92 protein-coding genes and 10 pseudogenes (1 of these 102 only partly in view) are annotated in these 115,343 nt (G+C 63.5%); 70 read left to right on the top strand and 32 right to left on the bottom strand.

Annotated features, from left to right (window positions below; translation table 11 throughout):
• Together JVH1_RS38385 and JVH1_RS38380 are read right to left on the bottom strand one after the other, a co-directional pair.
• Positions 1 to 840, bottom strand: the 5' portion of a protein-coding gene (locus JVH1_RS38385; RefSeq protein ID WP_009478498.1) for a carboxymuconolactone decarboxylase family protein. It extends 63 nt beyond the left edge of the window; 840 of the gene's 903 nt are visible here — the first part of the coding sequence; the start codon lies at positions 838 to 840; the stop codon falls past the left edge of the window.
• A gap of 730 nt (positions 841 to 1,570) precedes the next feature.
• On the bottom strand, positions 1,571 to 2,524 hold the full coding sequence (locus tag JVH1_RS38380) for an ABC transporter substrate-binding protein (protein WP_009478495.1): 954 nt from the start codon (positions 2,522 to 2,524) through the stop codon (positions 1,571 to 1,573).
• Between the two features lie 117 nt (positions 2,525 to 2,641).
• Between JVH1_RS38380 and JVH1_RS38375 the strand changes: the two genes are divergently transcribed.
• The 8 genes from JVH1_RS38375 to JVH1_RS38340 all read left to right on the top strand — a co-directional run bounded on the left by JVH1_RS38375 (position 2,642) and on the right by JVH1_RS38340 (position 10,333).
• A complete protein-coding gene (locus JVH1_RS38375) occupies positions 2,642 to 3,766 on the top strand; it encodes a zinc-binding dehydrogenase (protein WP_009478494.1) in 1,125 nt (374 codons plus the stop codon).
• Position 3,767: 1 nt separating this feature from the next.
• Complete coding sequence (locus JVH1_RS38370) at positions 3,768 to 4,460, top strand: 4-carboxy-4-hydroxy-2-oxoadipate aldolase/oxaloacetate decarboxylase (protein ID WP_009478493.1); 693 nt, start codon at positions 3,768 to 3,770, stop codon at positions 4,458 to 4,460.
• Positions 4,457 to 5,476: an amidohydrolase family protein gene (locus JVH1_RS38365; RefSeq protein WP_009478492.1), complete on the top strand. Its 1,020-nt coding sequence runs from the start codon at positions 4,457 to 4,459 to the stop codon at positions 5,474 to 5,476. The genes JVH1_RS38370 and JVH1_RS38365 overlap by 4 nt, the downstream gene beginning before the upstream one ends.
• Positions 5,477 to 5,478: 2 nt before the next feature.
• Positions 5,479 to 6,465, top strand: coding sequence for a 4,5-dihydroxyphthalate decarboxylase (locus JVH1_RS38360; RefSeq protein ID WP_009478491.1), 987 nt, complete (start codon positions 5,479 to 5,481; stop codon positions 6,463 to 6,465).
• A 255-nt stretch (positions 6,466 to 6,720) separates the two neighbouring features.
• The gene (locus JVH1_RS38355; protein ID WP_043781376.1) at positions 6,721 to 8,007 is read left to right on the top strand and encodes a Rieske 2Fe-2S domain-containing protein; all 1,287 of its coding nucleotides are present in this window, start codon (positions 6,721 to 6,723) and stop codon (positions 8,005 to 8,007) included.
• A 3-nt stretch (positions 8,008 to 8,010) separates the two neighbouring features.
• Positions 8,011 to 8,526 (top strand): hypothetical protein, encoded by a 516-nt coding sequence (locus JVH1_RS38350; protein WP_043781317.1) that lies wholly within the window; start codon positions 8,011 to 8,013, stop codon positions 8,524 to 8,526.
• Positions 8,527 to 8,552: 26 nt separating this feature from the next.
• Complete coding sequence (locus tag JVH1_RS38345; RefSeq protein WP_009478487.1) at positions 8,553 to 9,383, top strand: 3-methyl-2-oxobutanoate hydroxymethyltransferase; 831 nt, start codon at positions 8,553 to 8,555, stop codon at positions 9,381 to 9,383.
• Between the two features lie 68 nt (positions 9,384 to 9,451).
• Positions 9,452 to 10,333, top strand: a complete 882-nt coding sequence (locus JVH1_RS38340) for an alpha/beta fold hydrolase (protein WP_009478486.1) — start codon at positions 9,452 to 9,454, stop codon at positions 10,331 to 10,333.
• Positions 10,334 to 10,440: 107 nt separating this feature from the next.
• Here the strand turns inward: JVH1_RS38340 and JVH1_RS38335 are convergent, their stop codons facing one another.
• Positions 10,441 to 11,193 carry a FadR/GntR family transcriptional regulator gene (locus tag JVH1_RS38335; protein ID WP_009478485.1) on the bottom strand — a complete coding sequence of 251 codons (753 nt, stop codon included), beginning with the start codon at positions 11,191 to 11,193 and terminating at the stop codon, positions 10,441 to 10,443.
• 122 nt (positions 11,194 to 11,315) lie between these two features.
• Positions 11,316 to 12,080 carry a 2,3-diphosphoglycerate-dependent phosphoglycerate mutase gene (locus JVH1_RS38330; protein ID WP_009478483.1) on the bottom strand — a complete coding sequence of 255 codons (765 nt, stop codon included), beginning with the start codon at positions 12,078 to 12,080 and terminating at the stop codon, positions 11,316 to 11,318.
• Positions 12,081 to 12,308: 228 nt separating this feature from the next.
• Between JVH1_RS38330 and JVH1_RS38325 the strand changes: the two genes are divergently transcribed.
• The 7 genes from JVH1_RS38325 (at position 12,309) to JVH1_RS38295 (ending at position 18,770) form a co-directional block, all read left to right on the top strand.
• On the top strand, positions 12,309 to 12,632 hold the full coding sequence (locus JVH1_RS38325; protein WP_043781315.1) for a 2Fe-2S iron-sulfur cluster-binding protein: 324 nt from the start codon (positions 12,309 to 12,311) through the stop codon (positions 12,630 to 12,632).
• Entirely contained in the window at positions 12,629 to 13,903 is a 1,275-nt protein-coding gene (locus JVH1_RS38320) for an NAD(P)/FAD-dependent oxidoreductase (protein WP_009478481.1), read from the top strand. Before JVH1_RS38325 ends, JVH1_RS38320 begins: the two co-directional genes overlap by 4 nt.
• Positions 13,904 to 14,472: 569 nt before the next feature.
• Positions 14,473 to 15,705, top strand: a complete 1,233-nt coding sequence (locus JVH1_RS38315) for a homogentisate 1,2-dioxygenase (RefSeq protein WP_371113114.1) — start codon at positions 14,473 to 14,475, stop codon at positions 15,703 to 15,705.
• A gap of 70 nt (positions 15,706 to 15,775) precedes the next feature.
• Complete coding sequence (locus tag JVH1_RS38310; protein ID WP_009478479.1) at positions 15,776 to 16,510, top strand: DUF6081 family protein; 735 nt, start codon at positions 15,776 to 15,778, stop codon at positions 16,508 to 16,510.
• 56 nt (positions 16,511 to 16,566) lie between these two features.
• Positions 16,567 to 17,331, top strand: a complete 765-nt coding sequence (locus JVH1_RS38305; RefSeq protein ID WP_009478478.1) for a FadR/GntR family transcriptional regulator — start codon at positions 16,567 to 16,569, stop codon at positions 17,329 to 17,331.
• 37 nt (positions 17,332 to 17,368) lie between these two features.
• A complete protein-coding gene (locus tag JVH1_RS38300) occupies positions 17,369 to 18,184 on the top strand; it encodes an IclR family transcriptional regulator (protein WP_009478477.1) in 816 nt (271 codons plus the stop codon).
• A gap of 19 nt (positions 18,185 to 18,203) precedes the next feature.
• On the top strand, positions 18,204 to 18,770 hold the full coding sequence (locus tag JVH1_RS38295; RefSeq protein ID WP_009478476.1) for a hypothetical protein: 567 nt from the start codon (positions 18,204 to 18,206) through the stop codon (positions 18,768 to 18,770).
• Between the two features lie 148 nt (positions 18,771 to 18,918).
• Here the strand turns inward: JVH1_RS38295 and JVH1_RS38290 are convergent, their stop codons facing one another.
• Positions 18,919 to 19,455, bottom strand: a complete 537-nt coding sequence (locus JVH1_RS38290; RefSeq protein ID WP_009478475.1) for an NAD(P)H-dependent oxidoreductase — start codon at positions 19,453 to 19,455, stop codon at positions 18,919 to 18,921.
• 804 nt (positions 19,456 to 20,259) lie between these two features.
• Here JVH1_RS38290 and JVH1_RS38285 point away from each other — a divergent pair.
• The 14 genes from JVH1_RS38285 (at position 20,260) to mihF (ending at position 35,421) form a co-directional block, all read left to right on the top strand.
• The gene (locus tag JVH1_RS38285; RefSeq protein ID WP_009478474.1) at positions 20,260 to 20,946 is read left to right on the top strand and encodes an EthD domain-containing protein; all 687 of its coding nucleotides are present in this window, start codon (positions 20,260 to 20,262) and stop codon (positions 20,944 to 20,946) included.
• Between the two features lie 19 nt (positions 20,947 to 20,965).
• Complete coding sequence (locus JVH1_RS38280) at positions 20,966 to 21,424, top strand: nuclear transport factor 2 family protein (protein WP_009478473.1); 459 nt, start codon at positions 20,966 to 20,968, stop codon at positions 21,422 to 21,424.
• Positions 21,425 to 21,591: 167 nt separating this feature from the next.
• Positions 21,592 to 22,572, top strand: coding sequence for a 3-keto-5-aminohexanoate cleavage protein (locus JVH1_RS38275; protein ID WP_009478472.1), 981 nt, complete (start codon positions 21,592 to 21,594; stop codon positions 22,570 to 22,572).
• A gap of 167 nt (positions 22,573 to 22,739) precedes the next feature.
• Positions 22,740 to 23,507: an SDR family NAD(P)-dependent oxidoreductase gene (locus JVH1_RS38270; RefSeq protein ID WP_009478471.1), complete on the top strand. Its 768-nt coding sequence runs from the start codon at positions 22,740 to 22,742 to the stop codon at positions 23,505 to 23,507.
• A gap of 21 nt (positions 23,508 to 23,528) precedes the next feature.
• Positions 23,529 to 24,287: a glucose 1-dehydrogenase gene (locus tag JVH1_RS38265; protein WP_009478470.1), complete on the top strand. Its 759-nt coding sequence runs from the start codon at positions 23,529 to 23,531 to the stop codon at positions 24,285 to 24,287.
• Positions 24,288 to 25,200: 913 nt separating this feature from the next.
• Complete coding sequence (locus JVH1_RS38260; RefSeq protein WP_009478468.1) at positions 25,201 to 25,326, top strand: hypothetical protein; 126 nt, start codon at positions 25,201 to 25,203, stop codon at positions 25,324 to 25,326.
• Between the two features lie 419 nt (positions 25,327 to 25,745).
• Positions 25,746 to 26,960, top strand: coding sequence for a cytochrome P450 (locus JVH1_RS38255; protein ID WP_009478467.1), 1,215 nt, complete (start codon positions 25,746 to 25,748; stop codon positions 26,958 to 26,960).
• Positions 26,957 to 28,399 carry an aldehyde dehydrogenase family protein gene (locus tag JVH1_RS38250; protein ID WP_157174055.1) on the top strand — a complete coding sequence of 481 codons (1,443 nt, stop codon included), beginning with the start codon at positions 26,957 to 26,959 and terminating at the stop codon, positions 28,397 to 28,399. Before JVH1_RS38255 ends, JVH1_RS38250 begins: the two co-directional genes overlap by 4 nt.
• A 2-nt stretch (positions 28,400 to 28,401) precedes the next feature.
• Positions 28,402 to 29,160, top strand: a complete 759-nt coding sequence (locus tag JVH1_RS38245) for an SDR family NAD(P)-dependent oxidoreductase (protein WP_009478465.1) — start codon at positions 28,402 to 28,404, stop codon at positions 29,158 to 29,160.
• A 356-nt stretch (positions 29,161 to 29,516) separates the two neighbouring features.
• Positions 29,517 to 30,902 carry an SLC13 family permease gene (locus JVH1_RS38240; RefSeq protein ID WP_009478464.1) on the top strand — a complete coding sequence of 462 codons (1,386 nt, stop codon included), beginning with the start codon at positions 29,517 to 29,519 and terminating at the stop codon, positions 30,900 to 30,902.
• Positions 30,903 to 30,972: 70 nt separating this feature from the next.
• On the top strand, positions 30,973 to 31,170 hold the full coding sequence (locus JVH1_RS38235) for a ferredoxin (protein ID WP_009478463.1): 198 nt from the start codon (positions 30,973 to 30,975) through the stop codon (positions 31,168 to 31,170).
• A 1-nt stretch (position 31,171) separates the two neighbouring features.
• A complete protein-coding gene (locus JVH1_RS38230) occupies positions 31,172 to 32,485 on the top strand; it encodes an NAD(P)/FAD-dependent oxidoreductase (RefSeq protein ID WP_083849835.1) in 1,314 nt (437 codons plus the stop codon).
• A 168-nt stretch (positions 32,486 to 32,653) separates the two neighbouring features.
• On the top strand, positions 32,654 to 34,264 hold the full coding sequence (locus JVH1_RS38225) for an NAD(P)/FAD-dependent oxidoreductase (RefSeq protein WP_009478461.1): 1,611 nt from the start codon (positions 32,654 to 32,656) through the stop codon (positions 34,262 to 34,264).
• An 821-nt stretch (positions 34,265 to 35,085) separates the two neighbouring features.
• Complete coding sequence (gene mihF / locus JVH1_RS38220; RefSeq protein ID WP_009478458.1) at positions 35,086 to 35,421, top strand: integration host factor, actinobacterial type; 336 nt, start codon at positions 35,086 to 35,088, stop codon at positions 35,419 to 35,421.
• A gap of 123 nt (positions 35,422 to 35,544) precedes the next feature.
• Here mihF and JVH1_RS38215 read toward each other — a convergent pair.
• Positions 35,545 to 36,431 (bottom strand): annotated as a pseudogene (locus JVH1_RS38215) (helix-turn-helix domain-containing protein).
• A gap of 399 nt (positions 36,432 to 36,830) precedes the next feature.
• Here JVH1_RS38215 and JVH1_RS38210 point away from each other — a divergent pair.
• Together JVH1_RS38210 and JVH1_RS38205 are read left to right on the top strand one after the other, a co-directional pair.
• Positions 36,831 to 37,847 carry a zinc-dependent alcohol dehydrogenase family protein gene (locus JVH1_RS38210; protein WP_009478455.1) on the top strand — a complete coding sequence of 339 codons (1,017 nt, stop codon included), beginning with the start codon at positions 36,831 to 36,833 and terminating at the stop codon, positions 37,845 to 37,847.
• Positions 37,848 to 37,957: 110 nt separating this feature from the next.
• Positions 37,958 to 38,725: a glucose 1-dehydrogenase gene (locus tag JVH1_RS38205; RefSeq protein WP_009478454.1), complete on the top strand. Its 768-nt coding sequence runs from the start codon at positions 37,958 to 37,960 to the stop codon at positions 38,723 to 38,725.
• Positions 38,726 to 38,778: 53 nt separating this feature from the next.
• Here the strand turns inward: JVH1_RS38205 and JVH1_RS38200 are convergent, their stop codons facing one another.
• The 6 genes from JVH1_RS38200 to JVH1_RS38175 all read right to left on the bottom strand — a co-directional run bounded on the left by JVH1_RS38200 (position 38,779) and on the right by JVH1_RS38175 (position 43,992).
• Entirely contained in the window at positions 38,779 to 38,958 is a 180-nt protein-coding gene (locus JVH1_RS38200; protein ID WP_009478453.1) for a hypothetical protein, read from the bottom strand.
• A 241-nt stretch (positions 38,959 to 39,199) separates the two neighbouring features.
• Positions 39,200 to 40,129, bottom strand: a complete 930-nt coding sequence (locus JVH1_RS38195) for a fumarylacetoacetate hydrolase family protein (protein ID WP_009478452.1) — start codon at positions 40,127 to 40,129, stop codon at positions 39,200 to 39,202.
• 41 nt (positions 40,130 to 40,170) lie between these two features.
• Positions 40,171 to 41,370 (bottom strand): FAD-dependent monooxygenase, encoded by a 1,200-nt coding sequence (locus JVH1_RS38190; RefSeq protein ID WP_009478451.1) that lies wholly within the window; start codon positions 41,368 to 41,370, stop codon positions 40,171 to 40,173.
• The gene (locus JVH1_RS38185) at positions 41,367 to 41,717 is read right to left on the bottom strand and encodes a cupin domain-containing protein (protein ID WP_009478450.1); all 351 of its coding nucleotides are present in this window, start codon (positions 41,715 to 41,717) and stop codon (positions 41,367 to 41,369) included. Before JVH1_RS38185 ends, JVH1_RS38190 begins: the two co-directional genes overlap by 4 nt.
• Before the next feature lie 923 nt (positions 41,718 to 42,640).
• On the bottom strand, positions 42,641 to 43,453 hold the full coding sequence (locus JVH1_RS38180; protein ID WP_237735263.1) for a pyridoxamine 5'-phosphate oxidase family protein: 813 nt from the start codon (positions 43,451 to 43,453) through the stop codon (positions 42,641 to 42,643).
• Between the two features lie 92 nt (positions 43,454 to 43,545).
• On the bottom strand, positions 43,546 to 43,992 hold the full coding sequence (locus JVH1_RS38175; RefSeq protein WP_009478448.1) for a VOC family protein: 447 nt from the start codon (positions 43,990 to 43,992) through the stop codon (positions 43,546 to 43,548).
• A 150-nt stretch (positions 43,993 to 44,142) separates the two neighbouring features.
• Between JVH1_RS38175 and JVH1_RS38170 the strand changes: the two genes are divergently transcribed.
• Positions 44,143 to 44,685 (top strand): ABATE domain-containing protein, encoded by a 543-nt coding sequence (locus JVH1_RS38170; protein ID WP_083849847.1) that lies wholly within the window; start codon positions 44,143 to 44,145, stop codon positions 44,683 to 44,685.
• Between the two features lie 578 nt (positions 44,686 to 45,263).
• Here JVH1_RS38170 and JVH1_RS38165 read toward each other — a convergent pair.
• Positions 45,264 to 47,033: an MOSC and FAD-binding oxidoreductase domain-containing protein gene (locus JVH1_RS38165; protein ID WP_043781312.1), complete on the bottom strand. Its 1,770-nt coding sequence runs from the start codon at positions 47,031 to 47,033 to the stop codon at positions 45,264 to 45,266.
• Positions 47,034 to 47,501: 468 nt separating this feature from the next.
• Positions 47,502 to 47,633, bottom strand: a pseudogene (locus JVH1_RS38160) (helix-turn-helix transcriptional regulator); the annotation flags it as partial.
• Positions 47,634 to 47,929: 296 nt separating this feature from the next.
• Between JVH1_RS38160 and JVH1_RS38155 the strand changes: the two are divergent.
• Both JVH1_RS38155 and JVH1_RS38150 read left to right on the top strand, forming a co-directional pair.
• Positions 47,930 to 49,471, top strand: coding sequence for an ATP-binding protein (locus JVH1_RS38155; RefSeq protein WP_009478444.1), 1,542 nt, complete (start codon positions 47,930 to 47,932; stop codon positions 49,469 to 49,471).
• A 1,065-nt stretch (positions 49,472 to 50,536) separates the two neighbouring features.
• Complete coding sequence (locus JVH1_RS38150; protein WP_009478441.1) at positions 50,537 to 50,971, top strand: LytTR family DNA-binding domain-containing protein; 435 nt, start codon at positions 50,537 to 50,539, stop codon at positions 50,969 to 50,971.
• On the opposite strand, the gene JVH1_RS38145 is transcribed toward JVH1_RS38150, so the two are convergent.
• Complete coding sequence (locus JVH1_RS38145; protein WP_083849846.1) at positions 50,949 to 52,595, bottom strand: protein kinase; 1,647 nt, start codon at positions 52,593 to 52,595, stop codon at positions 50,949 to 50,951. The two genes, JVH1_RS38150 and JVH1_RS38145, sit on opposite strands and share 23 nt — an antisense overlap.
• Positions 52,596 to 52,647: 52 nt before the next feature.
• On the opposite strand from JVH1_RS38145, the gene JVH1_RS38140 reads away from it, so the two are divergent.
• Positions 52,648 to 52,905: a hypothetical protein gene (locus JVH1_RS38140; RefSeq protein ID WP_371113113.1), complete on the top strand. Its 258-nt coding sequence runs from the start codon at positions 52,648 to 52,650 to the stop codon at positions 52,903 to 52,905.
• A gap of 14 nt (positions 52,906 to 52,919) precedes the next feature.
• Positions 52,920 to 53,738: a type 1 glutamine amidotransferase domain-containing protein gene (locus JVH1_RS38135; RefSeq protein ID WP_157174059.1), complete on the top strand. Its 819-nt coding sequence runs from the start codon at positions 52,920 to 52,922 to the stop codon at positions 53,736 to 53,738.
• 179 nt (positions 53,739 to 53,917) lie between these two features.
• Here the strand turns inward: JVH1_RS38135 and JVH1_RS38130 are convergent.
• Positions 53,918 to 54,683: pseudogene (locus JVH1_RS38130) on the bottom strand (IS701 family transposase); the annotation flags it as partial.
• A gap of 226 nt (positions 54,684 to 54,909) precedes the next feature.
• Here JVH1_RS38130 and JVH1_RS38125 point away from each other — a divergent pair.
• From JVH1_RS38125 to JVH1_RS38110, 4 genes are all read left to right on the top strand, one after another.
• Positions 54,910 to 55,452, top strand: coding sequence for a (2Fe-2S)-binding protein (locus JVH1_RS38125; RefSeq protein WP_009478435.1), 543 nt, complete (start codon positions 54,910 to 54,912; stop codon positions 55,450 to 55,452).
• Positions 55,439 to 56,428, top strand: a complete 990-nt coding sequence (locus tag JVH1_RS38120) for a xanthine dehydrogenase family protein subunit M (RefSeq protein WP_043781343.1) — start codon at positions 55,439 to 55,441, stop codon at positions 56,426 to 56,428. The genes JVH1_RS38125 and JVH1_RS38120 overlap by 14 nt, the downstream gene beginning before the upstream one ends.
• Positions 56,425 to 58,632: a xanthine dehydrogenase family protein molybdopterin-binding subunit gene (locus tag JVH1_RS38115; protein ID WP_009478433.1), complete on the top strand. Its 2,208-nt coding sequence runs from the start codon at positions 56,425 to 56,427 to the stop codon at positions 58,630 to 58,632. Before JVH1_RS38120 ends, JVH1_RS38115 begins: the two co-directional genes overlap by 4 nt.
• Before the next feature lie 574 nt (positions 58,633 to 59,206).
• A complete protein-coding gene (locus JVH1_RS38110) occupies positions 59,207 to 59,869 on the top strand; it encodes an isochorismatase family protein (protein WP_043781310.1) in 663 nt (220 codons plus the stop codon).
• Between the two features lie 875 nt (positions 59,870 to 60,744).
• Here JVH1_RS38110 and JVH1_RS38105 read toward each other — a convergent pair.
• The gene (locus JVH1_RS38105; RefSeq protein WP_009478429.1) at positions 60,745 to 61,983 is read right to left on the bottom strand and encodes a thiolase family protein; all 1,239 of its coding nucleotides are present in this window, start codon (positions 61,981 to 61,983) and stop codon (positions 60,745 to 60,747) included.
• Between the two features lie 203 nt (positions 61,984 to 62,186).
• Here JVH1_RS38105 and JVH1_RS38100 point away from each other — a divergent pair, with 203 nt between their 5' ends.
• The 8 genes and pseudogenes from JVH1_RS38100 (at position 62,187) to JVH1_RS38065 (ending at position 69,805) form a co-directional block, all read left to right on the top strand.
• A complete protein-coding gene (locus tag JVH1_RS38100) occupies positions 62,187 to 62,621 on the top strand; it encodes a transposase (protein ID WP_009480657.1) in 435 nt (144 codons plus the stop codon).
• A 122-nt stretch (positions 62,622 to 62,743) separates the two neighbouring features.
• A pseudogene (locus JVH1_RS38095) lies at positions 62,744 to 63,286 on the top strand (transposase); the annotation flags it as partial.
• Positions 63,287 to 63,437: 151 nt separating this feature from the next.
• A complete protein-coding gene (locus JVH1_RS38090; RefSeq protein WP_051033848.1) occupies positions 63,438 to 64,469 on the top strand; it encodes a tyrosine-type recombinase/integrase in 1,032 nt (343 codons plus the stop codon).
• Positions 64,435 to 66,348 (top strand): tyrosine-type recombinase/integrase, encoded by a 1,914-nt coding sequence (locus JVH1_RS38085; RefSeq protein ID WP_371113112.1) that lies wholly within the window; start codon positions 64,435 to 64,437, stop codon positions 66,346 to 66,348. The genes JVH1_RS38090 and JVH1_RS38085 overlap by 35 nt, the downstream gene beginning before the upstream one ends.
• Positions 66,345 to 66,650 carry a hypothetical protein gene (locus tag JVH1_RS38080; protein WP_009480802.1) on the top strand — a complete coding sequence of 102 codons (306 nt, stop codon included), beginning with the start codon at positions 66,345 to 66,347 and terminating at the stop codon, positions 66,648 to 66,650. Before JVH1_RS38085 ends, JVH1_RS38080 begins: the two co-directional genes overlap by 4 nt.
• A gap of 49 nt (positions 66,651 to 66,699) precedes the next feature.
• Positions 66,700 to 67,065: pseudogene (locus JVH1_RS38075) on the top strand (integrase core domain-containing protein); the annotation flags it as partial.
• A gap of 338 nt (positions 67,066 to 67,403) precedes the next feature.
• Positions 67,404 to 68,351, top strand: a complete 948-nt coding sequence (locus JVH1_RS38070) for a helix-turn-helix domain-containing protein (protein WP_009478428.1) — start codon at positions 67,404 to 67,406, stop codon at positions 68,349 to 68,351.
• 218 nt (positions 68,352 to 68,569) lie between these two features.
• On the top strand, positions 68,570 to 69,805 hold the full coding sequence (locus JVH1_RS38065; protein ID WP_009478427.1) for an acyl-CoA dehydrogenase family protein: 1,236 nt from the start codon (positions 68,570 to 68,572) through the stop codon (positions 69,803 to 69,805).
• Between the two features lie 1,182 nt (positions 69,806 to 70,987).
• On the opposite strand, the gene hisC is transcribed toward JVH1_RS38065, so the two are convergent.
• Positions 70,988 to 72,082 (bottom strand): histidinol-phosphate transaminase, encoded by a 1,095-nt coding sequence (gene hisC / locus JVH1_RS38060; protein WP_009478423.1) that lies wholly within the window; start codon positions 72,080 to 72,082, stop codon positions 70,988 to 70,990.
• A complete protein-coding gene (locus JVH1_RS38055) occupies positions 72,079 to 72,339 on the bottom strand; it encodes a sulfite reductase (RefSeq protein WP_009478422.1) in 261 nt (86 codons plus the stop codon). Before JVH1_RS38055 ends, hisC begins: the two co-directional genes overlap by 4 nt.
• 139 nt (positions 72,340 to 72,478) lie before the next feature.
• Between JVH1_RS38055 and JVH1_RS38050 the strand changes: the two are divergent.
• A pseudogene (locus JVH1_RS38050) lies at positions 72,479 to 72,618 on the top strand (DUF5313 family protein); the annotation flags it as partial.
• Positions 72,619 to 73,235: 617 nt separating this feature from the next.
• On the opposite strand, the gene JVH1_RS38045 reads toward JVH1_RS38050, so the two are convergent.
• A complete protein-coding gene (locus tag JVH1_RS38045) occupies positions 73,236 to 73,952 on the bottom strand; it encodes a GntR family transcriptional regulator (RefSeq protein ID WP_009478419.1) in 717 nt (238 codons plus the stop codon).
• Between the two features lie 322 nt (positions 73,953 to 74,274).
• Between JVH1_RS38045 and JVH1_RS38040 the strand changes: the two genes are divergently transcribed.
• The 4 genes from JVH1_RS38040 (at position 74,275) to JVH1_RS38025 (ending at position 77,801) form a co-directional block, all read left to right on the top strand.
• A complete protein-coding gene (locus JVH1_RS38040; protein ID WP_009478418.1) occupies positions 74,275 to 75,510 on the top strand; it encodes a cytochrome P450 in 1,236 nt (411 codons plus the stop codon).
• A gap of 40 nt (positions 75,511 to 75,550) precedes the next feature.
• On the top strand, positions 75,551 to 75,874 hold the full coding sequence (locus JVH1_RS38035; protein WP_009478417.1) for a 2Fe-2S iron-sulfur cluster-binding protein: 324 nt from the start codon (positions 75,551 to 75,553) through the stop codon (positions 75,872 to 75,874).
• Positions 75,808 to 77,100 carry an NAD(P)/FAD-dependent oxidoreductase gene (locus JVH1_RS38030; protein ID WP_371113188.1) on the top strand — a complete coding sequence of 431 codons (1,293 nt, stop codon included), beginning with the start codon at positions 75,808 to 75,810 and terminating at the stop codon, positions 77,098 to 77,100. The genes JVH1_RS38035 and JVH1_RS38030 overlap by 67 nt, the downstream gene beginning before the upstream one ends.
• Positions 77,101 to 77,189: 89 nt before the next feature.
• Positions 77,190 to 77,801, top strand: coding sequence for a nuclear transport factor 2 family protein (locus JVH1_RS38025; protein WP_009478415.1), 612 nt, complete (start codon positions 77,190 to 77,192; stop codon positions 77,799 to 77,801).
• 1,162 nt (positions 77,802 to 78,963) lie between these two features.
• Here JVH1_RS38025 and JVH1_RS38020 read toward each other — a convergent pair.
• Positions 78,964 to 79,656 (bottom strand): GntR family transcriptional regulator, encoded by a 693-nt coding sequence (locus tag JVH1_RS38020; protein ID WP_009478413.1) that lies wholly within the window; start codon positions 79,654 to 79,656, stop codon positions 78,964 to 78,966.
• 137 nt (positions 79,657 to 79,793) lie between these two features.
• Here JVH1_RS38020 and JVH1_RS38015 point away from each other — a divergent pair, with 137 nt between their 5' ends.
• The 11 genes and pseudogenes from JVH1_RS38015 to JVH1_RS37965 all read left to right on the top strand — a co-directional run bounded on the left by JVH1_RS38015 (position 79,794) and on the right by JVH1_RS37965 (position 91,928).
• Positions 79,794 to 80,297 (top strand): flavin reductase, encoded by a 504-nt coding sequence (locus JVH1_RS38015; protein ID WP_043781282.1) that lies wholly within the window; start codon positions 79,794 to 79,796, stop codon positions 80,295 to 80,297.
• 80 nt (positions 80,298 to 80,377) lie between these two features.
• Entirely contained in the window at positions 80,378 to 81,592 is a 1,215-nt protein-coding gene (locus JVH1_RS38010) for an acyl-CoA dehydrogenase family protein (RefSeq protein WP_009478410.1), read from the top strand.
• Between the two features lie 151 nt (positions 81,593 to 81,743).
• Complete coding sequence (locus tag JVH1_RS38005; protein ID WP_009478409.1) at positions 81,744 to 82,142, top strand: YciI family protein; 399 nt, start codon at positions 81,744 to 81,746, stop codon at positions 82,140 to 82,142.
• A gap of 62 nt (positions 82,143 to 82,204) precedes the next feature.
• Positions 82,205 to 82,888 (top strand): 3,4-dihydroxy-2-butanone-4-phosphate synthase, encoded by a 684-nt coding sequence (gene ribB / locus JVH1_RS38000; RefSeq protein ID WP_157174054.1) that lies wholly within the window; start codon positions 82,205 to 82,207, stop codon positions 82,886 to 82,888.
• A 160-nt stretch (positions 82,889 to 83,048) separates the two neighbouring features.
• Positions 83,049 to 83,930: a fumarylacetoacetate hydrolase family protein gene (locus JVH1_RS37995; protein ID WP_009478407.1), complete on the top strand. Its 882-nt coding sequence runs from the start codon at positions 83,049 to 83,051 to the stop codon at positions 83,928 to 83,930.
• A gap of 28 nt (positions 83,931 to 83,958) precedes the next feature.
• Positions 83,959 to 84,885 (top strand): VOC family protein, encoded by a 927-nt coding sequence (locus tag JVH1_RS37990; protein WP_009478406.1) that lies wholly within the window; start codon positions 83,959 to 83,961, stop codon positions 84,883 to 84,885.
• A 37-nt stretch (positions 84,886 to 84,922) separates the two neighbouring features.
• Positions 84,923 to 85,213: a Dabb family protein gene (locus JVH1_RS37985; protein ID WP_009478405.1), complete on the top strand. Its 291-nt coding sequence runs from the start codon at positions 84,923 to 84,925 to the stop codon at positions 85,211 to 85,213.
• Positions 85,214 to 85,464: 251 nt separating this feature from the next.
• Positions 85,465 to 86,769 carry an MFS transporter gene (locus JVH1_RS37980; RefSeq protein ID WP_009478404.1) on the top strand — a complete coding sequence of 435 codons (1,305 nt, stop codon included), beginning with the start codon at positions 85,465 to 85,467 and terminating at the stop codon, positions 86,767 to 86,769.
• A gap of 324 nt (positions 86,770 to 87,093) precedes the next feature.
• The gene (locus JVH1_RS37975; protein WP_009478403.1) at positions 87,094 to 88,707 is read left to right on the top strand and encodes a carboxylesterase/lipase family protein; all 1,614 of its coding nucleotides are present in this window, start codon (positions 87,094 to 87,096) and stop codon (positions 88,705 to 88,707) included.
• Between the two features lie 1,000 nt (positions 88,708 to 89,707).
• Positions 89,708 to 90,127: a DoxX family protein gene (locus tag JVH1_RS37970; protein WP_009478402.1), complete on the top strand. Its 420-nt coding sequence runs from the start codon at positions 89,708 to 89,710 to the stop codon at positions 90,125 to 90,127.
• Between the two features lie 719 nt (positions 90,128 to 90,846).
• Positions 90,847 to 91,928 (top strand): annotated as a pseudogene (locus JVH1_RS37965) (aldo/keto reductase).
• Positions 91,929 to 92,197: 269 nt separating this feature from the next.
• Here the strand turns inward: JVH1_RS37965 and JVH1_RS37960 are convergent.
• Positions 92,198 to 93,192: pseudogene (locus JVH1_RS37960) on the bottom strand (IS3 family transposase); the annotation flags it as partial.
• Positions 93,193 to 95,108: 1,916 nt separating this feature from the next.
• On the opposite strand from JVH1_RS37960, the gene JVH1_RS37955 reads away from it, so the two are divergent.
• On the top strand, positions 95,109 to 96,044 hold the full coding sequence (locus JVH1_RS37955; protein ID WP_237735261.1) for a hypothetical protein: 936 nt from the start codon (positions 95,109 to 95,111) through the stop codon (positions 96,042 to 96,044).
• Between the two features lie 84 nt (positions 96,045 to 96,128).
• Here JVH1_RS37955 and JVH1_RS37950 read toward each other — a convergent pair whose 3' ends face one another.
• Complete coding sequence (locus JVH1_RS37950; protein WP_272943939.1) at positions 96,129 to 97,043, bottom strand: DUF4118 domain-containing protein; 915 nt, start codon at positions 97,041 to 97,043, stop codon at positions 96,129 to 96,131.
• A 29-nt stretch (positions 97,044 to 97,072) separates the two neighbouring features.
• Between JVH1_RS37950 and JVH1_RS37945 the strand changes: the two are divergent.
• Positions 97,073 to 97,278: pseudogene (locus tag JVH1_RS37945) on the top strand (potassium-transporting ATPase subunit C); the annotation flags it as partial.
• A 41-nt stretch (positions 97,279 to 97,319) separates the two neighbouring features.
• Here the strand turns inward: JVH1_RS37945 and JVH1_RS37940 are convergent.
• On the bottom strand, positions 97,320 to 98,192 hold the full coding sequence (locus JVH1_RS37940; protein WP_043781286.1) for a universal stress protein: 873 nt from the start codon (positions 98,190 to 98,192) through the stop codon (positions 97,320 to 97,322).
• A 692-nt stretch (positions 98,193 to 98,884) separates the two neighbouring features.
• Between JVH1_RS37940 and JVH1_RS37935 the strand changes: the two are divergent.
• Positions 98,885 to 99,277: pseudogene (locus tag JVH1_RS37935) on the top strand (hypothetical protein); the annotation flags it as partial.
• 24 nt (positions 99,278 to 99,301) lie between these two features.
• On the opposite strand, the gene JVH1_RS37930 reads toward JVH1_RS37935, so the two are convergent.
• The 4 genes from JVH1_RS37930 to JVH1_RS37915 all read right to left on the bottom strand — a co-directional run bounded on the left by JVH1_RS37930 (position 99,302) and on the right by JVH1_RS37915 (position 102,654).
• Positions 99,302 to 100,168 carry an aldo/keto reductase gene (locus JVH1_RS37930; RefSeq protein WP_009478388.1) on the bottom strand — a complete coding sequence of 289 codons (867 nt, stop codon included), beginning with the start codon at positions 100,166 to 100,168 and terminating at the stop codon, positions 99,302 to 99,304.
• Between the two features lie 621 nt (positions 100,169 to 100,789).
• Positions 100,790 to 101,137, bottom strand: coding sequence for a DUF1801 domain-containing protein (locus tag JVH1_RS37925; protein WP_009478387.1), 348 nt, complete (start codon positions 101,135 to 101,137; stop codon positions 100,790 to 100,792).
• 126 nt (positions 101,138 to 101,263) lie between these two features.
• Positions 101,264 to 102,100 carry an SRPBCC family protein gene (locus JVH1_RS37920; protein ID WP_009478386.1) on the bottom strand — a complete coding sequence of 279 codons (837 nt, stop codon included), beginning with the start codon at positions 102,098 to 102,100 and terminating at the stop codon, positions 101,264 to 101,266.
• Positions 102,097 to 102,654, bottom strand: coding sequence for a helix-turn-helix domain-containing protein (locus tag JVH1_RS37915; RefSeq protein ID WP_009478385.1), 558 nt, complete (start codon positions 102,652 to 102,654; stop codon positions 102,097 to 102,099). Before JVH1_RS37915 ends, JVH1_RS37920 begins: the two co-directional genes overlap by 4 nt.
• Before the next feature lie 1,402 nt (positions 102,655 to 104,056).
• Between JVH1_RS37915 and JVH1_RS37910 the strand changes: the two genes are divergently transcribed.
• Positions 104,057 to 105,522 (top strand): IS3 family transposase gene (locus JVH1_RS37910; RefSeq protein WP_371112988.1). Its coding sequence is split into 2 segments (ribosomal slippage): positions 104,057 to 104,426 and positions 104,426 to 105,522, totalling 1,467 coding nucleotides; the frame shifts between segments, so codons are not numbered across the junction.
• A 48-nt stretch (positions 105,523 to 105,570) separates the two neighbouring features.
• On the opposite strand, the gene JVH1_RS37905 is transcribed toward JVH1_RS37910, so the two are convergent.
• The 4 genes from JVH1_RS37905 to JVH1_RS37890 all read right to left on the bottom strand — a co-directional run bounded on the left by JVH1_RS37905 (position 105,571) and on the right by JVH1_RS37890 (position 108,616).
• Positions 105,571 to 106,197 (bottom strand): flavodoxin family protein, encoded by a 627-nt coding sequence (locus JVH1_RS37905; protein ID WP_009473026.1) that lies wholly within the window; start codon positions 106,195 to 106,197, stop codon positions 105,571 to 105,573.
• A 915-nt stretch (positions 106,198 to 107,112) separates the two neighbouring features.
• Positions 107,113 to 107,481, bottom strand: coding sequence for a flavin reductase family protein (locus JVH1_RS37900; protein ID WP_009473024.1), 369 nt, complete (start codon positions 107,479 to 107,481; stop codon positions 107,113 to 107,115).
• A 120-nt stretch (positions 107,482 to 107,601) separates the two neighbouring features.
• Complete coding sequence (locus JVH1_RS37895) at positions 107,602 to 108,120, bottom strand: Dps family protein (RefSeq protein WP_009473023.1); 519 nt, start codon at positions 108,118 to 108,120, stop codon at positions 107,602 to 107,604.
• Positions 108,121 to 108,148: 28 nt separating this feature from the next.
• Entirely contained in the window at positions 108,149 to 108,616 is a 468-nt protein-coding gene (locus JVH1_RS37890; RefSeq protein WP_009473022.1) for a hypothetical protein, read from the bottom strand.
• Positions 108,617 to 110,556: 1,940 nt separating this feature from the next.
• Here JVH1_RS37890 and JVH1_RS37885 point away from each other — a divergent pair.
• Both JVH1_RS37885 and JVH1_RS37880 read left to right on the top strand, forming a co-directional pair.
• Entirely contained in the window at positions 110,557 to 113,358 is a 2,802-nt protein-coding gene (locus tag JVH1_RS37885; RefSeq protein WP_083849695.1) for a LuxR family transcriptional regulator, read from the top strand.
• A 775-nt stretch (positions 113,359 to 114,133) separates the two neighbouring features.
• Positions 114,134 to 115,111 carry a sigma-70 family RNA polymerase sigma factor gene (locus JVH1_RS37880; protein ID WP_009473019.1) on the top strand — a complete coding sequence of 326 codons (978 nt, stop codon included), beginning with the start codon at positions 114,134 to 114,136 and terminating at the stop codon, positions 115,109 to 115,111.
• The last annotated feature ends 232 nt before the right edge of the window (positions 115,112 to 115,343 follow it).

Genomic DNA, 115,343 nt, shown 5'->3' with positions numbered 1-115,343 from the left:
CGTCAGCCCCTCAGAGTTCAGCGGCGGGTCAATTGCCAGGGCGACCAAGACCTTCTGGTAGTTCCACGAGCTCACTTCGATGGTGAGCTGCAGAAGCTCGGTATCGGAGAAGTGCATTCGCAGCTCATCGGCCAGGGCCTGCGACAGACCGGCGGGTTCGACCATGTGAGCATCGGCATACCTCAACGCAGCGGTGTGGGGAGCGCTCATCGAGCCTTGCTCATACGAGAGGATCCGGGTCTCCATCTCGGAATCGACGACTACCCGGTCTCCCTCGACCAGCCGGCAAGAGTTACAGAGTCCACATTGGTGGTACCAACCAGTGCGGATGCGGATGACCTCGCGAGTGAGGTTGTCCAATCCGTCGTGCGCCAGAATCTCGTCGTGCCACTTCATATTGGCGCGGGTCGGTGTGAGGACATGATCGGGCTCGGGAGGAGCTGCAAGGTCGTCTACGGGTGTGAACAGCTGCTCATGAGTCAGACTCAGGCGCACGCTCTGATCGGCGATATAGACGGCTTCGACAAAGTTGCGCAGCCCCGCTTTACCGTACTTGCCGAGGAGCGGCGCTCTCAGCTGCTCGTCCACATCGGCGACATAATCGACGAACTGGTCGATGAAGGCGAGCTCCGGAGTGTCGGTTGTGGCCGCAGGAACAGACTCGGCGCCGAGGATCTTCTCGATTCTGTCCCGGATAGCCGCGAGGACGGCGCCATCGATGGCAGCGGCGCTCGCTGCCCAGGCGCCCACGAGCGTTGCGTAGACGTCCGGGGCGCCTGAAGCGATTGTCTGGAGCCGCGGCGCAAAGGCGCGGCGGAGTGTGTTGATGTTGGGGTCCACATGTTCTCCTAGGTTCGGTGTCCGGCGGGTGGGCCCGCGCTGCCGGCATACCCACGCTGCGGGCGGCGGGCGGAAGCGGGTGAGGTGAACGTCGTGGGGAGTGGCTCGCCCTTTCTGGTGAGTGGGCTGCAGGCAGACCCGGTCCGTTGTCCATCAGTCGGGCGAGTCCGCGATCTGCCGGTGTGAGTGCCAGGACGGCTCCCGCTCCGGGTTTGAGATCACCGTCCGAAGAGACGAGCGAGGAGGCACCGGAAGCATTGGGACTCCGGAGACCGGAATGACCTTGTGTGATAGAGGACACTATGCTGAAGTGTGCGCGAAAATGTCAAGGGCTGTTGCGAACTGACTGCCACGCAGTGGCGTGGTAGGCGCTGCCGGCGATGATTCGGCCGGGGCGGTGGGCTACTCCATTCGGCAGAATTATGAGTATCGAGCCGTGTTCGCCGGCAAGGTGGTTCCGACGGTCCGGGCCGCACTCTCCCGGAACTGACGATCACCGGACGCGGACCCGGGCCGGGACGGGCCCCCGAATTGCGACCGCCCCCGACGGGTCACTGGGGGAACCCATGGGTGCGGGAGCGTTTCGATCACCACCGGTGCATCCACGACACTGGGCCGCTGCGGTGGTGGCATGCAGCCGGGACGCCGGAGTCATCAGTTCGGGCATTGCGCCCGGACCGAGCACGGCTGTCTGCGGTGCGCGAGTGTGTTGACGGATTTGGGAACCAGATCAGGCGGTTAGCGCGAGCGTCGCCTTTGCGAACACGTCGTCCAGTGCGACGGGGCGGGTCAGTATTTCTTGCTGAAGTGCGTGTTCGATCAGCGTCTCGAGCATGTTCCTGTTCGGTTCGATCCCATACGGCAGCGGGTCGGCACCGGTGGTTTCGAGGACGCGCGCATACATTCTGTCGGTGGCGGTAGGGCTGTCGATCGTGTTGGAGCGTAGGCGGTCGACGTAGCGTCGTTTGGATTCAGCGAAGGCGTCGAAGACAGCCGCTGCGACGTCCGGATACTTGTCGAGGACCTCGTCTTTGACGACGACGAGGTGGTTGATCGGGTAGAGCCCGTGTTCGCGCAGTGCTGCGTGGGCAGCGTCGTCGGGATTGGGGATCAGCGGCGCGACGTCGGGATGGTCGATCTCCACGCCGATGGCTGCGTCGATCTCGCCGTCGATCAGCATCGCGGCGAGGTCCTTGCCCGGAGCGGCGGGAACGACATTGCTCGGCGGCATATAGGAGGCGACGTGTTCGTCTCCTGAGGGAACCCAGGTCACCTTGTCCAGTGCGAGACCGTATTCCGACTCGAGGATGCCGCGGGCCCACACCCCGGTGGTCACGGTGTACCCGCGATTGACCCCCACGCGGCGACCCTCGAGGTCTTTCGGTCCGCGGATGCCGGAGCGGGTGTTGTAGACGATGGCGCCGTGATGGAAGCCGCGGACCAGGAAGATCGGCAATGCGGTAAAACGCACGCCGTGCTCACGTGCGGTGAGGTAGGTGGTGAGCGCCATCTCGCTCACGTCGAACTCGAGGGAGCGCACCATCCGGCGGAAGCCGTGCACGAGTACGGGAAACTCCTCGAATTCGAAGGTGAAACCGGAAGGTGTGACCGTCCCTTCCTTGAGTGCTCGGTTGTTGCCTTGTGTGCGGGTGACGGTGGTCAGCCTGCGATTCTGTCCGGGCATGGTTCTCCTGCTCTCGCGCCGTGGTACCGATCACACATCATGGTATATTGGAAAGACCATAAGGCCACCGTTGGCGTCGCGCCGACCGCGTGGCCGACCGAGTACTGGGAGTGATTTATGGGAGAGCAAGTCCTCGCGGCCGTGCGGACGGCGCCGGGCGCTACCGAGTTACGGCAGTTCTCGATGCCGAACCTTTCCGATGATGCCGCCCTGCTGAAGGTCGAAGTGGCCGGCATCTGCGGCACCGACGTCAAGATGTATGCGACACCGCCTTTCGACGACCCGGTGATCATGGGCCACGAGAATGTCGGCGTCATCGACCGCGCCGGCGAGAAGTTCAAGCAGCTGCACGGCGTCGAAGAGGGCGACCGCGTCTTCATCGAGCACTATGTCGGTTGCTTCAACTGTCAGTGGTGCCGGATCGGCGAGTATCGCCACTGCGAGGCCACCGACTGGCGCACCAACCCCGACGCCCGCCGGTACGGCTACACGTCGGCAAATAAGCCCGGCACGCTGTGGGGTGGATTCTCCGAGTACATGTACCTGCCGTGGAACGCGGTGGTGCACAAGGTTCCCGACGGGGTCACCGCAGAGCTAGCTGGACTGGTGACACCGCTGTCCAACGGCATTGAATGGGCATTGCTCGCCGCCGGGGTCGGGTACGCCGACACCGTCCTGATCCAAGGTCCCGGTCAGCAGGGGCTGTCCCAGGTGGTCGCCTGCAAGCAGGCCGGCGCGTCGAAGATCATCGTCACCGGGACGACACGGGACAAAGCACGCCTCGAACTCGCGATCAAGCTCGGCGCCGACGCGGTGATCGACATCCTCCAGGAAGATCCGCTCGAGCGGGTCATGGAGATCACCGGCGGCAAGGGCGTCGACTTCGTCCTCGATTGCACCTCGCGTGCCGGCGTCGGTCCGGTGCTGCTGGGAATCGAGGCCCTCAAGCGACGCGAGGGCACCCTGTTGATCCAAGGTGAGCTCGCCGCGTTCCCCGACTTCCCCGTCAAGAAACTCACCGAGAAGGCGATCACGATCAAGAGCGCCCGCGGCCACAGCTACCGTGCCTGCGAGCTCGCGCTCGAACAGCTCGCATCTGGAAGGTTCCCGCTCGAGCTGCTCAGCACCCACCGGTTCGGGCTGGACCAGGTCGATCATGCGATCCGGGTGCTCAGTGGTGAGACAGACGACGAGAACGTCATCCACATTTCCCTCATGCCCTGGCTCGGAAAGGAGTCCTGACATGTCAATCGTCGTTCAAAATCCGCGCCGACCAGATCCTGCCGTCCGCGACGCGTTCGCCGAGTTCGGCGTCGCCACCATCCACGAGGCCCAAGGACGCACAGGACTTCTCGCGTCCTACATGAACCCCATCTACGCCGGAGCCCGGGTGGCCGGTACCGCCGTCACCGTGAGCGTGGCACCGTGCGACAACTGGATGCTGCACGTGGCAGTCGAGCAATGCCAGGAGGGCGATGTCCTGGTGGTGGCGCCGACGTCCCCGTCGGATGCCGGGTACTTCGGGGAACTGCTGGCGACCGCGCTCGCAACACGAGGCGTTCGGGGCCTGGTGATCGACGCAGGGTGCCGCGACGTCGCCGAACTGACAGCGATGGGCTTTCCGGTCTGGTCGAAGTGCGTGTCCGCCGAGGGCACTGTCAAGGAGACGCTCGGGTCGGTGAACGTGCCGGTCGTGTGCGCAGGCCGCGTCATCAATCCCGGCGACGTGATCGTCGCCGACGACGACGGTGTGGTGGTCGTGCGCCGTGAAGCGGCCGACGAGGTGCTGGCCGCCTCACGATCTCGGGAGGAGAAAGAGGCCGCGTCGCGGGAGAGATACCGACGCGGTGAACTCAGCCTCGACGTCGGCAACATGAGAGAACGCTTGACGAGGAAGGGACTCAAATACGTCGAGCAGGAGGTACTGCCGGCGTGATCATCGATATCCATGGCCACTACACCACCACGCCGCCCGCCCACCAGGCATTCCGCGACAATCAGCTCGCCGCGTTGGCGAGCTCGTCGCAGCCGGTACCTTGGCCGGCGCAGATCAGTGACGACGCGATCCGCGAGAGCATCGAACACAACCAGCTCAAGATTCTGCGGGAACGCGGCGGAGACGTGATGCTGTTCTCACCGAAAGCCTCCGGGATGGAGCACCATGTTCCCGATCCCGATACGGCCACGGCGTGGGCGCGCGCATCGAACGACCTGGTGCACCGAGTCGGGGAGCTGTTTCCTGACACCTTCGTTCCGGTCGCCCAATTGCCTCAGACCCCGACAGGCCCACTCGACCCGGTGATCGCGGAGTTGCGGCGATGCGTCGAGGAACTGGGCTTCGTCGGGTGCAACCTCAACCCGGATCCGACCGGCGGGTACTGGACCTCCCCACCCATGACCGACGAATACTGGTACCCCCTGTATGAGGCACTGGTGGAACTGGAAGTGCCGGCCATGATTCATGTGTCGGCATCGTGCAACCCAAACTTCCACGCCCTCGGCGCGCACTACCTCAACGCCGACACCAGCGTCTTCATGCAACTCGTCCAGAAAGACCTGTTCGACCGCTTCCCGACGCTGAACTTCGTCATTCCTCACGGCGGCGGCGCGGTGCCGTACCACTGGGGCCGATACCGGGGTCTGGCGGCTCGGCTCGGTCGGCCGGACCCGAGCGAACTGCTGCGCAACGTCGTTTTCGATACATGCGTCTACCATCAGCCGGGAATCGATCTGCTGCACGAGGTCGTACCCGCGGACAACATCGTATTCGCGTCCGAAATGCTCGGCGCCGTGCGCGGGGCGGACCCGGCGACGGGTATCGAATGGGATGACACACTGCGCTACGTCGAGGGCACAGGGCTCGCAGAGGGTGACCGGCGAAAGGTCCTCGAACTCAACGCCCGGCGGGTATACCCCCGGCTCGACCGGCGCCTGGCGGCGGCGGGGCGGTGACCGTGGGACGTCTGCAACTGACCTTCGCGTGTGGGGACTACGACCGCACCCGAGCGCTCGAGGACGGCAGCGTCCGCGCAGACGGGATCGACCTGACGTACCTACAGCTCCCCGTCGAGGAAACATTCTTCCGAATGATGCGACACCGCGAGTTCGATGTGGCGGAGATGTCACTCTCAACCTATGTCGCCTCACTGGATTCGGGCCCCGCGCCGTTCGTGGCACTGCCCGTATTCACCTCGCGGATGTTCCGGCACGGGGGCATCTACGTGCATACCGATGCAGGCATCGACTCACCCGCAGACCTTCGCGGAAAGCTGGTGGGCACCCCGGAGTTCCAACTGACCGCCGGAGTATGGATCCGCGGAATACTCGCCGAGTACCACGGGGTGCCGGTCGATTCGGTCACGTACCTCACCGGCGGGCAGGAGTCACCCGGCCGCATCGAGAAATACGCGGTCGACACCGCGCTCGACGTTGTGCCAATCGCACCCGGCCACGCGCTGTCCGAGATGTTGGCCTCCGGGGACATCGATGCCCTCTACACCCCGCGCGTCCCGAGCTCGTTCCGACGCCGCGATCCACGGATTAAACGGCTGTTCCCGGATGTCGTTGCCGCCGAGAAGAATTACTACGCAACAACGGGCATCTTTCCGATCATGCACGTGGTAGTGATACGCCGCGACATCTACGAGCGCCATCCCTGGGCGGCGCAGTCGCTGTACAAGGCGTGTGTGCTCGCCCGTGACGACGCGTACGCCAGGATCGACGACTCCTCGGCCCTTCGATTTATGGAGCCCTGGCTGATCCAGCAACTCGAACAGACGCGGGAGCTACTCGGTCCGGACTACTGGTCGTACGGGCTGGAAGCGAACCGGAAGGCGCTCGACGTATTCCTTCGCTATCACCACGAGCAGGGACTGTCGTCACAACTACGACTACCGGAGGACTTGTTCGCTCCTGAGGCTGTTGAGTCGTTCGTGATCTGAGTCCGGCAGCCAGAAAGTAACACTGCGGCTAGGGAGAATCAGCCAAAGCGCAATGCGCCGAACTATATTCGAGCACCACCCCGGCGACGCGGTCACCGATCCGGGGCCGCAACGGATCAAACCCAACAGAAGAATGCCCTACCGATGCTTCCCAAGCACCGTTCCAACCGTGCATAATGGTATTACATTAGTCCAATCGCGCGATGGTGCATGGTGAGGGCCGACACCACAGACAGCGAAGACGAGAGGTCGAACGTGCTCAAGCAAGAGATCAACGAGCTGCTCACGCAGACGGGACCCGGTACGCCGATGGGCGATCTGTACCGTCAGTATTGGATTCCGGCCATTCTTGCCGAGGAACTCCCGGAGAACGACTGCCCACCGGTTCGGGTGAAGCTGCTGTCCGAACGCATGGTCGCCTTCCGGGACAGCGAGGGCCGTTACGGACTCATCGACGAGTTCTGCGCCCACCGTGGCGCCTCGTTGTGGTTCGGCCGCAACGAGGGATCTGGCCTGCGGTGCCCGTACCACGGCTGGAAGTACGACGTGACCGGCCAGGCGGTCGAGGTGCCGTCCGAACCCGACAACAGCAACTTCTGTTCCCACGTCAAACTGACGTCGTACCCGCTGGTGAAAATCGGCGATCTCTTGTGGACCTACATGGGAGATCCTGACAAGCAGCCTCCGCTGCCCGAATTCGAGTTCGCCTTGGTGCCGCCGGATCAGACTTACACCTCCAAGCGGTGGCAGGAGTGCAACTGGCTGCAGGCATTCGAGGGCGGTATCGATTCGAGCCACGTGTCGTTCCTGCACTCGGGTGGCCTCAAGTCCGACCCCTTGTTCAAGGGCACCAAGGGCAACGAGTACAACATGGGCGACCTCAAGCCGTTCTTCGAGGTAGCCGAGGCGGACGGCGGCCTGTTCGTCGGTGCTCGCCGCAACGCGGAGGAAGACACCTACTACTGGCGCATCACGCCGTGGGTGATGCCGTGTTTCACCATGGTTCCCCCGCGTGGTGATCACCCAGTCCACGGACACTTCTGGATCCCGATCGATGACGAGAACTGCTGGGCGTACTCGTTCGATTACCACCCGGTGCGTGCGCTCACCGCTGACGAGGTGCAGGCGATGAGGGACGGACACGGCATCCACAGCGAGAACGTCCCCGGCACTTACCGGCCGCTTCGGAACAAGGACAACGACTACTTGATGGACCGGGAGGCCCAAAAACGCGGCGACCCGTACTCGGGCGTGACGGGTATTGCGATCCAGGACTCGTCGCTGCAGGAAAGTATGGGCCCGATCGCCGATCGGACCAGGGAGATGCTGGTCTCCGCCGACACCGGCATCATCAAGGCCCGACAGAAGCTCCGTAAGGCCGCGCTCGCCCTGCGCGAGCAGGGAATCACGCCGCCCGGTGTCGACCCCGCCCACCACCACGTGCGGTCGGCTGCCGTGGTCCTGCCGCGCTCGGAGGCCTTCGCCGAGGCCTGCCGCGAGGATCTATCCGTGCGCCCAGGCGTGCCACAGACGTCGGTGTAAGGCATGACCACGATCCAGCCGATTCCGATGAGCAGTTGCGCCCGGGCCACTACCGCCCGGGAAATGCGCTTTCGGATCCAGCGGCCGATCGCGGGGCGTCGAGGGCCACGCATCGTGGCCCTCGACGCCGGCGCAGACGCCATCGTCCGCACCGTAGCCGCCCAACCGTGGGGCGCATCGCGGTTCTTCACCCTCGCCGCGCCTGTTCCGTCGACGGTGGCGGGCGGATCCGAGTCGATCCTGCTGCAGGACAGCGACGGCCAGTCGGCACACCTTCGCGACGAACTCGCCGATGCCGACGTCGTCATCATGATCGGCACGGTCGACAGCGATGACAACGCGGCCGCCCTCATCGGCGCGGCGTGTTCGGTACGCGGCATCACGACCGCCGGACTGATCGTCGGTGACCCCAGCGAGGTCGGCGCCACGGTCACCCACCTACGCCCTTACGCGCGGGTGCTGATGACCACCACCGACGAGCAGGACGTTGCCGAAGTATTGACGGCATTGCGGGCCTGAGATGGCACCCTAAAAGGAGAACTTCGATGAACAACAAAGTCAGCCTGACGGACCTCCAGGCGATGAAACGCGATGGCCGCAAGATCGTCGGCGTGGTGGCATGGGACTACCAGATCGCCCGGATCGTCGATCGCGCCGGCGTCGACATCGTCTCGGTGGGCGACACCGTCGGCGTCAACCTGTGGGGACAGTCGAATCCCCTCGAAATCACGATGGATCAGATGATCGTGGTCTGCCAGGCGGTCCGGCGGGGGGTCAGCACCGCCCTTTTGAGCTGCGACTTCCCCTTCGGCCCGCTGCAGGAAGGCCCGGACGCCGCGGTGCGGGCAGCGATTCGTCTGGTCAAGGAGGCCGGTGTCGACCTCGTGAAACTCGACGGAGCGTCGGACCACCTGGACGCCGTCGCAGCGGTGGTCCGCGCTGGAATTCCGGTGTTCGCGCAATTCGGCATCACCCCACAGACTGCGCTCAAGTACGGCGTCACCTACAGCGCAACACCGAAGCCTGGTGACGAGGTTCCGGTCGAGATGCTCGACGAGTTGGTCGACGAAGCCAAACGCCTCGAAGGGGCTGGTGCCTCTCTGCTCAATTTCACCAACTCGGGTCCTGTTGTCGGTGCCGCGGTGGCCGAGGCCGTGTCGATACCTGTGATCGGGGGCTTCGGTGGTGGCCCGTGGCTCGATGGACGCGTGCGGATGGCCACGGCTGCAATCGGTTACAGCGCAGAGGGTCTGGATCATCCGCCCACGACGTACGCCAACGTCGCCCAGATCGCCTACGACGCGATTTCCACCTACGTCGAGGATGTCCGATCGGCGCGGCAGATCGCCGGCGGTCTGCAGGTCGTCCCGGCCTGATCGACCCCACCGCTGGCTTCACGGTTGGCGGACTTCGGCCGGGAACGGCCATGGGAACGGAGAGTGACATGCTTACCGATACCGACGGTGCAGTCTCGGAATCATCGACGATCCTGGCGGACGGCATCCCCACGAGATATCAGCTGACCGGCTCCGGCCCGCCGCTGTTGATGTTCTCACCCGGCGGATTCAATGCAGCATTGGAGAACTGGCAGACGCACGGCATCTACCGCCGCACCGACATGCTCGCCCAACTGAGTGAGCACTTCACCTGCATCACCTTCGACAAGCGTGAGTCGGGCCGATCCGGTGGTCGTATCGAGCAGGTGACCTGGCGGGACTACGCACGCCAGGGTCTGGATCTGATCGACGGCCTCGGCTACGACCGGGTGCACCTGATGGGAGGGTGCATCGGATGTTCGATCGCCGCGGTGTTCGCGATGGCGTACCCGGAGCGGGTGGCGCGGATGGTGCTGTATTCGCCCGCCGGCGGTGTTCAGTACCGAATGAAGCAACACGCTCGTTTCACCACCCACCTGGCATACGTGGAGACGTATGGGTTGGACCAGGTCGTGCAGCGCGCGGTGGAGACCGACGACGGGTTCTCGGAGGATCCCCGTGTCGGGCCGTGGGCGACGGTGGTTCGTACCGACCAGGACTTCGCGAAACGCTATGCACAGTTCGATCCCGAGCGGTACGCGACGATCGTCACCGGCATGAGCAGAACACTTTTCGACCGTGACACCGTCCCCGGTCCCGAGCCGGAGCATTTGCTGGTGATGGATACCCCCGCGCTGATCGTGCCGGGACAGGACTCCTCCCATGCGCCCTCAGCGGCACACTACTTACGGGAGTGCCTGCCGGAGGCCGACTACTGGGACGCCCCCGTGGTCGCCCAGACCGCGAAGACCGCCCCCGCCCGTGTAGCCGATTTCCTGCTGTCCGAGTGATCTCGGGCCGCCGATGACAACAGTCAGACGGCCGCGGATCACCTCCAGCCCGGCACGGTCCGGACCGCCTCGAAACGGATGCTCTCATCGGGGCGGTCCGGATCGTGCTACTTGCCCTTCGCGACGTGCCGGGCCGTGCGCGCAATGTGAGTGCGCATGACCGCCGTTGCTTTGTCCGTGTCACGCTTGCTTACCGCGGCAACGAACTGACGATGCTCCTTGTTGCCCCGGACTCCCATCTCCGGATGCTCTTCCTTCACCTGTTCGAGCGAGCGGCGAGTGGGACCCTGAAATGAGTCGGCGAGCATCACAATGGCCGCATTGTGGGTTGCCCGAGCGACACGGCTGTGGAACTCCGCGGACAACGACATCGGATACGACCCATCAGCAAGTGCCGCGTCACCTCGGTCGCAGATCTCGAGCAGCTCGGCGATGTCCTGCTCGTCTGCACGCTCACACACCAGTGGGATGATCCCCAGCTCGAACACCTGCCGCGCCTCGGTCACCTCCGCGGGCGTCAACATCGACATCGCCAGCAGATCGACAATGCCCTCCCCGACCTGCGCACTGGTCGGGGCGGTCACGAAGGCTCCGCCCCCTGCACCTACCTTGATGGTGACCAACCCGCTCGCTTCCAGTCCGCGCAGTGCCTCACGTACCGAGACCCGGCTCACGCCGAATTTCTCCCCGAGGTCCCTCTCGGACGGCAGCCGTTCCCCAGGCTTCACCTGACCCTCTCGAATCAGCAACCGGATCTGATCCACGATCATCCCCGAGACACGGCCAGGGGTGATCCGGTGGTACAAGTCGCCGCTGCCGTCCGAAGTCGGCGGCGCAGCCTGTGTGCTCTGTGACGTCATGGACTAATGATAATGCCTTTTAGACGCTGGTGGTGCGTCCCGGGATGTCGGGGGACGTGTCACGATCGCCGCCGACTCGCACAGACCGAGGCGCGAGGGCCGCGGGCACTCCACTCCGCACCTCATCGGCCGCCTTGGCGAGCAACCTCGGCAATTCCCTCGGCGGCACGTTCTGGATCGAGATACACACCCCCGCGCACCAGGGGGGTCAGTGCGTCGTCGAGGTCGTAGCGCAGGGGGACGCCAGTGGGGACATTGAGTGCCTGTACTTCGTCCGGCGAAAGCCCATCCAGATGCGTGCAGAACGCGCGGATCGAATTACCATGCGAGACAACCAATGTGATTCTTCCAGCAGCAAGGTCGCCGGCGATCGCGTCCTGCCAGTACGGCACGAGTCGCCGGCGTACATCGGCGAGTGACTCGGCTGCAGGCAACTCGCGTGGAGGAAGGGCGGCGTACCTGGGGTCGTGCCGTGGGTGGTTCGGGTCGTCGAAGCTCACAGCGGGTGGGGCGAGGTCGTACGACCGGCGCCAACGCGTGAACAATGCGTCGCCGAACTCCTCGCGTACGGCGGTACGCGAGTGACCCTGGAGCACACCGTAGTGCCGTTCGTTGAGCCGCCAGCTGCGACGAATAGGTGGTGTGGCACCGCCGACGGCGTCCAGGGCAATGCGAGCTGTGTCGAGCGCGCGCGTCAGCAGCGACGCGTGAACAGTCTCGGGGATCAGCCCTGCCGCTGCAAGGAGCGCTCCGGCCGTGCGGGCTTCCGCTTCTCCTCGATCGGTCAGTGGGGAGTCGAGCCACCCACCGAACGCGTCATCGGCATTGGCGGAACTCTGTCCGTGACGCAGGAGGATGAGGGTGTGTGGCGAGAGCTTGTCGCGCAAGGGAATGCACCTTCGCAAGCGGGGAAGTGGGTCGCACGCAGCGGACGCCGGTGCGTAACCTGATTATGGCATGATGGTAACACCAATTACGCCGCCGCGCGCCTATCGCCAGGTGTTCGAAGTCGGCTAAGGTATGATGTTAGTCCAATAGACCGAGGCGCTCGGCGCCGGCGGCTGAACTCACCTGACGGGCAGTCTGGTCCGTCATCCAAGATTAGGGAGGGCGTCATGCCCAAAGTTGTCTTCCTAACAACCGATGGCTCCCAGCGCGTTGCCGATGCCCAGGTCGGGGACTCGGTGATGTCGGTCGCTGTGCGGAACGGCATCCCGGGGATCATCGCCGAATGCGGCGGCAACTGCAGCTGCGCAACATGCCACGTATACGTGAGCGACGCGTGGCTTCAGGCGGTAGGCGGGCCGGACGACATGGAAGAGGACCTTCTCGATATGGGCGTCACCGACCGACGCGACGGTAGCCGCCTCTCCTGCCAGATTCGGATGACCGAGGAATTCGACGAACTCACCGTTCAGATCCCGACGGTGCAGCCATGACCACGGAAGACTCCGCCGCAGGAACCCTAATCGTCGGGGCGAACCAAGCGGGCGTGCAACTTGCCGTCGCACTTCGTGAGGCAGGAGACGCCGCTCCCATCACACTGATCGGAGCGGAGCCACATCATCCATACCAGCGCCCGCCGTTGTCGAAGGCATTCCTGCAGGGCAAACTCGGCCTCGACGCGTTGGCGTTCCGCCCGCCCGCCTTCTTTACCGACAACGACATCACAATCGTCTGTGCGGAGCGGGTAGAGAGCATTGGTCTCGACGACGACGGCCACGCCGGATCCGGGACCGCCACGACCGAGAGCGGGCGGGTCGTTTCCTTCGACCGGCTCGCACTGACAGTGGGTGCGCGAACCCGTCGTCTCACACTTCCCGGCGCCGACCTCGATCGGGTCACCTATATGCGCACCGCAGACGATGCACATCGAGTCCGCGAGCACCTGTCCGGTTCCGAGTCCGTCGTCGTGATCGGTGGCGGTTTCATCGGCCTCGAAGCCGCAGCCGTGGCCCGTGCGCACGGAAAGGCGGTGACGGTGGTCGAAGCGGCGGACCGGCTGATCGCTCGTTCCGTGTCACCACTGGTCTCGGAGTTCTATCGGGCGGCGCATATTCGGCGCGGTGTGGATATCCGGTTGGGCGCCGGAGTCGCAGCACTGCACGGCACCGAGGGACGGGTGCGGGCCGTCGAACTGACCGACGGTACGCGCATCCCGGCCGATCTCGTTGTCGTTGGCGTCGGTATCGCCCCTCGCACCGAGCTGGCCGAGCAACTGGGACTCGACTGTGAAGGTGGCATCGTCGTCGACCACTACGCCCGCACGAGTAACCCGGCGATCGTCGCCGCCGGTGATTGCGCGGTGATGCCGAACCCGCTCACCGGTCAGGGCCGGGTCCGACTCGAATCGGTGCAGAACGCGGTGAGCCAGGCAAAAGTCGCTGCTGCGACGCTAGTGGGTCGACTCGAGCCGTATACGGCGGTGCCCTGGTTCTGGTCTGACCAATACGAACTGAAACTCCAGATCGCCGGGCTCTCCGCGGGCTACGACCATCAGGTGGTGCGCGGCGACCCCACCAGCGAGGCGTTCTCGGTGCTCTACTACCGAGACGATTCGCTGCTGGCCGTAGACGCGGTCAACGCCGGCGCGGACTACATGGCCGTGCGCAAGGCACTGACTCAGGGTGCGACGATTCCCGCTGCCAACGCCGGGAACCCCGCGGTCGCATTGCGAAACCTGATCACCCCGAACTCCGTTCGGTCCTAGGGGCCGTTCCCGCACACAGCGATCGTCGGCGCCCCTACCTCGGGGGTTCACGCGCGGCCCTAGCCGAAACGCGGAAGCTCAAGCACTGGCCGAGTTCGCGGAGCAGATGTGAGGGCCTGGGGGCGGCGGAGCACGACCCCGGCACCGCCGCAGGTTCCCCCTCCTTCGGCCGGTGGTGCCGCGACCGGGCGACATCGTGTGCTCATACCAACCACACGAGATCGCTCCCAGCGCGTATACCTGCGGCTCGGCGACGCCGTGCAGACCGCCGGCCCGCTGTCGGCTGACTCCTGCCAATGGCACCTCACACAGCGAGATCCTCGGCCTCCGTCACGCATGTCTCGGAGTACACCCTCGCCCCGTTTCGGAGGACGGCGAGATGGCCCCGACGGAATGAAGCACGCCGAGTCAGGGAACGGTGTGCGGGATGCGGTTAAGACTGCCCCAAAGGCTAAATCTAACTAAGAACCTTTGAAACTTTCCGGGTAGAGCTTCCTGCACCCGCCGAACATGCCGCGGCGCGCCGTAAATGGTCCTATTTTGCCTGATCAGTGCCATTATGGCCGTCATTGTCGCCGGAAGTGCGGGGGCGATTCAAGGCTTCGGAGACTATCTGCACGGCAGATATGGCAGCCAGAATGCTTGGCAAGTGGGCCATAGAGGGTGTTTACTGTGATGCAGGTCATGAAGACGAGCGGTACTCCGTTCGTCGAGTTCGTGACTGCGTACTGATTTGGCCGAATCCGGCCGATGCCTCTCCAGGAGATTTGATGACCGAGACCCCTCAGGCCGACTCCGAGACTTTTGTCGACCTCTACACCCGCAACGGATTCGCAGGAGCCACAGGGACGATCATTCGTTCCCACTACGCCCCGCCCTACGCCCGGATCAAGGGCGAGTATGCGCCACGCCGGCTGGACGTCGCCACTTCGGACGCGCTGTTCGAAAGTGCGGGCGAGCTGCCCGTGGCGGTACTCGAGGGCGATGGTGTCAGCATCGAACTAGCCTTTCGCTCCAAGCCGTCCTTCGCTGCGGTCCGGAATGTCTTCGCCGACGAAATCCACTACATTCTCGAAGGATCGGGGCGGCTCGAAACCGACTTCGGTGTTCTCGAGGTAAACGCCGGTGACTTCATCCTGCTGCCTCGGGCGGTGACGTACCGATTCGCCGCCATAACCTCCCCGATCCGCGAGATCCTGGTGGTTACTTCGTCGGAGATGGTGCTGGACCCGCAGCCCGCGATCGCACTCGACACCGACAAGCACGTCGATATCCCCATCCCGGATCCCACCCGCCGCAGCAAGGGGGAGTACCAGATCATCATTCGGCACGGAGCCGAGTTCACGACGTACTTCTTCGAGGACGACCCCATGCCGTGCGTCGAAACGGACGGAGCACAGATCGTCCGACGGTTCTCATTCGAGAACGTTCCCTATCTGACGTTCGAACAGACCGGCCCATTCCCTCCGAAGCTGTTCGACGACAGCACGACGAATGTCCTGCTGTTCAACCTCAGCAACCGCAAGAGTCCGCGCCCGCCGGTCCATCACAACGCGGACTACGACGAGTTGGTCTTCTACGTCGCCGGCCCCGGCCATTACGGACTCGTGGACAAGCCCGGCACGATCATGTGGACCCCCAAGGGCATCGTCCACCACGGACCCAGTGAAGACGTTCCCGATGGGTACAAGGCCTTCCTCGTCGAGACCCGTTCTTCCATGCGCATCACCCCTGCGGGGAAAACCATTGCCGCGCTTATGGAGACCGGACTGTTCGGGATTTTCGACAACGAAGAGTCCTGATCATCCCGCCGCAGCGGGGCCGTCCGCGATCGGCGGCGTGCGTCATCCCAAATACCTGTGAAGGACCCTCATGACCAACACCAGTACGTCGTCGTCTGTTGTCTACGACGACTTCAGCGGACCCGAGCTCGACACCGCCAAATGGACCTTCCTCGAGTACCCGTTCCCGAACGTGCATCTCTGCGCGGAACCGAACGCCCAGGTCGCCGTTGGCAACGGTGCCTACTCGGTACGCATTGAGCGTTTCGAGAACGAGCACGGCGTCCAGATCATCGACAATCCCAAGCACCTCGTGTACTCGAAGACCACGTTCCCGCTGCCCGATCACGGAGTCGCCAGCTTCTCGGTGAAGATGGCCGCCCAGGGTATCGGCACTGCGCCCTTCGACTACCGCGACGGGTTCGCCGCTTTCAACGTTCTCGACCTCGTCAATGGATGGGTTTTCGATCTGGCCGCTTCGTCCGAGCACATCTTTGCTATCCACGAGCGCCTGCACCTGCCCGGAGTGCACAACCCGTTCACCCATTGCGTCGAGGCACCACTCAGTGGTCTTGACAGCACCCCCGGACGCGAACACACCTACACGATAAGCCTGGACACGGCGGCCGGTGCCGTGACCTGGGAGGTAGATGGTCGAACGGTCTACCATCTACCTGGGGCGATACTCCCGTCACAGGTTCAGGTCGGTTTCGGGATCTTCACCCTGCATCCGGTCGTCAACGAACGCAGCGTCTCCCTCCACGGGCAGGGCTTCGACGTCACCTGGCGTGATCTGCGGATTGACATGACCGGTACCGCACGATAGGAATCCCACACGGTGGGGGCATCTCGATCACCATCAAGACGAGAGAGGGGCACCCAATGACCCGGTTCCAAGCCACGCCGACTCGACAGGCACGACTGTATGAGGACGTTGCCGATCAACTTCGCGAAGCCGTCCTGACCGGGCAGTTCAAAACTGGTGACAAGTTGCCCACCGAAACGGAGTTGGCCGCACAGTTCGGTGTCAGCAGAGCTGTGGTTCGCCAGGCGACACTCAACCTTGAGCATGAAGGCCTGGTAACGGTGCTGGTCGGCGCGAGTGGAGGGACCTTCGTCCGCGCACCCGACCCGCTACCGCTTCTCCGCGCGCTGGAGAACCACTTTCGGCACCGGGGGGTCTCCCTCGATGACTTCTTGCAAGCGAAGCGGATCCTCGAACCCAGCGTGCTCGGGGAGATAGTGCGTTTCAGCGACCGCGGGCACCGGGCGAAACTGCAGGAGAACATCGACCGATTCGAAGCGGCGATCGACGGGGGAGTCTCGCCGGAGGAGCTGCTGACGTTGTCCCTCGACTTCCACGACATTCTGATCGAGGCAACCGGAAATCCGGTCCTGCAGGTGCTCCTCGTCGCACTCGTCCGGATGGGGGAGCGGGTCCCGGAGTTCACGCAGATTCATATCCACAACCAGGACTGGAAACACATCCTGGCCGAACACCGAGCGATCCTGGCCACCCTCGAGGACAACAACCTGCGCGAGTTCCGGACTCTCATGCTCGAACACCTCGAGTCGGTCCAACACCTCTACGGCGATCCTGAGGCTCAGCGGGACAGTGATCAAGGCGGCAAGACCCAATACGCCTAACCTTCCCTTTATCTGCACAGAGGGTACTCTCTCTGTTATGCAGAATGATGAGCGTCGTCAACGTGGCACGGCGGAGGCCGAGCTGCCCACCGATTCGATCGCTCCCCAATATCCGATCGAATCGGTGGACAACGCCTTGAAGCTGGTTTTGCTCCTGGGGGAGCAATCCGAGATCCGGATGACCGAGGCGAGCCGGTACCTCGGCGTCGCCTCGTCGACCGCGCACCGGTTGCTCTCGATGCTGCAGTACCGCGGGTTCGTCCGGCAGGACCCCGTGTCGAAGGCCTACCGGTCCGGGCCGGCTCTGACAGGTGTCGCGTTCGCCATCTTCAGCCGTATCGACATCCAAGGCACCGCCACCCCCATCTTGCGGGAACTCAGCGAACGCCTGCGAGAAACGGTGCACGTCGGAATGCTCGACGGGGCTAGCACCCGGTTTGTCGCAGCGGTCGAGAGCCCGGCGGCGGTGCGAGTGGCCACTCGCCTGGGCCGCACGACGCCAGCGCATTGCACCTCGACGGGAAAGGTGATGCTTGCGAGGCTGTCCGAAACGGAGCTGCATCAGCTCTTCCCCGTCGAGGAATTGGAACGCATCACCCCGCACTCGATCGGTAGCAGAACCGAGCTCGCGGCCGAACTCGCTCGAGTCCGTGAACTCGGCTACGCCACAAACCGGGAGGAAAGCGAAGAAGGCGTCGCGTCGGTGGCGGTGCCAATTCCCACCCGTGCGCCCGGACTTCGACTGGCACTCAATGCCTCAGCCCCTCAATATCGCCTGAGCAAGTCGCAATATCCCCTGGTGGCCGCGATGCTCGTCGAGGCGGCCAAAGAGATCGGCGATCAGCTCGGATGACCGGGATTAAGGACGCGAGATGAACAACGATTCCACCTTCCCGGTGACCGTCGCCGTCGCGCGATACGCCAAACCTGCACACGGTGATGCGCTGGAGTCGTGGGCTCATGCCCTATGTACCTCGGCCCGCGACTTTCCCGGATTTCTCGGCTCGAATGTGCGGACCAGCGACCGCGGCGGGGCGGTGGAGATCGTTATTGGACTTAGCTTTTCACATCCGCAAGACCTGTCGGCATGGGAACAAAGCGAGCAGCGCGCCGGACACCTGCGCCACGGCGACGTCCTCACCGAGGGTTCGGACGTCGGCCTGACAGTCGATGACTTCCTCGGCAACGGCGCGTTCGGCTCACGACCCGGCCGCCCAGCTGTCGCCCCGGCCCGGTGGAAGACCGCCGTTGTGGTCTGGCTTGCGCTATACCCCGTGGCGACCCTGAGTAACTTCGCGCTTTCCCCGCATCTGCGTCAGCTGCCCGTCGCGATGGGCACCCTGATCACGACGCTGTTGCTAGTCCCCTTCGTCGTCTGGGTCGGTGTTCCCGCCGTTCACCGAGGCTGGAACCTCGTAAGCGCGCGCCGCCGCGCATAGCGATGGTTGCGCTTATCGATCGAGATGAGCACTGAAGTCGCATCTCCCGATTACGCAGTCGCCCAATGCATTACCAGCTGTCAGCGCTTCTTGCAGAATGAACGCGAGTGGGACCTCTTCAGGCTGACATACGTACCATCACCATTTGTCACAAGAATGAGGACACGAGCTCCCGGTATCTCTTGGCCGCGAGGTTCAACTCATCGTCCGAGATGCCGTACCCGGCCCCGTGTACCTGGAACGACTCCTGGATGTCGAACTGGCACAGCATCAGGGTGGAGATCCAATTGCTGAGATACACGTCGACTTCGTGGCGATTTCGCCCCTGAAGCGAATAGTCCTCGAGGCTCCCTCCGCACGTGACCGCGACGAGCGCCTTCTTGCCGGCGGTGGCGGTCGTGGTGCCGTCGTATGCGAAGGCCCAACCGTGGGTGAGTACATCGTCCTGCCACTGCCGGACCAGCGGCGGAAGGTTATACCAATGCACCGGATGCTGGAATATGACGACCTCATGTGACTCAACGAGGGCCTGTTCGGCCGCGACGTCGATCCGGAAGTCGGGATAGGCACGGTAGAGATCGTGCACCGTGACGTGATCGAGGTCCCCGATCGCCGCGACCAAAGCGGCATTGTGCCGTGACGTGGCAAGATTCGGGTGACCGACAATGACGAGAACCTTCGACATGGCTGCCCTTCGATCTGTTTGGGTATGAGGATTGGGCGCCGGAGCGAAGAGGCCCGGCGGAGACCACAATGCGCAAAGAGTGCGCTGAGTCACATCCTGGCATCCCTGCCGAATTGAGTCAATGTTTCAATATCCGCCGCGGATCTAAGGGGTAGGCGCAGATCCGAGGGTGCGTCTCTGAAAGGAGAGGCACTGCGTCAATCGAGTGGTTGGCGATTGCTCAGATACGAGTCATCGTTGTGAGGACCCCACCGACCGAAGCAGGACTGAGCCGCGCGTTTGGGTCTCGGCGGTGAAAACCTGGGGCCGCCGATGCCCGATTGGCCTGGTCGCTTGGTCGCAGCCAGCTGTGGTGCCGCAGCCCTGACGGCCACGCGGCTCTTCTGCAGCGCGTTCACGAACTCCGCCACCGTCTCGGTGTGGGACGAAAGCGCGTGTCTTACCGCCGGCGAGTGGTACCTGCCCATCCGGCTCGGCCAGGGCTATTCATCGGCCGCGGTACCCGCGTGTCAACGGAGAATAAAGAGTAAAGCTCTGTTGTGAAGAGCTAGGTGACTGTGCTCGCGGCGTGCGCCTACCGGGAGATACTTCGACTCTAGGGCGTTGCACTCCTGTGACCAGGATGTATGGACCCGGAACACTCCCGATCTTCGTCAGCCCATTTTGCTGCGCCTCGGACCGGATGCTCTTCACAGTAGAGAGTCCTTGCGCATGGTGGGACGCCCTGCCTAGTGTGTGACACCGCGCAGTGATGCACGTCTCATCGTGCAGCCAACCATCCGCGCTTCTATCAGGAGAGAAGAGATGGCTTCAGTCAAGATGTTTTGCGTCCTACCGAAGCGGCGCGATATCTCGGATCAGGAATTCCACGACCACTGGCGCCACCCCCACGGCACCCTCGGAACCCAGATCTCAACCGTGCGCCGCTACGTACAAAGCCATCGAATCGCCGACGAGCGTGTGGATTTCGACGAGAGCCGCCGCTACGAAGGAATTGTCGAGGTCTGGTTCGATAGTGCCGCCGACGCCCGGGGCATGCCCGATCATCCCACCTATCAGCGTCACCTCATCCCCGACGAACCGAACTTCATCGACATGGACGGCATCGAGTTCGTGTACACCGACGAACATGTCGTCCGCACTGCTCCGGACCCCCGCGAGGGCACCGAGGAGGCCACCCTGTTGTGGGACGAACGCCGCCGGCCCACCACGATCAAGCTGATCCAGGTATTCCGGGACTCCGCGCCCCGCCCTGACTCGACGGGGGAAGCCCAGCTTGCGCGCCGCGTCGGCGCCCTTCGGCACACCATCTGTACCCCCAATGCCGCAGTCCACTCCGTGGATCGACCCTCGATCGCCGCCGTACGCGAGCTGTGGTGGCCGACGGTCACCGAGTTCCACCGCGGCATCACCGGTGACGACGATGCCTGGGACCTCATCCTCAACTCGCCCGCAACGACCGCTCTCTACCAGGCCGAACGCCTGCTCTGACCCGCCAAGGAGGCCACCGATGACATCACAGATCACTGACCGAATGACGACCTTGATCGACGAGTCCGACATCATCCGACTGCTTACGCGTTACGCATGGTGCGTCGACGACAAGCGTTGGGACGACTGGGCCGCCTGCTTCACCGACGACACAGTCATCACAATGCCATTCGCCTCGCGTTCTGGTCGTGAAGGCCTGGCTGACTGGGGTCGCACGGCACTTGAACCGTTCGACTCCACCCACCATATGAGCACGAACTTCGAGATCGTCATCGACGGCGACCAGGCGGCGGCCCGGTCGAAGTTCCAGGCGGTCCACGTCCACGTCGCAGCTCGCACCGACCAGCATTTCATCGAGTCCGGCACCTACCGCTGGGAATTCGCGCGAACACCCGACGGCACCTGGCTCATCTCTAGCTGCACCATCAGCGTGTCGTGGACCGCCGGCAAGGACGAAACAGGACTAGCAGGGGGCTGACCAGCGGTTCCAGACATTCTCCTCGCCCCTCTTAATGTTTGAAACAATGTGGGTTATGATCGATGTGGCGGGCACCACATAGCCGAGCGCCACGCGAGTCCGCCCCCGGTCCCGGGGCGAGTCACGACACCCGATCCGCATAGTTTCGAACAATCTAGGAGTTACCGATGACGACACCACCCTCACTGTGGGAGGCGGCCAGCCGCGAGATGGAGAACTACGCGTTCGCCGCAGATCCTCGCCTTCAGCCGAAATGGGATGTGCCTGAGAAGATTGCCATCAATGTGGCCGTCGCGGGACGCGCAGGCGTCGGTGATTCACCCGACTACCCGGTCGATGTCGAGGAGTACGTCGACTCCGCTTCCGAGGTGATCGAGGCCGGTGCCGTCGGCGTCCACATCGACTTCACCTGGGTCACCGACTCCAAGGGGCGGCGGCTGGACAAGGACCTCCCGCCGACCGAGGCCTACGGGCTGGTCCTCGAACCACTTCGGAAGCGGTTCGGATACGACTTCGTCTCCAACCTCAACGTGCTCAACGGCAAGACCTTCGACGAGTGCATGAGCCCGGCGGTCGCAGGGCTCGCCGAGGTCGCGCCCTGCGCGGCCGGCCATCCCGTTGAGTTCGTGGTCCCGGCCGTTCAAACCCTGCAGGACAACGGCGTCAGCCCGGAGATCGTGGTCCACAGCTCCGGAGAGATTGAGTTCGCCAAGCGCCGACTCTTCGATACCGGGATCGCTAAGGGCCCGAGTAACTGGATCATCCTGTTCGCGCTTCCCGTGGATATCGGACGCACGCTGATCTCGGGCGCGTGGGTCACCGATACACGCTCCATGGCAACGCATCTGATGCTCATGGTCGACCAGATCCGCCAGATCGACCCGAACGCCGCCATCACCGTCTGCAACGCCGGCCGGGCGAACCTCTACATCACGACACTGGCCACCATGCTGGGGCTGAACATCCGGGTCGGCCTCGAAGACAGCGGATGGAAGCATCCGAACAGTGACGAGGCCACCAAGAGCAACCTCGAACTGTTCACGCGCGCAAAGTCGATCGCCGCTGAGCTGGGGCGGTCCCTCGCGACCGCAGACGACTATCGGAACCAGATCGGTCTCTCCGCCCGAGCGGGTGCCGCTGCGCGATAGTCCACTGCAGCCGTCCGTGTGGTCCGGGACTTCGCACCACCGGACCACACGGACGGCCTGTGCCGGACGGCCCCGGCGGCCGGTCGGCGACAACTCACAACTAGCTGTCGCTCCGACGACAACAACACACCGGGCTCACGCCCCAATCCACCACAAGGATGTTTGCTATGACATCAGGTCAGCGACTGGCGGGCAAGAGAGTCCTCATCACTGGAACAGCAGGAGGACAAGGGGCAGCAGCCCAGACATTATTCGCCCGCGAAGGCGCCCAGGTATTCGGCTGCGACCTCCAGGATGGAGCGGCGGAAGCGACCGCCAAAACATTGGAAGACCAGGGATACGCAGTCCACGGTGCAACGGTCGACCTCGCCGATCCCGACCAGGCCAGCGAGTGGGTGAAAAGTGCCGCCGCGGCCATGGGGGGTATCGATGTCCTTTATAACAACGCATCCGGGTTCGGATTCGCACCCTTCGAGGACATGACTCTCGAGATGTGGAGGCACGTTCTCCTCGTCGAACTCGACATCGTCTTCCACGTGACCAGTCCGGCGTGGTCCTTCCTGCGGGATGGTGGCGGCTCGATCGTCAATGTCGGCTCCGTCTCCGGTCTGCGCGGGATCGGTGCGATCGGACAGGCCGGGCACTCTGCTGCCAAGGGAGCCGTTATCGCCCTGACTCGCACCCTGGCCGCCGAGGGCGCCGTCGACGGCGTCCGTGCAAATGCAATCTCCCCTGGATTTGTCGTGACACCCGCCACCGATGCAGCAATGGATGACAACGCCCGCGACTACATGGTCTCGATGCATCTTCTGCAACGCGCCGGCACGAGCGAGGACATCGCGCCTCTCGCGCTGTATCTCGCCTCGGACGAGTCGAGTTGGGTCACCGGGCAGAACATTGCAATCGATGGCGGGTGGACTGCGGGATTCCGCTGAACAGCAACCGAAGGACAGAGAATGACATCAACATTTGACGGCAAAGTAGTACTCGTCACCGGCGCCGCCGCCGGCATCGGTCGAGCCTCCGCTCACGCCTTCGCTCGAGCCGGAGCAAAGGTCATCGTCGCCGATCTCGATGAGGTCGGCGCCAAACAGACCGTCGACCTCATCGGAGGCGACTCCGTCGCCCGTTACATCAGAGCCGACGTGTCCGACCACAACGATGCCCAACGCATGGTCGACATCGCACTATCGGCCTTCGGTCGACTCGACGTTGCACACAACAACGCAGGAATCGAGATCGCCGGCAAACCGGTCGCCGAGATAGACCCAGCCAACTGGGACAAAGTCCTCCAGGTCAACCTGACCGGTGTCTTCGCATGCATGCGGGCGCAGATCCCCGCGATACTCGGAGCCGGTGGCGGCGCTATCGTGAACACCGCCTCGGGGCTGGGCACAGTCGCCCTCCCGAACCAAGCGGCGTACGTCGCGTCCAAGCACGGAGTGATCGGCCTGACCAAGGCGGCAGCGTTGGAGTACTCCGCGGCCGGCATCCGAATCAACGCGGTGTGCCCGGGTGTCGTCCGAACAGCGATGGTGGATCAGTTGGCCGAGGCCGACGAGGCCTTCCTACCGATGATGACCCAGATGCATCCCATCGGACGGTTGGGAACCCCGGACGAGATCGCCGATGTCGTCACATGGCTGTCCTCCCCGGCAGCTTCCTTCGTCACCGGCCAAGCCATCCACGCCGACGGCGGATACACCACCCACTAGTGCGCCGTGCGGAAACAAACTTGACCGTTACCCCTGAATGGATGTCACTCCGCTTTCACACCTTGCCGCGGCGAGGACGACCAAATTCCGAAGGCCACCACAGGCCCTGAGTAGATCGTTCAATCCTATGAATTCTCGCGAGTATCGCAGATGGTCCCAGCGGCGACGCGCCGCATGGGATGAGGTCAACCGCACGCGCAAGCATCGCGACACCGAGGCGGAGCGGCTCATCGAGTTCGCCAGTATGTGGGCACCATACGGCGGTCCGGACGAGGAAGAGATCCTCGTTCACTTCGGACTGTCGCGGCTCCGGTTCATCGAACGTTTGTGGCAGGTCATACCCGATTCCAACTGCGCTCAAGGGGAAATACGCAGTTTAGCGGGCACATACCCCGCACCCCGTGCGAACGGACGATCCTCGTCTCGTTCCGTGAGTCGTTCGGCGGGTCACGTGGACGGAGCGGGCGGCTGGCGATCCGACAGATCCCAGGCAGTTACGCAAACTTGAGCACGCGCCGCACATAGGAACGAGATGTGGAACTGTCTTTGTGACAACGACATTCTGGACTTCGCGCTTCTTTGGGAACCGCTTGGTGGGCCTGCTCCGAGGGATGTCACTGCCGCATTCGCAATCGACATCACCGAGTACGAACGCCGACTAGCAGCAGCTGTCGGGTTCCAAGTGTCTCAACTTCGGAGAGGTGGCACCTCCCGCGAGTTCGTCTACGGGCTGTCTGCGATATCGGCGCTTGAACGAAATTCACTGCGAGTGGGTTACGTATGAGCAACAACATCGTCTAATGGCTCGTATCCGAAGCCAAGTCCGTCAAGTTACTTATCCCACGGCGCACTAGCGCCACAGGAAACAAGGACGCGCACAACAACACAGGCAAGGCGCGATCGGAGAATCACCATGTTGAACTGGGCCTTTTCCAACATTCTCACACTGGCAGGTGTCAGCTCCGACGGCTACATCACGCTCGACGAGGCGACTGAGACCGAGAACGAGACCGCAGAGCGTGATCGGATGAAGAAGTGAAGTGAGACACGACCCCGACTGCCGGTCGCATCTTCGAGCTGTCGTGGATTCGGCAGTTTCCGATTGCCGGCGGACCCGATCTCTGCGTGGGTTGATTCCGGCTGGGGTGATGGGTCCTTCGAGGATGATTGCGAGACCGAAATGTACGACACCACAGCCATAGCTGTCACCAACTCACTCACCGCTCGCCCGCGCGACGGGGAGACCCCACGTCGGTGTCGACAGCGAACTCTGGTGACTGCACGGACGGCGGCGCAATCAGCATCGCCAGCACTGCCATCGACGGAGCGGGGTAAGACCTCGTTTGGGCACGCAGTGCCTACTTTCTCGCCTTTTAGCTGAGGGAGGTGGGCGCGGTGACACGGGACACGTCGTGGTATAATGGTAGGACATTCATACCCATCAGAAGGAGTTCCGTTTTGGGAACCACGATTCCGGACTTCGAGACCGATATCTTCTCGGAAGAGGTACTTCAGGATCCCTATCCGACGTACGCGCGCATGAGGGAACTGGGTCCGGTCGTCCGGCTGGCTGCGCAGGGCGTCCTCGCGGTGACTCGGTACGCAGATGTGAGGACGATCCTGCTCGACCATGGCCGATTCGTCTCGGGTAGGGGTGTCGGCTTCAACGACGAGTTCAACAATGTACGCAAGAGCAGTGTCATTGCATCCGATCCGCCGCGGCATGAGATGCTCCGGGGTGTTCTCGAGGGCCGCCTCGGTCCACGATCGGTTCGCAGCGTCGAAGACGTAATCCGACCGAAGGCCTATGCACTGGTCGACGAGATGGTCCGGAGGGGATCCTTCGACGTCGTTTCCGACTTCGCCCAAATTTTTCCGGTCGAGGTGGTGGGCGAACTGATCGGCCTGCCGGTGGATGCGCGAACCGAGCTACTTCGTTGGGCCAACGGCGCTTTCGACGCCTTCGGTCCTCGCGGTGACCGAACCACAGCCGGCCTGGCCGACATCGCCGAACAGTTCGACTACATCCGCACAGTCGCAACCCGCGACAAACTGGCACCGGGCAGCATGGGTGCCGCGGTCTACGAAGCTGCGGATGCCGGGATCATCCCCGAGGAGTACTGCCTGCACCTACTGTCGGCCTACCTGACCGCCGGGATGGACACCACGGTCAATGCACTCGGCGCGATGGTGTGGCTCCTCGGTTCCCACCCCGAACAGTGGGCCGAACTTAGGACGATGCCCAAGCAGGCCGGTGCTGTGGTCAATGAAGTTCTTCGGATCGAGGCGCCTGCCCAACTCTTTTCACGAGTTGCAGCAGTCGATGTCAACCTCTCCGGATTCGAGATCGCGGAGGGCGAGCGAGTAGCCGTTGTCTACGCCAGCGCAAACCGAGATGAGCGGCAGTACGTCGACCCAGATCGTTTCGACATCCACCGCAATCCCGCAGGCCATCTCGCTTTCGGGACCGGACTGCATGCGTGTGCCGGCCAGGCCCTTGCCAGGCTCGAGCTCCGCACGGTGCTGGAAGCCATGATCGAGAAGGTCGAAACGATCACCGTCGGCGAACCGGTCCGCAAGCTCAACAATGTCGTTCGAGGATTTACGAGCATCCCAGCAGACTTCACATCGTTGTCCGTCGATGACTTCGCATCCTCCCGAGGATCGCTGTGATCGGTCGGAAGCATGACTGTGTCTATGTGAACGGGGCGTGGCAAACGGCCCATTCGACGGATCGCATCGACCTCATCGACCCGGCCACCGAGTCTTGGGTCGCCAGCGTCGTTGACGGAGATGCCGAAGATGTTGCAATGGCAGCTGCAGCGGCAAGGGATGCACTGCCCGGCTGGGCTGAAACGTCATCCACTGAACGGGCGAATCTCATTGCTGCGCTGGCGGATGCCTACGACCAGCGACGCGAGGAGTTCGCCAGCCTGGTTACCGCCCAGAATGGCGCGGTGATCTCCCGATCGCGTCGGACGAATGGCACTCGCCCCGTGGCCCTGTATCGGCACTATGCGGAGGTGGCACGTACTTTCCGTGCCGAGGCGCCCGGCCCCAATGCGCAAGGCATCGTGCGGCGTGAGCCGATCGGCGTCGTTGGGATCATCATCCCGTGGAACGCGCCGCAGTCTCTATTGGCCCACAAGCTTGGGCCGGCACTTGCCGCCGGATGCACCGTGGTCGTGAAGCCCTCTCCCGAGACGTCCCTGGACTCCTTGCTCATCGGTGAGATAGCGACCAGTGTCGGTTTCCCAGCCGGTGTGATCAACGTCGTCACCGGCGGGCGAACGACGGGTTCCGCGCTGGTCGAGGAACACGGAATCGACATGATCTCCTTCACCGGCTCGACGAGTGCAGGGCGCGCAATCGCCGCACGGTGTGGCGAATTGCTCAAACCCGTGGTGGCAGAGCTTGGCGGTAAGTCCGCTGCCATCGTGCTTGACGATGCCGACCTGTCGCTTTTCGCCGAGAAACTGATCGCTACCTGTCTACCGAACACCGGTCAGGTCTGCTATTCGTGCACAAGGGTTATCGTGCCCCGATCTCGATTCGACGAGGTGCTCGAGGTCGTCACCACGACCCTAGGTGACGCAGTCCTCGGCAGTCCGCAGGACCCCGCCGCCAGCTTCGGACCGCTGGCAAGTGCGACACAGCGCGAACGCGTCGAAGAATACATCGACTCCGCTCGGGCCGAGGGCGCCCGAGTCGTCCTGGGAGGCGGGAGGCCGGCTGGCCTGTCGACGGGCTATTACGTTGAGCCGACCGTACTAATCGATGTCGACCGGACGATGCGCGTGTTCCGCGAAGAGATCTTCGGACCAGTACTCGTGGTCGTCCCACACGACGGCGACGAGGATGCGATCCGCATCGCCAATGACTCGTCATACGGGCTTGGTGGTGCGGTATTCAGCGAGGACATCGAGAGGGCAACCGATGTCGCCCGCCGCATGCAGACCGGCGGCATCTCAATCAACGGACAGGAGCGCAGCGAAGCCGCACCGTCGTCCGGGTACAAAGACAGCGGCCTCGGCGGTGACGCTGGTGTGGATGCCCACGTCCAGTTCAAGTCCATCGCATGGCCACCTCGCACACTGATACAAGGAGTTTGAGCATGGCACTCGACGACAAGGTCGTCATCGTCACTGGCGCGGCGCGCGGCATCGGAGCCGAGTATGCCCAAGCATTCGCCGAGCAAGGCTGCCGCGTCCTGGTGGCGGACGTGGCCGATGCTGAAGAGACGGCGGAGAAAGCGCGAGCTTCAGGGGTGGAGGCGCTTTCGATCGTCACCGACCTACGCTCGCGGGCCCAAGCAGACGCGATGGTTGCCGCAGCGGTTGAGCGTTGGGGCAGAGTCGACGTTCTGGTCAACAATGCCGCCCGATATGCCGGCCTCTACCGCGGGGCACTGGAGTCCATACCCGCCGATGAATGGGACGACGTGATGGCCGTGAACGTTCGTGGCCTCTGGAACGCGACGGCCGCTGCGCTTGCCCCCATGCGGGCCCAGGGTTCGGGCGCGATCGTCAACATCTCATCCACGACGATTCTCAAGGGCACCCCCAACAACCTCCACTACGTCGCATCCAAGGGTGCTGTGCTCGCGATGACAAGGGCAATGGCGCGTGAGGTGGGCCCCATCGGGGTCCGCGTGAACTGTGTGACACCAGGACTCGTCGATAACGAGGCGAGTCGAGAAGGGCACGAGGAGGAGTTTGCAGCCAGAGCAGCTAGCCGCGCCCGTGAACGAAGTCTTGCTCGCGACATGTACCCCTCTGACGTGGTCGGAGCAGTGTTGTTCCTCGCATCCGACGACAGTGGCTTCATCACTGGACAGAATTTGACGGTCGATGGCGGGACCATCTTTTACTGATCCGCGACGGCCTGTCTCGCCCGGTCGTCGGCAGTCGGGTGGGCGTGTTGCCCTCCCGTCCTTGGCCGCCATGTGTATTCACGCTATGAAAGAGCGCAGCGTGAATGACTCTCGACGCCTGGCATGCCCTGAAGTGCAGTCTGTCCGTCCGCGCCGGTTCATTCCTCCGTATGCCTCAATCCTGGCTGTGGGGCACACTGTCGCCGCGGAACCTCGTGCCCCCGGGCAGCCCGAACCAATGCACATCAAAACGAAGATAGTCAATCCAAGCAGGCCTTCGTGGTGGTATAATGAACTAACCATTATGCCGGGTGGGGGGTACGGGGGCCCTGTCGCGGACCGGATTTGGGAGAAACGTGTCCATACATCTCATCGGAGTCATCGCGATGGTGCTGATTTTCGTCCTCGGCACTCAGCGGCCGGTCAACATCGGCGCTCTTGCGCTGATCGCAACATTCCTCGTCGGAACACTCGTAGCAAACGAGAGTGTCGGCGAACTGCTGGTGGGCTTTCCCCCGAACCTCTTCGTACTCCTCGTCGGAGTGACCTACCTGTTCGGCCTTGCCGCCGCCAACGGGACCCTCGAGTGGATCATCGACAGGGCCATAGGTTTGCTAGGTGACCGGCCGGCGATCGTCCCATGGTTGATGTTCTGGTTCTCAGCGATCCCTTCGACATTGGGAGCCCTCGGGCCGGCAAGCGTCGCGATGCTCGCGCCTTTGTGTATGCGCCTGGGCGAGCGTTACCGCATCGATCGCCGGATGACCGCGCTCATGGTGATGAACGGTTCCGGACTCGGCAACTTCTCCCCACTCAACGGCCTTGCCGCCATCGTTCGCCAAGTCGCCCGCGACAATGGTCTGGACGTCTCCGCATCCGCACTGTTCTTCGGCAATGCCGCCTTCAGCCTCGCGCTGGGGATCGTCGTCTATGTCATCTTCGGAGGGCGCGATCTCATCCGCCGGGCACGTGAGCAGCGCGTCGCGACCGGCGACCTCGTCAAGCGCGTCCCCCGTGGCCCGGCCGGTCTTGGCGGCGCGCTAGCTGTGGAGCCCACCGATGTGACCGGTGGGGAGGGCGCTGCACTGCCAGGAGCGGTCGCGACCATCGACACCACGACGGTCGCGGCACCGCAGCAGACACGCCTGCGGATCGACCAGGTGACCACGCTCCTGGTGATTCTGGGCGTAGCCGCGGGGGCGCTGGTGTTCGACGTAGAGATCGGTTTCCTCGCACTCACCGCCGCCGGCCTGCTGCATCTGCTGTTCCCGTCCAGGTTCGAGCAGGCCGACCGGCGCATTGTGTGGTCGGTCGTTCTGCTGATTTGCGGTGTCGTCACCTTTGTCTCAGCGCTGCAGCGCTACGGCACTGTGACGTTCGTCGGCGAGGCTGTCGCGGGCATCGGTGCCCCGTTGCTGACCGCTTTTCTGCTCTGCGTGGCGGCAGCTGTTACATCCGCTTTTGCTTCCAGTGCCGGCTTGCTCGGGGTACTCATCCCACTCGCCGTGCCATTCCTCGCTCAGGGTGAGGTCAGCGTGACTGCCATGATCGTGGCCTTGGCTATTTCGGCCACCGTCGTGGACGCAACCCCGTTCTCCTCGGTCGGTGCGTTGATCTTGTCCAACGCGCCAGAAGAAGGACGCCGCAAGCTGTTTCGTGCAATGTTCGGGTGGGGCATGGCAATGGTAGTCGTCGCACCTGTGATCACCTGGTTGATCTTCCTCCTCCCCACGACCACCTGAAGACCCGACCGCTCACCGCGATGAGGACGCGGGTACATCCCCAACAATCCCCAACAAGAAGGAGAAACTGATGACCAGGCTGCTTGCAGACTTCCAGGCCTGCCAGGGATACGGCAACTGCATCACAGGCGCGTCCGACGTCTACGACCTCGATGACGAAGGAACCGTCGTACTACTCAAGGACGAAATTCCCGAGTCCGACCGAGCCAGAGTCGAGGAAGCTGCCCGCAGCTGCCCGGTCAACGCACTCACCCTCGCCGAGCGCTGAGATGTCCATACCATCGACGGTCGTTGTTGTCGGATCCTCGGTAGCCGGCGTTCGGGCAGCCCAGGCGCTACGCACCGAAGGATTCCCCGGCCGGTTGATCATGGTGGGGGAGGAACCCGACCTTCCCTACGACAAACCGCCACTGTCGAAGCAGTTCCTCGCCGGAAGCGCGGACGTCGCGAGAGTCAGCCTGCTGACAGCTGAAACCGCCGAAGCCTCGGGGATCGAGTTGCGACTTGGAGCGGCAGCTGACCGCCTGGACATTTCCACCAAACAGTTGCACCTCGCCGACGGAACAGTCCTGGACTGGGATGCTGTTGTGCTCGCCACCGGGTCAGCGGCGCGGCCCTCACCGTGGACCACCGAGTCCGGTGTACACGTCGTGCGCACGATGGGCGACGCGCGAGCACTACGTGATGAACTCCAGAATGACCAGCCAGTAGTAGTGGTTGGTGGTGGGTTCATCGGCGCGGAGGTGGCGGCCACCGCGCACGCGTTGGGACGGCAGGTCACAGTGGTCGACCCACTTCATGCCCCCATCGGGAGACTCGTAGGCAGCGAGGTGGGCGAGTTCTTCACCGAGCTGCATCACCGACACGGGGTAACGACCGTGTTCGGCGTCGGTGTCGAGTCGGTGTCGGGACGAGCAGGCGACCTCACCGTCACCCTCACCGACGGCCGCGAGCTGCGTGCGGGCACCGTCGTGGTGGGGATCGGCGCCACGCCCAACGACGAGTGGCTGGCCACCTCAGGACTGCTGGTAGAGAACGGCGTCATCTGTGATGAATACTGTCGCGCAGTCAACACGGCCGACGTCTATGCAGTGGGCGATCTGGCTCGGTGCTTCCGCCCGACCAGCAAGGAGCACCTACGGGTCGAGCACTGGACGAATGCGGTCGACTCCGCGGCTATCGCCGCTCACAACATCGTCTGCCCCGACGACCTACGCTCCCACCAGGCTGTCGAGTACGTATGGAGTGACCAATACGACTGGAAGATCCAGATCGTGGGACGGCCCGCTCTCGCCACGGCGCATGCAGTCGTCGGAACATTGACCGGGGATACGGCACGGGGGGCGGCAGTCTATTCCGATGAGAGCGGCCGACTGCAAGGGGCGGTGACAGTGAACTGGCCCAAAGCGCTCATGACATGCCGCCGTCTGATGGCAGCCGACGGCACGTTCGAGGATGCACGGACAGAGCTGGATGCTCTACTCTCAGCCGCCCGCCAAAAACTAGGGTCTGCCCCACAGGTGGTTCAGCCTGCGTCGAGAGAAGCCACGCGTTACGCCGTTGGATCAGGTGATCCCGTTTGAACACAGTGGCGGGCCAATCTGTACGACCCCTCGAAGCTCCTTAACCCCATTCAGAATCAGGGACACTTGCGGGACTCTTGAGTACAGCGGTTCACCTGACGAAGGTCGATCTGTCGACGTACCGCCCACCACCTGGGCAACAACCGCTATGACGAAAGGTTCCCCGCAATGTTCCGTAAGACGAAAGTTCGCCCAACGCATCCCGACCAGCAAGCCGATACCGACGTCGTCGTTATCGGTGGCGGCCACAATGGCTTGATCGGTGCGACATACCTCGCTCGACAAGGCAAAAACGTCACCGTCGTCGAAGCTGGCAATTCCTTGGGGGGCATGACAACGTCGGGCAGGCTGATCGAGTCGGCCCCCGAGCACACTGTCCACCCGTGCGCCGTGGACATCATCTTCATGCGCACGACATCAATTATCAGCGATCTGGAGCTCCATCGCCACGGTCTTCGAACGATCGAGTCGGACGCCACCTATGCGTACTTACATACCGACGGTCGGTCCCTGGTGTTTTGGCGGGATCCCAAGCGGACGGCCGCCGACATTCGCCGCTTCTCGGCCGATGATGCGGACGCCTACATCGAATTTACCGACCTGCTCAGGGCTTTTTTGGCCGTCGCGGTGCCGGCCATGCGTATGGATCCCTTGAGGCCCGACCCCAAAGAACTGCGTCGAATCTTGACAGCCGCAATCGGCAACCGACGGCATGTCAACGATCTGGTCGGCCTGGCGACAGCTAGTGCCGTACAAATTGTCGCGGAGCGATTCGAGCACCCGGCTGTGCGCTCTGCACTTTTGGGCCTCGCTGCTGGCGCCGGTCCAGTAGCGGCTGATGGTTCAGCGATGTCCTTCGTTCTTGTAGGCCTACTCCACGAATATGGCGTCAGCCGCCCTGCCGGCGGCATGCAATCGCTTATCGACGCCGTCGCGGCGTCCTTCCGTGAGTCCGGGGGAAAGATTGTTACAGGTACACCGGTATCGGAGATTCTGATGGAGAGCGGCCGGGCGGCGGGAGTTGTTCTGGCAGACGGGCAAACGATCAAATCACAGGCCGTTCTATCTACGGCGGATCCGCACACTACTCTGCGTGAGCTCGTACCAGAGGGGACTCTCGATCGTCGGACGCTCGCTCGAGTTGATCACATACCGGCGAATGCAACCGGAGCGAGTCCGTTCAAAGTGGACTTGGCCTTGTCTGGCCGCGCCACCGTTCCGCACCACACCCATTCGGATGTTGACCTTCGTCAACCAGTGCTGCTCTACGGAACAGAAGAAGACATCGTATCCTCGTTCGAATCGGCGGCACGCGGCGAACTTCCCGGCAACCCGTTTATGTGGGCGTGCATCACGACAGCAGTTGACCCCACACAGGCGCCCAAGGGGCAAGACAGCGTCTACCTCTTCAACCCAGCGATGCCGGTCGCGCCACGAGAAGGATGGGCCCCGCTCGCAGGTCCCGCCGAGAAGCTGACAATCGACACGGCGCAGCGTTTCCTCGGGGGACTGTCCGACCACGAAATCGGACGCTGGGTCGAAAGCCCAGATCAGATGGCGGCGAGGACTCGAGCTTGGAAGGGCAGCATTGTGCACGTTGATATCTCGCTCACGCGCACCGGGCCGCTACGTCCGGCGTGGGGACTTGGAGGGTACACCACTCCTGTCGAAGGTCTCTTCCTCGGAGGCGCAGGCACGCATCCCGGGGGTTCGGTGTCCGGACTCCCCGGAAAGTTGTCATCAACCCGCGTCAGTCGCTATCTGTCGAAATTCGCCTGATCGAAGCCAGACGTCGAGATGAGCCGGGTGGTCCTGACTTTGACCTACTGGCGGGAGTCCTCGTCTTGGTGGCCGGAAATGTGCCGATCGATCAGTCAGCGGTATCCATCGATGGCCGTAAGAACAGCTTGCGCATAACGATTTCCGGACTGCCGATACTGATCGGTAAGGCAGGTTCCGTGGTCGATCACGCAGGCGAACAGCCCAATTTGTTTCGGATCGGTTCTAAGAATCCGGTAAAGCGCTTGGAGTGACAAATGCCGCATGCGGCGAAATTCACGAGAGGCGATTGCTGATGTGGTGCCGAGAAAACATCGCCTGTGCTGCTGGGGCATTCCGGCTGGTCGTCGATGCAGGTGCCGCATTGATTTCGATGGCGCTCGCGGTCCCGGTCGCATTCGGCATGGGGGAGGGATCAGCGACCGGGGCGCGCCGCGCGCGGCCAGACGCTGCCGACCAGTGCGGAGCCGGAGTCGAAGACGTAACGATCGTGACCACAGGTGACGCGCGACGGTGCTCGCGCACCTTGCTGAGTTGACAGTGGGTGCGTGGGTGCCGGTCCGCGGACAAGGAGGCGGCGGCGACCGGTGTGGTCGTCGAGGATAACGCGGACATCACCGGTACCGATGCGCGCAGGCATGATTGGGCGCCAGTGCTCGGTAGGCGGTCGCACTCACTCCTAGTCCTTGCCGACACCGAGGACCTCCCGATCGACCGCGGTATATCACGTCCCGCCAGGATGCGCGCGAACGGCTGAAGAGGTCAGGGGCGGCGAACTCCGGATGTGTTTCGGGTCGATCGAAGTGATGAGGAGGGAGTAGTTGGCGGACGTACCTGCATTGACCTCCGAGGAACGTGCGGAGGCGTGGGCGAAGGCCGCCGCGATCCGGAAGGCACGGCGCGATATTCTTCTCGCAGTCCAGACCGGACAGCTCACGGTTTCCGACGTTCTCGAGCACGCGGAAACCAACGCGATCGTGAGCAAGACTTGGGTGAGCGCCTTGATGAAGGCGCTTCCGGGGGCGGATGCGGTGTGGGCTAGTCAGATCCTCAAGGAGCTGTCTATTGCCGACAACCAGCGAATAGGCGGACTCAGCGCGAAGCAGCGCCAGGACCTGCTGGGCATCACCACCCGCCGTTGGGACCGGGGTGGCTGAGATCATCGCGGTGGCCAAATGAGCCATACGAAGGCCGCAACTGGACTGCAGGTTCCACGCGCCGGTCGCTGACGCCAGAACGTGACCGCAATTTTTTGAGCACCAACGACGGTTCCCGTATCTCTAGCCGTTGATGCCGTCGGTGTGGGCCTGTTCGTCGGTCCGGTCCAGTGTTGCGGCCCAGCTCGCGAGGAGCTTGAGCGCATCTTCGGACGGTGACTGAGGTTCAGCGGTGTAGGCGCTCATGGTCAGTCCGATGGGTGCCGACAGCTGCAGGTCGTCGTAGGTGAGCGTGAAGTCCCCGACAGCGGGGTGATGGAACTGCTTGGACCCGGTTCGGTGTAGTCGAACGTCGTGGGCCGCCCAGCGTTGACGGAAATCCCCGCTGCGGGTCGACAGTTCACCGATGAGGTCGGGAGTCCGCGATCGCGGGGATTGCGGGCGGCTTCGGTCCGCAACAGGGTCACCGATACGTTCGCGGAATCTTCCCAGTCGGGATAGAAATCGTGCGCCTGCGGATCGAGGAACGCGAATCGAGCAAAGTTGGCCGGCCGCCTCGGGTCGTCGTAGAGGGGGGAGTAGAGGGCGTATCCGAGCTGGCTCGCTCCCAGGATGTCCAAGCGGCCGTTGCGGATGATGGCGGGTACATCGGTCATCCCGGCCAGGACACGCTGGACGCTGGGACTGATCCGCGGGCCCCGGGTGGGACGCCGTCGGGTACGCGGTGTGGGATTCGCGGCGCGAGCCAGGTCGTACAGGTAGGTGTGCTCGGCTTCGTCGAGCTGTAGTGCACGGGCGATGGCCTCGAGCACGCTGTCGGAGACCCCGGTGAGGTTGCCGCGTTCGAGGCGGGCGTAGTAGTCGACACTGACACCGGCCAACGCTGCCACTTCCTCGCGGCGCAATCCGGGCACTCGGCGTCTGCCGTACACCGGTAGCCCTACCTGCTGCGGTGTGATCCTGGCCCGCCTCGTGGCCAGGAATTCGCGGATGTCCTCGGTACTGTCCACGCAGCCAGGTTAAGGCCTCGCGCGGGAAGCAGGGGTGTACTGCCAGTACATGGATAACCGGCCCCTGTCACAAATGCGCAGCCTGCGGTTGTCTAGGTACGGACGAGGACAGCGCGCAGGTTTCCTTCGGTCAGGTCGGCCAGGTCTCGGATCACCTCAGCCGCGCCATGAATAGCGGTCGTACCCAAGCTCAGGCGTCCAAAACGCTTACCCAACTGGCGTTCTACGCCGGATGGCCGAAGGTCTTCTCTGCGCGCTGCCGGTCGTCAAAGGGGTCGTCGCCAACCGGTCTGGTAGCCAATGGACGGCAGTCGATCCCGTCGGCCACACACCAGACCGTAGACCGACCAACTCGCCGCGCCCCAGCCACGTGAGCTCGGCGCAGAAAGGAACCCCATCATGCGAGGAACTGTCCTTCATGCTCCGCGCGATGTCCGCATCGAGGAGCGCCCCGAGCCGACGATCGTGTACCCGACCGATGCCATCGTGCGAATCACTGCCACCTGCGTATGCGGCTCGGACCTGTGGGACTACCGCGGCATCAACAAGGTGAGCGCGCCCACCCCGTTCGGCCACGAATACGTCGGAATCGTCGAACAGATCGGCGCTGACGTCAGATCGGTGAAGCCGGGCGAATTCGTCATCGGCTCGTTCATGGCCTCCGACAACATCTGCCCGAACTGCCGGCACGGCTACCAGAGCGGCTGTGCGCACGGCGAATTCATCGGTGGCTGTCAGGCCGAGTATGTGCGGATCCCGCTGGCCGACGGCACCCTCGTCGCCACCCCCGAGGTGCCCGGCGACGAACACGTCCCGAGCTTGCTGGCCTGCTCCGACGTCCTGGGCACCGGTTGGTACGCCGCCGTCGCCGCAGAAGTGAAACCCGGCCAGACCGTTGCCGTCGTCGGCGACGGCGCAGTCGGCCTCTCTGCAGTGCTCGCGGCCAAAGAACTCGGCGCCGAGAGGATCATCTCCATGAGCCGCCATGCCTCCCGCCAGAATCTGGCGACCCACTTCGGCGCCACCGACATCGTCGCCGAACGTGGCGGCGACGGGGTGACCCGCATCAAGGACCTGACCAGCGGTGTCGGCGCCGACGCCGTCCTCGAGTGCGTCGGCACCAGCGAGTCCATGCAGCAGGCACTGCACTCCACCCGCCAGGGCGGCAACATCGGCTTCGTCGGCGTCCCCCACGGTGTGAGCCTCGCCGGCGAAGAACTGTTCTTCTCGCACGTCGCCCTGCGCGGCGGCCCCGCTCCCGTGCGCCGATTCCTGCCCGATCTCATCGACCGCGTCCTTACCGGCCGTATCAACCCGGGCAAGATCTTCGACCTGACACTGCCCCTGGAGCGGGTCGCCGAGGGCTACCGCGCGATGGACGAACGCCGTGCCATCAAAACCCTGCTGCGGCCCTGACATACAGCGCATCGGACACGGCACCCACGGACCTCGCGCCCTGCCCCTCACCCCACAGCGCAACTGACCGATCGGCGTCACGCCGACCGATGATTGGAGCAACCCGCACTATGAACCCGATATACGACTTCGAGAACAAGGTGGCACTGGTCACCGGCGCAGCATCAGGCATGGGGCTTGCGACAGCCAGGGCCTTCGCCGAGGCCGGCGCCGCCGTCGTGCTGGCGGATGTCGACGAGAACGCCGTGGCAACCGCCGCCGAGACGCTGACATCATCCGGCCACCAGGCAATCGGAGTCGCCTGCGACGTCACGGACGAGGATCAAACGGCTGCGATGGTCGAACGTGCGGTCGCGACGTACGGTCGCCTGGACATGGCGTTCAACAACGCCGGTATCCAGGCGCCTCCTAGTGATGCGGCCGATGAGACGGCCGAGAACTTCGACCGCGTAAACGGAGTCAATCTGCGCGGCGTGTGGGCCTCCATGAAGCACGAGCTTCGCCAAATGCGGAAACAGGGCAGCGGCGCCATCGTCAACTGCTCTTCGTTGGGGGGACTCGTGGGACTGCCTGAACGAGCCGCGTATCACGCGTCCAAGCACGGCGTGATCGGGCTTACCAAAAGCGTCGCAGTCGAGTACGCCCCCAGAGGTATCCGAGTCAACGCAGTGTGCCCGGGAACGATCGACACCCCCATAGTCGCAGCCATGCTCGACAGCCAGCCCCACGCCATGGTTGAGATCATGAAGGAACAGTCGATCGGCCGACTGGGGCGTGCGGACGAAGTTGCAGCAGCTGTCCTCTGGCTGTGCAGTCCCGGTGCCAGCCTAATAGTCGGCGTCGCCCTTCCAGTCGATGGCGGCTTCACCGCTCACTGACCGGCCACCCGAGCCGGGCCGGGGGTATCGGTCCGGCAGGATCTACGGTGTGTTCAGGTGGGGGCCTGCGGATGCGCCCCGACGCCCGGCGGCTCCCGGCGCTGCGAAATCCTCGTCGGACGCGCGGCGCCGATCCAGTCGGAGATGGTTGCTTCCGGCCGGTCGAATCGCGTAGCGAGCCGGCGGGTGAGTCCGGTGCCACGGGTGGCTTTGTCGAGATAGGCGCGGACCACCTCCCGGAGATGGTCGTCGCTCAGCGTCGGGCGTCCGCGGGCGCGTGGCTCGGACCGTGGTTGCGGTGGTCAGGAGCGTTGCTCGCACGCCCGAGCGATCTCACCCGATGATGGCGAAGTACTTGCTTTGTAACGCAACACTTCCCTTCGGGCCGGAGCACTGGCGGTCCGGTACGAAACCAACGCCAGTTCGGTACGCCCGATACAGCCCACCGCGGACGGCATCGGGGGGAGCTGCCGATCAGGATTCGGGGCTGACCCGGCTGCGGACGGGGGTGATCTCGGCTGGGGGCTTGGGGCCGCGAACGGCGCCCTTCGTCGGGCACGCCACCGCGCCGGCGGCGCTGACGGTGACGGTGAGCGCACCGATGCGATCGATCTCGACGCTCACGGTGTCGCCGTCGTGGATCTGTCCGATACCGGCGGGAGTTCCGGTGGTGATGATGTCCCCCGGATGCAGGGTCATCACTGACGAGGCGTAGCTGACCAGTTCAGGCACACCCCAGATCAGGTCCGCGATATCGGCGTCCTGGCGGAGGGTGCCGTTGACGTGGGTCCGCAGCTGCAACGACGCGAGCGGGCCGACTTCGTCGGGGGTCACAAGATACGGGCCGACGGGGGTGAAGGTGTCGAAGGACTTGCGGGTGGAGCGGTCTTCGCCACCGCGCATGGTGATGTCGAGCAAGCAGGTGTAGCCGGCAACGGCGGCGAGGGCGTTGTCGATCGAGACGTTCTCGGTGGTCCGGCCGATGACCAGGGCGAGCTCGCCCTCCTGGTCGAAGCGGCGGTCGGTGTAGGGCAACCGGATGGTCTCGCCGTGCCCGATGACAGACGATGGGGCCTTGAGGAAGACACCGAGGGCGTCGATGTGATAGTCCTCCATCATTTCTGCCTGGTGGTCGCGGTAGTTGACCGGTGCGGCAATGATTTTGGTGGGGTCGGCGACGAGCGGGGCGACGGTGACGGTGTCCAGCGCGATGCGTTCGCGGCCGGCCAGCTCGGTGTCCTGGAATTGCAGGCGGCCCTCGGTGGCCTGCAGAAGTAGACGGATCGGGCTTACACCGGAGGCGGGTGCGGGAATCAGCGAACTCAGGTCGACGAGCGTGTCATCGGAGACCAGGGCGCCGACGCTGTCGTGGCCGGTGGCGGTGCGATAGCTGAGGATCTTCATGGATTTCCTTCTGCTGGGTGACGGTCGGTGGTCGGTTGGTATCAGGTGCGTAGCGGTCCCAGGTCGCTGGGTCGTTCGGCATAAAGCCAGTCGAGGTCGGTGTAATCGTCGGCGGCGCGCATGCGGAAGACACGGTTGCGCAGGGCGAGCAGAGCCGGGTCGTCGGTGTGCCAGGTCCGTCCCCAGGGCCTCGCCACGGTTTGGCACTTGCTGGTGATCGGGACGCGAGCTCCTTCGTAGGTCTTGAATGCTCGGGTGAGATCGTCGGGGAATGCCGCCAGGGATCGGGACAGGCTCAACGCATCCTCGAGGGCCTGGCAAGCCCCCTGCCCGAGGTATTGCAGCATCGCGTGGGCGGCGTCGCCGATCAGTACGGTGTGCGCGGTGCTCCAGGTGCTGATCGGGTCGCGGTCGAAGACCGGCCAGGCGCGGCTGGCATCGATTTGGGCGACCGCGTTGCGGACGCTCTCGCAGGCGGGCGTAAACATCTCGTCGAACTCTTCGCGGTGCCCCCAGTCGTCGCGACCCGCGGCGTAGCGGGGGCTCTCGTACACCGCGACCTGGTTATACAGCTCGCCGCGGCGCACCGGGTACTGCATCAGGTGGATGCCCGGGCCTATCCACAACACGACGTCGTCGGTGGATATGTCAGTGCGGACCTGGTCGATGTCGATGGCGCCGCGGTACGCGATGTGCCCGCTGAAGACCGGTTCGGAGATGTCGAGCAGTTGCCGGACCCTCGACTTGATGCCGTCCGCGCCGACCACGAGGTCGGCCGTGTACTCGTCACCGTCGGCGAAAGAGATGACCGCACCGCGCTCTGTGTCGGCGACCGTCTGCACGGTGCGGTTGTTTTCCAGGGTCACCAGCGGTTCACGTTCGCAGGCATGCAGCAGGATCGAGAGAACGTCGCTGCGGTGCGCGACCAAATACGGGTATCCGTAGCGGGCGCGGAACGCGGTGCCGAAGTCCAAGGCGGTGAGCACCTCACCGGTGAGGGCATCGCGCACGATCGCGCTGTGCGGATGCACCGCGACCGCGGAGAGTTCGTCGAGCAGGCCGAGACGGTCGAGGGCGCGGGTGGCGTTCGGGCCGATCTGCAGACCCGCCCCGATTTCGGTGAATGCGGAGGCCTGCTCGACCAGTTGGACGGGGCGGCCGGTCTGGGCGAGTGCGAGTGCGGTCGCCAGACCGCCGATGCCGCCTCCGATGATCAGGGTCTCGAAATGGCTGGGTGTCATGAGGATTGGACCTGCTCACTGCGGTAGAGGGAGAGCGCTTCGAGGACGGGCGCGTCGCTGGTGGTGAAGATGTCGAGGTCGTGGTCGGCCGTCAGCCGGTGGGTGGCCCAGGAGGGCACGACGAAGACGTCGCCGGCGGACAGGGTGAAGGTCTTCTCTCCGATGTCGACCCTGCCGCTGCCGCGCAGGACCGCGCAAACCCGGGAGCCGGTCTGCCGATCGGCTGGGGTGCTCACCCCGGCGAGGAGCCGGAGCATCTCGCAGCGCAGCGTCGGCATGACATCCCGATTGCGGGTGGGGTCACGGAAACGCAGTTGGGCGTGACCGGTGCCGGTCAATTCGAGCATCGCCAACAGCGCCGCGGTGGTGTCCGCCCACCGATAGACGGTCAGCGGCGAATGCGGACAGGTGTGCTCGGCGACAACGGATCCGGTGATCGGGACGATCCCGGAACCCTGCCCGTAGAGCCGTTCGGATCGCGAGCGTGGTGCGGCACTCTGGTCGGCTTCCTCGTTCGGGCGTCCGCTGGTGGGAGCGAACTGTGTTCACGGAAAGGTGAAGTGCGCCGGCGATCTCGCCGACCAACGGCCAGCGCACCCACGGTTTGCCCATCACCCGGCCGCAGCGGGCGCAGTTGCAGTCACCGGCGACCCACGTGGCCGACTATCGTCAGCTCGGTCAGTCATCGCGGGATCATCCGGGCTCGCTTGGGTCGTTGGCTGCCGATGAGTCTTCTTACGTCGAGCGTCCGCGTGGCGGGCACGGTGACCAGATCGGCTAGCGCACAGGCGAAGACATCGTAGATCGTTGCTATGACTTGTAACGGCACCCGTTGGGCCGGCTGGCCACGTTGTTCCGCACCGAGAAACGCCGCGACGCGAACGGTAATTGGTGATGTGCCACAGTAACATTCGGGCAGATGGGGTCGGCAGGGAGTTGGGTTCGGCGCGAACGAGCCGCCGATCCCGGGCGGGGGTACGCCCGTGGGCCGAACAGCTGCAGTCGGTGGCGCCCCCAGCGACACCGTGGCCCGGATCGGGGGCGACGAATTCCTCATGGTCTTCGGCGACGAGGTCGCGGCCTCGACGAATGATCGACCGCAAGTGCAACACGCCGATGTCATCTCCCTCAACGGCGACAGTTACCGCCTCAGAGGACGCGACCTCGGCCGCACACCCACCAGCCGAACCGCCGAGGACCTAAACCACAATCGGGGGCAGTCCCTGGCCTCCCCTGTCATATATGCACGAACAGCGCAGACGCCGTCAAATTATGGGGAGCTAGGTTCCAGAACTGAAGGGGGGTTGAACCGCGAATACTCCCCAAACGACCAATGGAGTGCGTAGGCCTCATCGACTTGGATTACCTGCTCAACATCGAAGTCGACCATCTGTTGTGCACCTGGAACAGCATCCGCACGGCTGCGATCCCAATCCACATAGGCTCGGCCAGTGATATGCAATGCACCACCACGCTCCCAGTCTGGAAAAAGGAGACCGCAGCGAGCATCGAGTTCAAGATTGCCGTGCGTCATGTACATCATGTTGCCGGAATAGTCTGGCCAGGACAGTCTGCGACTGCTCGACACTGTTACGAAACCGGGGTTGCCTCCTCGATGCGACACATCGGCCCCCAGCCCGGTGGCGCTTGTGGCTATGAAGAAGGTGTCAGCCTCTGTGATCCGCGTCCGTTGCCTATCAGTCAGCAGCTTTGTGCGGTGAACCTGCGGGTCGAAACACTCTGTGCGCGATACACCACGAACCTGAATATACTTAGGACAGTTCGCATAGACCTGATCCGTCTGCACCACTAGTTGAGCCCCAACCGTGTGTGCTCGCCCGTTGATCCGCATCCTCCGCCTGGTCCCAAGATCGATCGCAAGAATTCCGATTTCACGCTCTACATCAAACAGCTCTGACAAAGGGTCGAACATTCCAGGAAGTGCGTCGACGACGATAGTTCTATCGTCGATTGCTGTGACAAACCCTTCACGCCCGGCGAGCAGACTGGCCCACAGAGAACCGTCATCGGCCGCTGCGCCAATTACGATCATTGGCTGGTGTAGTAAGAAATTAGCAGCCACGGGTGGAATATTAGCCGAGACATGCGCGGACCCCCAGGGAGCAACCCGCACACCAACTCTCGCCTGCACTGTCTGCTCGCCGACGTGATCCACTAGAAGAATCCGCAGGTTGGTGCATCCGCGATGGGGGCGGGGGCGATATCCGCCCCCGCCGGTGCGTAAATCTCCAGACGGATTCCATCCGGATCGCTGAAGAAGATGCCGCCGGATGCGATGCCTTCGCCATGAGGAACAACACCTTGGTGGAACATTTTTGCGCCAAGTTCGCGCACCACCGCTTCCGCCCTACGTACGGCATCGATGTCAGGTACTTGGAAGGAGAGATGATGCAGGCCGGGAACGTCAGCATCGAATGCGCCTGAGCTTTGCTGCCAGAGCGTCAGCATCAACGTGCCGTCGAGGCCGAGGAATGCAAACCGGCGATCACCCGCTGTCTGTTCCCCGATGACGCTCATCCCGAGAACTCGCTGGTAAAACGATGCTGATCGGGCCAGATCTGTGACATTGAGCCCTACGTGGCCGGTCTGAAGCGTCGCCATTGCCTTCCAATTCTAATGCTTGAGTGTGATTCAACCGTTAGAAGCCTAGATCCAATATCTGACGGTGTCAACCGTTTGGAACCATTAGAAGCGCGAACGAGTGCGTTCGATACCATCGACGACATGGACGAGCATTCAGGTGGAGCACCGCTGCTCGGCGAGCCGATCGCGATCGAACTGGCCAATACGGCTTACGCCTCGCGCGGACGTCCACGCGAAGGCTTACAGAAGCCTGAGCATCTAGCGACATGGTTACGTGACGTTCGGATAGAAGTAGATGAAGTAACAGATGGGGACCTGACCGCCACACTGAGACTTAGAGATGCAATCAGGGCGATCGCCTCCGCGATCGTGAAGCGGTCCCCCCTCGACGCTGATGCCGTCAGTGCTCTCAATGAATTCGCAGGGGGAGTCCCTCAATGGCGTGAGCTACGTATCGAACCTGAATTGCATTCAGAGCCATGCACCAGTGGCCGGTCACTTGACCATGCGCTCTCCGTTATCGCGTCGTCGGCGGTCGATCTGTTCGGCGGGACTTTACGGTGTAAGTTGAGAGCCTGCGAGGGGCCTGGTTGCGTACTCTTCTTCATCAAGGACCATCCCAGACGAGAATGGTGCTCGCATGGCTGCGGAAATCGAGCCCGCGCGGCCCGGCACTACGCAAGGATTCGTCAATCGAACCAATCATCTTGAATATGCCCGGGTCGTCATTGCCAGAGATGGAACCGACTCCTACTCGTACAACAGGGATGTTTCCACCTGACCATTGCGATTCCGGATCAATGGACGCTGGCTCTGGCAGTCTGAAGTGGCCCCGGTCGGGCGCGCAAAACAGCCGGACCGCAGTACATGACACGCCTGTAGTAACGACGCACTACCCGCGGAGTGCGCCCCGGACGGCACCACGGAAGATGGATCATGATCGACGGGGCCGAGCGGGCCAGAAAGGCGGCGGTGCGCGGCGGAGGTCTCGAGCACTTCGACTCCATGGTCCGGGACTTGACCGCCCGAACAGAGCTACACCTGGTCGAGTCAGCTCAAAAACGAAGCAACAACGGGCTCGGACCGAAGGCCGGCTGGTTGGTGGAGACGAAGTCATCGATCTGGGAGTCGACTTCACCAAGGGTGAGATGTGGAAACCGTATACGGTCGTCGATCGCAACCTGTTCACCGGGCAGAACCCGGCCTCGGCAGCCGTGCTGGCCGAACGGCTGCTCAAAGTCCTGTAGCGAACCGCTCCGGGTGTCGGATGACGGAGCCGGTTCACACCGTCACAGGTCCAGGACCACGCTGTCCGTCGGCTGTGAACAACAGATCAGAACATTGCCGGCGGCGGGAGGTTCGACCGGTTCGGGGTCGTAGCGCACATCTCCGGACAACGCCGCGGTTTCACAGGTGTGACACACACCCGTGCGGCACGACCAGCGTGTCGGCACGTCGCAGGCTTCGGCGAAGTCGAGCAGACTTCCGTGACGGGGGTTCCACGGCACGGTGAGGCCGCTGCGAGAAAAGGACACGTCGGGCCCGGATCCCGGGGGCCCGGTGGGTGGGTGCGGCGGCGTCGACGACGAGACGGCGATGCCGGGTGTGAGCGCGGCTCCCGCGCCGAACGTCTCGCCGTGGATGCGGTCCGGATCCAGACCGTGGTCCGCGAGCACCGCGGTGAGGTCGGTCATGAAGGTGGCGGGACCGCACAGGTACGCATCCGCCTCACACGGCACACCGAGGTCGGCGATCAGGGCAGCGGAGAGCCGGCCCTTCGAGGTGTAGTCGACGCCCTGTCGATCGGTGCTCGAGGGGCGGCTGAAGCAGATGTGGGCACGAGCGTGCGCGAGCTGGTTCACAAGCACTCGAGCTTCTTTCGCGAACGGGTGCTCCGCGCTGTCGCGGGCTCCGTGCACCCACCACACCCGCCGGGCCGATCGCGCCGCGACCAGTGATTGCAGCATCGCCAGTACCGGGGTGACGCCGACACCGGCGGAGACGAGCACCACCGGCTCGTCAGTGTCGGAGAGGAAGAACGTGCCGCGCGGGGCGGCCACCTCGAGGGTGTCACCGACTCTCACGTGCGCGCGCAGGTAGCCGCTCGCCGCGCCGTGCGGCTCCTGTTTCACCGCGATCCGGTACCGGCTCGAGCCCGGCCGGTTCGACAGCGAGTAATTCCGCACCAGGGGGGCATTCCCCGATGTCGGCGGCAGGCGCAGTGTGATCGATTGGCCGGGGAGCCAGGTCGGGAGCGGCGAGCCGTCGGCGGCGGCCAGGGAAAGGGAGAACACGCTGCGGCTCTCGGCCTGCATGCCGGTGACCGTCAGCGGGCGAAACCCGGTCCATGCCGGTGGCGGACTGGTGGCGGCGGCAGTCAAGCCGGTGTTGCCCGGTGCCCCGGCCGCCCCACGGTCGGCCTGTTCCTGAAGGCTCCGTAGCGAACCTTGCCAGCCGGGACTGAGCGCCGGGACGCGGAGGGCGCGTGCGAGCCCGTCCCGAGGGTGGCCGGGGAGGTAGAGCAGTGCATCGATATCCGCAACCGTGACCCCTTCGGGGCCCGATTCGATCTTGACGATCTCCTGACCCGCTTGCACCTCACCCTCGGTGATCACCCTGAAGTAGAACCCCGGTCGGCGATGCGACACCAGGAGTGCGGCCATACGGGGCTCCCCCATGCGCAGACCCACGCGATAACACGTCACGCGGGGTTGGCTGACTTCGAATACGGCCTCACCGATCTGATAGCGGTCCCCGATACACACCTCGTCGTCGGGTAACCCGTCGACGGTGAAGTTCTCCCCGAACTGACCGGGCTCGAGGACCTCGCGACCGAGTTCTTGTTCCCAGTACCGGTAGGAATCGGTTTGGTACACCAGCACCGCACGGTGCTGGCCGCCGTGCCCGCCGAGATCCCCTTGCCCGTCACCGTCGATGTTGAGTCGTCGCACCATCCGCGGGCCGTCCACCGGCTTCTTCCAAATACCCGTGTACACGGTTCGCGCACGCCAGGAAACATCCTGTGGCAGTCCGACATTCAGGGAAATCAGAGTAGTCAATATCCTCGCCTCTTCATGAAACTCTCCCGGCGGGTTGTTCGGATCGCTGCGGGCACACTCGGCGCGCCTGGACCGCCCGATCCCGGTCATACAACTCTGAGTACAGACCGCCGGGTCCGGGTGAAGCTGCTACGCAGTTCATCTACCTCCGCCATGCAGTACCCGTATCGGTCGCGCACCAAACGGTCGGCGCGAAGAGCTGGCCGGGGCGCCGTGCCTTTCGCGCCTGACGGCCTGAGGAAGATGAAGTGACCGGAAAGCGCGGCCGCTGCCTACGCTGCGATTGACAGTGTGGAAGTCGAGCCGATTCTGCATGGGGTCACACAGAATCGGCCGCTCACCGTAGCATCGACCGTCGCAGCACATGAGGTGATCGGGCATATTTTCCTCGACGGTTTGCTCGGTTGCTTCAGTGTGCTGGGGCCGTCGCAAAGCTGTTGGGTTCCAGTTTTCCTCGCCGGACCGGGTTGACGTGGACTGGTCAACGACCCAGGCGACGATTTGTGCGCGTGAGATGAATCCGCGTTTGGTGAGGACGTGCTCGACGTGTCCTTGGGTACGCGGTGAGATCACCTTTTTGTCGACGATACCTCTGTTCGTCGGGGGATTCCCGCTCGGTAACCCACGAACATTGGTGAGGCGCCCCGGCCCGCAACCCCCAGCTCAGGCCGGCGGTCACCCATATCGTCTAGCGCGGGCCATGTGGTCGGAGCAGGACTGACTCGATTGGATGGGACCGGCAGCTCGATATGATGTTCATCGAGGTCTGTCCGAGAACTCCACGACTGATCCGAGCATGCACGATGACGCGAAAGTGGTCACGGCGGTCAATCGGAGCGCTGTCCCGGCGCGGCGCAGCGTCCCCACGGGCGGTTTCCGATGCGGACGCGCACCAGATGCCTGCGCGTCTGATATCGCTCCTGGTGCGTCCGACCACCCCGCCGTTGTGGCTGGGGATCGTGGTCGCCGCCACCGTGATCACCATGGAAACCGTTGTGGTGCACCAGCTGAACAAGGTCGCGCCGCAAAACGCATTCGGTGCGGTGTTCTTGCTCGGCGTTCTGGTGGTCTCGGCTCGGTGGGGATTCGCGCTGTCGGTGATGACGACGTTGGTGAGCGCCGTCGTCTACGCCTATTTTCACCTGCAGGTGGAGGGGGCCCTGATTCCGACCAAAGCCGGCGACTGGGTGGCCATTGTGGTGTTCCTGCCCGTTGCGCTGGTGGCCAACCTCATGGCAGGTCAGGCCAGATTGCGCACCGCGGAGGCGGTGCTGCGCCGCCGGGAGGCGGAGGCGAGCCGGGACGAGCTCAGCATCCTCGCCGGACACCAGGCTTCACTGCGGCGGGTGGCAACATTGGCGGCGCGTGGGGTGAGCCCTCCGGAGGTGTTCACGGCGGTGGCCGAAGAACTGGCGCTCTGGCTGTATGTGGTCGACGCCGTGTTGCTTCGCTACGAGGGGGACGGCACCGGGACGCTGGTCGCCGTTCGATACGAGCCGGGGGTAACTCGGATGCCCGGCACCGGGGACAGGATCTCGACGGAGGGCGGCGACGTCGGGGCGATGGTGTTGCGCACCGGCCACGGCGCCAGGATCGACAACCACGCACACGTCGGTGGGGCAGTTGCTACTCGCATTCGTGCCGAGGGCTTCGGTTCGATCGTGGGAGTCCCGATCGTCGTCGACGAACGGGTGTGGGGCGCGGCGATCGTCGGATCGCGGGGCACCGAGCCGCTGCCCGCGGACACCGAGGCACGACTCGGCGACTTCGCCGATCTCGTCGCGACCGCGATCGCCAATGCTGTGACCCGTGCCGAACTGATCGCCTCACGGGCCAGGATTGTCGCGGCCGCCGACGAGGCGCGCCGTCGCCTGGAACGTGACCTGCACGATGGGGCCCAACAGCGGTTGGTGTCGCTGGGCCTCGAGGTGCGCTTGGCAGAAGCGTCGGTGCCGGTCGAATGGCAGGACGTGAAGGAGCAGCTGTCGGCCATCGCCTCCGGGCTCAAGGGTGTGTCGGAGGATCTGCGGGAACTCTCGCACGGGATCCATCCGGCGATCCTGTCGAAGGGCGGGCTGGGGTCGGCTGTGCGGACGCTGGCCCGTCGTTCGGCTGTCCCCGTTTCCCTCGATATCGCCGTCGAACGCCGGTTCACCGAATCGGTCGAGGTCGCCGCCTACTATGTGGTCGCCGAGGCGCTCACCAATGCCGCCAAGCACGCCCACGCCTCCGAGGTGGACGTGTCCCTGCGGGCGGAGGACGACACCCTCGATCTCGTGATCCGGGACGACGGCGTCGGCGGTGCCTCGTCCGGTGCGGGCTCCGGGCTCATCGGCTTACAGGACCGCGTCGAGACACTCGGCGGCCACATGCAGATCACGAGTCCGCCCGGTCACGGGACCACGCTGGACATCACCATCCCGGTCGCCGGCGAGTGACCGAAGGGAAGCCTGCCCCGGTGGATTCCGCCGTGGGCAAACTGTCGGGGCATTAACGCGGTGCCAGGGAATCGGGTTGGCCCTACATCGTGAGGCAATATCGCCCAAATGACTCCTCGGTGTTGTCCGAGTCGAGCGCAGCTGCGAGCGGTTGGCTCTACTGCAATCGCCAGGATTGCAGCTACCTGGAAGACGGAGATTGGGGCTGGTGGTCTCCGCATATTCCTGCTGGCGGTGGCGACGTGGAGCCGCCGTTGCACGACGATTTACATCAATGGTCGTTCGATCATCAACCCATCACACGCTCCGCACAAGGCGGCGCAACACAGAAATGAAGGTTTGAACAATGAACAGGTTCGCAATCCGCGTGGCAATTGCCGCAGCCACGATCACACCCCTGATCGCCCTCGGTGCCGGAACTGCTTCCGCCGCAACATCGCTCGATACAGGGGCTACGCCTGCCGCTCGAATCGTCCCGGATGCGGGTCCCGTAACAGACGTACCAGATTCGGGTTTCCCCTGGGGCTGGCCGGGGTCGACGGGGCCGTTCGGACCCGGACGGCCGGATGTGCACCACTTCCCAGGGGAGTTCGGCGGTTTCGGTGGTTTCGGCCACCACGGCCACTTCGGCCACTTCGGCGGTCACGGTGCGTGGTAACTGAGCGTGCCTTGCACCACCCCATTCCCAGACCGGGAGTACGTACGAAAGGGCCCGTAGAGCGACTCGATCTTCCGGCAGGCAGCGAACGCGACGGAAATATCCTGGTTGGCCATATCTACCGCTCAAGGGAGTTAGACAGCGCAGGTCATCACAACCGGTGGCAGTGGTCGAGTCGACGCCTCGCTGCGTTAGCAACTCGGTGTGTGGTTCCACGAGTGGCCGGTAACCACGTTGCGATCAACGCGGCCGGGGCGTTTCGGCTCACCTCGAGGCCTTGATTCGGCGTGGCACCGGCTGTCGGCAGCGGGTACGGGGCGGCTTGGTGCCGTCACCACCTACGGGACCCTCGGCGTGGACACCTTTTCCTGCTACCCGGAATGCGTACCAGGAGTGCGAGGTCGATCATGAACGTCATGGTGTTGCAGCTCGGTCGTCTACGGTGCCTGATCGTCGACGACAACCCACGTTTTTCGGATACTGCCCGGCGTCTGCTCGAGCAGCAGGGCATCACGGTCGTCGGCACGGCGTCGAACACCGCCGACGCGGTCCGGTCGGCCGTGGAGCTACAGCCCGACGTCATCCTGGTCGACGTCGAACTCGGCGCGGAAAGTGGATTCGAACTCGCGGAGCGGCTCGACGACGAGGTGCACCCGTCAGCGGTGATCCTGATTTCCACGCACGCCGAGCAGGACCTGGCCGAACTGATCTCGGTGAGCCCGGCTGTTGGGTTCGTGTCGAAGTCCGATCTGTCAGCCGCTGCAGTCCGGGATCTGCTCGGCGCCGGTGACGGAACCGACGGAGAGCGGGTGGCTCCGGTCAGCGGGCCTCGAGGAAGGTGACGACCGCGAGGACTCGTCGGTGATCGTCGCCGGTCTCCGGGAGGTTCAGTTTGGTGAGGATGCTGCGTACGTGTTTCTCGACGGTGCCCGCGGTGACCCACAGTCGGTGGGCGATGCCGGAATTGGAACGTCCTTCCGCCATGAGGGCCAGTACCTCCCGCTCCCGCGCGCTGAGCGCGGCGAGCGGGTCGTTGCGCCTGCGGGCGGAGACCAACTCCTGAACCAGCGCGGGGTCGACGACGGAGGCCCCCGCGGCGATGCGCTGGAGGGTATCGATGAAGTCGTCCACGTCGGTGATGCGGCTCTTGAGCAGGTAGCCGATTCCCCGGCCGCTGGCCAGTAGCTCCATCGCGTGTTCGACTTCGGCGTGCGCCGACAGGACCAGGATGCCGACCTCGGGGAATTCGTCGCGGATCGCCCGGGCCGCGTCGAGCCCCTCGGTGGTGTGGGTCGGGGGCATCCGGATATCGACCATCACCAGGTCGGGGGCGCGCTCCCGGACGAGGTCGAGGAGTGTGGTTGCGTCGCCTGCCTGTTCCAGGACGTCGAAGCCGGAGCGAGTGAGCAGGCTCGCCACGCCCTCGCGGAGCAGGACGTCGTCGTCGGCCAGGATCACGCGCAGCCGTGTTGTCACCGGGCCGCTTTTGGAACTCGCCCGTGCCCGCGCCGACTGCGGGTGTTCGCGGGCGTGGTCGTCGCCGATGTCGGTGGGCACGGCCATGTCGTCGACGGGCAGGCCGTGGCGGCGCTGAATTCGTCGCAATTCCTCCCCGAACTCGGCGGCGGTCGCGGGCCGATCCTCGATGTTGGCCGCCATCGCGTGGTTGATGGCGGAGCGCACGTCGGCGGGTATGTCGGTGTGCGTCGAATCGGACAGCGCCGAATCGGATGTTGCCGCGTCGGTGGTGTGTGGTGCTCGAGTGGCCGTTTCCCCATCTCGGTGACGATCGCTGCCCGAGTGACCGTTGAGCGCGCACAGGAGCGTGGCCCCGAGGCTGTAGAGATCCGAGGCCGGTGTGGGGGTCTGTCCGTGGAGTACCTCGGGTGCGGTGAACGCGGGGGAACCGGAGACGAGGCCGGTGGCCGTCTCGAAGCCACCCGCGATTCGTGCGATGCCGAAGTCGGTCAGTTGAGGCTCTCCGTACTCGGTGAGCAGGATGTTCGCGGGTTTGATGTCGCGGTGGAGGGTGGCTCGTCGGTGTGCCGTTTCGAGTGCCCCGGCGATTTTGATGCCGATGTGCAGTGAATCCTGCCAGCTCAACGGGCCGGCGTCGCGGATCAGCGCGCCGAGGGAGTCGCGCGGGTGGTACTGCATCACGATGTAGGGCACGCCCGATTCCGTGGTGCCGCTCTGGAAGATGCTGACGATATTGGGATGCCCGGACAGTTTGCCCATGGCGTGCTGTTCACGCAGGAATCGGTCGAGATCGTCCGAGTCGAGTGCGGCGGCAGTGAGTACCTTGATGGCAACAGTGCGCTCGAGTGAGCGCTGCCAGCAGCGATAGACCGCTCCGAAACCGCCGCGTCCGACTTCGTGGGCATCGTCGAAGCCGGCCGCGGCCAGCTCTACCGCAATCGCCGAGAGCGGATCAGACCGCGTCGCCGGAGGATGGAATTCGGTCATCGTCGACCCCGAGTTTCCCCGTCCGTGAGAACAGCGCCCGATCACCGTGGAAGTGATCGACTTCGAGAATACGTCATCGGTGTCCGGCCCGACATGCCATGACACGGTCTCGCACACATCGATCGGTCATGGAATTGCAGTTACCTGGAAGATCGCGATTGCGGCTGGTTGCATCCGCAAGCTCCTGCTGGCGGTGGCGACGTCGGGCCGTTTTTCCGCGACTATTTATATCAATGGTCGTTCGATCATCAACCCATCACAAGCTCCGCGCAAGTCGGCGCAACACAGAAAATCAAGGCGAGAACAATGAACAAGGGAGACGGAATGAGCACCAAGGGCACCGTGTTGATCGTCGGTTCCAGCAGCGACACATTCGAACTGAAAAGCGGCCGGAAGGATCCGACTGGCTACTACCTCAACGAGCTTGCAATCCCGGCTCAGGCGCTCATCGACGCTGGATATGAGGTCCTCCTCACGACCCCGAAGGGGACGCCGCCCGTCGTCGAACAGTTCTCACTCAAGGCCGACTACTTCGGCGGTAGCGAAGCGGAGCTTCAAAAGGCCATCGAGTTCGTTGCCACCAGCCCTGGCCTTCAGAATCCGCCCTCGATCCGTTCAGTAATCGAGGGAGGGCTGGATGGCTACATCGCGGTATTCGTGCCGGGCGGTCACCCACCGATGATCGACCTGATGCAGGACCCTGATCTAGGGGAGGTCCTCCGTCACTTTCACACCGAAGCCAAGACGACCGCGGTTCTCTGCCACGGCCCAGTCGCCCTTACGGCAGCCATGCCGAAGGCCAAAGAGTTCAGGCAAGCACTCGTCGAAGGTGATGCAGAGGCCGCCAAGGCAGCGGCCGCGGACTGGCAATACAACGGCTACCGGATGACCGTTTTCACCAACGATGAGGAGAAATGGGCAGAGCAGAACATCCTGAACGGGGACGAGGTGGTGTTCTATCCGGCAAATGCGCTGACGGCCGCCGGCGGTGAGGTGCAGAACAAGGGTCTCTTCGAGCCGCATGTGATGCAGGACCGAGAACTCATCACAGGGCAAAACCCATTCTCCGACGGTCCCTTCGCCGAACTGTTGGTGAAGACGCTGGATCGGGCGGTCGCAAAGTATCGGGCCGTCGCAGGGTAAGGCCTAATACTGCAACGGCACTTATGGCAGGTGCCCGCGGGTTCGGTAATGGCAGGAGCGGGCCTGGCGCTGTCGGCGTCGTCGCCAGCGGGACCAGGACCAGACATGCTCGTCGGGGTGGGCGTGTCGCACGATCAGATGCACGAGTGGCCGCCGGATCTCGGGTGCCGTGTAGTCGATCATGCCCTGTTCGGCGACACCGATCCCCCTTTTACCGCTTGGGGTTTCGTGCCAGCCAGCCAGGAGAGCGCGAGCATCGAGAAGGTGGTGTGGGCATACCAGGCCCGGTAGGTGCGCACCTGATACTGGTCCAGTCCGGCCTCATTCTTGGCCTGCTGAAAGCACTCCTCGACCCGCCACCGCGACCCGGCGACGGTGGCGAGTCCGGTGAGCGTGGTACGCCGGGGTCCCGCACAGATGTAGTACGCGATCTCGGTGGCGTCCGACAACGATCGGCGGGCGAGGAGCCAGTGCCCGCGCCCGGGTGCCCACGCGATCCGGATCGGCACCCGCGCCCAGGAGTATTCCCGTGGTCCGTGCGCGCCGTCGCCGGCCGAGATCCGGCGCCACGGCTTCGCAGGGACCGCGGCGATCATCTCGTCGACGCGGCCGCTGCGGCCGTCCGGGTGAAGACGTCGTCGTTACGCCGAGTGGCCAGCACGTACGACACATCCCGCTCCTCGAGCCAGACCCGCAGGTACTTCACCTGCCCGTACACCTCGTCCACGGTGAGCCAGGAGACCGGCACCCGCGCATCAAGCGCGTTCGATCATGTGCTGCGCCCAGCACGGGTTTGGTCGCGAACTCCACATCGTCACCAATCCCTGTGGCCCGGCAGCGTTCCCGGTCGGACATCCACGATTTCGGGCAGGTAGAGCTCCCGATCAACGCGTGCCCGGCTGAGCTCGCGTAGGCGCGGAACACCCCGACCTGGCAGTTCTCCACCCCGGCAAGTTGCTCTCGTTTTTGCAGTGGTGCATCGGTGTGTACCGCAACGCGGTGCGCCACTCACTTCAAACGTTTTGGCAGACCCGTACGGCGCCGCGCGAGGCCGACACACTATTGATCCACGTAGGCGGGGCGGCCTAGCATCAATGGAGAAGTCGAGGCAGTTGGACAGCCCCTCCTCCCCGCCACGTCTGTGGTTACCGCATGATCGAATCGAGTTCTCGTGGACCACGAATTGGACTACCAGTCGTTGAGCCTGGGCGGATCGCCGAACGATATTCCCACTGTGGTTACCGCCGTGAGAGTTAACGGCGCCGACCACGAATTGACGATGGATAGTCGGGTAACCCTCCTGGACGTATTGCGTGATCACCTGGGGCTCACCGGGGCCAAGAAGGGATGCGATCAGGGCACCTGTGGTGCGTGCACCGTGCTGGTCAATGGCAAGCGAGTCCTGTCGTGTCTGACATTGGGTGCGCAATGCGACGGCCGAGACGTGACCACCGTCGAAGGGGTGTCGGTGGACGGTCGGCTCCACCCTATACAGGACGCATTCGTCCGGTGCGACGGCTATCAGTGCGGCTATTGCACCCCAGGACAGATCATGTCCGCCGTCGCTTTGTTGTCGGAAGAAGGACGCACGGACACCGACGACGACATTCGCGAATACATGAGCGGCAACATCTGCCGGTGTGGGGCCTACCCGAACATCGTGGCCGCCATCCGCGAGGTCGCAAGATCGGGTGGGAGAAGTGCGAACCTTTGAGTACGTCCGAGCATCGGACATCGACGACGCCATAGCGGCGGTCACCGCCGACCCGGACTCCAGCTTTCTTGCCGGCGGCACGACGCAGTTGGACCTGATGAAAGACGGAGTGCTGGTACCGGCCAAGCTCGTCGACATCACGAGATTGCCGGTGCACGGCGTCGCCGTCAACGACGGAATCCTGCATATCGGTGCGCTGACCACGATGGAAGAACTCGCAGCCGAACCCTCGGTGCGCGTAAGCCTGTCTTTCGTACGAGAGGCACTCCTGCTGGGCGCGTCGGTGCAACTGCGAAACATGGCGACCATCGGTGGGAACCTTCTGCAGCGCACCCGGTGCCGCTACTTCCGCGATCCGGCGGTAGCAGCATGCAACAAGCGGGAACCGGGCACCGGCTGTGCCGCGATGAACGGAAGCAATCGAATGCACGCCATTCTGGGGACCAGCGAGCACTGCATCGCCACTCATCCATCCGACCTCGCCGTCGCCCTCGTCGCGGCGGACGCTGAAGTTCAGACCCGCGGAGCTGAACTTGGGCGCAGCATCCCACTGACCGACTTCTACTACCAGCCAGGGGACACCCCAGACAAGGAGAACGTCCTCGAACATGGTGAGCTGATCACCGGCGTCGACGTACCACTTCTCCCCGCGAAAGCGCGGTCGCACTATCTCAAGGTCCGTGACCGTGCCTCTTACGAGTTCGCGCTGACCTCGTCGGCCGTCGCATTGGTGGTCGAGGACGGAACGATCAGCTACGCGCGCGTAGCGCTGGGCGGCGTAGGAACATTGCCGTGGAGGGCGCACGCCGCCGAGCAGATTCTGCACGGCGCACCCACCACCGGCGAGACATTCCGACGCGCGGCTGAGGCCGCGGTGGAGGGTGCGCGGACCCGGCCGGGTAACGCCTTCAAGGTGGAACTCGCCAAGCGCACGGTCGTCCGCGCTCTGGAGACGGTGTCGGGGCCAACGACATGACGATCGTCGGCAGCAACAAGATCATCGGCGAGGGGATCGACCGTGTCGAGGGGCCTCACAAGGTCACCGGAACCGCGAAGTATCCCAACGACTACGCGACCGCCGACCTCTGTCATGCCGCGCTGGTCCAGAGCACCATTGCGTCAGGAAGAATCCTCGACATCGACACCCGTGCTGCCGAATCCTCTCCGGGAGTCCTCCTGGTCCTCACGTACCGGAACGCCCCTCGACTGCAGCGCGGTCCGATGACCGACCTCGGTGCGGCAGCGACGCCTCCCCTGCAAGACGACCGCATTCTGCACTACGGCCAGCACGTCGCCGTAGTCGTGGCCGAGACTCCGGAACAGGCGACAGCCGCCTCCCACCTCGTCGAGGTGAGGTACGAGACGACCACCCCCGTCCTGGACATGGACGATCCGCGCTCTCCCGTCGTGAACAACCCGTGGGGCATGGACACCCAGCGCGGCGACGTCCAGGCCGCGTCGAGATCGGCCGACGTGATGATCGACGCGACGTACACGACACCTGACAACACGAACAACCCACTCGGATTGTTCAGCACCCTCGCAGACTGGGACGGCGACACCCTGCTCATCCGTGACTCGACCCAGTGGCCGCACAACGTCCGGAGGCAGCTCGCGGCGACCTTCGGAATACCGGAGAGCGGAGTCCGCGCTCTCGCACCGTATGTGGGCGGCGGATTCGGCGCCGGCCTACGGGTGTGGCCCCACACCGTCCTCACCGCCGTCGCAGCGCGTGAGATTCACCGACCCGTGAAACTGGTGCTGACCCGCCCGCAGATGTTCACCTCCGTAGGGCATCGACCCGACAGTGTGCAACGCATCAAACTGGGTGCCACCCGCGAAGGTGACCTCACCGTCATCGAGCACAGCAGCACCTCCTCGGTCGCAATGGAAGATGACGACTTCGAGCCGGTCGCCTCGGGCTCCGCCACCGCCTACGCCTGCCTCAACGTCGCAACCCGAGATCAGCAGCGACGGTTGAACATCCCATGTCCCACCTCCATGCGGGGTCCCGCGCAAGCCCAGGGGAACTTTGCACTCGAGTCGGCCATCGACGAACTCGCCTACGCGGTCGGCATCGACCCGCTGGACTTCCGTCTGCACAACTACGCAGAGAAAAATCCGCAACTACGACTTCCGTGGTCCAGTAACGCGCTGCGCGAGTGTTACATCCAAGGTGCCGAACGCTTCGGATGGTCCAGGCGAAGCGCCGAGCCCCGGTCGATGCGCGAGGGCCGATGGCTCGTCGGCTACGGCATGGCCGGTGTCGCCTACCCGTGGTACCAAGCCCCGTGCCAGGCCCGGGCATCGGTTCGCCGTGACGGTTCCGGTTACGTGTGCAGCGGAGCCATCGACATCGGCACCGGCACGTATACGGTGATGACCCAGCTTTCCGCGGAACTGCTGGGCCTGGACATCGACCGTGTCCGCTTCGACCTCGGCGACTCCGATATGCCGCTCTCGCCGCAGGCCGGCGGATCCGGTCTCACCAGCGCCCTGGGCAACGCTGTGCACGCGGCCTGCCGGAACCTCATTCAGGCCTTCGTCGGCCTGGTCCGCGACGACCCCGACTCGCCCTTACGAGGAAGCACGGTCGAGAACGTCACCGTCACCGATGGCAGAATTCATCGAGTGGGCGAGCCGTCTGCGAACGAGACCTACGCCGACATCCTCGCCAGGAACTCCCTCGAAGAATTGACTGCCGACGGAACAAGCACCCCACCAGCACCACATGATCTCGGCATGGCACTGACCGGTGCCTTCGGCGCCAAATTCGTTGAGGTCCAAGTAGACACCGATCTGGGACGACTGAAGATAGTCAGGATAGTCTCCGCCATCGACGGCGGACGGATCCTGAACCGAAAGACCGCATCCAGCCAAATTATCGGAGGAACCGTCGGGGGGATCGGGCAGGCGTTGTTCGAAGAAACGATCACCGACGCGGACACCGGACGTATCGCCAATGCAACCTTCGGGGACTACCTCGTATCCGTCAACGCCGACATCCCCGACATGGACGTCCTGTTCGTCGGCGAACCCGACCGAGCCACTGCGATCGGAACAAAGGGAGTCGGCGAGGTCGGACTCGTGGGCATTGCCGCGGCGATCGCCAACGGCGTCTTCCACGCGACCGGAAAGCGCATTCGCTCGCTGCCAATCACCCTAGATCAACTCCTCTGAGTGCGTGAACGACCATCTGCCCAAGCCGTGTTCGTGGCTGAAGAGAGGCCTGCAAAGCCGAAGTTGGTGTGCCCTCCTCGCACTCCACACGTCGTCAGCGCGTTGGGATGGGGCACTCACAGTCTGGCGCCCCTGTCCTTCCGCGGAGCCACCTACTCCGGCGTGTTCACCTTGATGCCGCCGTTGACCGGTCGCCGGCGTGAACACCACGGCCATGTCGTCGCCCCGGCCGCCGGCACTGGCAGATGGTGGGCAACTGGTCCCGCGCCTACACTCCAAGAGCTTCCCACCGGGGCGAGGTCAACGACGCCTACGCGAATGTCGAAAATAGCTCCACCACAGGCAAAGGGTGGTATTTCCGAACGTCTAGACAGCTCATCTCTTAGCGCCGTGCGCAGCGGACACGTTACTGGCTCGCCATCACCCCTTACCGCCAGCAGGTAGTGCTTACGGGTGTCTACGGGAAGCCCCAATGGATACGAGCACTGACGACATCGGCGGCCATTGGCGACATCATCGATTGAGTCAACCCGACACGCACGATCCGCTCGCCGACAAGAAAAGAGGCACTCCAATGAACTGGAACCGAAACGACACCGCCGTGGTGTTCATCGATCCGCAGAACGATGTACTCAGCCCCACCGGAATCAACTGGGCGGCGACCGGCGCCAGCGTGACCGAGAACGGCACCGTCGCGCACATGCTCGAGATCTTCCAGGCCGCCAAAGCGGCGTCGTTCGGAATGTTCATCTCACCCCACTACTTCTATCCCACCGATCACGGCTGGCTGTTCAACGGTGCACTGGAGGCCGACGAGCAGCGCACCGGCACCTTCGACCGTCCCGGCCCCTTGAACTTGGACGGGCTGTCCGGATCCGGAGCCGATTGGCTCGAAGAGTTCAAGCCCTACATCAACGATCCGGACACCATCGTCGTCAGCCCGCACAAGGTATTTGGCTCGCAGACCAACGACCTGGTCCTGCAGTTACATAAACGGCGAATCAGCAAGGTCCTTCTCGGTGGGATGCTCGCGAACATGTGCGTCGAATCGCATCTTCGCGATCTACTCGAACAAGGCTTCGAGGTTTACGTCGTCCGCGATGCCGTCGCCGGCCCCCGCCACCCCGAGTGGGGTGACGGTTACCAGGCTGCGATGGTCAACTACGCCTTCCTCGCCCATGGTGTCGTCTGGACCGAAGACGTCGTGACCGCAATGCAAATGCAAACCACGGCCTGACTGGCGGTCGTCTCGGTGAAGCCGCGCTCTGCCACACTCCATCTGACGTCGTACATGGGTTACTTCTCGACCCACCTACTGTTCTTGGACAAGCTCGGGGACGTCCCTCGGTATGAACTCGACGCGCCGGATCTACGGAAGAAGCCGAATGCGGCATTTCCGTATAGCGCTCGGATCGCTAACCATGCACAACCCCAGCCTCATCGTCGACAGCGTCCCGAACAAAGTATTCCTCGATTGCGGACTCGATCTCGATCGCTGGTACCCGCTGCCACGCAGCATGATCGGAACAACGCGGTTCATGCCCACACACCGCCGCGGACCCGACCACCTTCGCCACACCCTGGACACTGTGCGCGAACGATTCGATTTTCGCTGCGGCCCACTGAGCTAGGCTAGGAATTTATCGCCAGTTCCTGACGTCTTATGTCCGCAATGAGCCCCGTGACCGTGGCGCTTGCCGTTGTCAGTATGGCGCTGGCGCTGCAGTGATCCGCTGTCGTGGCGGTCGATGGTTCCGCCGCGAATCGGTGTCGGTCAGCGACCGACGAATGCCGCGTCCGCCGTGGTCAACGTGAAGATCCGGAACAACTCTTCCCGACCGATCTCGGGGAACCCCCGCAGCGCTCCAGTTCCTCGAATCCTCACGTACTGCCGCCAGCAAACGATCACGGTGCCGCGGATTGCGACCCAGTCAAAGGCGGCGGGTTCACGTATTGGTCGCAACACTCCTGATAGAAGGGGGTTCGACCAACTCCACACCGTATCCTCGCCAAGCTCGGCTTCACGTCGCGTGCACAGATCGCCGCCTGGATCGTCGAGTATGGGGAGACCGAACGTACCGGCTGAGCAAGCCCTGCAGTCTGATGATCGCCTCAAGCCACCCGGGGGTTCTCCAGTACGAGGGCGACTCCCTGTCCCGATCCGACGCACACTCCGAGCACGCCGTAGCGGGCTTCGCGCAGCCGTAGTTCGGTCGCGAGGGTGAGGACGTATCTGGTGCCGGACGATCCGAACGGGTGACCGATCGCGACGGCGCCGCCGTTCGGATTCAGGCGCTCGTCGGGGACTTCGAAGCCGTCGAGCTGATGCGGTAGCTCTCGGAGCACGCCGAGGGCTTGCGCCGAGTATGCCTCGTGAATTTCCCACACGCCGATGTCGCGGGGATTCAGGCCCGTCCGTGCGAGGGCCTTCGGGATGGCGAAGGCGGGCGCGATTCCCATGATCTGCGGGTCGAGGGCGTAGGTCGCCGACGCCACCACTCGGGCGAGGGGTTCGACGCCGAGTTGTTCTGCGGCGGCCCTGCTGGCGAGGACGACCGCGCTCGCCCCGTCGTTGAGCGGGGACGAGTTGCCGGCCGTCATCTGGGTGGTATTCGGTTGCGGCTGGAGTGCTGCCAGTTTGTCGGCGGTGGTGTCCCCGCGGATGCTCTCGTCGTGCTCGAACCGGCGGGCCGGCACTTTGCGGCTGGCAGGAATCTCGACAGGTTCGATCTCCATGGCGAGGCGGCCCGAATCTCGGGCGGCGGCGGCGTGGTGGTGTGAGCGTAGTGCGAACGCATCGATTTCTTCACGCGTCAGGTTGTAGCGGTCCGCGACGTTCTGCGCTGTCTGCATCATCTCGATGTACGCGTTGCGTGCGAGGAGGGTCGGGTTGGGTGGGCCGCCTGCGCCGGCCCACATCGTGTCGAGCATGAAGACGGGCCCGCGTGGCATGAACGGCGCGTCCCCTTTCATCAACGCCCATCCCGAACGGGACATGGATTCGACCCCGCAGGCGAGTCCGATTTCCATTTCGTCGCTGCGGATGGCGTGGGCGACCGAGATTGCCGCCGATAACGAGGATGCGCAGAATCGGTTGACCGTGATCGCCGGGACGGAGTCCGGGAAACCTGCGGCGAGTGCGGACCAGCGTGCAATGTCGCCCATCCCCTCGTGGGCGGGGTTCACACAGCCGGCGACGATATCTTCGATCTTGTCGAGCGGCACACTGGTGCGCTCGCATGCGGCGACCATTGTTCGGCCGAGCAGATCGTCGGTGCGTAGGTGCGAGAGCGATCCGCCGTAGCGCCCGACCGGCGTCCGAACGCCGCCCAGAACAAACGCGTCAGTCATACGGACTCCTCACCCGCGCAGGGACCCCACGCGTTACTCGTTCAGGTGGGCCGCTGCGGCGCGATCGACACGATCACCCGAGCGGAGCGCTCTCTGCATTATCTCTCTGCATTGCGCAGACGCTAGCCCTGGGTGTCAGGGTGAGTTGAGTCCAGTGGTTCACAGCAAACCCGCCTGCAGGGCGAGATACGGATCAACCCGCGATGACGATTTCTCCCACGGTTCTGGTCGAGGACAATGTCCGGATGGACCCCTCGCACCCACGCGCCGACGGCCCGCAGCGACGACGCGCCTTCAGCGCCGCCGACAAGCTCGCCCACCTGACCGCCTATGAACAGGCCTGCGAGAGCAACGGCGGAGGCGCGTACCTGCGCCGCGAAGGCCTGTACTCGTCCCTGATCAGCGAGTGGCGCAAACAACGCGATGCCGGCGTCCTCGACGGCAAGAAGCCCGGCGACAAGATCGGCAAACTCACCACCGAGCAGGCCGAGATCGCACGCCTCAAACGCGAGTTGGAGAGAGCAAACAAGCGACTGGCCACCACCGAGACTGCACTGGAAATCATGGGAAAAGCACATTCGCTCTTGGAGCAACTCTCCGAGAGCGCGGATGCGGACGAGCAGCGCAAGAAACGTTGATGCGCACCCACCACGAACTCACCGATTCCGGTGTAACAACAAGGGATGCAACCCAACTGACGGGAATCATTCGATCCACCGCAGCACGAGACAAGACCCGGCCCGCGGCACCGGATCCGACCGCCGCCGCAGTCACGCGCACCCCGGAGAACAAGCTCACCGACGCCGAACGCCGGACTGTCCTCGACGTTCTCGACAGTGACCGGTTCGTCGACCGAGCCCCGGCCGAGGTCTATGCCCAACTCCTCGACGAGGGCATCTACCTGTGCTCGGTCTCGACGATGTATCGGATACTGCGCGAAAACGCGCAGGTCACCGACCGTCGACGGCAGGCCCGCCACCCCGCCCGGGCCTGTCCGGAACTGGTGGCGACCGCACCGCGGGAGGTGTACTCGTGGGACATCACTAAACTTCCAGGCCCAGTCAAGGGCACGTATTTCGACGCGTACGTGATGATCGACATCTTCTCCCGCTACATCGTCGGCGCCCACGTCCAGACCCACGAGTCGGGGCTCCTCGCTGCCGAGATGATGACCGAAACCCTTGCTGTGCACGGAATACCGAACGTCGTGCACGCCGACCGGGGAACCTCGATGACCAGCAAGACCGTCGCCACCCTGCTCGCCGATCTCGAGGTCACCCGCTCGCATTCTCGGCCGCGAGTATGCCTGTTAACCGGCTAATCCACCGGATCGTTACCCATGAATCGACACGCCGTCCACGGAAATACTTGACCCCCATCGACGGTGGCGTTACACCTGTCTCATAACGAATCAGCACACGCTGCGTCTGGAGGCCGGCACCGACGTCGCCTGGATGTTGTCCGGGCCCAATGCCGACAACTACCCGCTGGTCAACCAATACCTCGGCTACCTCGCCGACCGAAACTATTCACCACGTACCCTGCGCGCCTACGGCTACGATCTGCTCGCATTCTGCCGCTGGCTCGAATCCCGGAACTACGACCTCGAATCGGTCACCACCAACACGGTATTGGACTTCATGCGGCATTGCCGCGAGACCTCGATCGTGGGACGCCCCGCGAACGTGCTGTCGATGACCGGCAAGCGCCTCGACCATTACTCGGCGACCACCATCAATCACCGGCTCGCCGCCCTGACCGGGCTGTTCACCTTCCGCACGCTGCGCGAACCCGACCTGCGCAACCCGATGCCCAGCGGACGGGAAGCCCGCAGAGTCAGCGCCGAGGAGCGCAGCGGTCTACTCGGACACCTGGTGCGACCGAAACGCCGATCGGTTCTACGCCTGCGGGAGCCGCGGCGACTACCACGGTCCCTGGATCGCCGGGAAACAGCCGACCTGCTCTCCAGCCTGCGGACGTGGCGGGACCGATCCCTCGCCGGTCTGATGTTGCTGTCCGGGTTGAGATCCGGAGAACTGTTGACCCTCGAAGTTACCGACGTTGACATCGGCGCCCGCTGGATACGAGTAGTGGGCAAAGGCGCGAAGGAACGCCGGGTGCCACTCGATGTGGAGGTCGCAGGGCTGATCCAAACGTATCTGCTCACCGAGCGGCCCGAATCGTCGAGCACTCGCTTGTTCCTCGTCGCCAAAGGCCCGAACAGAGGTAAGCCGTTGACGGCGGCCGGGCTGCGCACCATCTTCCGGTATCACCGGCTCAAAGCCGGAGTGCCCGCCGGGCACCCGCACGCACTCCGTCATACCTTCGGCACCGCGATGGCCGAAGCCGGTGTGGATCTGGCAGTGATGCAAGCACTGCTCGGGCACGCGCACGTCGACAGCACAGCCCGCTACATCCATTTGGCACCAACACATGTCAAGGCGGAATACGATGCAGCCCGCACACGACTACGCGCCCGCACCTGAGAGTCCGGCGGATATCTACGCCGCCTACCTGGTCCACCTCGAGCGGCGCCGTCGCGGCAACACCGCCTACACCCAAGCCGCTCGCTCGTTCCTGCGGCGCTGGCCGCAGGTCCAGCGGTGGGCCGACCTGCCCCTCGACACACGGTTGGCTGCGAACTGCTCGACCCGTCCGTTCATCACCTTCCTGATGGTCAGCCGAAGGCTGCAACCGGGCTACGACTACCTCGTCTCCCGCAAACTCGCGAGCCTCTGGCACGAACTGACCGACAGTTGCCTCGCACCGGACCTGAATCAGTTCATCTCCGCAGCATTGGAATTGGGATTCACCCAGCGCGTCGCATCGGCCATCGGGTCGCAAATCATCGCGAGGCTGCTGATTCAAACCGAACGTCCCCTGGCCGATCTACGCGAGAGCGATGTGCAGGACCTGCTGGACGCGTGCGATATTCGCCAGATGCGCACCGGCCGAGGTGCGAGGCACTACCGGAGCACCACCCACAGCGCGCGGCAGATTCTCTTTCACCTCGGGATCCTCGACAGTGAAGCCCGACCGGCAGTCACGCCGCTCACCCTCGACGAGCGGATGGCCGACGTCCCCGCGGCGCTGCGTCCGGCGTTCGTGGCCTACCTGCACCGCAAACGCGCCACCTGCGTGGCCAAGACGGTCAGCAGTCTCGCCACCCGCTTGGCGCACTTTGGCAGGTACCTCGCCGCCATCGACCCCGACATCGCCTCGCTGTCCGCGCTGGACCGGCGCCGACACATCGAACCGTTCATCACCTCACTGACCACCACCGTCAACACCGTCACCGGTGAGCCGATCACCGTCGCGGACCGGATCCGGCGCGTGCATGCGGTCGGCAATTTTCTCGCCGAGATCACCGAATGGGGCTGGGACGACGTACCCGCGCGGCGGCTGATCTTCCGCACCGATCTGCCCCGTCCGCAACGTTTCCTCCCTCGATACCTACCCGTTGATGCTGACCGCAAACTTGCTGCAGCACTGTCGGACTCGCCCTACAGACTGGCAGCCGATGCACTGTTGGTGCAGCGGGCATGCGGGCTGCGGATCGGTGAACTCCTCGACCTCGAACTCGACTGCATCCACGAAATACCCGGCCAGGGATCCTGGCTGAAGGTCCCCCTCGGCAAACTCGACTCCGAACGGATGGTTCCGCTCGACGAGGAGGTCCTCACCCTCGTCGATCGCATCACCGCCACCCGCTCACCCGGCCGACCCATGCGCCATCCCCGCACCGGGGCGCCCGCGGATTTCCTGTTCACGCACCACGGAAAGCGGCTCTCGCAGAACGCGGTGCGAGCAGAACTGGACCGAGCAGCCGAGACGGCAGGCCTTGGGCACGTCACGCCGCACCAACTCCGGCACACCTACGCCACCGCGCTCATTAACGCCGGGGTATCACTGCAAGCGCTGATGGCAATTCTCGGACACGTCTCGAGCCAAATGAGTCTGCGTTACGCGCATCTCTTCGACAGCACCGTGCGCACCGAATACGAACGCGCCTTGAACCTGGCGAAAAGCCACATCGGGCCGATGCCCACCGGCCGAACCCAGCTCCCGATCACCGACATCACCGACGGCGGGTGGAAGGACGCACCGGCGATCAAATCGCGCCTGGCCGGCGGCTACTGCCTGCGGGCACCCGCGCAAGGCTCTTGCCCTTACGCAAACATCTGCGAGCACTGCCCGAGCTTCCACACCGACTCCACCCACCTCGGAGTACTCGCTGCACAACGCGTGGATGCTCACGATCTCGCCGAAGATGCGGAAAAGCGCGGATGGATCGACGAGGCGAAGCGGCATCGCACCCTCGTGTCCCGACTCGACGCGCTCATCGCGCAATCGGACACCGCATGAGCGAGAACGCCCTGGTCAGGGTTGAACGGATCTGCGCCGAACTCGCCACCACGGGACAGCCGATCACCTTCACCGCCGTCGCCGAACAGGCCCAGATCGGCCGGGCGACGCTCTACCGGGACAAGCAACTGCGCGCCGTCGTCGATGAACACCGCACCCGACAAACCGACGCCCGCACCCTGACCGGTCTCGCCACCGAGGTCGCGCACCTTCGCACCGTGGTCGAGGCGCTCGCCGCCACCGTCACCAAACACGAAGAACAACTGCGCCGCCTTCGCCGCAATCCACCGCCCCGACGATGAACCATTCTGACCTCGATCGGCACAAACTGGGCCGCGATTAGCCGGTCAATCCAACGACAACCCCTATTCAGAGTCACTGTTCAAGACCCTCAAGTACGGCCCGGCATTCCCGGAGCGGTTCGGGTCCATCCACGACGCACGAGAGTTCATGGACTCGTTCGTCCATTGGTACAACCACGAACATCGCCATACCGGCATAGGCCTGCACACCCCCGCCGACCTGCACTTCGGACTGGCCGCGCACAAGGCCGACGAACGCTCTGCGGTGCTCGCTGCGGCCCGGCTCGCGCATCCCGAGCGGTTCGGCACGACCGGTACCCCGAAGATCCTCGACCTGCCGACCGACGCCTGGATCAACCAGCCCGTCGCCGAGTCCGAGGAGGCCGAACCCGACGCGGATCAGCTCGCCGCGTAACACCTGTTGGACTCAAACACCTTGACAAGTTCCGTAGCGCCGAAGGATGTCCAGCTGTTGGAATCTGTCATCCAACCCGTCCTGGCGTCGCCCGTCACAGGAGAGGCCAAATGTTCACAACGGCCCACCCACCCGGCTCGTACACCAGTCTCGCGGCCGCAACCACTGCCTCGGGGGAAGGAGTTCGCCAAGGTGTCGGGACACTCGTAGCTACAGAACGCTGAAAACCCACGTCACCGGCGCGAGCTATAAGGTGGTTCTCGGAAACATCTGGGTCGCAGATTCGCGTCGACGCTGTAGATCGTGATCAGCATTGTTGCGGCTCGATAGGAGGCGCCATGGTCGTGCACGATGTGGCCTCGTGTCGCCCCGGTGACCGATTCGAGTTCTGGCGTGAAGTGATCTGTCGAGAGTTCACCCCGCTGACACCGACTCCATCCGACCACGCGGTAGCTGACTTCGCCGGGAAAGTCGAAGTCAGACCGTTGGGGGCGACCAATCGCGCTGTGCTCGGATCGCAACCCCAACACGTCGCGCACGGGGCACGTGAGGTCGCCGAGGTGAGTGATGGCGTCTACTTTGTGAACGTCCAGTTGGCTGGCCGCTGCCACGTCCGCACAGACGCCGGCTCCGGCGATGTATCGCCAGGTCAACTGACTATCGTCGACACGAAACGGCCTTATTGGTTCGACTACGACGCGCCGTGGCGGCTGATGTCGTATCAGGTGCCCCATATAGCACTCGCTCGGCTCGACACAACCTCGGACTCGATAGGCCGTCCTATAGATACCGGATCGGGGGTCGGGCTTGTGCTGGCTTCGCTGATGCGAGCCCTGTGGGAAGTCGACGTGGTCGGTTCGTCCCGTCACACGTCTGAACATCACCTCGAGCGTTCGTTCTTCTCGGCGGTCGAAGCCACGCTGTGTTGTCCATGGAGCGAACCGTCCCTTCCGCCGAACTCGATCAGGACGGCAGCAATCGACTACGTGCGCGGACATCTCGGTGATCCGTCCCTGTCGGTGCCCTTGGTCGCTAATGCACTCGCGATCTCCCCCCGAGCTCTCCACTACGCATTTTCCAGTGGAGAGTCGTTCGCGTCGTCAGTGCGTACCGAGCGGCTCGAGGCCGTGGCCAGGGCCTTGCGCGACCCCCGGAACCGGGACAGCGTCTCCCATATCGCGGCCAGATATGGGTTTCTCGACGCAAGTTCGTTCAGTAGGGCCTTTCGTTGCCAGTACTCGATGTCGCCGAGGGACTACCGATTCCGATTCCTAGCACCGATCTGAATTCCCGGCTGTTGCGCGATCTGCACAGAATCTTGCGCGGGGTGGAAAGACGAGATTGCGCTAGTTCCGCAATGCTCTTTGTGTGCAGGAACGAACGGAAGCTCGTCACAACGACGCCGCTGGACCTTCCGTTCCTGCATGGCAGTCGATGCCCCAGCCGGATCCTTCGGCTTGATTGACTGCTGCCATTCACTCACACCCGTGGGAACGGAACAGGTATGCCGATCAGCTTCGAACTCAGCGCGGAACAGTTGAAACTCAAAGAGGTAGCTCGACAATTCGCCGACGACCATCTCTACGCTCTCGCCGAATCCGTCCGGATCACATCGGACCCAATCGAGCGCGCGCTCTTGGCTCGGCCGGTGTTCGAGAAGGCGGTTGCCGCGGGCTTCCTCAAGGGACTGATCCCGGAGCCGGTCGGTGGAGAGGCGACCAGCGGCGTCGACGCTGCCATCTTCGTCGAGGAATTCGCGGCTGCCAGCCCCGATTTCACCATCAGTCTGGCCGGACCGCTCATTGCTCTGGCCCCGGTCTACGAAGCCGGAACACCGGAACAGATTCAGCGGTTCGTTGCCCCGTTCCTCGTCGACAGCGGAAGCCCCGTCGCTGCGATGGCCTACAGCGAGCCCGGGGGGAGCGCAAACTTCGATGCGCCGCCGCCGGCAGAGGGGACGCGCACCACCGCCGTTCGCGACGGCGACGAGTGGGTCATCAACGGCGAAAAGATCTGGGCGTCGCACCTCGGCGGGTGGGATGGCCTCGGGCCCGACATCATGTCGGTGGTCTGCCGCACCGCCGGTGGATTGTCGATCATCGTCGTCGAACGCGCACAGTTCGTAAGCGGGTTTTCGGTGGAAGAGGTTTACGATCTTCCGGGTCTGAAGGGGTGTCTCACCTCCCGGGTCAGGTTCGACAATCTTCGAGTGCCGATTGCGAATCTGATCGGTGAGGAAGGTCAGGGCGCCACCCTGACGCGCAATGCATTTCTTGCCAGTGGCGCGTCGATCGGAGCTTTTTCGGTGGCAGCGATGCGGCAAGCGTTCCGCGCCGCGTACACGTTCGCCTCGAAAGAGAAGCGTGGGGGCCCCGTCCCGATCATCGACCATCAAGCTGTCGCCGATGTGCTCACCGACGCCAAAGGCAAGATCGAGGCCACGCGGCTGTTGACGTGGAGAGCGCTCGACGCGGTCGTTTCACAACATCCCTCGGCACTGGAAATGGCATTGCACGCAAAGATTTTCGGGTCAGAAACCGCGGTGGACGTGATCACCAGCCTGATCAAGATCGTCGGCGTAGAGGCATATAATCCGGCTTTCCCGATCATGAGCTACCTCGCCGACGCGGTTGCCTACCCGATCCTCGAGGGAAGCAACACGGGAGTCCGCAGACGTCAGATGCATGATCTCATGCGCACGCCTGGCTGGAACCCGCTCGACGCCTCGGGTTTGCGCTGACCGACCCAGCCTCCGCTCTGTTTGCCTACGGATGGATGTCCGTCCAATATCAGAAAATCCGGTTCGTTCATCACTGGCGGTGGCTCTGGTATCGGTTTCGAAGTCGTCGCGAAGCTCGCGACCGAGAGCGGCAACGATGTAGTTATTCTGGGTAGGTCTGAGAAGCTATTCAGGTCGGACCGGCTCGGAGCTTGAAAAATGGTCGAGCGTGGATGTCACCGACGGCAACGCGGCCACCAAAAGGTCGCAAGGAGTGGCAAATTCGACCATCTCGTCACCGCTGCCGCGGGTATCATCGTGTAACCGTTCGCGGAGCTTTGCACGTGCCTGTGAGCGCATGTGGATCGGTGGCAGTTCGTCGAACGTCGCTGAATTCCGGTCTCGGGTGACTTCCCCAGCGCCGATAGATATGTGAGTACCCATGGACTATCGCCGAGTACGCCAGAGGCGTCGCGCCGCTTGGATCGACGCCGACAGCAAACGCAAACGCAAACGCAAACACCCTGACCCCGAGGCGGAGTGGCTCATCGAGTTCGCCAGCCTGTGGGCACCATACGGGGGCGCTACCGAGGGGGAAATCCTTGTGCACTTCGGAATGACGACACGCCGGTTCATCGAGCGATTGTGGCGGGTCATCCCTGAATCGAATTGCACCAGAGACGAGATACGCAGTTTAACGATCGCCTACCCGCACCACCGGTGAGCCAGCGGTTCATCCCCCCACTCCGTAGGCCTCTCAACGCTCGGCTTTCTGGTGCCCGGGGTCAGAATCGATGAACCCAGTAATGAAGTCGTGGAGGAAGTTAGCGCCGCATCTCGTTCCAGGTGGTCGGCCGGTTGGATTCGGGTTCGGGTTCGTAAGCCAATTCGATTCGTTCGCGTGTCCGGGCACCGATCCATATCGCGCGCGTGTGCCCCGGGTGGGCCCGGTGGCAGGCGTTCTGCGCGCTGCTCGGCGGCGATCACGGATCATTGGTGATCCTGAGCTTCCCATGACGCCGGAGCCCGACGAGAAGGTCGGGTCACCCTGGCGGTCGAACAGTGCAGCGATGGAATTCTCGACCGAGGCAGTGCATCGGTCCGCCTATATGATCTCTGGACGACTCGCGGGGTGAGGGTGTGAACGTGGAAAGTGTGCTGTGGAGCTCTGATCGGCTGCAACAGCGACGGCGAGGCGAAACGTCACTGTCCTGTGACTGCTGAATGCGGTGGGATCACGGTCAGAGGGTCGATGCACGAGAGTAGGTGGTCGTTCTCTCTCCTGCTGCCTACCGAGATTCTGATTTCTCGGGGTCCGACAAGTCGGACAAGTGCGCCGTGCTGCGCCAGGAGTCGTACCTTCTCCGGTGCACCGTGTTGGTGGGGGAGGAACAGGAAGTTCGCCTGACTGGGGATTACCTCGATCCCGGTGCCTGTCAGAGTGTCGTAGACACGTTTCCTCTCGGATACCGTTGCTGTGATGCGAGATTCAAGCGCAGCTGTCACCGCGGGTTCGAGACACGCGAGGGCTGCAGCCTGAGCCACCGCGGAGACGGAGAAGGGGATTCGTACGGCGCGTAGCAAGGAGCCGACATCGGGGGACGACAGGGCATAGCCAATCCGCAGTCCTGCCAATCCTGCGGACTTCGACAGCGACTTGAGCACGACGACGTTCGGGAAACGTCCGAGGAGTCTGGGGCCACTCGCAGCGTTGGGATCGGTGACGAACTCGCCATAGCACTCGTCGAGGACGATCAGCAGGTCTCCGGGTACCGCCTCCACGAACGCCTCGAGCGCGGTGTGGTCGACGGTCGTGCCGGTCGGGTTGTTGGGCAGGCACAGAAACACCACCCGAGTGCGGTCGTTGATTGCGGCGAGGATGAGCGCGAGGTCGAGGCGGTGGTCGGGCGTGAGCGCGACTCGAATGGGTGTTGCTCCCGCGAGCAGCGCGGCGTGCTCGTAGCTCGCAAAGGAGGGCCATCCGTAGACGATTTCCGTTCCGGGGCCGGCGCAAGCGGTGACGATGCTACGCAGGAGGCTGCTGGACCCGCTGTCGACGCTCACCTGATCGGGAGACAGGCGCCATCGAGAGGCGAGGGCCTCGGTCAGTTCCCTGCTCTCGAAGTCCGGGTACCGATTGGCCTGCATGATGCTCGCGCTGATCGCCGCTGCCACCCTGTCGACGGGGGGAAAGGGTGACTCGTTCGACGCGAGCCTCGCTGCTCGTCTCAGAGAGGATCCGGAGCCGCCGGGTACGTAGCTGTCGATCTCGAGGATGCCCGGGCGATGTCGGATCATGCGAGATCGGCCTCGGTGGCGCGTTGGACCCAGGTCGCGAACTTCTCGGAGCCCGCGCGGTCGGCGGCGTAGCGTCGAACGATCCGCTCGACGTAGTCGGGCACCTCGGTGGTTGGAAGCTTGTGGCGGCGCAATTTGCGCTCGAAGCTCTTGTCCATCCCGAGGCCGCCGCCGAGATGAACCCGGTCGCCCTGGGCCCATTTCCCCTCCGCGCGTGGGGACTTCGCCCGGGCAGGGCGGGTCTTCGGTGTTGTCATCGGTGCTCCTCCGAAACTGTGTGCCGAACTGTAGCGTAGGCGAATAGATCGTGCAATAAGTATATGTGCACGCCCCGGTTGACACGCCCCGGTTGTCTACGAAGTGAAGGATGAGTCATGAGTAGAAGTAAGTTTCTGGGTGCGCAATGACCTGGTCGGTGACTGGGGCGGTTCCCCGGCACCTTGTGCGCAGGATCGTTCCGTTCGTTCCCGTCTTTGCCGCGTCCTTCCTGTTCCCGGGACGGCTTGGGCTGCGCCTCCATGGTCCTGCTCGGTGTGTTTCAGCTCTTCCGCGTCGCCACGGTTGATGGCGCCACGGTCAATGGCTACGACGTGGTGATCTCGACCCACTACTACTACCCCCGACCAGCGCTGATGCTCCAGCGGTCCGGTCGAGGAGGTGATGCACCTACTTGCTGAGGACGTCGTCCTGCGGTCCGTGATGATGACGACGGTCTCGTGTGGGCTGATCTCAATCACGGATCTCCGGTGTTGTTGCTATGGTCCGCTGTTCGAGGGACCGTGAAGCTTCTTGTATGCGGCCTTTCGGCGTTATGGCGGGACGCCTTCTTCGGGTTCTCCAGATCGGGCGGCAGTCCGTGCGTCTCGAGGCGTCGAGATCGGTTCTGCGCCGTATACGACCCGCATAGAACACGGCGATTCACCCGCCCGAGCGCGCCGAGCGTGGAAAGCTTCGAGGGTTCCGCCGCTGACTGGCTTGGGCAGTTCCGCGAATGCCCTGAGCGGCAACGCTCGTGCGGAGGCGGTAGCGCGTGCTCATCGCAAGAAGCGTGGTCTATGCGCGCGGATGTCGGCGGCGGCGAACTGGAGTCTCTAAGGACTCCGGTCGGGTGCGAGGGGAAGTGTGACGCCTGTCGACGACACGCGCATCGGACTTACGCAGATTCGTGCACCGCCAGTTTGGAGGGCGTGACGGGGTGCAACAACTTCAAGGTGGCGGTCAGGTTCTTCTCCAGGTGCTCATAGATCTGTTCGCGGATCACCTCAGGATCTCGGCTGGCGGCGGCGACCACTAGACGATTGTGAATGCGTTCGCGTTGTTCCATCGTGACGTGGGCACCCTCGAATGGCTCGAAGAGGATCCGAATGTAGCGCTCAGCCGCGTCCCACAGTGGTTCGAGTACCCGAAGGTCCCAGTCGCTGGCTGCCGGATGGATCAATGCAGTGTGGAACTGGCGGTGCAACTCCCAGTGCGTGTCCTCGGATTCGGCACTGAACGCCTCGCGAAGTAATTCACTGAGTTCATCGAGGTCGCTGTCGGACCGCTGAGCGACGGACAAGGCTGCGAGTTCGGGTTCGAGAGATAACCGGATACGGAAGATGTTCCGTAGGTCGTCCGGATCGAGCGGAGCAACGATCGCGCTACGAGAGGGGCTCAGTGCGACCAGCCCCTGTGCCTCGAGGGTGCGGAGCGCCTCTCGCACCGGCACATGGCTGACGCCGAGTCGTTCCGTCAGCGCGGGCACCGTGAATGGTTGTCCCGGCGACAGTTCGCCGCTCAAGATTGCGCGCCGGATCTCGTGTAATACGAGGTCGACCGTCGAAGTCTTGCGACCGACGACCGACCGGACCTTCGACTTTATCTCTGGCATCGGCCTCCTCCTTTCGCTAATACCTTATATCTTAGCTCCGCAGCGCGGATGCGGCGTAGCTCGCCGGTCCCGGGTAGCGACCCTATTGACAACTTATAAGATAGTTCTTAGCCTGTTATAAGTGCTGGAGGTCACAAACGACCCCAGCCGTGCTGCACCCCACGTTGTGTTCCTGCGTGGAGGCCATCCCGCTACTCCGCGCCGGCCCCAAGGGCTGTCGGGGGAGCGGCGATTACCTCACGAATAGGAGCGATAGCGGGTCGGGTCCGGCCGCGATGCGCCTTGTCGGGGTCGCGCCGCCCCGTTCAGAAAAGGAGCCCCCATGACGCCTGAAGCCGCACCCGACGACTGCCCGGGTACCGATATTGATCCCTTCTCCGACGCGTTCCTGGCTGACCCCTTCCCATTCCTCGAGGAGCTCCGGAGCCTCGGTGACGTCTTCTTTCTCCGCAAGTACCAGGTGTGGGGGGTGGCTCGTCATAGCCAGGTCACGGCGGTGCTGCAGAATCCCGGTGTCTTTTCGAATGCCGCCGGGGTGGGCTACTCGAATCTGAAGAAGGAGGAGCCCTGGCGGGCACCGAGCATCATTCTCGAGGTCGACCCACCCGTGCACACCACAACACGCGGAATCCTCACCCGCGTTCTCTCGCCCCGCGCCCTACGTGAACTGCAGGTCAGGTTCGCGCAGGAAGCCGAGATCCTCGCGGACCGACTGGTCACCGCTGGCACCTTCGACGCAGTCACCGATCTTGCGCAAGCCTTCATTCTCAAGGTGTTCCCCGATTCTCTGGGCCTACCACCCGCTGATCGCGAGAATCTGCTGACCTACGGTGGTATCACCTTTAACTCGCTCGGCCCGCGCAATCCACGTTTCGACGAGGCGATGAGGCGGGCGGAGGAGATCAAGACGTGGGTCTCCGACAACTGTGCGCGACAGGCACTGACTCCCGGCGGTTTCGGCGACAAGATCTTCGAGTCCGCGGATGCCGGCCTGGTGACCGAAGACGAGGCCGCGCTGTTGGTTCGCTCTCTTCTGACGGCGGGAGTGGATACGACAGTCAGCGCGATCGGGTTCGCCATTCGACGATTCGCTGAGCACCCGGATCAGTGGGAACTGCTGCGCAAGAACCCTTCTCTTATTCGTTCCGCATTCGATGAGGTCGTGCGCATCGACTCACCGGTCATCGGATTCTTCCGTACCACGACCTCCGAGACGACGTTGGGCACGACCACGATTCCGTCAGAGCGGAAGGTGATGGTGTTTTTCTCCGGTGCCAATCGTGATCCGGATCGATGGGAGGCGCCGGACCGCTTCGACATCACCCGCCGCACCCCGGGACACACCGGTTTCGGTGCCGGAATTCACGGCTGCGCAGGACAGATGGTCTCCCGCCTGGAAACTGAGGCGCTGCTGACTGCCTTCGCGCAGCGAGTCGAGCGCTGGGAACTGTCCGGCCCGCCTACCGCGGCCCTGAACAACACACTCCGTGCACTCGCGAGCCTGCCGGTCCGGGTGCATCAGGACGCTGCGCATCGTGCAGTGCCGTCGCCGATGTGACCACCACGCTGCTATCGAAACGATTCCCCGAAGGACAGCAATGCCGAAAGTAACGTTCCGCCACAGTAACGGCACCGAAGATGTCATCGATGCCACCCCCGGCACCAGTCTGATGCAGAATGCGATGCTCAGTGACGTGCCCGGGATCGTCGCCGAGTGCGGCGGGTCGATGATGTGCGCTACCTGCCACGTCTTCGTGAAGGAAGACTGGTTGGAGCAGGTCGGCGAACCTGGCGACTTGGAGCAGGAGATGCTCGAATCCACCACGGAACCGCGCCAGCCGAGCAGTCGCCTGTCATGCCAGATCACAGTCGCCGAGGACATGGACGGCTTGATCGTCGAGACACCCCGGACTCAGATATGACTACCTCGCGAGTGGTGGTGGCCGGCGCGGGGACAGCCGGCCACAATGTCGCCACCACGCTTCGGGAGTCCGGATTCACCGGCCCGATTTCCCTGATCGGTGATGAGCCATATCTGCCGTATCACAGACCGCCGTTGTCGAAGGATTTTCTCCTCGGGACTGTCACAGCGGAAGCGCTCGGTCTGCGCTCCCCAACGTTCTACACCGATCACGCGGTGGCCACCCACCTGGGCGCCGCCGTGATGCAGATCAACCGGGACGACCGCTGCGTCGTGCTCGACGACGACCGATCCATCGACTACGACCATTTGATTCTGGCGCTGGGTGCATCACCCCGACCTCTGGACATTCCGGGACGGCAGTTGAACGGAGTGCTGGAGTTGCGTACTCGCTCCGATGCCGAGCGGCTACGGGGTCATCTAACCGAGGGCGCCCGCGTTGTGATCGTCGGCGGTGGATTCATCGGATTAGAGGTGGCGGCCGCCGCGCGTAAGAGCGGCGCCGAGGTGACAGTGGTCGAAACCAATCCCACGTTGATGACGCGTGCCCTCTCATCGCGCGCAGCCGCCCATCTCGCCGCACTGCACACCACACACGGCGTCCGAATCTGCTGCTCCACCTCGGTGACAGCTCTTGAGGGCAGCGCGGGGCGCGTGGTTGCTGTCACCACGGCCCAGGGTGAACACTTGGCCGCCGACGTCGTCGTCCTCGGTATCGGGGTCGTGCCGAATGTCGGGCCGGCCTCGGCCGCCGGACTTCGCGTATCGAACGGCATTGTGGTCGACGAATACCTGGCGACCTCTGACCCGGCGATCTTCGCGGTCGGGGACTGCGCGAACTTTCCCGGTCCGGCGGACACCCGCATCCGACTGGAATCGATACAGAACGCGGTCGACCAAGCACGCTATGTGACCCGACGGATGCAAGGACATCGCGAACCTTACGACGCTGTCCCGTACTTCTGGAGTGACCAATATGGGACCAAGATCCAAATCGCTGGCTACGCCAAGACATCCGACGAGACGGTAATCCGCGGCACGAGTGAGAAGTTCTCCATCTTCCGTTTCTATCGGGGAAGCCTCGTCGCCGTCGAGTCGATCGATGATCCTCTCACTCATCTGCTGGTCCGCCGGATCTTCGGTGTGGGTGGGTCCGTGACTCCTGATCAGGCGGCCGATGTGTCCGTCGATCTCCGTTCCGTAGCACGCACGGTGGCTGTTCGCTGAGTACGTTCCCAACCGCCGTTCCCCTCACGCTTTCACCCGCAACCGCGCACTACACACGCCACCACGACCTCATCCGAAGGAGTCGGAGCATGACCGCAACCACAGACATTACGGAAGTCGCCCAAGTCGTCCTCAAGGAAAGGCAGGCACGCGACCGCGGCTGGTGGAACGTGATGCGCGAATGCATCCACCCCGACGCGCAGATCCGCCTCAGCTGGTTCCAGGGCAACGGAGCACAGTTCGTGGCCGAGTCCGAAGAGATGAGCCGTCGCGGCCAACAAGCGACTCATCGACTGTCGCCGCCGGCGGTATGGGTACACGGAGACCGAGCCGTCGTTGCAATCTCGGCGGTCATCGAGTTCCGGGACGAAATCGGCGGGGTCGAGGCCGACCTTGCCTCCTACACCCGGCTCGTTTACCGTCTCGAAAAACACTCCGGAACATGGCAGGTCGTCTCCCTCGACTGCATCTACGAACGCGACAGCCTCGTGCCCACGGTGCCCGGTGACACTCCGCAGATCGATAAGGCCGCGCTCGCCGACCTTCGGGCGCCCTACCGCTTTCTCGGCTACTACCTGCGCCACAGCGGCTACTCCATCACCGACGACCTGTACGGCGACGACCGTCCAGATGAGGTTGAGGAGCTCTACGTATCGGCCTTCGCCTGGGCTCGTGAGACGAAACAGCTCACAGAAGCCTAGCCGCCTGGGACCGCAGATGAACGCAATGGCAGTTCCCGACCGACCCGCGCCCGTTTCCGCAACGTATGGGACTATGTTTCGGGTAGCCGGTGCCGAATGTCCTTTGACAAGAACGTCATCGGACGGATCAACGCCACCCGGCGCGTCCACCTGTGAGGGTTGTGCTCGTCGCCGCGATCCACTGGGCCCAACGCCACGGCACGCCCAGACGCAAATTCGATCCCCGCCGGCTAGGTCGTTTCCGGCACTAGTTCGTACCGCTCTACTGCACTGAAAAGCGCGGCGATGACCACCCCAACCCGCCCCGACACCATTCTCGACCTGGCGGTTCTGTGGGCCCGACTCGTAGGCGACCCACGTCCAAGGCCATGAACTTGCTCAGGTATCGGCATCGCGGAACACCGATCCCCGGTCTGCAGTGTCGCGCACGAATGCTGGCGCAGGCATTTCGGAGACAGAACAACACCAGACACTTTCGAACGGGTCTACGTCACGATCGGACTCCCTCACCCGCGACCGAGCAGCACTGGCGGTGCATCGACAACTACGAGATGACCTGACCCTCACACGTCGCAAAAGACCCTTGGAACCCTCATGATTTCCAACCCCAACCCCAGCCCGCAACCGCCCAACGCACTTGAGGAGCCACTCGAGGATTGCATCCTGAGATACCGCCGAGAGCGGCGACGGCGGATCCTGGCAGGCCGTGCTCGAATCCGTTCGTGTCTCGCAATCGACGACGCGCACGAGCTGGTCCTGTTCGCCATGAATTGGGCGCCGTTCGGGGGACCTCGTGACGAAGAGATATTCCCGCGATTCGGAGTGCGCAGGAAACGTTTCGTCGAAATGCTTTGGCAAGCAATAAAAGACAGCAGCATCTCCGATACCATCAACGAGAAGCTAACCAATGTCTATCCCGACCCGCATAGTTGCGCTACTCGGGCGGCAAGCATGTGCAGCGTGTGCGCTCACCGGCATGCCCGTACGTTCGAGCGGGCAAGCAGGCCGGAGTGCGCTGCGAGTGCTCACGCGGCGCTTCCGCCCGTGAATCGACAGCACATTCTGGGTCAACCCTGGTCCATGGATCGTTCTGCTACCCGCACGCGCCGTACTCTCCGCCATCGATGGCGAGACCCGCCAGTGGTCGGGATCGTAGACGGCCCTACGGCGCCGCCGCGTCCGCTGAGTTCTCTTCGATCAGGTGGACGAGTAACGCGTCTCTGGTGTGCTGGATATGTTTGGTCAACTCGGCCACCGCTGCATCCAGATCGTGGGCGAGGACCGCATCGAGTACTGCCCGATGCTCGCCGGGGATGTCTCTATGTTCGTGGCCGAGTGGTACCGACCATCGTCGGTAGAGTTCCGCAGCGTCCCACAAAGACTTTGCGATCGCCAACAGCCGTGGATTGGGGCAAGCGGAGAGCAATGTGAAGTGGAACTCGGCGTGGGCGTCTGCCCACTCTTCCGAAACTCGGTCGGGGTCATCGATAGCCATCTGAGGAGTGTGTTCGAGTCGGTGATGGGCAGCGACCACCTGGGATTCCCACAGGACGCCTCCTTCCTTGACGGACGAGCGCAGTACCAGCGTCTCGATTGAGCACCGCGCCTCGGTCAGGTGTTCCAGATCCTGAGTGGAAAGTGACTTGACCCGAAAGCCCAGCTGGGGCTCGGTTTCGACCAGGCCCTCGGCGGCCAGTTTGGACAGTGCCTCTCGCACGACGCCCATGCTGGCGTTGTAGCTTGCGTTGAGTTCGAGGTACGGCAGTTTGGATCCCGGCCGTCGTCGCCCGGCGAGGATGTCTTTCCTGAGTGCGTTGTAGACACGTTCGCTGCGAGTGGATGTGCTCTTCGCCATGTCTTCAGTAGAGCACCTTCGACATCAACGCACAATTTCGAAATTACCTTGACATCACGAACTTTGGCGGAGCAGACTGTGACTCGCGTCCCACACGCTCGGAGACGCGATGTCCCTAACTCAAGGGAGAAATTCCGGTGATTCACGACATCGAATTCAAAGAGGTCATGGGAGCGGTCTGCTCGCCGGTCACCGTGATCACCACGTTGACACCCGACGGCCGGCCGCACGGCACAACTGTCAGTTCCTTTGCGTCCCTTTCCATGGAGCCCCCGATGGTCAGCTTCGCATTGGATCGTGGCTCCGAACTCCTTCGGCATCTCCATGAATCCGGACGGGCGGGTATCAACCTGCTCTCGCATGGACAGGAGAGTTTGGCCGTCACCTTCGCCCGGCGCGGCGCGGACAAGTTCGAAGATGTTCGGTGGCGGGTCGAGTCCGGCGTCCCCCGGCTCCATGGTGACGGCGGATGGATCGCGGTCACCGTCGACAACTTCGTCGCTGGCGGCGATCACGAAATGATCTTGGCGAGGGTCGACGAAGCAGAGTCGAGTAGCTCGTTCCCCTTGGTATACGCGCGACGCACTTTCGGAACCCATTCCCGATTCGAACAAGCAATGGACGCCCCCAGCGCGTCCTGACCGCACCGCATATCAGCACAGCTCACCGACTATCCACCCGCACCAATTCGATCCATGAATACTCAGATCCAGGAGAAACGATGACTAACATTCTCGACCGCCCCAGTGCCACGGATGCGCAGCGTCAACTCCGTGCCGAGCTGGTCGAACGTGCAGCGAAGATCGTTCCGCTGTTGGCGGCGAACGCTCAGAAGACCGAGGACGATCGTCGTGTCGTCGAGGAGAACATCAACGCCATCGAAGATGCGGGACTGTTCACGATCATGCAGCCGAAGCGATTCGGTGGTCTGGAAACCGACTTCAGAACAAAGCTGGAAGTCAGTCGTGAGCTCGCTCGCGGATGCGGATCGACCGCATGGGCCACCACACTGCTCAATGTGTGCGCATGGTTCACCGGCCTGTGGGGAGAGCAGGCACAGAACGACGTCTGGGAGGCCAATCCCCGCAATCGCATCGCCGGTGTGTTCGCCCCCACGGGAACCGCGGAGCCCGTCGAGGGAGGCTTCCGCGTCACCGGCAAATGGGGATGGGCGAGCGGATCCCTGCACGCGCAGTGGGTCCTGGTCGGAGTACCGGTCACCGATGCGGCCGGAGAAGTGGTCGATCAAGGCATGGTCCTCATCCCCGCATCCGACATTGCTATCGAGGACACCTGGTTCGTGGTGGGAATGCGAGGCACCGGCTCGAACACCATCGTCGCGGACCACGTCTTCGTACCCGCTCACCGATACCTTTCGGTCACCAAGATGCTGCAGGGAGAAGTGGCGACACCATTCAAAAATGAGGAGCTCTACCGGATCCCGTTCGTCCCCGGTGCCGCCATCATTCTCGCCGGCCCTCAACTCGGCCTCGCTCAGGCGGCCCTGGATCTGGTCATCGAGAAGGCCCCCCGGCGTGGAATCGCCTACACCTACTACGACAATCAGACTCAGTCACCCGAGGTGCAGTTGGCAGTGGCCAAGGCCGCATCGCTGATCGACACAGCGCATCTGCTGGCGTACCGAGCTGCTGCGGATATCGACGAAGCCGGCCACGCCGGAGTCTTCCCCGACTACACCGCCAGGGCCAGAGTTCGCATGGATACCGGCCAGGCAATCATCAACGCCCGCGAGGCCATTCGCATACTCGTCTCGGCCCACGGCGCATCCAGCTTCGCTGAGTCGAGCCCGATGCAGCGTATCTGGCGTGACAGCGAAGTCGCGAGTCGTCACGCAGTCGCCAACCCCGAGATCAGCGCAGAGATCTACGGAAAGGCACTGCTCGGGATCACCGGTGATGTCAGCCCGCTGGTCTGACACCCGCACACAGGCCGGCCCTGACGTTGAGGGAACAAGCAGCTCCAGGGCCGGACGGGCACGAAAAGGCTGGTTCAACGTTCACACACTGGCCGCCGACATACCCCGAACCACCCCGCATACGGAATCCGCTCGACAAGGAAGTGAAAGCATGACTGCACCCACAATGCCCTGGAAAGATCTCGTCGACTATTCCGAGACTCACGACTTGCTGGCCAAGCGCCTGTACGTCGTGTTCTCTGATCCGACAAGCGGCCTCGGCCCCGTACTGGAGAATCTCGATCCCCACGTACAACACCAGACGCGGCTCGAAATGGACGGAGTCATGTTCGCTGCCGGCCCATTCTCGAGCGAGGACGAGCAGCAATGGGATGGCAGCGGGATGTTCATCTACCGTGCTGATTCATTGGAGCAGGCACGCAAATTCGCCGACTCCGATCCGATGCATATCAGCGGAGCGCGGACATACACCATCAAAACCTGGCTGCTCAATGAAGGCACGTTCTCCGTCCAACTGTTCTACTCCGGCAGCAAACCCAAGATCAGCTGAGACTGCACCAACGCGACACTGTGTTCGCGACCGACGCTGCTCCAGAATCAGAAATGAAGACCATGAGCATCACCGAAACTCCCAGTTCAGTGCTTGAACACCCTGATGCCCACACAGCAACCAGCGGTTTGAGTCGGGCGGTCCGGGACATCGCATCCGGTCGACCGGTCGTGGTGGTGGACGACGCCGACCGTGAGAACGAAGGCGACCTGGTCTTCGCAGCCCAATACGCCACGCCCGAGCTCATGGCCTTCATGATCAGGCACACCTCGGGATTCGTCTGTGTGGCAATGCCGGAGACGGTCTGTGACGAACTCGTGCTGCCACCGATGTACTGGAAGAACGAGGAGGCGCGGCAAACGGCGTACTGCGTCACCGTCGATGCCGCGGACGGCGTCGGGACGGGTATCTCTGCGACCGATAGGGCCACCACTATCCGCCTGTTGGCAAATCCATCCGCAACTCGGCATTCATTCTGTAGGCCCGGCCATGTCGTCCCCCTCCGCGCTCGCCCTGGTGGAGTCCTCGAGCGGCCGGGTCATACGGAGGCGGCTGTCCGTCTCGCCGAGATGGCAGACCTCGTGCCCTGTGGCGTGCTCTGCGAAATTGTCAGCACTCACCGTCCCACCGAGATGGCCAACTTTGCGGAGTTGTGCGAGTTCGCAGATCAGCACAACCTGACGATGATCAGTGTCTCGGAGATTGTCGAGTACGACGCGAGAACATCAGCAGCCGGGAATCGGTGAGCTCGGCATACCTACTGCGAAGAACAGCCCGCCGATAGTCAAACAACAGTGGCGGTTTCAGCACATTCATCAGCGAACTCCGGCGAATCGCTTCCCTGGGGTTTACGAATCCGTAACTCTCCATGTCGCCGTAACCAGACTCCTTCGAAAGGGTTCCCTCATGCGCATTGCCAACTTGGATAACCGGGCCGTTCTCGTCGTCGGCGCCGGTACGGGCGCCGAGCGGGCTGTCGACATTGCCACGGTGTCCGACGGCCGCTTCGGGCCCAACATCTCGGCCGTCTTCGACGCGTGGGCCGAGGTCACCGAGTGGGCGGCCAAGCAGGATCTGCGCGCTCTAGCGGACGACGGCGTCGACATTGACCGACGGCTTCTCGGCGCACCCTCGCCGGCGCCGCGGCAGGTGTTCGCTGTCGGGCTGAACTATCACGACCACGCGGCCGAGTCCGGATTCGAATCACCGACCAACCTGCCGCCGGTATTCACCAAGTACGCATCGAGCTTCACCGGCCCCGACAGTGAGGTCACCATCCCGGCCGGGGGCAACGTGGACTGGGAGGTCGAGTTGGTAGCCGTCATCGGCCGAGAGTCATCCCAGATCGACGAGTCCGACGCTTGGTCGCATGTCGCTGGACTTACTGTGGGACAGGACATCTCCGAGCGCGTGTCACAACTGCGCGGGCCTGCCCCGCAGTTCGGGCTCGGCAAGTCGTTCGCCGGGTTCTCCCCGCAGGGACCGTGGCTGGTCACTCCGGACGAGTTCGCGAACCCAGATGACCTCGAGCTCGGCTGCGTCATCGATGGTGAGGAGGTGCAGAAGGGCCGCACCCGCGACCTGATTTTCCCTGTCTCCAAGCTGATCGCTGCCCTCTCGCGCACCGTCACGCTGTACCCGGGGGATGTGATCTTCACCGGCACTCCTGCAGGTGTTGGCGTCGGCCGCGACCCGCAGCGGTTCCTGCAGGCCGGCGAGCAGCTGGACAGCTGGATCGACGGGATCGGCGAACTGCGCCAGAGGTTCGTCGCCGACTCGAACGAGTAGAAACCAAGACCAGTAAGGACGAGACGTCATGGCATTGCACGGACTGGGCAAGGTCACCATCGGGGTTCCCAACGTCGAACAGACCATTGCCTACTACACCGAATTCGGGCTCGAGCATCGCGGCCGAGGGGTGTTCGCCACCCGCAACGGCGGCGAGCAACTCGAGATCGTGGAGGCACCGACGCGACGGCTGGTCGAGCTGACCGTCGCCGCCGACGACTCCGACGACATCGGCCGCATCACCGCCCGCTTGGGCGCGCACGGTCTGCCGATTGACGCCGACCCAACCTCGGTGCGCACGACAGAACCGGTCACCGGTACCAGCGTGCGAGTCGCCGTCCGGTCCCGCATCATGATCGAGCCACCCGTTCCCGCCACCCTCTATAACGGGCCCGGCCGGATCGATCGGTGGGGGCGGGCAACAGTCCTTGCCCGCACCGAACGGGTACGCCCACGCAAGCTCGGTCACGCGGTCATCGGATCCACCGACCTCGCGACCACGATGAAGTTCTTCACCGAAGGTCTCGGATTCAAGGTCAGCGACTACATGGGCGACACGGCGGCCTTCCTGCGCTGCTCGGTCGAGCACCACAACGTGCTCGTCATGGCGGCCCCGGTGAACTTCATGCACCACACCAGCTGGCAGGTCGACGACATCGACGAGGTCGGCCGCGGCGCCCACGCGATGCTCGAGGACAACCCCGAACGGCACATCTGGGGACTGGGCCGGCACTACGCCGGGGCGAACTTCTTCTGGTACCTCAAGGACCCGGCCGGGAACTTCTCCGAGTACTACTCCGACATGGACACCGTTCCCGAGGACGAACTCTGGTGCCCGGAGGTGCTGCACGGGCTCCAGGGTCTCTACGCCTGGGGACCGCCGCCCCCGCCGTCGTTCCTCGAACCCGACGACCTCGCTGCCCTGATGACCGGAGCCCATTCCTCCAAGGGCTAAGCCACCTCGCACCACGACCCGACCGAAGGATGACTAGATGACGATCACCCACGTGGTCACGTTCACGTTCAAACCGGATACCAGTCCGAAGGCGATCATCAAACTCTCCGAGTCGCTCGACGAGATGGCCTCGTCACTCGACGGAATCGAATCGTTCCGGCACGGCCCAGACGTTCAGGTACGCAAGGGCAACGCCGACTACGCAGTGTCAGCCGTATTCAGCGATAGAGACTCATTCGCTCAGTACATGGCCTCACCGGAGCACCGCCAACTGGTAACAGAACTCCTTACACCCCACCTCGTGTCCAAGAGTTCGGTCCAGTTCTAAAGTTCCGGACCGGAACCGACAACCTGGTTCCGCCGAGGAGTTCTCACTCATCTGTTGGTCCGCAGGATCCTCGGTGTGGGTGGGCCCGTGACTCCTGATCAGGCGGGCGATGTGTCCGTCGATCTCCGCTCGGTAGCACGCACGGTGACTGTTCGCTGACTGCGTTGCTCAACCGCCTGTCTCCACTCACGTTTTTCACTCCGGAAGGTTCACCCCGAATGTCCATTCGAGGATCCATCGACCAAGCCCCCATGAGCCGATACCAGGTCATGGTCGTGGGGATCTGCCTCGCGATCGTCTTGTCGGAAGGCTACGACCTGCTCTTAATGGCTTTCGCCGCCCCCGGAATTGCGCAGGAGTGGGGTCTGAGTGGGTCGCAGATCGGGTTGCTGCTCAGCAGTGCCCTGGTCGGTATGGCTCTGGGGTCGGCGTTCGTTGCCCCGCTGGCCGACCGCACCGGCCGGCGTCCCCTGACTCTGGGCTGTCTGCTGTTGGTCGTTTTGACGATGGCACTTGCCGCTCTTACCACGAGTTTCGCGCAGCTCGGTGTATGCCGGCTGCTGACGGGCATCGGCATCGGTGGCTTAGTCGCGAGCCTGCCGGTGCTGACCGCGGAGTTTTCCCCCCGTCGCCGTCGGGCCACGATGATCGCTCTTTACACCACTGGGTTACCGCTGGGCGGGGTCGTCGGCGGTGTCGTCGCCGCGGCACTGACCTCCACGTTCAGCTGGCGGGCCAGCTTCGTCGCCGGCGCTCTGCTCACTCTGGTGCTGCTCGTACTGGTCTACGCGCGCATGCCCGAATCCCTCGATTACCTGCTGGTGCGCCGCCCGGAGGGTGCTCTCGAGACGATCAACGCGACCTTGCCCAAGATGGGATTGCACCCGATCGACGCGCTTCCCGAACCTGAACCCCGGGCCGGGCAGGTGATGAAGAGTGCGATCTTCACCGGCCGGAACGGTGTGCGGTCCTTGCTGCTTGGAATCACCTTCTTCATCATGATGGCAGCCTTTTACTTCGCGGCCAGTTGGACACCGAAACTGCTGCAGCAGAGCGGTCTGTCGGCCCAGCAAGGCATCAGTGGCGGCATGCTGCTCAATTTCGGTGGCGCCGCCGCCACCCTGACCTTCAGTGTCCTGGCGATCGTGCTGACCAGTCGGGTCCTGACCATCTGCGCCCTTGCTGGCGCGAGCATCGCGTTCCTGGCGATGAGCACAGCCCTGGGCAGTCTTACCACCGCCCTGATCGCGGCGGTCGCCGTCGGCGCATTCGTCAACGCCAGCGCCACCGGACTCTACGCTCTCGCCCCCGACTGCTATCCGGCATCGGTTCGTGCCACTGCCATCGGATGGGCGTCGGCGATCGGCCGGCTCGGTGCGATCGTCTCGCCGATCCTCGCCGGGGTGCTGATCGACCACGCGTGGTCGCCGTCCTCCCTGTTCAGCCTGTTCGCGGTGCCCCTGCTCGTCGGTGCGCTGCTCGTGGCTGCCATCAGGATTCCTGCACCGCGGCCTACCCACACCAACACGACGTCAGCCGAAGAAGTCGGAGCATGACCGCAACCACATCGCGGAAGTCGCCCGAGTCGTCCTCAAGGACGGGCAAGCACACGACAAGGACAGGCAGGAACGCGACCGCGGATGGTGAAACGGAATGCGGGGATGCATCCACTCCGACGCACAGATCCGCCTCAGCCCGATTTCGTGGCAGCGAAGTCGAGTTCGTCATCGCGCCCAGAGAAGATAGGCCGTCAGTGTGCGAGAGCCGAAGGGCGAAAGTGACTTCGGCCAACTCTCCCTACCTCGACAACCAGCGGTCACCCTGGCGATCGGTACGGAAGTGAAATTCTAAGCGCAGCCACAAGAGAATGGAGACGTGTAATGGTCGATTTGCCTGAGCCGGGCACAGAGGTTGTCGAGACGATATACGGTCCCGTCAGGGGGGTATTTCGGCAGGAAATGAGCCAATTCCTTGGCATCCCGTATGCCGCGCCGCCAGTTGGCGATCTGCGGTGGCGTCCCCCAGCCTCTCCGACGCCGTGGGCCGAACCATTGGATGTGAGAACCTTCGGTTCCGTTTGCGCGCAGGACACTACCGGCCTTCCGGGATTCGGGCACTTCAGCGACACGGAAGATTGCCTCTATCTCAATGTATTCACCCCTGCGCAATCGGAACCAGGTCGTCAACTCCCGGTCATGGTGTGGATCCCAGGTGGGGGCCTGTACTGCGGCGGAAGCACAGGCTATGACCCGAGTGCACTCGTTCTGGACGGAGACATAGTTTTCGTTTCGATCAACTACCGATTGAATGTCTTCGGGTTCTTCTCTCACCCCGCCATCAATGCCGAAGGCCACGCGTCCGGCAATTATGGGATTCTGGATCAGCAGTGTGCCCTCCGCTGGGTCCAGCACAACATCGCGAAATTCGGTGGTGATCCCGAGAATGTCACCATATTTGGCGAATCGGCTGGCGGGATCAGCGTTCTTGCCAACATGGCGTCCCCGGCCTCTGCGGGATTGTTTCACCGCGCGATCCTTCAGAGTTGCAGTGGGGCAGCGATCACTTCGGCGCAGAGTCTTCAAAGCCAAGAACATGTCGGGGTAGCCCTGGCTGCGGCGGCGGGGTGTGATGAGCAGACGACAGCGAACTTGCGAGCGCTCTCCACACACGACCTCATGGCCGCGGACGCAATGGCGCAGCAGATGTTAGGTGTCGGAAAATTCCATATCGGCCTCGTTGTAGACGGAGAGATAATTCCGGAACCGATGCGGGAACTGTTTTCCACAGGTCGATTCAACCATGTCCCTCTGATCAATGGAATCAATCGCGACGAGTTCGCCTGGTTCCAAGCGATGATCGAATTCCATACCGGGCATGTCATTTCGGACGAAGAATATCCGAGCGCGGTCGAAACAACTCTGGCGGCTCTCGCCTCGAGCCCTGTCCTCGGAGTCGAAATCCCACCGGAAGCGATTCCCGATATCCTCATCCGTTATCCGCTGGAGAAGTATCCGAGCGCAAGCCGAGCGCTGGCCGCGATCATCGGAGATTGCGGTTTTATCAGCATGGGAGGCCGGAGGACCACACGAGTCATTCGAGAATTCGTCTCCGACGTTTACGCATACGAATGGGATGTACCGGACTCACCGGTCTCCTGGCCCGAGGTCTCCTTTCCCTACGGTTCGGCACACAGCCAAGAAATCCAATATATATTTCCCTCCTTCCACGGAGGATGTGGGGTCCCACATGACCTGAACAGTTCACAGAAAGAGCTCGCCAAGAAGATGGTGAGTTATTGGACGACCTTCGCCCACCGTGGAAACCCCAATGCCGAATTGCGCAAAAATCCGGAATGGCCGGCCTACGCCAGTAGTGTCGACAATTTCATGTCGCTGAGCCTTCCGGGACCAACGATTGTAAACTCATTCGGCGAGTCCCACCACTGTGACTTCTGGGACGAGTTGACTCAAGTCAAAGTGAAATTTCTGGGGTAACTCTTGCAGGAATTTGCACGTGGCGACAGACGCAAAACCAGGAGTTTTCATGAGTGTCCTGGGCAGACCCTGCGGTTACCTCCGACTGTGTTCTCAAGAGGGAATAACCTTCTTAAATACCGATCCGCCCGTGAGCGTTGGACCAAGCGGTAGCAGAACTCGGCTCACAGACCCACCTACGGAAACGGTCGAGTTCTGACCGCGGGAACGAACACACGATGCTCAGATCTCACATCCCACAGCGGCTGACGCACGAAAAACCCTGCGCCTGAGCGTGACCGTTATCAGTCAAGCCATGGGCGCATGTCAACACGGAATGTAAGGGCGGGTAGATGTCGGGTCTACGAAGTAGTCTCGCCGGAATAGTCCGGGCGGGCCGAACGCCGCACGGATACACGCTGGCGATCTGGTCGGCTGGCGCTCTGTGCCTCGGCCTCCACGGTGTCCCGGACCTGGTTGGTGTACTGCTCTTCTCATGCGGTGCCACACTGGTCTTCGCCAGCATCGGGATGGTCACCTACCGATTCGATGATGGCGAACTGAGCCCAGACCGTGTGCTACCAGTCTGGGTCTCGGCTCACATCCTGGCGCTCACGGCAGCAGCTTCGGCGAGTTGGGCAGCCGCAAAGGCACTCTCATCTCCGTGGTGCTGGCTCGGTTGTTCGGTAGCAGCAACGGTCACCTACGTTGTAGCACACGGCTGGCAAGATTCTCTCGCCAAATGGCACGCGAACCGACGAACTGGGTCACCGGCAGCGGCCACCAATCACAAACACGCCATGGGCGAGGTGCCCGCGCCGGAATCTGGGCCGAAAATACCACACGGAACATTGTGTTCCGGACTGCCGACGGCAGGGTCACGACGGCAACCCTGCGCATACGGCCGAGTCGAGGGGCTCACCGACCCCGCCTTGCCCAGCTCAGACCTGCGAGCTAGTCGATCCGGCGCCGGCGGCGATATCCGGTCCGCGCCGACCCAACAAGAAAGGTCCACCTTCGAATGAACACTCTCGCGCTACTTCGCTTCGGAGCACGAATAGCCACCGGATCCACCTACGCGATGCTCGGCTGGGATGCTGTCCGCGCCCCTGGGGCGCGAGTGCAGATGGCGGCCAGCACTCTCGATGCGACCCGAAGAGTTCTCCCCATACCCAACGACGACGAACTAATCGTTCGCGGCAATGCTGCAGCACAAACCGTCGGCGGGGCACTCCTCGCAATCGGTATCTATCCCCGGATCTCCGCGCTGGGGTTGGCACTCTCGCTAATCCCCACCACGCTTGCCGGCCACAGCTTCTGGGCAATCGAGGACACAGCGGCCCGGAAATTGCAACGCGTCCAATTCCACAAGAACGTTGCCATGCTCGGTGGACTGCTCTTCGTGCTCGTCGACCAACCCTCGCGGAGAAAGTCAACTTGACCTCCGGCAACCTGAGGCCAGTCTCCGTGAGCAACGAGGTGCCGATCAGGCGATGCGCAGCACCGCACCCGCAATGAACGTGATCCTCGCCCCGCTGGCTGCGGGGGGAGGGGGCCAAGGTGCGCGCGACACGCAGGGGGCGAGGACGGAATCGCCGCCGAGCCAACAAAGTATTACTAGTGCGGCGTGGCACAAGCAACTTGACGGTGAGCGCGAGAGCGACTGGCGCTCCACGTATTTCCCTCGCTGTGGCGAGGTCCGCCCAAACTTGCCAAGGCTTCCGCCAGTCCCGACTAGATGCGAAAATTCCCATGAACTCTCGTGAGTATCGCCAATGGCGCCAGAGGCGTCGCACCGCTTGGATCAAAGCCAACCGCAGACCCCAACCATCCCGACACCGAAGGGGAGCACCTCATCAACTTCGCCATCATGTGGGCGCCATTCGGTGGCGCTACCGAGGAGGAAATCCTTGTACGCTTCGGAATGACAACGCGCCGGTTCGTCGAGCGATTGTGGCAGGTCATCCCTGAATCGAACTGCGTCCAAGACGAGATACGCATCTTAGCGAGCGCATATCCGCACCACCGCCGAACTGACGGCCCAGACCGCTGACAGTCCGACAGGTCCCAAGAAGATTGCGACGCGACGGGCTTTACTTGGAGGAGCAGCGGAGACCGCCTCCGCAGCGTCCCGAACATCTAAGAACTGAGGGTACAGTCATGACGCTCGATTCCTATGTCACACTCGGCCGCTCGGGACTGCGAATCAGTCCGTTCACGCTCGGCACGATGACCTTCGGCGAGGATCACGGTTGGGGTAGCAGCCCAGAGGAGTCCAAGAGCATTCTCGCGGCCTACCTGGACCGCGGCGGCAACTCGATCGACACGGCCAACATCTATACCAACGGCCACTCCGAGACGATCATCGGCGATTACTTCGCCGGGCAGCACGCGCAGCGTGACCGGGTCGTCATCGGCACTAAGTTTTTCGGCAATCTCTACGAGAACGACCCCAACGGGGGCGGACCCAGCCGTAAGGCAATCATGCAACAGCTGGAGAACTCACTGCGGCGTATGCGGACCGACTACGTCGACATCTACTGGCTGCATAACTTCGACCGACCACGCCGGCCGACGAGACCCTCCGGGCCCTGGATGACCTGGTCACCGCTGGCAAAATCCGCTATGTCGGATTCTCCGACGTCCCGGCGTGGGCGACAGCCGAGGCAGCCACCATCGCACGCCTCCGCGGATGGGCTCCGATCATCGCACTGCAGCTCGAGTACTCCCTCCTCGAGCGGACCTCGGAAGGCGAGCTCATCCCGATGGCACAGGCCATGGGCATGGGCGTGCTGCCGTGGAGCCCGTTGAAGAGCGGGTTCTTGTCAGGCAAGTACTCCAGTGCCACTACAGGCCCGGTCGACACCACCCGCGCACAAATGGTCGGCGGCCCCAGCGAGGCCGACTACGTGGTGATTGACACCCTCAACGACGTCGCCAGTGAAATGGGCGCCAGTTCCGCCGCAGTGGCCCTGGCTTGGGTACGTAGCCGTCCCGGGATTACCTCCACCTTGGTTGGCGCGCGCCGCATGGACCAATTCGAGACCAATCTGCGGGCTCTGGACTTGACGCTTACCGACGCCCAGCTCACCACCCTGAACGAGGTGTCGAGCCCCAAGCTGAACTTCCCTGCCGACAACAACAAGATGCTGGCACCCATGCTGCAGTTCGCCGGAGCCACCGTGGACGGCAGTCCGTCGATCGTGTCCCCACTACTGCAAGCCAACAACGACCGCTACTGAGCACCACCTCACCACAGACAGAAGGTTGGAGAGGTCAGTATGACGCAGCATTTCGCAGACAAGACCGCACTCGTCACCAGGGCCGGTTCCGACATTGGGGTCGGGTGCGCGGGTGACAGCCCTGGCACCGGAAGGCGCGCTGTTGCGTGTCGCAGGTCGCACGCTGGAGCCGCTAAAAGTGCTTCTGATCGAATCCAACGGCGACTCAGCCGCCGTTGTGGCGAACGAATCCGCGGTGCAGGTCGCGGTGGGGAAGCGGTCGGGGATGCCCCATGACTGCGACAGACATCGGCGAAAGCCTCAGCGGTGTCTGCGATCCGCGATCGCTGTGGGAAATCACCCCGCTCACCTCGCCGCCGCGGGTGCTGACCGCCATCTCGATCGCGTCCGTGACGAATTCGGTGCGCATGTGGTCGGCGATGGACCAGCCCGCCACTCGTCGTGAACAGATGTCGATCACCGTGGCCAAATACATCCAAGAGGAGCTGCCCACCGGAATGTTTGTGGGGGTACCTGCATGAAGTGCTTGGGAATGTCCGCTTGGTATCGACAGCCGTGGCGGTGAAGTCCCTGATCACCAGATCCGGGACAGTGGACCGACTTGTCCGAGACCGTTGTGCGCTTCGTGCGGCGCAGGTGCCGGCCAACCATGTGGTGAATCCGCATCAGTCGGTCACCCGTTTGTGGTTGATCGTGCGCCCACGGGATCGGAGTTCGGCATGCACCCGCAGAGCGCCATAGGCGCTGCGGTGCTCGGAATGGATGGCGCGGATCTCGACAACCGCCGCGGCCGCCTCGGCCTGGCGTTCGACTCGGGCCGGCTCGGTGGCCAGGCGCCGGTACTGCCGGAGCGGGACGCTCCCAGCACCCGGCACAGCCGCAGCCGCAGCATGGAAGAACTCGGCGCGATGAGCGGAGATGAAGTCCCAGCGGCGGGTCTTCACTTCACCTCCTTCGCGAAATACCGGCTGCCCGGCACAGGATCTCGCGGTCGAGCTGCCATTCCTTCTCCGCACCACGCAGCCGGGCGTTCTCGGGCCGCAGCCGTCCAAGCTCTTCCGCATCGGTCTCACCACCGGGGGTGACACGCTCCTCCGAGCGTGCGCCTCGGACGGGGGCCTTGCGGACCCAGGTCCGCAGCGTCTCCCCACTGATCCCCAGATCCGCTGCCACTGCCGCGTAGGTGCGTTTACCGTCGGCCGCGCGGTACAGCGCGACCGCGTCCTTCCGGAATTCCTCCGGGGTACAGAGACTGGCGTCCCACCTCGACATCCCCTCGTGGCTCTACTAGAACCATTGTCAGTGTCCACTCCACGGGGGCAGCCTCAACCATGTGATTGTGTCGTTCTGGTGGAACCGCGGTGACGCGCTCGGCACTCACCTGCTGGGTCAGATCTCACCGCGCAGGCTTGCCTAAACGTTTCGCCTGTGCCTGCCCGCAATGTCGTCGTGCAGCCGTCGCGGGGGCGTCCCGTATCCCTGTCAAGAATGAAGTGCGCGATTGGTGGCAGAAATTTGGTCAGGATGGTCCAACGCTCACGGCAGGCGACAAGTCAGCCCGCGGACGCACTCCCTGGCGAAACCGCCAGCTCGGCGAGGTCCTAGGGGCGCCTCACGCGGCGGGTTCATCAGCACCGAGCTTTCACTGCAATGAGATGAATACTTCGTCGTCACCACTGAAGGACGCTTCGACGATCCAGTTGGCATCATCTCTGAGCTGTCAGCAGGAACGGGGACACAGACATTTACGCGTGAGCGTCCTCCCGGGTGGCATTTCGGCTAGGTCGGGTATCCGTCCATACTCCGTCGTGTGTGACGAATAACCAGATGGGAATCATTTAGCGTTCCCGTTTCGATGGCCGGTCGCTCGGGTGGGGGCCAGGAATATGCGCAGCATGATGCAGGTGTCGGGTCAGAGGCCGCTGCATGCTGGCAGGCATCAGGAATTCCGGGTGGCGGGGGGCAGTGATGGGTATCAGCAGTGACGACACGAGTGCGTGGGAGCGCCATCCTGGGTTGTGTTCAGATCGGGCCATCGAAGGAGTGCTGACATGCGAATCAAACTGACCTACATGCTGGCGTGCGTTGCGGCGGTGGCGACCGCCGCCGCGCCGACGGCCGCTGCCGATCCACTCCCGGCTCAGCCGGCAGTGGTCCCCCTCCGCCGACGGCCGTGGCCGGACATTTTGGCCAGGCCCGCGTCGGTGGCTGGGGGGCATCATGGAGGTTGGGGCGATCACGGGGGTTGGGACTCGGACCCGGCCGGGGGTGGAGACTGGGGCGTCGGGAGTTTTTAAACTACGTACCAGTGACCGGCGCGCTGTGCGTCAACCACCACAAGCTGCTTCGCTGTCCTGCCATGCGGCCCTTTCTCGCTGCACGGCACGGCTGGCGGCCTCCACTTCGCCGGCGCTCCTCGAACTTCCGGCGTCGTGTTCACAAGACACCGAATTCAATGAGCCTCCAGATTTTAGGAGAAGGAACATGTCCACATCCCCGCAGATCGACGGTGTCACTCTCCTGTCAAGTATGGCGAACGTCGCCGAGTCGTCGGTGTTCTTTCTGGTGTTCGTCGTCGCGTCCCTGTTGGCCCGACTGGTTCATTCCTTTGAATTCGTCGGTGATCCACGGAGCGGTCTCCGCCCATTCAATTTCCGCGAGCGGTCTCACAAGAGTCGCTCGACCTCGGTTCAACCGGAAGGACAGTCATGGTCGAGCCAGGCGCAAAGAATCCGACGGCACAATTGGTGATCGCCAGCACCCGTCCCGGACTGATCGGGCGCGCGTCGCGGAGTGGTTCACCTCGGGTGTGGTCGAGCACGGCGGTTCACCGTGGGTTGGTCGACCTGGGGCGGGGTGAGCCTCCCGATGATGGACGAGCCGAGCCATCCACGGCTTCGCCAATATGTCCACCAGCACACGATGGACTGGAGTGCGACCGCTGGAATCGGGATGAGCCCGCGGTGGGTGTTCGGCCCGAATCGGAACGTCTACGTACTGGCTGTGCCCCGGGTGCTGATGCTGAGCGGCAGGTTCGGGTAAGTGATTCTCGTCAGTCAGTTAGAGAAGCGTTAAGGGTTCGTTGTTCCTGTCTATGGCGTATGACACTGGCGATACAGCGTGGCGAGACATGGAGTCGCCGCTCTTGGTGGGACGATTGCGTCCCGGTTGGTTCCGACGGTGTGGCCTGCGACCGCCCGCTACCATCACGGACGAATCACGGTCGGCGGCGTCGAACTCGAGGAGATAGCCGATCGGTTCGGTTCGCCGACGTACCTGCTCGACGAAGTGAGCTTGGACAACGCACGTGAGACGATGTCGCGGCGGTTCCGCGACGCCGAAATCCTCTGCAGTTCCAGCTCTCTGCTCCCGAGTGGCGTCGCGCGATGGGTCGCCGGACAGCGCCTCGCGCTGGTGGTGCACTCACATCACGAAGGGGTGCTCGCTCGGCGTAACGGTGTCGATCCGGACAGAATTGTTCAACTGATCGGTTCGGCTGAATCGGGTTCGTGCTCAGCGAGGATGTTCGGGACGGGACGAGTCGGCCGCATTGTCGTCGATGCAGGCGCTCCGATCGAAACTATCCGAACTTCTGGGCCGGCGCCGCAGCAGACCATCGTCCGCGTCCAAACTCCCCGCTGCGCGGAGGCAACGGTGGGGCGAGTCGTTGCTGCTCCGGCACTCGATCTGGTCGGAGTACGGTGCGATACGGCGCCGACCCTGGACGGGGTCCGCGATCAGGTGCTGACCGCGATCGCGGTGATGTGCGACGCGTACCGCCAGCATCGGGTGCTAATGACGCAGTTGCATGTCGGCATCGGCATCGGCACCGGTGGCACCGACCTCGACGGTGCGCCCGATCTTGGGGAGGCCCTCGACGACGCAGTCGAGGAGGCGTGCATCCGAAACCGCTTTCCCCGGCCGCGTCTCGCCGTCGAGGTCGGTGAATCACTCACGGCACGGGCGGCTGCGGTGACGGTGTGCCGGGTCGCGGTGTCGATCGAACCCACCCCACTCGGCCGCCAGTCATTTTGGTGGAGTGCAGTACCCGGTCTAGGACTGCCGGTGCCCCGAATGCACCGGTTTCCGCGGCCGTCGCGAACCGCCCCCCGCTAGGCCCGACCGAGACGTTCTCGATCGTCGACCATCGCAGCGTGTCCGGCGATCCACTGTTCTCCGGAGTTGTTCTTTCGCATGATATTAGAGCGGGCGACGTGGTCGCATTGGTGAGCCGTGACGGCAGCGACGTGGCGGGCTCGGCGGGCGTGGTTTCCGTGGCACACGGCCGCGCACACCAAGTCCAGCCCGGATTGGGTTGCGGCCGTATTCCATGGACTCTCCGCCGATCCCTTCGCGGGTGCGGCGCGCGGCCCGGTCGACCACAGTGCTGACGGCGATCGCGATGAGGACGTCGACGAGCAGGGCGAGGACTTCTGGGCTTCGGCGATGGTGAAGGTGTACAGCGGCGGAGTGAAGTAGTAGTTCAGTAGCGCGGAGCCAAGTAGCGCGAGCCACCAACGCAGGCCAAAGCCCTCCCGCCAATGCGACGCCGACGACACCGATCAGGAAGATCAGGATGTCGCTCGGCAACGACAGTTGTGCCCGCAGATTCGCGAGCACGATCGACAGGGGAGGCATTTCGACGAGGGCGATCACGAACCCGGCGGCCCGTCGTCGCCGGGTCAGGGCGGACAAGCGCGCGTGCCGACCCTGTTTGGTTGCTTCATGGGTGACCATGTGGACGTCGATGGAGCCCGACAGCGCTGTCACCTCCACTCCGACGCCGCGCGAGAAGATCTGCGCGATCCGACCTCGCCGGGAGGCGCCGATCACGAGTTGGGTTGCGTTGACGCCGCGGGCGAACTCGAGCAGCGCGTTCGGGACGTCGTCACCGACGACGTGGTGAAACGTGCCACCGAGGCTCTCCACCAGTGCCCGCTGCCGTGCCAGGTGGGCGGGACTGGCGCCGGCCAGCCCGTCGCTGCGGGTGATGTGGACGGCGAACAGGTCGGCGCCCTTGGTCCGATCCGCGATCCGCGCAGCGCGGCGGATGAGCGTTTCGCCTTCGGGGCCGCCGGTCAGACCGACGACGACCCGTTCGCGCGCTTCCCAGATGCCGGTGATGTTACGTGGTCGCAGGGGCCCGGCCCGCCGACGCGGGTTTCAAGGCAATCCTGCTCACCATGGTGTTCTTCCAGAAGTAACTCCGTCGGACAGGTCGCGGGGGTGGACGGCTCCCGCCCGTTCTGCGCCCCCGGCGGTGTCGGCGCGGTGTTGTCGGTGATCGGTCCACGGGACCCGCGGAAACGTCGTGAAACCAACCCGGGTGATCAGTGTCAACGAGCCATGCTCCCGCGCATCACTCGATGGGGTGCAGCGCAGCTGAGCGCGCTAGCGGACGATCAGCAGCGGGCAGGTCACCGAATGCATCAACGCCCTGCTGGTCGAACCCAGAAGCAGGCTGGTGAAGCCGCCGCGCCCCCGACTCCCCACCACCAGCAACTGCGCATCTCCGGCGTGGTCGCGGAGATTGCGGACGGGCTGGTCCATGACCACCACCGACCGCACCTTCACGTCCGGGAATTCCTCGGCGCGACCGGCCAGGCTCTCCGACAGCAACGCGGTTTCCCGATTGACGATCGCCGTCCTATTGTTCTCGCTCGGGAAGGGAGCGTACAGATCGACATCGGACCAGGCGTGGACCGCAACGAGTTCGGTCTGCCGCAATGCCGCCTCCTCGAAGGCCATCGAGATCGCGGGTTCGCTGTGCGCCGAGCCGTCCACACCGACGACGACGGGTCCCTCGATGGAGTTGACCTCGGTATGCGGTAGCCCGCAGATAACGGCGACCGGAGAGTGGGCGTGCGTGGCGACGGCGGCACTGACAGAGCCCAGCAACGCTCGTTCGATGATCCCGGCCCGGTTCGCGCCGACGACGACCATCCGCGCAGACTTGGAACGCTCGATCAGTTCACCAGCCGGCGTACCCGTGCAGAACGCGACGTCGATGTCGAGGGTGTGCCCGGCTTCGGCTGCAGTGGCCGTCTCTTCCGCCCGGGCGAGCCGCTTCTTGCCGTCGAGTTCTTCCTCCTCGAAGAGGCTGGCGGGCACACCGATCGGCACACCATAGGTGCCGGGGACGAACATGGTGGTGACCAACGTCAGTGGCGCACCCCGGAGTGCGGCTTCCCGCGCGGCCCACGACACGGCCTGCAGGGACGACTGTGATCCGTCGACACCGACAACGATCGGTTGGGCGGTCATGATGGTCTCCTCGAGTTCGCGCGAATAGAGCGTGCCGATCGACTCGACCGCATACCCCGTACTCGGCCGTGAGGCGGGAGCCGCGGTGGCCTCTTCGCCGGTGATGACCTCGGTGGACTGTCGGGACGGGATCATGTCCGCACTCCTGCAATCGCTTTCGGGGACTTCCAGAATCGCAGTCGGGCGGGCCGATGTCGTCACCGGTGATGCCCATCCGCGCTGCCGGTCAGCCCCACCCATCGTGTACCTGCCAGCTGCAACTTCCCGGTCCATGCGACCGGTACGGTGTGGTGCGCAGCGCCGCCGAGCCGCCGAGCCCCGAGTCCGCCAGGAGCTATTGCGTGAGGGAGCGGCTGAACACCGTCCGAAGGGAGGGGCGAAACAACAACTTTCGCCCGCGACCCCGGTCCTTTCATCGGGATTGCCCTATTCGGTCCAGCTCAAGTTCTGTATTACCTCGACGGTGTCGTGGTTTCGGGATGCCCGCAGCCAAGCGCCCGCTGCGAGGGCGGCGATATTCTGGGGGGAGATCATCGAGAGGTGAGCAGCGGTGTTTTCTTCGGCAGTGGATTGGTCCGGATGAATCGATGTAGTCGATGAACGACATCGATCCATTCGCGACGCAACGCGACGTATCCGGTTCGGTCGGAGCGGAACTGGCAGCGGCCGGTTTTGAGGACGCGCAGGAGATTCCCGAGGTGGTGGCCGGCAAGCCCCCGAGCCCCGCCGCAGATGTCTATGGACTCGGCGCCACGTTTTTCGCTGCGCTCACCGGTCACGCCGCCTTCGAACGCCGCAGCGGTGAGCAGCTCTTCGTCGGCAGAATGGGCGTCAGAGGCGCGCTGGCCATCACGATCACCTCTCAGTTTGCGCCGAACGGGTAGCCCTCCGCTGGAGTTGACCAAAGTTTCGTCGACCGCCGCACGGAACTGGCCGAGGTGAAGAACCTGGTGTCGTCCTCGCCTCTGGTGACGCTGACTGGTGTCGGCGGGGTCGGGAAGACGCGTGTGGCTTTGCGGGTGGCCTCGAACAGCCAGGGCACGTTCGAGGACGGGGTGTGGCTGATCGAGCTGGGGGAGTTGCGCATCCTGCAATGTGCAATCGCGTCGTCAGACCGCGGCTTCGAGCTCCGCAACTTCCTCACCTGTGAGCGACAGCGCCACAGCATCGATGTTGTCGTTCAGATGTGCCACCGACGAGGTTCCAGGGATGGGCAGCACGACCGGCGAGCGCCGCAGCAACCAGGCCAAGGCCAACTGGGACGGTGATGCATGATACTTCCTCGCAAGCGTGTCCAGCGGGCCCCCTTCTGCGGCAAGACTTCCGGTGGCCAGGGGAAACCACGGAATGAACGCGATCGAGTTCTGCTCCGCGTGGTTGAGCAGCTCTTCGGCATCGCGATGCGCGAGGTTGTAAAGGTTTTGAACGGAATCGATAGGCGCGAACTCGCCGGCCGCTTTCACGTCGTCGACGCCGACCTCGCTGAGGCCAATGTGTTTGATCTTGCCTTCTTGCTGCAGCAGCGCCAGTTCGCCGACCTGATCGGCCAGCGGCACCTGGGGGTCGATGCGGTGTAGCTGAAACAGCGGAATCTGCTCGAGGCCCAGATTTCGCAGACTCAGCTCGGCCTGCTGGCGCAGGTATTCGGGGCGCCCCACCGGGCGCCAGTCACCGGGACCGGACCGCGTGAGGCCTGCCTTGGTGGCAATCACGATGTCGTCCGCGTACGGGTGGAGCGCCTTTTTCAGCAGTTGTTCGGCAACCACCGGCCCGTAGGAATCGGCAGTGTCGAAGAACGTCACCCCGCGCTCTACCGCGCGCTGCAGAACGCGAACCGCCTCGTCGGGGTCCTTTGGATCACCCCAGACGCCCTCGCCGGTGAGTTGCATTGTGCCGTACCCGAGCCGGACGACGGGTGTGGTGCCGCCGATCGAGAACGTTCCCGATAGGGCGGCGGAAACTGCGGTCGCTGTCATATCTACTCCTTCGTAAATGAACAAGAATCACAACTCACATCACCGCCCGCATGAGTCCGTCACGCAATCCCATCGGGCAACCCGGAGAGTCTCGATGCGCACTCGTTGTGCAACCTGTTGATTCGGCGTGCACTCGGTCCGCCCAGCAGTAAGTACCGGGGTTTGACGCGGTGAACCGTTTCTTCTTTCTGGACGTCTCCCAGTGTCGCGATAGGCAGGCTGGATGGCGTCGTGGCTAGTATCAATCTGCGTATGGCTACTAGCCGGCACCCTCGATTGCAGCCAACCGGTAACAAGACGGGCGCTGGCCACGATGACGGGCAACCGTCAGTGGGCGAACCTGTCTCGGCGTGTCAACCCGGCGGATGGAGAAACTCGTCGATTCCCGTGGCATCACCTCGCTGGGGGTACCTCCCTGCACGCAGTGTTTGGGGGAGCGAATTCGCAGGTCAGCGTCATGGCGGGGAGGCGGTCACGGTGGTGGGTGGGTGGGAGTGCCCTGGCGGGCGGAGTGGTGTCGACGGAGAACGACACCTGCCACCGGCCGACGATACGAGAGGGCATGCCCGGGTTGGTCGGTGATCGGTGCGGCACCGCCGCGATCGGAGCGGTTCGCCGGTGTCAGTGCAGTGACGCGGTGGTTTTCACGAGGATGTCGGCGAGCAGTGGGTAGTCGATTCCTTGTCCTTCGGTGAGGCTGGCGGCTTTGCGTTCGCCGTTGCCCATCGCCCGGATGAAGCCTTTCACCTCTGGGATGTCGGTCGCGTTGAACACCATGAAGTTCACCTTGTCCTTGGCGACGGCGATGACCGCGGCGTGCTGCCCGTTCTTGAGGTAGTGAGGCTTGCCGTATTGCAGGCGTTCCTCGACGTCGGGAACGGTTTCATGGACCATGTGGCGCAGCTTCTCGCAAATCTCCGCCTGCCACGGCTCAACCTTGCTGATGTATTCGGTGACGTCGCTGTTCATGGTTTCCCTCTCGTGGACTTTCCACTGACTATTCGGATGTGTTCGGCAGGTGGGACGTGCTGCACCCTTGACGACCTCGCTCACGGATCGCGTGCAGGGGCTGGACCGAGCCAGTCGGGTGGTCGGTCATGCGGCGACGGTAATGGGCTTCCAGTCGGTAATCTCGTGATATCGGCGGAGTTCGGCGAGTCCGGCGAGGTTGCCCAGCCATCCCGCGTAGGGGGGATTGTTGGTATCGAACCCGCTGGAGACGAGGGTGAGTCGGGTCCTACCTTCGGAGCCTTCCAATTCCCAGGTGCCGATTCCGCCGGGGCCCCAGTCGATGCTGACGCGTTCGTTGGGGACGAGGTCGACGATGATGGCGGGATGGGGGTTATTTTCGATGCCGCCCATGGCGAATCGGCCGTCGACGTGAGGCTCGATTTCGATGGGGTATCCGAACCATTCGGTCACCTTCTCCGAGGAGATGAGGGAGTCGTACACAGCGTCGACGGCGGCGTCGATCTCGACGGTGGCGCTGAGGGTGCTGCTGGTGAAATCGCCTCTCGCGGTGATCGTGCGACCTTCGAGGGAGTCCACGAGGTTGGCGAGGGCGAGCGACCAGAACGTTTGCAGGACGCCGCGGATGCTGGCGCCGGTGATGACGTCGTTGAAGTCGAAGTGACTCTGTGTCAGCGTGATGGTCGTTTCGTCGTTCTCGACGGCGATGGCGATCTCGGTCGAGGTCTCCTCGCCGTCCAGGAGCCAGGTGAACGCCAGGGAGGACTCGTCTGCAGTGACGAGTTGCTGGTGAGGTGCGTCCCCTTCGGGGACGGACGCTCCCCAGAACTCGTAGCGCTCGGGTAGCTCAACGGTGGCGTATTCGGCCAACCATGTCGTGAGGGATTTCTCCTCGGTGAGGGCGGCATACACCTGGTCAGCTGTGGCCGTCGTGCGGACTTTGAGGATGAGCGGTTCGGTCATGAGTGATCCTTTCCGAAGGGGTAGCAGGCGACGACGAGTTTGAAGGGATCACCTTCGCTGCCACCGTATTTGGTGAACACGGCTTGCAATGCTTCCTGGAGTTCGGTGAGGAAGGTGGGGCGCAGATCCGGGCGGATGCGGATCTGCCCGGCGATTCCGATGGAGGGCAGGTCCGTCTTCGCCAGATCGATCGCCGCGACGTCCTTCTGGACTTCCTCGGTCAGGTCGAGCAGGTGCCCCAGGCTCATGGCATCGCTCGACGGTCGTGCTCCGATCCGGCCCACCAGCTGCGGTGAGAGCCAGTACGAGCGCGCCACCGCCTGATAGATGCTCTCGTGGATGTTGCGTACCTTGCGTTCGGCGATCTGACGCACGATCCCGTTCTCCACCAATCGTTTGACGTGGTAGTAGATGCGCTGCGGCGACTGATCCAGCCTGGCGGCCACCTCGGTGCAGGTGGCCGGATCGGCGAGCGCGCGGAGAATCTCGATCCGCTGCGGCTTGAGCAGCGCCTCGGCCTGCTCGAGCCTCTCCAGGTAGACAACTTCCTTCACAAAAGTACTTTTACATAAAAATATGTTTTTGTGAAGGGGGTGGGTAACGCGCCGTGGCATCGGATCTCGACGGGCGATATTCGGCGATCCTGGACGACAGGGGGCCGCCCCCCGAGGTCTCGTCACTCCAGTCGGGTGGCCGGTGGAAGTGGGCCCGTGGACTCCGGCTTCCGGGTCTTCCGATTCGGTCGACGTGGTGGGGCGGTGGCTTCCGTGGCGACGTCGTGAGCGTCGTGTCGTGTCAGGGCGTCGAGTCCGTGGAGGGTGGTGCACACATCTGGTGGGCATGAGGTATCCGGGTGCGCTCACTGCGTGCTGTGCCAGTCCGTCGGTGACGTGGCGCAGGAGTGGACCGACCTCCACACACATGGCTGGACGGGGCGCATGTCTCTCGGGAAGATGCGCTCGCGAAGATCAATCCCGACGCGATCGAATAGTTACGCGGGTACGCGGCGTTCGCGCACAGCGACGGGCGTCGTCACCGACGACGGACTCGGGACATTTCGTCGTGCCACCCAGATCCTTGGTCTTGCCGGGGGTGACGTCGCCGCACTCGACGCCGAACTGGCCCGTCAGCACATGCTGACCGGCATCCGGTCGGGTCAGCTGCCCACAGTCCGCTCGATGAGCAGTGCTACCTGCTGGCACCGGCCACGAGGTATTTGAAGTCCGGCCCACAACCCACGCCGGGGCAACTCGTAGTCACCAACCGCAAGATTAGGTTCGTAGCACTGCCAGCACGGGGGCGAGGTACCCCTGTCGAAGCTGCACCGAGTCAACTGGGTGGGGCGCGACAGTATCGCCCTCGACGCGACCAACCGAGGGCTGCAAGCCCTCTGACGGGAATCGCACGTTGCACTGCGGCGCGGGACAAAGCCCGGCTGTGTCCAGCAGACCGGTGCCCGTCCCTCACTCATTCTGACCGCTCAGCGACCTGGCATCGGGAGGCACAACGATCTGGTGCAGGCTCCATCCTCGCCGCCTCGGGTGATGGTGGTGACTGGTGCCGTTGGAGCTTGTGGTGTAGGCCTTGTTTGCCTACTGTGCTGGCATCTGACCACCCCATGGGCTGTGCGTCGTTATGGTGCGGGTCTTCTGGACGTCGTTCCGGACGACGCTGGCGATACCAGGCATCCAGGTCTGAAGTCGCCGACGAGGTCCCATACCGTGGCGGCAGGAGCGTTGTACTTCTGCTTCTTGACTATTGTCATTTCGGTCCTTGGCTTGGTGTGTAAAGGGTGCCGGGCATGCGGCCCCGCTCACAGGCCCGGCACGGACCTTCCAGTGGTGGGTGACATTGCCCCCGGGGCGCAGGTTTGTGGGCTCCCTGGGTGTCAGGGTGAGTTGAGTCCAGTGGTTCACAGCAAACCCGCCTGCAGGGCGAGATACGGATCAACCCGCGATGACGATTTCTCCCACGGTTCTGGTCGAGGACAATGTCCGGATGGACCCCTCGCACCCACGCGCCGACGGCCCGCAGCGACGACGCGCCTTCAGCGCCGCCGACAAGCTCGCCCACCTGACCGCCTATGAACAGGCCTGCGAGAGCAACGGCGGAGGCGCGTACCTGCGCCGCGAAGGCCTGTACTCGTCCCTGATCAGCGAGTGGCGCAAACAACGCGATGCCGGCGTCCTCGACGGCAAGAAGCCCGGCGACAAGATCGGCAAACTCACCACCGAGCAGGCCGAGATCGCACGCCTCAAACGCGAGTTGGAGAGAGCAAACAAGCGACTGGCCACCACCGAGACTGCACTGGAAATCATGGGAAAAGCACATTCGCTCTTGGAGCAACTCTCCGAGAGCGCGGATGCGGACGAGCAGCGCAAGAAACGTTGATGCGCACCCATCACGAACTCACCGATTCCGGTGTAACAACAAGGGATGCAACCCAACTGACGGGAATCATTCGATCCACCGCAGCACGAGACAAGACCCGGCCCGCGGCACCGGATCCGACCGCCGCCGCAGTCACGCGCACCCCGGAGAACAAGCTCACCGACGCCGAACGCCGGACTGTCCTCGACGTTCTCGACAGTGACCGGTTCGTCGACCGAGCCCCGGCCGAGGTCTATGCCCAACTCCTCGACGAGGGCATCTACCTGTGCTCGGTCTCGACGATGTATCGGATACTGCGCGAAAACGCGCAGGTCACCGACCGTCGACGGCAGGCCCGCCACCCCGCCCGGGCCTGTCCGGAACTGGTGGCGACCGCACCGCGGGAGGTGTACTCGTGGGACATCACTAAACTTCCAGGCCCAGTCAAGGGCACGTATTTCGACGCGTACGTGATGATCGACATCTTCTCCCGCTACATCGTCGGCGCCCACGTCCAGACCCACGAGTCGGGGCTCCTCGCTGCCGAGATGATGACCGAAACCTTTGCTGTGCACGGAATACCGAACGTCGTGCACGCCGACCGGGGAACCTCGATGACCAGCAAGACCGTCGCCACCCTGCTCGCCGATCTCGAGGTCACCCGCTCGCATTCTCGGCCGCGAGTATCCAACGACAACCCCTATTCAGAGTCACTGTTCAAGACCCTCAAGTACGGCCCGGCATTCCCGGAGCGGTTCGGGTCCATCCACGACGCACGAGAGTTCATGGACTCGTTCGTCCATTGGTACAACCACGAACATCGCCATACCGGCATAGGCCTGCACACCCCCGCCGACCTGCACTTCGGACTGGCCGCGCACAAGGCCGACGAACGCTCTGCGGTGCTCGCTGCGGCCCGGCTCGCGCATCCCGAGCGGTTCGGCACGACCGGTACCCCGAAGATCCTCGACCTGCCGACCGACGCCTGGATCAACCAGCCCGTCGCCGAGTCCGAGGAGGCCGAACCCGACGCGGATCAGCTCGCCGCGTAACACCTGTTGGACTCAAACACCTTGACAAGTTCCGGCTTGCCGTATCGCTTACATGGCGGCGAGGATGTTCTCGTTGGTGGCGAGGACGTTCTTGCCGGCGGTGTGGATGTGCGCGTGGTGGGTGACGCGCGCGCCGAGGTGTTCGGCGGTTGCGATGTCGGCGGGGTGGACGGCGTCGGTGCCGCCGTCGACGGGGGTTTGGGCGCCGGCGCCGATCCAGAAGCCGAGGCGGTTGAGGTCGTCTTCGGAGGCGGTGAGGGCGTTCCAGCCGGGGGCGAGGCCGAGGCCGACCCAGATCATGTGGTGCTGAGCGGCGAGAGCGGTCATGAAGTTGAGGGTGTAGAGCTTGTCGCCGCTCTTGGAGCCGGAGTTAGTGAAACCGGCGGCGATCTTGTCGGCCCATGTGTGGTCGACGTAGCGGTGGCCGGTGCCTTCGGCGAAGGCGTGGAAGCCGGCGGAGGCGCCACCGTAATAGGTGGGGGAGCCGAAGATGATGGCGTCGGCGGCGTCGAGCTGCTGCCACTGTTCGTCGGTGATGGTGTCTACCGGGATGTAGGCTACCTCGGCTCCGGCCTTCTCGGCGCCGCGCTGGACTGCTTCGGCCAGGACGGCGGTGTGTCCGTAGCCGGAGTAGAACGCAACGGCGATCAGGGGGCGGTGGGTGGTCTCAGTCATGGGGAGTACTCCTCAAATCTAGTTGGGTGGCGAGTCTGGTGAAGTAGGCGACCTGGATGGCGTCCCGACGTGTTTCGTACGTTCTCGTACGCCGTGAAGCTCGGGCGCGGGTCGTCGCGCCCCTCGTACCTCTCTGGTCAGCGCCTCCCAACCCCAGAACGGGCCCCGAGGAACAGTTTGGCCTGCACCTGCGAAACTTTGGCCCGGTTGTCCGGTTCGTAGTGCACTTCCAGGACTTGCTCTAGCAGATCGCTCATGTCGCGTCTCCTTCGTGGTTGAGGTGAGGGTTTCACCGATCGCTGGCGTGCAAGCAAGCGCGAATGTCGGCAGCGGAGGTTTTCAGCAGGTACGGCTTGATCGGAGGACCTGGGATAGCGGTCGGGTCGGACCAGTCCCACTCGGGACAGGACGGCGTTCTCGTTGTTACCGCGCTCGTTCGGGCAATCTTTGACCGCAGGACGAAAGCGAGCCCCGTACGCGTCAGCATTGCTGCATGCGATTTGGTAGGCACTGTCACACTCGAACTCGGATCCCTACACGGGTCTACATCGGAGGTCAGTTGAGCCGGCAATCGGCGGAGCACGCAGTCGTCGACAGGAAATACGGTGTCCGAGGAGGGCACACGCTCCGGGGTAGCCGCAGATCCAGTTCCTCTTTGCGCTGACTGCGTCCAACGCTCGGTGCATCTGGGCGGTGTATCGCCGCCGGCGTGGTGCGGAGAACCGTAGTGTGCGGTGGCGTTCTCCGCCCACCACGGACCGAACTCTCAGAACAGCCATGGAACTTGGTCGTGTCCGAAGTCGTGGAAGTCGCCGAAACGGCCGGAATAGAAGACCAGTCCGGTTCCTTCTCGGCACCGCAGGTTGGCTGCCGTAGACGGCGCGATGGTCGCCGATGTCGTGGGCGCTGTGCACATCACATTCGATCTGCGCCAGCGTCCTTGATCAGCGGAAGACCGTTGTCGCCGGTATCGCAGTCGAGTCCTTCGAAGCGTGCGCCACCGCGGGTGGCGAATCGTCGGGCGATCGCTTCCTGGCGTGCGCTCAGGATGGAGACCGCGAATCGTCCCGCCTTGTCCACTGTGTCGGTGGTGCGCGATCCATGTGTTAAGGACACCAGGAGGATGGCGGGATCGAGGCTGATCGACGTCATCGAGCTGATGGTCATTCCGCACGATCCGCTCTCGGCGTCGTCGGCGGTGACGACACAGACACCGGCGATCAGGCGGCCCATGCAGCGTCGCATCGCCGTTGGGGTGGGTGCTTCGAATGTGGTCAGTGCCATGAGATTTCCCTACTTGGAGCTGTGGTAGCGCGCTTCGAAGGTGACCACGCCCTCGTCGGTGCGCCACGGGCCGTGAGGCTGCAAGAACTCGTGATCGTGATTGCTCCCCGACGCTCGTCCTCAGAGTTCCGTGTCCGTCCACGCTCGTCGCCATGGTGTGTGGTTCTCGGACTTGAGCATCCAGGCAGCCTTTTCCAGATCGTTGATTATGCGGTGCAGGAGGTCGGCGCTGGTGGGGTCGGTAGCGTCGACCTCGTCGTGAACGGAGCGGATGGTGTCGACTACGGCATCGACACGGGTGCCTACGTGGTCGACCGCATTGGTGGTGCTCAGCTCGGTGGGAGGGATGGCGGGCAGAGTCGTGGACGCCGCGATGGTGTCGGATCGTCCGTCGGGTACCGCGTCGAGGGCGCGCATGCGTTCAGCGATCGTGTCGCTGGCGTCGCGGGCAGTATCGACAATTTCGTCGAGTTGCAGGTGCAGGTCGCGAAAGTTGGTGCCGACCAGATTCCAGTGGGCTTGTTTGCTTTGTAGTTGAAGTTCGATGAGATCAACCAGGACCTTCTGCAGATTCTGCGGCAGACTGCGCGGGGCTTTGAACTCCCGCACGTCCTCGGACCGACGGCGTGAAGTAGTCATGACATGTCCTTTCGTCTGCGCTCCCCGTCTACGAGGGGTCGACCGCGCTCGCGTCTTGGTGGCGGGCCTCGATGGCCTTTATGGCTTGTCCGAATTGCTTTGCCAGGACGCGTCTGCCGCCGGCACCGAGCACGATCTCGAGGAGGCGTCCTTTGATGTTCTTGCCCTCGCGTACCACGATGGCGTCCACGTCGGTCGTCCCGTTGGGTTTGCGGGTGAGGGTGTAGGTGTGGCCTGAGTTCCCGCCCCATAGGTTGGAATCGGTGGTAGTCATTAGAATTCGGTGAGGGTCGGACCAGTTGTAATGTAAGCGTTCCCAGATGCCGCGCGAGCCTTCGGTGATGTCGACGTGATCGGGTCCTTGGCTGTGCACGCGGAGGTATTCGTCGGTGCTGTTGGGGAAGATAGTCGAGCGGCCTGGTCCGAAGTCGGTGAGGGCTGCGAGGATCTGTGCGGGCGTGGCGGTGGTGGTCTGGTGAAGGTGAATCGTGGTCATGGGGTTCGCCTTTGATATGTGGAGGGGTGTTGATGTTGTCGGTGTTGGGTTCCGTCGCGGAATACGGAAGAGCCGTGCCGTCGAGATGACGGCCGGGCGAGATGTGGTCGTCGTGGTCGTCTATGCGGTAGCCCGGTTCTGGCGGTCTGCTCTGCGGCCACCCGTGGTGGGTGCTGCTAACGGCGCGAGTCCCTGTGTTGCGGCGTCGCCGACAGAGGTGCGGCAAGGTCCGTACGAAGGCAGGCCCTTTCGGAAGTGCCGGCCCTGTGCAGGCCGGAATTGTGGTGGGTGGCGGCGTCAGATTCTCGTCGGATAGATTGCTGGCCCTACGGGGATACAGGGAGACAATAACTTTGGGGAGTGAGGTTGGGACAGAGACCCCACGGGAAGGGGCTGAACCTGTGACGTTCTGTTGGGCCTCCCCGGTCGTGACCGAATGGGTTGGGGCTGAATGGGTTGGGGCCGAGTCGGTGAGGAGCGATGGGATGGTGAGGATGATGAGGGAACGAGTTGTGGATCGACGACTGGTGGACGAATGACTGACTGGCGAGAGCGTCCGCAGGATCTGCCGCCGCCGCGCTGTCGCCGACCCCTCCGATGACAGTGATGGCCGCGACCGCGATTAGTGCACGACGAACAAGGTTCTTCATGGTTGAACTCATTTCTGTGTTGGTTTGGGCGTTGAGTGCCGAGACGGGCAGTGGACGTGAATGTTTCGGTTCGGCGGTGTTTGCGAGGTCAGTGGATTCGATGAGGGAAGTCATGTGGTTCGCGTTTCGAGGTGACACTCGTCGCGGATGGACCCGGAACTGAGCAAAGGTTCTATACCCTCCGTGATCCCCAGCCACCTGCCAGAGAGACTGCCCCGCCGACCAACGAGAGCCGCCACATGAGCACCGAGGTGTACCGCAATCGACGTGCGAGGGCCTCGGCAGGTTAGCTACTTCGCGCGCCCTCGCCTGGCGCTGGTGGAGCTTCCAGATCGGGTTGACACCGGTGGCGAGGTACGCCGTGACGGCGTCCTGTCCTTGCCGAAACACGGTGCCCGGCAGACGATGTCGACAATCGCGATGGTGAAACCCTCCTGTCCCTGTCACCGGTCTGGGCCGGTGTTATCAGCTATGACTGAACAGCCGCGCCGCTTGTGACAGGACGATCCGTTTCGAGCTTCGAGCCCCCAATTGCCCTGATTTGGCTGACTCCTCGGGTGGGAGCGGAAGCGGAAACATCGTCACCCGGATGCGGCCACTACTGCGCAGCCGCGATGACAGACCGGACTTGTCGTTGTTCGGATATTCATGATGTCCTGCGCGTGACGAAGTCCAGTCCCGATGTCCGGGGACCGGCCGGCAGCGCGCCCGCCCCGGCAGTCCGACCAGTTCGGTCGCTGTATCAGTGCGATCGAAGAGGTGGTCGGTTCCTGTAGCCGTCGTTTGAATGCCTGTAACAGGCGAGGCCGCTGTCCGGTCCTAGTTTGTGACCGCAGGCCTTCGAATGTCGCGGCAGAGTTCCGAAAGGGTCACCATGGCAGATCATCGACGGCGCAGTCCATCGGTTTGAAGTTCACGCACAATTTCCAGGGGTATGGGTATTCGGCTGAACCGTCGGATACTGCGAGTCCGGTGTGGCGGTGTCCGAAGTTGCACTGTGCGGTTCAGCGGGGCTACGCGAGCCAGTTGCTGGTTCGGCGCCCGAAAATTGAGTAAGGCGTCCACTGCCTCGAGACCACACGGATCGCGGCTGGTCAAAGTTGCCTCAGATGCCGTAAACAGCCGGTGGCGATTGAGGCGTCTACAGAGCACCAACGTCAGGACTCGCCGGATCCCGCTCCGCACGTTCCCGCAGAACCTGTTCTCTTCCGGTTCGATCCTGTACTCGACGTAGTTCACCCCCGACTATTCGCGGTCGCGCGTAAAATACGCGACGAGGTGGCGGTGCTGATGTCGAACAATGAACCGGGGCTGAACCTGCGTGGTCGACGAAGCGAATGCGCGGCGCTGGATCGCCTGGTGGCGGGTGTGCAGGCCGGCGAGAGTGAGGTGCTGGTCTTACGCGGCGAGACCGGTGTCGGCAAGACCGCGATGTTGGAATACCTGGCAGAGCACGCGGAAGGATGTCGCGTCGCTCGAGCGGCGGGCGTTGAGTCCGAGATGGAACTCGCGTTCGCTGGTTTGCAGCAGCTATGCGCGCCGCTATTGGACCATCTAGATCACCTCCCTGCCCCTCAGCGCGATGCGCTGGCCGTAGCGCTCGGCCTCAGCGCCGGGGACCCGCCGGACCGCTTCCTGGTTGGGCTGGCGGTGCTCAACCTGCTGGCCGAGGCCGCCGAGAAGCAACCGATCGTGTGCCTCGTCGATGATGCGCAATGGCTTGATCGCGTATCCGCGCAAACATTCGTCTTTGTCGCCCGCCGTCTCCTCGCGGAGCGGGTCGCACTCGTGTTCGCCGTGCGCGGGACTCGCGACGACCGCGCCTTTGTGGGGCTGCAGGAGCTCACGGTCCAGGGGCTGCGCGACGACGATGCCCGTGCGCTGCTGGACGCGGCATTACCCGGGCGACTGGACGAGCGCGTGAGAGACCGGATCATCGCCGAAACGCGCGGCAACCCGCTCGCCCTGCTGGAGTTGCCTCGGGGGCTGACGGCTGCGGAGCTGGCGGGCGGGTTCAGCAGTCCCGAGACGCGGCCGCTGGCGAGCCAGATAGAGCAGAGCTTCCTGCGGCGCGTCCAGTCGCTTCCGGCACAAACGCAACAACTACTTCTCACCGCCGCGGCGGAGCCGGTTGGCGATGTTCCTCTCCTGAGACGCGCGGCCGAGAGGCTCGGGATCGGAGCCGATGCAGCAACGCCGGCCGAGGCTGCGGGACTGATCGAGCTCGGCGTGCGAGTGCGTTTCCGCCATCCGCTGGTGCGCTCAGCTGCATACCGCGCGGCGGGCTTGGGTGACCGCCAGGCGGTGCATCGCGCGCTGGCCGAAGCGACCGATCCTGAATCCGATCCCGACCGTCGAGCGTGGCATCGTGCGCACGCGGCGGTGGGCCCCGATGAGGCGGTCGCCAGCGAGCTGGAGCGATCAGCCGACCGGGCACAAGGCCGCGGCGGCGTCGCGGCGGCCGCGGCATTTTTGGAGCGAGCAACCGCGCTGACGCCTGATCCGGCCCGGCGCGGAAGGCGTGCCTTCGCCGCCGCGCAGGCCAAGTTCGAGGTGGCAGCGCCCGATGCGGCGTACGACCTTCTCGCAACGGCGGAGTTGAGTCCGTTGAACGATCTTCAGCGTGCCCGGCTGGCGCGGTTACGGGCCCGGATGGCGTTCGCCCGCAGACGAGGGAGTGACGCGACGCCGTTGCTGCTCGATGCGGCCAAACGACTCGAGGGGCTCGATGACGGATTGGCACATGAGACGTACCTCGAAGCGCTCGGGGCGGCGATCTTCGCCGGCCGACTCGGTGGTGAGCGCGGAGTTCGAGAGGCGGCCCGAGCCGCACTTGCCGCGCCGCCGGGACCGCAACCGTCACGCCCGCTCGATCTTCTCCTGAAAGGAGTAGCGACGCGGTTCACCGAGGGCTACCCGGCCGGGGTGCCGGCACTGCGGCGCGGGCTGGATGCCCTTCGGCGGGAGACCCTCCCCACCGAGGACGACATCAGACGGTGGCTCTGGCTGGCATGCCCCATGGCGCAGTCGGTCGCATACGAGCTGTGGGACGACGAGGCATGGCATGAACTAGCCACTCGTGCTGTCCAGCTTGCTCGCGATGCCGGCGCGCTCGGAGTCCTTCCCGTAGCGCTCGTCTATCGCGCAAGCGTGCATCTGCACGCTGGCGAGCTCGCTTCTGCGTCCGCCCTGATCGAGGAGGCCGATGCGCTCACGGAGGCGCCCGGCTACGCGCGCACGAAGTACACGTCGCTGGTGCTGGCCGCCTGGCGCGGCGAGGAATCTCAGGCCGTGAAGATGATCGAGGCCGGCGTCGAGAACGCGACCGCCAGAGGCGAGGGCAGGATCATTGGGATGGCCGGGTACGTGACCGCGGTCCTATACAACGGTCACGGCCGCTACCAGGACGCCCTCGACGGTGCCCAACGAGCATGCGAATATGAGGATCTGGGCTTCTTCGGTTGGTCGCTCGTCGAGCTCGTCGAGGCGTCCGTCAGAAGCGGCGCCCACGAGGGGGCCGTCGAAGCCCTGCGGCGGCTCGAGAAACGAACGCTTCCCGCCGGCACCGACTGGGCCCGGGGCATCCTGGCCAGATCGAGGGCGCTACTGGCCAGCGGCAAGGCTGCAGACTCCCTGTACCGCGAGTCAATCGAACGGCTCGAGCGCACCCGGATCGTCGTTCATCTCGCCCGCGCCCACCTGCTGTATGGCGAATGGCTTCGCCGCGAGAATCGGCGCCTCGACGCGCGCGAGCACTTACGCATCTCCTACGAGATGCTCAGCCGCATGGGAGCCGAAGCGTTCGCCGAGCGCGCCCGACGCGAACTTCAGGCAACCGGCGAGACGGTACGTAGTCGCACGGTTGAAGCACGTGATGCCCTCACTGCCCAGGAGACGCAGATCGCCCGTCTCGCTGGTGACGGACTAACGAATCCGGAAATCGGAGCGCAGCTGTTCATCAGCCCGCACACGGTCGAATGGCACCTACGCAAAGTGTTCGCCAAGCTCGGCATCCGTTCCCGCAAACAGATCCGCGGGACGCTACCCGACGACGCAGAGCAGGCAGTCGGGGCGGTCCAACCCGATCTCTGACGGTGACCAGAAGCGTTCTTCGAGCGCCCGGCGCGGGACTCTAGCTGGCCACCGGCAAGGCGGTGGCAACGCACGTTTGAGACACGTAGGGTCCTCACGGCTCGAGAGATGACGTCTGTCGCCGAGGCTGCCGCTACACGTTGCCACAACCAATCTTGTTGTGGGCGTGGTTGTTTGCATTTCTACAAGTGTGAAGACGAGAGCGAAGTGACGTTTTGATACCGCCGCCGCGCAAGGGGCACGCCCGCTCGCCCCTCAGTGGATACTGTCGACACTCATGCTTATCCGACATACCGATCCGACCGATCATTCGGCTGGTGCGGGTAGCGCGTCGAATAGGCCGTGCGGCGGGAGGGTCAAATGTCGCAGCAGCCGACGGACCATTCGGCCGTGCCAGTTGGGAATCAAGACCGCATCTTCGGCTCGGCCGTAGGCGCAGGTTCTCATGGCCGGGAGTGTGCACGCCTGTCGGTGAGATCCACAGCTGCTGTGCGTAACCACTCACGCCGTAGACGTGTGCGGGGAGCGCAGAGTTCCGATGCTCACAGTTCGACCTTCGCTTGGGAGCGAGTGCTCCTCTCCGTCAGACCACGATCGATCCCCGCCTTCACCTGGTGGCCTCAGGTCTCGACGATCACCATCCCTAGGTGGCCACAACCATGCACCAGGGTGCCGACCACGGACTTCAAGGGCGCGATGAGCAGGCCCGAAGCGCGACTGTAGTTGCAGTGACATTGCCAGATGGCACCACACAGGAGCAGAGGGAGTCGAGAGCATGGACGCGAAGCTGGACACGCAGACGCAGACGCCGATTCAGGACACGAGCGAGGGTGCAGACGTGTACACAGGCGACGGCGGGCGGGAGATCAGCGACCTTGATCAGGCTGCCTCGGCTTTCCTCAACCTTCGACCTCGACTCTTCGGGATCGCATATCGAATCCTCGGAAGCGCGAGCGAGGCCGAGGACATCGTTCAGGAGGTTTGGCTTCGGTGGCAAGGCACCGACCGCACGGTCGTCATCAATCCGTCGGCGTTCCTGGCGACAACTACCACCAGGCTAGCCATCACGCTCGCCCAATCCGCCAGGAAACGGCACGAGACATACGACCTCCCCAGCCTTCCTGAGCCGGTGGACCCCCACAACGACCCGGCGGCAGAAGCTGAACTATGCGAGGAGGTCCAATCGGCGATGCTGATACTGCAGGAACTGACGCCCACGGAACGGGCCGCTTATGTTCTCCGGGAGGCCTTCGACTACCCATACCGGAAAATCTCAGAGATCCTTCACCTCGGTGTGGCCAACACCAGGCAACTCGTCAAACGCGCCCGCAATCGTATCGCGGCGCGCCGCGAGCACCGGGGTGTGATGAACGTGGTAGCGCATCGACGCCTCGTACGGGCGTTCTTTTCCGCAGCACAAGCAGGAAATTTCGCCGACCTCGAGGAGCTCCTCGCCAAGGATGTCGTCGACCCATCCAGACCGGGCATCGAATCTCGGAAGCCGATAAGTTCGATGACCGACCGTGAGTTCTGGCGACACGTCCAGCAAGACACCGACGACGAGCTGCAGGCGGATATCGACAACCCGGCCCGGACACCGGAGCAGCACGATGCACTGGTGCATGCACTCCTCGCTCGCAAAGATGCGCACGACGCAGCTGAGAGGCTGGCCGACAATCGCGAGCGCTGGCCATGGGTCCGCCCGAACTATTTCGACACCGATAGTGATTTCGCCACCGCTGCTGTGGTTTGACGAAACACACTTGCAGGAGAGCACGGTGCGAGTACACGAACCGCAGAGTCAACCTCGTCACCGACCGGGCCCACGCCGTGGTCGACACATCCGCTCCGCCGCCGACCCCGCCAGCGAATCACCGGCGACCTGGGAAGCCGCCTCCTTACGAGCCCGCGAAGCGAAACACTAGAGGCCGAACGTAGAGCGCATTCACGATGCATGATCCCGAGTTCCGTTTACTACCAACACT

The sequence above is a fragment of the Rhodococcus sp. JVH1 genome, from assembly GCF_000280725.2.
GTDB lineage: Bacteria > Actinomycetota > Actinomycetes > Mycobacteriales > Mycobacteriaceae > Rhodococcus_F > Rhodococcus_F jostii_A.
Note: the sequence above shows the minus strand (reverse complement) of the source record. Positions and strands in the feature narration are given on the sequence as shown.

Bases quoted from the DNA above. Each gene is read 5' to 3' on its own strand.
- JVH1_RS38135 (WP_157174059.1), top strand. From the start codon at position 52,920: ATGAGCACCAAGGGCACCGTGTTGATCGTCGGTTCCAGCAGCGACACA.
- JVH1_RS38090 (WP_051033848.1), top strand. From the start codon at position 63,438: ATGTTGTCCGGGCCCAATGCCGACAACTACCCGCTGGTCAACCAATAC.
- JVH1_RS38010 (WP_009478410.1), top strand. From the start codon at position 80,378: ATGACTAACATTCTCGACCGCCCCAGTGCCACGGATGCGCAGCGTCAA.
- JVH1_RS38040 (WP_009478418.1), top strand. From the start codon at position 74,275: ATGACGCCTGAAGCCGCACCCGACGACTGCCCGGGTACCGATATTGAT.
- JVH1_RS38155 (WP_009478444.1), top strand. From the start codon at position 47,930: ATGCCTGCGCGTCTGATATCGCTCCTGGTGCGTCCGACCACCCCGCCG.
- JVH1_RS38035 (WP_009478417.1), top strand. From the start codon at position 75,551: ATGCCGAAAGTAACGTTCCGCCACAGTAACGGCACCGAAGATGTCATC.
- JVH1_RS38285 (WP_009478474.1), top strand. From the start codon at position 20,260: ATGGCTTCAGTCAAGATGTTTTGCGTCCTACCGAAGCGGCGCGATATC.
- JVH1_RS38290 (WP_009478475.1), bottom strand. From the start codon at position 19,455: ATGTCGAAGGTTCTCGTCATTGTCGGTCACCCGAATCTTGCCACGTCA.
- JVH1_RS37895 (WP_009473023.1), bottom strand. From the start codon at position 108,120: ATGACTACTTCACGCCGTCGGTCCGAGGACGTGCGGGAGTTCAAAGCC.
- JVH1_RS38345 (WP_009478487.1), top strand. From the start codon at position 8,553: ATGAACAACAAAGTCAGCCTGACGGACCTCCAGGCGATGAAACGCGAT.
- JVH1_RS38020 (WP_009478413.1), bottom strand. From the start codon at position 79,656: ATGGCGAAGAGCACATCCACTCGCAGCGAACGTGTCTACAACGCACTC.
- JVH1_RS38145 (WP_083849846.1), bottom strand. From the start codon at position 52,595: ATGACCGAATTCCATCCTCCGGCGACGCGGTCTGATCCGCTCTCGGCG.
- JVH1_RS37980 (WP_009478404.1), top strand. From the start codon at position 85,465: ATGAGCCGATACCAGGTCATGGTCGTGGGGATCTGCCTCGCGATCGTC.
- JVH1_RS38375 (WP_009478494.1), top strand. From the start codon at position 2,642: ATGGGAGAGCAAGTCCTCGCGGCCGTGCGGACGGCGCCGGGCGCTACC.
- JVH1_RS38065 (WP_009478427.1), top strand. From the start codon at position 68,570: ATGCCGATCAGCTTCGAACTCAGCGCGGAACAGTTGAAACTCAAAGAG.
- JVH1_RS37925 (WP_009478387.1), bottom strand. From the start codon at position 101,137: ATGAACAGCGACGTCACCGAATACATCAGCAAGGTTGAGCCGTGGCAG.
- JVH1_RS38100 (WP_009480657.1), top strand. From the start codon at position 62,187: ATGACGATTTCTCCCACGGTTCTGGTCGAGGACAATGTCCGGATGGAC.
- JVH1_RS38225 (WP_009478461.1), top strand. From the start codon at position 32,654: ATGTTCCGTAAGACGAAAGTTCGCCCAACGCATCCCGACCAGCAAGCC.
- JVH1_RS38080 (WP_009480802.1), top strand. From the start codon at position 66,345: ATGAGCGAGAACGCCCTGGTCAGGGTTGAACGGATCTGCGCCGAACTC.
- JVH1_RS38380 (WP_009478495.1), bottom strand. From the start codon at position 2,524: ATGCCCGGACAGAATCGCAGGCTGACCACCGTCACCCGCACACAAGGC.
- JVH1_RS37995 (WP_009478407.1), top strand. From the start codon at position 83,049: ATGCGCATTGCCAACTTGGATAACCGGGCCGTTCTCGTCGTCGGCGCC.
- JVH1_RS38205 (WP_009478454.1), top strand. From the start codon at position 37,958: ATGAACCCGATATACGACTTCGAGAACAAGGTGGCACTGGTCACCGGC.
- hisC (WP_009478423.1), bottom strand. From the start codon at position 72,082: ATGATCCGACATCGCCCGGGCATCCTCGAGATCGACAGCTACGTACCC.
- JVH1_RS37890 (WP_009473022.1), bottom strand. From the start codon at position 108,616: ATGACCACGATTCACCTTCACCAGACCACCACCGCCACGCCCGCACAG.
- JVH1_RS38110 (WP_043781310.1), top strand. From the start codon at position 59,207: ATGAACTGGAACCGAAACGACACCGCCGTGGTGTTCATCGATCCGCAG.
- JVH1_RS38055 (WP_009478422.1), bottom strand. From the start codon at position 72,339: ATGACAACACCGAAGACCCGCCCTGCCCGGGCGAAGTCCCCACGCGCG.
- JVH1_RS38275 (WP_009478472.1), top strand. From the start codon at position 21,592: ATGACGACACCACCCTCACTGTGGGAGGCGGCCAGCCGCGAGATGGAG.
- JVH1_RS38150 (WP_009478441.1), top strand. From the start codon at position 50,537: ATGAACGTCATGGTGTTGCAGCTCGGTCGTCTACGGTGCCTGATCGTC.
- JVH1_RS38295 (WP_009478476.1), top strand. From the start codon at position 18,204: ATGAACAACGATTCCACCTTCCCGGTGACCGTCGCCGTCGCGCGATAC.
- JVH1_RS38235 (WP_009478463.1), top strand. From the start codon at position 30,973: ATGACCAGGCTGCTTGCAGACTTCCAGGCCTGCCAGGGATACGGCAAC.
- JVH1_RS37940 (WP_043781286.1), bottom strand. From the start codon at position 98,192: ATGACCGCCCAACCGATCGTTGTCGGTGTCGACGGATCACAGTCGTCC.
- JVH1_RS37880 (WP_009473019.1), top strand. From the start codon at position 114,134: ATGGACGCGAAGCTGGACACGCAGACGCAGACGCCGATTCAGGACACG.
- JVH1_RS38310 (WP_009478479.1), top strand. From the start codon at position 15,776: ATGACCAACACCAGTACGTCGTCGTCTGTTGTCTACGACGACTTCAGC.
- JVH1_RS38300 (WP_009478477.1), top strand. From the start codon at position 17,369: ATGCAGAATGATGAGCGTCGTCAACGTGGCACGGCGGAGGCCGAGCTG.
- JVH1_RS38325 (WP_043781315.1), top strand. From the start codon at position 12,309: ATGCCCAAAGTTGTCTTCCTAACAACCGATGGCTCCCAGCGCGTTGCC.
- JVH1_RS37905 (WP_009473026.1), bottom strand. From the start codon at position 106,197: ATGACTGAGACCACCCACCGCCCCCTGATCGCCGTTGCGTTCTACTCC.
- JVH1_RS37975 (WP_009478403.1), top strand. From the start codon at position 87,094: ATGGTCGATTTGCCTGAGCCGGGCACAGAGGTTGTCGAGACGATATAC.
- JVH1_RS37900 (WP_009473024.1), bottom strand. From the start codon at position 107,481: ATGGCACTGACCACATTCGAAGCACCCACCCCAACGGCGATGCGACGC.
- JVH1_RS38115 (WP_009478433.1), top strand. From the start codon at position 56,425: ATGACGATCGTCGGCAGCAACAAGATCATCGGCGAGGGGATCGACCGT.
- JVH1_RS38335 (WP_009478485.1), bottom strand. From the start codon at position 11,193: ATGACGTCACAGAGCACACAGGCTGCGCCGCCGACTTCGGACGGCAGC.
- JVH1_RS38230 (WP_083849835.1), top strand. From the start codon at position 31,172: ATGTCCATACCATCGACGGTCGTTGTTGTCGGATCCTCGGTAGCCGGC.
- JVH1_RS38260 (WP_009478468.1), top strand. From the start codon at position 25,201: ATGTTGAACTGGGCCTTTTCCAACATTCTCACACTGGCAGGTGTCAGC.
- JVH1_RS38185 (WP_009478450.1), bottom strand. From the start codon at position 41,717: ATGCTCGAATTGACCGGCACCGGTCACGCCCAACTGCGTTTCCGTGAC.
- JVH1_RS37990 (WP_009478406.1), top strand. From the start codon at position 83,959: ATGGCATTGCACGGACTGGGCAAGGTCACCATCGGGGTTCCCAACGTC.
- JVH1_RS37920 (WP_009478386.1), bottom strand. From the start codon at position 102,100: ATGACCGAACCGCTCATCCTCAAAGTCCGCACGACGGCCACAGCTGAC.
- JVH1_RS38085 (WP_371113112.1), top strand. From the start codon at position 64,435: ATGCAGCCCGCACACGACTACGCGCCCGCACCTGAGAGTCCGGCGGAT.
- JVH1_RS38070 (WP_009478428.1), top strand. From the start codon at position 67,404: ATGGTCGTGCACGATGTGGCCTCGTGTCGCCCCGGTGACCGATTCGAG.
- JVH1_RS38030 (WP_371113188.1), top strand. From the start codon at position 75,808: ATGCCAGATCACAGTCGCCGAGGACATGGACGGCTTGATCGTCGAGAC.
- ribB (WP_157174054.1), top strand. From the start codon at position 82,205: ATGAGCATCACCGAAACTCCCAGTTCAGTGCTTGAACACCCTGATGCC.
- JVH1_RS38280 (WP_009478473.1), top strand. From the start codon at position 20,966: ATGACATCACAGATCACTGACCGAATGACGACCTTGATCGACGAGTCC.
- JVH1_RS37970 (WP_009478402.1), top strand. From the start codon at position 89,708: ATGAACACTCTCGCGCTACTTCGCTTCGGAGCACGAATAGCCACCGGA.
- JVH1_RS37930 (WP_009478388.1), bottom strand. From the start codon at position 100,168: ATGACAGCGACCGCAGTTTCCGCCGCCCTATCGGGAACGTTCTCGATC.
- JVH1_RS38195 (WP_009478452.1), bottom strand. From the start codon at position 40,129: ATGAAGATCCTCAGCTATCGCACCGCCACCGGCCACGACAGCGTCGGC.
- JVH1_RS38105 (WP_009478429.1), bottom strand. From the start codon at position 61,983: ATGACTGACGCGTTTGTTCTGGGCGGCGTTCGGACGCCGGTCGGGCGC.
- JVH1_RS38045 (WP_009478419.1), bottom strand. From the start codon at position 73,952: ATGCCAGAGATAAAGTCGAAGGTCCGGTCGGTCGTCGGTCGCAAGACT.
- JVH1_RS38005 (WP_009478409.1), top strand. From the start codon at position 81,744: ATGACTGCACCCACAATGCCCTGGAAAGATCTCGTCGACTATTCCGAG.
- JVH1_RS38370 (WP_009478493.1), top strand. From the start codon at position 3,768: ATGTCAATCGTCGTTCAAAATCCGCGCCGACCAGATCCTGCCGTCCGC.
- JVH1_RS38245 (WP_009478465.1), top strand. From the start codon at position 28,402: ATGGCACTCGACGACAAGGTCGTCATCGTCACTGGCGCGGCGCGCGGC.
- JVH1_RS38025 (WP_009478415.1), top strand. From the start codon at position 77,190: ATGACCGCAACCACAGACATTACGGAAGTCGCCCAAGTCGTCCTCAAG.
- JVH1_RS37985 (WP_009478405.1), top strand. From the start codon at position 84,923: ATGACGATCACCCACGTGGTCACGTTCACGTTCAAACCGGATACCAGT.
- JVH1_RS38350 (WP_043781317.1), top strand. From the start codon at position 8,011: ATGACCACGATCCAGCCGATTCCGATGAGCAGTTGCGCCCGGGCCACT.
- JVH1_RS37885 (WP_083849695.1), top strand. From the start codon at position 110,557: ATGTCGAACAATGAACCGGGGCTGAACCTGCGTGGTCGACGAAGCGAA.
- JVH1_RS38190 (WP_009478451.1), bottom strand. From the start codon at position 41,370: ATGACACCCAGCCATTTCGAGACCCTGATCATCGGAGGCGGCATCGGC.
- JVH1_RS38340 (WP_009478486.1), top strand. From the start codon at position 9,452: ATGCTTACCGATACCGACGGTGCAGTCTCGGAATCATCGACGATCCTG.
- JVH1_RS38270 (WP_009478471.1), top strand. From the start codon at position 22,740: ATGACATCAGGTCAGCGACTGGCGGGCAAGAGAGTCCTCATCACTGGA.
- JVH1_RS38320 (WP_009478481.1), top strand. From the start codon at position 12,629: ATGACCACGGAAGACTCCGCCGCAGGAACCCTAATCGTCGGGGCGAAC.
- JVH1_RS38175 (WP_009478448.1), bottom strand. From the start codon at position 43,992: ATGGCGACGCTTCAGACCGGCCACGTAGGGCTCAATGTCACAGATCTG.
- JVH1_RS38265 (WP_009478470.1), top strand. From the start codon at position 23,529: ATGACATCAACATTTGACGGCAAAGTAGTACTCGTCACCGGCGCCGCC.
- JVH1_RS38210 (WP_009478455.1), top strand. From the start codon at position 36,831: ATGCGAGGAACTGTCCTTCATGCTCCGCGCGATGTCCGCATCGAGGAG.
- JVH1_RS38305 (WP_009478478.1), top strand. From the start codon at position 16,567: ATGACCCGGTTCCAAGCCACGCCGACTCGACAGGCACGACTGTATGAG.